97 protein-coding genes and 1 pseudogene (1 of these 98 running past the window's edge) are annotated in these 115,343 nt (G+C 46.8%); 54 read left to right on the forward strand and 44 right to left on the reverse strand.

From position 1 onward, the window contains the following. Nucleotides 1–101: 101 nt before the first annotated feature. The 3 genes from D1Z90_RS10885 to D1Z90_RS10895 form a co-directional block, all read right to left on the reverse strand. On the reverse strand, nucleotides 102–1,109 hold the full coding sequence (locus D1Z90_RS10885; RefSeq protein WP_119910789.1) for a hypothetical protein: 1,008 nt from the start codon (nucleotides 1,107–1,109) through the stop codon (nucleotides 102–104). 201 nt (nucleotides 1,110–1,310) lie between these two features. Then, nucleotides 1,311–2,534, reverse strand: a complete 1,224-nt coding sequence (locus D1Z90_RS10890; RefSeq protein WP_119910790.1) for a patatin-like phospholipase family protein — start codon at nucleotides 2,532–2,534, stop codon at nucleotides 1,311–1,313. A gap of 100 nt (nucleotides 2,535–2,634) precedes the next feature. Then, nucleotides 2,635–3,870, reverse strand: coding sequence for a patatin-like phospholipase family protein (locus D1Z90_RS10895; protein WP_119910791.1), 1,236 nt, complete (start codon nucleotides 3,868–3,870; stop codon nucleotides 2,635–2,637). Nucleotides 3,871–3,972: 102 nt separating this feature from the next. On the opposite strand from D1Z90_RS10895, the gene D1Z90_RS10900 reads away from it, so the two are divergent. From D1Z90_RS10900 to D1Z90_RS10915, 4 genes are all read left to right on the forward strand, one after another. Continuing rightward, on the forward strand, nucleotides 3,973–4,866 hold the full coding sequence (locus D1Z90_RS10900) for a LysR family transcriptional regulator (RefSeq protein WP_119910792.1): 894 nt from the start codon (nucleotides 3,973–3,975) through the stop codon (nucleotides 4,864–4,866). Nucleotides 4,867–5,084: 218 nt separating this feature from the next. Then, nucleotides 5,085–6,161, forward strand: coding sequence for an efflux RND transporter periplasmic adaptor subunit (locus D1Z90_RS10905; protein WP_119910793.1), 1,077 nt, complete (start codon nucleotides 5,085–5,087; stop codon nucleotides 6,159–6,161). A 10-nt stretch (nucleotides 6,162–6,171) separates the two neighbouring features. Then, entirely contained in the window at nucleotides 6,172–9,252 is a 3,081-nt protein-coding gene (locus D1Z90_RS10910; RefSeq protein ID WP_198419137.1) for an efflux RND transporter permease subunit, read from the forward strand. Continuing rightward, nucleotides 9,239–10,729 carry an efflux transporter outer membrane subunit gene (locus D1Z90_RS10915; RefSeq protein WP_119910795.1) on the forward strand — a complete coding sequence of 497 codons (1,491 nt, stop codon included), beginning with the start codon at nucleotides 9,239–9,241 and terminating at the stop codon, nucleotides 10,727–10,729. The genes D1Z90_RS10910 and D1Z90_RS10915 overlap by 14 nt, the downstream gene beginning before the upstream one ends. Nucleotides 10,730–10,845: 116 nt before the next feature. On the opposite strand, the gene D1Z90_RS10920 is transcribed toward D1Z90_RS10915, so the two are convergent. From D1Z90_RS10920 to D1Z90_RS10930, 3 genes are all read right to left on the reverse strand, one after another. Then, the gene (locus D1Z90_RS10920) at nucleotides 10,846–14,949 is read right to left on the reverse strand and encodes an exo-rhamnogalacturonan lyase family protein (RefSeq protein WP_119910796.1); all 4,104 of its coding nucleotides are present in this window, start codon (nucleotides 14,947–14,949) and stop codon (nucleotides 10,846–10,848) included. Between the two features lie 401 nt (nucleotides 14,950–15,350). Continuing rightward, the gene (locus tag D1Z90_RS10925) at nucleotides 15,351–16,121 is read right to left on the reverse strand and encodes a ferredoxin--NADP reductase (RefSeq protein ID WP_119910797.1); all 771 of its coding nucleotides are present in this window, start codon (nucleotides 16,119–16,121) and stop codon (nucleotides 15,351–15,353) included. Nucleotides 16,122–16,284: 163 nt separating this feature from the next. Then, nucleotides 16,285–16,836: a PadR family transcriptional regulator gene (locus tag D1Z90_RS10930; protein WP_119910798.1), complete on the reverse strand. Its 552-nt coding sequence runs from the start codon at nucleotides 16,834–16,836 to the stop codon at nucleotides 16,285–16,287. Between the two features lie 233 nt (nucleotides 16,837–17,069). Between D1Z90_RS10930 and D1Z90_RS10935 the strand changes: the two genes are divergently transcribed. Beyond that, nucleotides 17,070–19,055, forward strand: coding sequence for a RecQ family ATP-dependent DNA helicase (locus D1Z90_RS10935; protein ID WP_232525241.1), 1,986 nt, complete (start codon nucleotides 17,070–17,072; stop codon nucleotides 19,053–19,055). 51 nt (nucleotides 19,056–19,106) lie between these two features. Here the strand turns inward: D1Z90_RS10935 and D1Z90_RS22070 are convergent, their stop codons facing one another. Continuing rightward, the gene (locus D1Z90_RS22070) at nucleotides 19,107–19,445 is read right to left on the reverse strand and encodes a DUF2867 domain-containing protein (RefSeq protein ID WP_198419138.1); all 339 of its coding nucleotides are present in this window, start codon (nucleotides 19,443–19,445) and stop codon (nucleotides 19,107–19,109) included. An 85-nt stretch (nucleotides 19,446–19,530) separates the two neighbouring features. On the opposite strand from D1Z90_RS22070, the gene D1Z90_RS10945 reads away from it, so the two are divergent. The 3 genes from D1Z90_RS10945 to D1Z90_RS10955 all read left to right on the forward strand — a co-directional run bounded on the left by D1Z90_RS10945 (nucleotide 19,531) and on the right by D1Z90_RS10955 (nucleotide 24,391). Next, on the forward strand, nucleotides 19,531–22,281 hold the full coding sequence (locus tag D1Z90_RS10945) for a DUF2339 domain-containing protein (protein ID WP_119910800.1): 2,751 nt from the start codon (nucleotides 19,531–19,533) through the stop codon (nucleotides 22,279–22,281). Nucleotides 22,282–22,634: 353 nt separating this feature from the next. After that, on the forward strand, nucleotides 22,635–23,060 hold the full coding sequence (gene hisI, locus D1Z90_RS10950; protein WP_119910801.1) for a phosphoribosyl-AMP cyclohydrolase: 426 nt from the start codon (nucleotides 22,635–22,637) through the stop codon (nucleotides 23,058–23,060). Further along, nucleotides 23,057–24,391, forward strand: coding sequence for a dihydroorotase (locus D1Z90_RS10955; protein WP_119910802.1), 1,335 nt, complete (start codon nucleotides 23,057–23,059; stop codon nucleotides 24,389–24,391). Before hisI ends, D1Z90_RS10955 begins: the two co-directional genes overlap by 4 nt. 239 nt (nucleotides 24,392–24,630) lie before the next feature. Here D1Z90_RS10955 and D1Z90_RS10965 read toward each other — a convergent pair whose 3' ends face one another. The 5 genes from D1Z90_RS10965 to D1Z90_RS10985 form a co-directional block, all read right to left on the reverse strand. Next, nucleotides 24,631–25,497: an aspartoacylase gene (locus tag D1Z90_RS10965; RefSeq protein WP_119910804.1), complete on the reverse strand. Its 867-nt coding sequence runs from the start codon at nucleotides 25,495–25,497 to the stop codon at nucleotides 24,631–24,633. Between the two features lie 100 nt (nucleotides 25,498–25,597). After that, nucleotides 25,598–25,912: a thioredoxin family protein gene (locus D1Z90_RS10970; RefSeq protein WP_158587105.1), complete on the reverse strand. Its 315-nt coding sequence runs from the start codon at nucleotides 25,910–25,912 to the stop codon at nucleotides 25,598–25,600. 153 nt (nucleotides 25,913–26,065) lie between these two features. After that, nucleotides 26,066–26,707, reverse strand: coding sequence for a hypothetical protein (locus D1Z90_RS10975; RefSeq protein ID WP_119910806.1), 642 nt, complete (start codon nucleotides 26,705–26,707; stop codon nucleotides 26,066–26,068). 145 nt (nucleotides 26,708–26,852) lie between these two features. Beyond that, nucleotides 26,853–27,929 (reverse strand): alkene reductase, encoded by a 1,077-nt coding sequence (locus D1Z90_RS10980; protein ID WP_119910807.1) that lies wholly within the window; start codon nucleotides 27,927–27,929, stop codon nucleotides 26,853–26,855. Nucleotides 27,930–27,943: 14 nt separating this feature from the next. Then, nucleotides 27,944–28,609: a glutathione S-transferase family protein gene (locus D1Z90_RS10985; protein WP_119910808.1), complete on the reverse strand. Its 666-nt coding sequence runs from the start codon at nucleotides 28,607–28,609 to the stop codon at nucleotides 27,944–27,946. Between the two features lie 132 nt (nucleotides 28,610–28,741). On the opposite strand from D1Z90_RS10985, the gene D1Z90_RS10990 reads away from it, so the two are divergent. Further along, nucleotides 28,742–29,122, forward strand: coding sequence for a winged helix-turn-helix transcriptional regulator (locus tag D1Z90_RS10990; protein WP_119910809.1), 381 nt, complete (start codon nucleotides 28,742–28,744; stop codon nucleotides 29,120–29,122). 107 nt (nucleotides 29,123–29,229) lie between these two features. Beyond that, nucleotides 29,230–30,711: a carboxypeptidase M32 gene (locus tag D1Z90_RS10995; RefSeq protein WP_119910810.1), complete on the forward strand. Its 1,482-nt coding sequence runs from the start codon at nucleotides 29,230–29,232 to the stop codon at nucleotides 30,709–30,711. Between the two features lie 88 nt (nucleotides 30,712–30,799). On the opposite strand, the gene D1Z90_RS21295 is transcribed toward D1Z90_RS10995, so the two are convergent. Then, nucleotides 30,800–30,952, reverse strand: coding sequence for a hypothetical protein (locus tag D1Z90_RS21295; protein ID WP_158587106.1), 153 nt, complete (start codon nucleotides 30,950–30,952; stop codon nucleotides 30,800–30,802). Nucleotides 30,953–31,164: 212 nt separating this feature from the next. On the opposite strand from D1Z90_RS21295, the gene D1Z90_RS11000 reads away from it, so the two are divergent. The 6 genes from D1Z90_RS11000 (at nucleotide 31,165) to D1Z90_RS11025 (ending at nucleotide 36,906) form a co-directional block, all read left to right on the forward strand. Beyond that, nucleotides 31,165–32,145: a DUF1254 domain-containing protein gene (locus D1Z90_RS11000; RefSeq protein WP_119910811.1), complete on the forward strand. Its 981-nt coding sequence runs from the start codon at nucleotides 31,165–31,167 to the stop codon at nucleotides 32,143–32,145. Between the two features lie 187 nt (nucleotides 32,146–32,332). Beyond that, nucleotides 32,333–33,577: a membrane dipeptidase gene (locus D1Z90_RS11005; protein WP_198419139.1), complete on the forward strand. Its 1,245-nt coding sequence runs from the start codon at nucleotides 32,333–32,335 to the stop codon at nucleotides 33,575–33,577. 421 nt (nucleotides 33,578–33,998) lie between these two features. Beyond that, nucleotides 33,999–34,691 carry a hypothetical protein gene (locus tag D1Z90_RS11010; protein ID WP_119910813.1) on the forward strand — a complete coding sequence of 231 codons (693 nt, stop codon included), beginning with the start codon at nucleotides 33,999–34,001 and terminating at the stop codon, nucleotides 34,689–34,691. 373 nt (nucleotides 34,692–35,064) lie between these two features. Beyond that, a complete protein-coding gene (locus tag D1Z90_RS11015) occupies nucleotides 35,065–35,253 on the forward strand; it encodes a (2Fe-2S)-binding protein (protein ID WP_119910814.1) in 189 nt (62 codons plus the stop codon). 74 nt (nucleotides 35,254–35,327) lie between these two features. Continuing rightward, nucleotides 35,328–35,804, forward strand: a complete 477-nt coding sequence (gene bfr / locus D1Z90_RS11020; protein WP_119910815.1) for a bacterioferritin — start codon at nucleotides 35,328–35,330, stop codon at nucleotides 35,802–35,804. 400 nt (nucleotides 35,805–36,204) lie between these two features. Next, the gene (locus D1Z90_RS11025; protein WP_119910816.1) at nucleotides 36,205–36,906 is read left to right on the forward strand and encodes a DUF4124 domain-containing protein; all 702 of its coding nucleotides are present in this window, start codon (nucleotides 36,205–36,207) and stop codon (nucleotides 36,904–36,906) included. Nucleotides 36,907–36,934: 28 nt separating this feature from the next. On the opposite strand, the gene D1Z90_RS11030 is transcribed toward D1Z90_RS11025, so the two are convergent. From D1Z90_RS11030 to D1Z90_RS11060, 7 genes are all read right to left on the reverse strand, one after another. Then, entirely contained in the window at nucleotides 36,935–37,285 is a 351-nt protein-coding gene (locus D1Z90_RS11030) for an acyl-CoA thioesterase (protein WP_119910817.1), read from the reverse strand. Between the two features lie 53 nt (nucleotides 37,286–37,338). Then, nucleotides 37,339–38,706 carry a tRNA uridine-5-carboxymethylaminomethyl(34) synthesis GTPase MnmE gene (gene mnmE / locus D1Z90_RS11035; RefSeq protein WP_119910818.1) on the reverse strand — a complete coding sequence of 456 codons (1,368 nt, stop codon included), beginning with the start codon at nucleotides 38,704–38,706 and terminating at the stop codon, nucleotides 37,339–37,341. Between the two features lie 101 nt (nucleotides 38,707–38,807). Beyond that, nucleotides 38,808–40,475 carry a membrane protein insertase YidC gene (yidC, locus tag D1Z90_RS11040; protein WP_119910819.1) on the reverse strand — a complete coding sequence of 556 codons (1,668 nt, stop codon included), beginning with the start codon at nucleotides 40,473–40,475 and terminating at the stop codon, nucleotides 38,808–38,810. Between the two features lie 8 nt (nucleotides 40,476–40,483). Beyond that, complete coding sequence (yidD, locus tag D1Z90_RS11045; RefSeq protein ID WP_119910820.1) at nucleotides 40,484–40,738, reverse strand: membrane protein insertion efficiency factor YidD; 255 nt, start codon at nucleotides 40,736–40,738, stop codon at nucleotides 40,484–40,486. Next, nucleotides 40,705–41,028: a ribonuclease P protein component gene (rnpA, locus tag D1Z90_RS11050; RefSeq protein WP_438941745.1), complete on the reverse strand. Its 324-nt coding sequence runs from the start codon at nucleotides 41,026–41,028 to the stop codon at nucleotides 40,705–40,707. The genes yidD and rnpA overlap by 34 nt, the downstream gene beginning before the upstream one ends. 43 nt (nucleotides 41,029–41,071) lie before the next feature. Further along, on the reverse strand, nucleotides 41,072–41,206 hold the full coding sequence (rpmH, locus tag D1Z90_RS11055; RefSeq protein WP_119910821.1) for a 50S ribosomal protein L34: 135 nt from the start codon (nucleotides 41,204–41,206) through the stop codon (nucleotides 41,072–41,074). A 301-nt stretch (nucleotides 41,207–41,507) separates the two neighbouring features. After that, nucleotides 41,508–41,927 (reverse strand): 3-phosphoshikimate 1-carboxyvinyltransferase, encoded by a 420-nt coding sequence (locus D1Z90_RS11060; RefSeq protein WP_119910822.1) that lies wholly within the window; start codon nucleotides 41,925–41,927, stop codon nucleotides 41,508–41,510. A gap of 215 nt (nucleotides 41,928–42,142) precedes the next feature. On the opposite strand from D1Z90_RS11060, the gene dnaA reads away from it, so the two are divergent. The 4 genes from dnaA to gyrB are packed head-to-tail and all read left to right on the forward strand — an operon-like array spanning nucleotide 42,143 to nucleotide 48,148. Then, nucleotides 42,143–43,522, forward strand: a complete 1,380-nt coding sequence (dnaA, locus tag D1Z90_RS11065) for a chromosomal replication initiator protein DnaA (RefSeq protein ID WP_119910823.1) — start codon at nucleotides 42,143–42,145, stop codon at nucleotides 43,520–43,522. A gap of 10 nt (nucleotides 43,523–43,532) precedes the next feature. Further along, the gene (gene dnaN / locus D1Z90_RS11070; protein ID WP_119910824.1) at nucleotides 43,533–44,636 is read left to right on the forward strand and encodes a DNA polymerase III subunit beta; all 1,104 of its coding nucleotides are present in this window, start codon (nucleotides 43,533–43,535) and stop codon (nucleotides 44,634–44,636) included. 1 nt (nucleotide 44,637) lies between these two features. Then, nucleotides 44,638–45,714 carry a DNA replication/repair protein RecF gene (recF, locus tag D1Z90_RS11075; RefSeq protein WP_119910825.1) on the forward strand — a complete coding sequence of 359 codons (1,077 nt, stop codon included), beginning with the start codon at nucleotides 44,638–44,640 and terminating at the stop codon, nucleotides 45,712–45,714. A 13-nt stretch (nucleotides 45,715–45,727) separates the two neighbouring features. Further along, nucleotides 45,728–48,148, forward strand: a complete 2,421-nt coding sequence (gene gyrB, locus D1Z90_RS11080) for a DNA topoisomerase (ATP-hydrolyzing) subunit B (protein WP_119910826.1) — start codon at nucleotides 45,728–45,730, stop codon at nucleotides 48,146–48,148. Between the two features lie 1,047 nt (nucleotides 48,149–49,195). Here the strand turns inward: gyrB and D1Z90_RS11090 are convergent. Then, nucleotides 49,196–50,458: a valine--pyruvate transaminase gene (locus D1Z90_RS11090; RefSeq protein WP_119910828.1), complete on the reverse strand. Its 1,263-nt coding sequence runs from the start codon at nucleotides 50,456–50,458 to the stop codon at nucleotides 49,196–49,198. Nucleotides 50,459–50,655: 197 nt separating this feature from the next. On the opposite strand from D1Z90_RS11090, the gene udp reads away from it, so the two are divergent. The 3 genes from udp (at nucleotide 50,656) to D1Z90_RS11105 (ending at nucleotide 53,052) form a co-directional block, all read left to right on the forward strand. After that, nucleotides 50,656–51,417, forward strand: a complete 762-nt coding sequence (gene udp / locus D1Z90_RS11095; protein WP_119910829.1) for a uridine phosphorylase — start codon at nucleotides 50,656–50,658, stop codon at nucleotides 51,415–51,417. Nucleotides 51,418–52,251: 834 nt separating this feature from the next. Further along, entirely contained in the window at nucleotides 52,252–52,518 is a 267-nt protein-coding gene (locus D1Z90_RS11100) for a hypothetical protein (RefSeq protein WP_119910830.1), read from the forward strand. A gap of 144 nt (nucleotides 52,519–52,662) precedes the next feature. Continuing rightward, the gene (locus tag D1Z90_RS11105; RefSeq protein ID WP_119910831.1) at nucleotides 52,663–53,052 is read left to right on the forward strand and encodes a hypothetical protein; all 390 of its coding nucleotides are present in this window, start codon (nucleotides 52,663–52,665) and stop codon (nucleotides 53,050–53,052) included. 265 nt (nucleotides 53,053–53,317) lie between these two features. Here the strand turns inward: D1Z90_RS11105 and D1Z90_RS11110 are convergent, their stop codons facing one another. The 4 genes from D1Z90_RS11110 to D1Z90_RS11125 form a co-directional block, all read right to left on the reverse strand. After that, nucleotides 53,318–54,307, reverse strand: a complete 990-nt coding sequence (locus D1Z90_RS11110) for a calcium/sodium antiporter (protein WP_119910832.1) — start codon at nucleotides 54,305–54,307, stop codon at nucleotides 53,318–53,320. Between the two features lie 225 nt (nucleotides 54,308–54,532). Beyond that, on the reverse strand, nucleotides 54,533–54,868 hold the full coding sequence (locus D1Z90_RS11115) for a hypothetical protein (protein ID WP_119910833.1): 336 nt from the start codon (nucleotides 54,866–54,868) through the stop codon (nucleotides 54,533–54,535). Then, nucleotides 54,861–56,723 carry a TIGR00341 family protein gene (locus tag D1Z90_RS11120; protein ID WP_119910834.1) on the reverse strand — a complete coding sequence of 621 codons (1,863 nt, stop codon included), beginning with the start codon at nucleotides 56,721–56,723 and terminating at the stop codon, nucleotides 54,861–54,863. The genes D1Z90_RS11115 and D1Z90_RS11120 overlap by 8 nt, the downstream gene beginning before the upstream one ends. 161 nt (nucleotides 56,724–56,884) lie before the next feature. Further along, nucleotides 56,885–57,358 (reverse strand): peroxiredoxin, encoded by a 474-nt coding sequence (locus tag D1Z90_RS11125; RefSeq protein WP_119910835.1) that lies wholly within the window; start codon nucleotides 57,356–57,358, stop codon nucleotides 56,885–56,887. Between the two features lie 166 nt (nucleotides 57,359–57,524). Here D1Z90_RS11125 and D1Z90_RS11130 point away from each other — a divergent pair, with 166 nt between their 5' ends. Continuing rightward, complete coding sequence (locus D1Z90_RS11130) at nucleotides 57,525–58,319, forward strand: ABC transporter permease (protein WP_119910836.1); 795 nt, start codon at nucleotides 57,525–57,527, stop codon at nucleotides 58,317–58,319. A gap of 26 nt (nucleotides 58,320–58,345) precedes the next feature. Beyond that, on the forward strand, nucleotides 58,346–58,657 hold the full coding sequence (locus tag D1Z90_RS11135; RefSeq protein ID WP_119910837.1) for a hypothetical protein: 312 nt from the start codon (nucleotides 58,346–58,348) through the stop codon (nucleotides 58,655–58,657). A 118-nt stretch (nucleotides 58,658–58,775) separates the two neighbouring features. Here the strand turns inward: D1Z90_RS11135 and D1Z90_RS11140 are convergent, their stop codons facing one another. Next, a complete protein-coding gene (locus D1Z90_RS11140) occupies nucleotides 58,776–60,269 on the reverse strand; it encodes a serine hydrolase domain-containing protein (protein ID WP_158587107.1) in 1,494 nt (497 codons plus the stop codon). 221 nt (nucleotides 60,270–60,490) lie between these two features. After that, complete coding sequence (locus D1Z90_RS11145) at nucleotides 60,491–65,176, reverse strand: response regulator (RefSeq protein WP_119910839.1); 4,686 nt, start codon at nucleotides 65,174–65,176, stop codon at nucleotides 60,491–60,493. Nucleotides 65,177–65,327: 151 nt separating this feature from the next. Here D1Z90_RS11145 and D1Z90_RS11150 point away from each other — a divergent pair, with 151 nt between their 5' ends. Beyond that, nucleotides 65,328–66,251: a transporter substrate-binding domain-containing protein gene (locus tag D1Z90_RS11150; RefSeq protein ID WP_119910840.1), complete on the forward strand. Its 924-nt coding sequence runs from the start codon at nucleotides 65,328–65,330 to the stop codon at nucleotides 66,249–66,251. An 86-nt stretch (nucleotides 66,252–66,337) separates the two neighbouring features. On the opposite strand, the gene glyS is transcribed toward D1Z90_RS11150, so the two are convergent. The 3 genes from glyS to tusA all read right to left on the reverse strand — a co-directional run bounded on the left by glyS (nucleotide 66,338) and on the right by tusA (nucleotide 69,783). Then, complete coding sequence (gene glyS, locus D1Z90_RS11155; protein ID WP_119910841.1) at nucleotides 66,338–68,404, reverse strand: glycine--tRNA ligase subunit beta; 2,067 nt, start codon at nucleotides 68,402–68,404, stop codon at nucleotides 66,338–66,340. Between the two features lie 9 nt (nucleotides 68,405–68,413). Continuing rightward, complete coding sequence (glyQ, locus tag D1Z90_RS11160) at nucleotides 68,414–69,319, reverse strand: glycine--tRNA ligase subunit alpha (RefSeq protein WP_119910842.1); 906 nt, start codon at nucleotides 69,317–69,319, stop codon at nucleotides 68,414–68,416. A gap of 221 nt (nucleotides 69,320–69,540) precedes the next feature. Then, nucleotides 69,541–69,783, reverse strand: a complete 243-nt coding sequence (gene tusA / locus D1Z90_RS11165) for a sulfurtransferase TusA (RefSeq protein ID WP_119910843.1) — start codon at nucleotides 69,781–69,783, stop codon at nucleotides 69,541–69,543. Nucleotides 69,784–69,950: 167 nt separating this feature from the next. Between tusA and D1Z90_RS21525 the strand changes: the two genes are divergently transcribed. After that, nucleotides 69,951–70,124 carry a hypothetical protein gene (locus tag D1Z90_RS21525; protein WP_198419141.1) on the forward strand — a complete coding sequence of 58 codons (174 nt, stop codon included), beginning with the start codon at nucleotides 69,951–69,953 and terminating at the stop codon, nucleotides 70,122–70,124. Here the strand turns inward: D1Z90_RS21525 and D1Z90_RS11175 are convergent. Genes D1Z90_RS11175 through D1Z90_RS11185 form a run of 3 tightly spaced genes read right to left on the reverse strand, consistent with a single transcriptional unit; the run spans nucleotide 70,121 to nucleotide 73,517 of the window. Then, a complete protein-coding gene (locus D1Z90_RS11175; RefSeq protein ID WP_119910845.1) occupies nucleotides 70,121–71,353 on the reverse strand; it encodes an ABC transporter substrate-binding protein in 1,233 nt (410 codons plus the stop codon). The genes D1Z90_RS21525 and D1Z90_RS11175 overlap by 4 nt on opposite strands. A 9-nt stretch (nucleotides 71,354–71,362) precedes the next feature. After that, nucleotides 71,363–72,817: an ATP-binding protein gene (locus D1Z90_RS11180; protein WP_119910846.1), complete on the reverse strand. Its 1,455-nt coding sequence runs from the start codon at nucleotides 72,815–72,817 to the stop codon at nucleotides 71,363–71,365. Then, nucleotides 72,807–73,517, reverse strand: a complete 711-nt coding sequence (locus D1Z90_RS11185; protein ID WP_119910847.1) for a response regulator — start codon at nucleotides 73,515–73,517, stop codon at nucleotides 72,807–72,809. The genes D1Z90_RS11180 and D1Z90_RS11185 overlap by 11 nt, the downstream gene beginning before the upstream one ends. A gap of 153 nt (nucleotides 73,518–73,670) precedes the next feature. Between D1Z90_RS11185 and D1Z90_RS11190 the strand changes: the two genes are divergently transcribed. The 6 genes from D1Z90_RS11190 (at nucleotide 73,671) to trhO (ending at nucleotide 78,542) form a co-directional block, all read left to right on the forward strand. Then, nucleotides 73,671–74,204 (forward strand): glutathione peroxidase, encoded by a 534-nt coding sequence (locus D1Z90_RS11190; protein WP_119910848.1) that lies wholly within the window; start codon nucleotides 73,671–73,673, stop codon nucleotides 74,202–74,204. A 55-nt stretch (nucleotides 74,205–74,259) separates the two neighbouring features. Beyond that, nucleotides 74,260–75,315 (forward strand): ferrochelatase, encoded by a 1,056-nt coding sequence (gene hemH, locus D1Z90_RS11195; protein WP_119910849.1) that lies wholly within the window; start codon nucleotides 74,260–74,262, stop codon nucleotides 75,313–75,315. Between the two features lie 391 nt (nucleotides 75,316–75,706). Next, on the forward strand, nucleotides 75,707–76,417 hold the full coding sequence (gene folM / locus D1Z90_RS11200; protein ID WP_119910850.1) for a dihydromonapterin reductase: 711 nt from the start codon (nucleotides 75,707–75,709) through the stop codon (nucleotides 76,415–76,417). A 16-nt stretch (nucleotides 76,418–76,433) separates the two neighbouring features. Next, on the forward strand, nucleotides 76,434–76,988 hold the full coding sequence (gene folE, locus D1Z90_RS11205; protein WP_119910851.1) for a GTP cyclohydrolase I FolE: 555 nt from the start codon (nucleotides 76,434–76,436) through the stop codon (nucleotides 76,986–76,988). 14 nt (nucleotides 76,989–77,002) lie between these two features. Beyond that, nucleotides 77,003–77,368: a dihydroneopterin triphosphate 2'-epimerase gene (gene folX, locus D1Z90_RS11210; protein ID WP_119910852.1), complete on the forward strand. Its 366-nt coding sequence runs from the start codon at nucleotides 77,003–77,005 to the stop codon at nucleotides 77,366–77,368. A gap of 181 nt (nucleotides 77,369–77,549) precedes the next feature. Continuing rightward, nucleotides 77,550–78,542, forward strand: a complete 993-nt coding sequence (gene trhO / locus D1Z90_RS11215; protein ID WP_119910853.1) for an oxygen-dependent tRNA uridine(34) hydroxylase TrhO — start codon at nucleotides 77,550–77,552, stop codon at nucleotides 78,540–78,542. 66 nt (nucleotides 78,543–78,608) lie between these two features. On the opposite strand, the gene D1Z90_RS11220 is transcribed toward trhO, so the two are convergent. Next, the gene (locus D1Z90_RS11220) at nucleotides 78,609–79,274 is read right to left on the reverse strand and encodes a YiaD family glycine zipper/OmpA-like lipoprotein (RefSeq protein ID WP_119910854.1); all 666 of its coding nucleotides are present in this window, start codon (nucleotides 79,272–79,274) and stop codon (nucleotides 78,609–78,611) included. Between the two features lie 276 nt (nucleotides 79,275–79,550). On the opposite strand from D1Z90_RS11220, the gene glmU reads away from it, so the two are divergent. From glmU to D1Z90_RS11235, 3 genes are all read left to right on the forward strand, one after another. Continuing rightward, nucleotides 79,551–80,915 carry a bifunctional UDP-N-acetylglucosamine diphosphorylase/glucosamine-1-phosphate N-acetyltransferase GlmU gene (glmU, locus tag D1Z90_RS11225; RefSeq protein WP_119910855.1) on the forward strand — a complete coding sequence of 455 codons (1,365 nt, stop codon included), beginning with the start codon at nucleotides 79,551–79,553 and terminating at the stop codon, nucleotides 80,913–80,915. A gap of 93 nt (nucleotides 80,916–81,008) precedes the next feature. Beyond that, nucleotides 81,009–82,841 (forward strand): glutamine--fructose-6-phosphate transaminase (isomerizing), encoded by a 1,833-nt coding sequence (gene glmS / locus D1Z90_RS11230; RefSeq protein ID WP_119910856.1) that lies wholly within the window; start codon nucleotides 81,009–81,011, stop codon nucleotides 82,839–82,841. A 189-nt stretch (nucleotides 82,842–83,030) separates the two neighbouring features. After that, nucleotides 83,031–84,602, forward strand: coding sequence for a DUF1254 domain-containing protein (locus D1Z90_RS11235; RefSeq protein ID WP_119910857.1), 1,572 nt, complete (start codon nucleotides 83,031–83,033; stop codon nucleotides 84,600–84,602). 59 nt (nucleotides 84,603–84,661) lie between these two features. Here D1Z90_RS11235 and D1Z90_RS11240 read toward each other — a convergent pair whose 3' ends face one another. Further along, entirely contained in the window at nucleotides 84,662–85,222 is a 561-nt protein-coding gene (locus D1Z90_RS11240) for a TetR/AcrR family transcriptional regulator (protein ID WP_119910858.1), read from the reverse strand. Between the two features lie 142 nt (nucleotides 85,223–85,364). Here D1Z90_RS11240 and D1Z90_RS11245 point away from each other — a divergent pair, with 142 nt between their 5' ends. The 7 genes from D1Z90_RS11245 (at nucleotide 85,365) to D1Z90_RS11275 (ending at nucleotide 94,027) form a co-directional block, all read left to right on the forward strand. Further along, entirely contained in the window at nucleotides 85,365–85,958 is a 594-nt protein-coding gene (locus D1Z90_RS11245; protein WP_119910859.1) for a hypothetical protein, read from the forward strand. A gap of 127 nt (nucleotides 85,959–86,085) precedes the next feature. Beyond that, complete coding sequence (locus D1Z90_RS11250) at nucleotides 86,086–86,439, forward strand: hypothetical protein (RefSeq protein ID WP_147378758.1); 354 nt, start codon at nucleotides 86,086–86,088, stop codon at nucleotides 86,437–86,439. A 114-nt stretch (nucleotides 86,440–86,553) separates the two neighbouring features. Further along, a complete protein-coding gene (locus D1Z90_RS11255; RefSeq protein WP_119910861.1) occupies nucleotides 86,554–87,921 on the forward strand; it encodes a TolC family protein in 1,368 nt (455 codons plus the stop codon). A gap of 57 nt (nucleotides 87,922–87,978) precedes the next feature. Then, entirely contained in the window at nucleotides 87,979–89,685 is a 1,707-nt protein-coding gene (locus D1Z90_RS11260; protein ID WP_119910862.1) for an efflux RND transporter periplasmic adaptor subunit, read from the forward strand. Continuing rightward, nucleotides 89,682–92,870, forward strand: a complete 3,189-nt coding sequence (locus tag D1Z90_RS11265; protein WP_119910863.1) for an efflux RND transporter permease subunit — start codon at nucleotides 89,682–89,684, stop codon at nucleotides 92,868–92,870. The genes D1Z90_RS11260 and D1Z90_RS11265 overlap by 4 nt, the downstream gene beginning before the upstream one ends. A 75-nt stretch (nucleotides 92,871–92,945) precedes the next feature. Next, on the forward strand, nucleotides 92,946–93,488 hold the full coding sequence (copI, locus tag D1Z90_RS21970) for a copper-resistant cuproprotein CopI (RefSeq protein ID WP_198419143.1): 543 nt from the start codon (nucleotides 92,946–92,948) through the stop codon (nucleotides 93,486–93,488). Between the two features lie 62 nt (nucleotides 93,489–93,550). Next, complete coding sequence (locus D1Z90_RS11275) at nucleotides 93,551–94,027, forward strand: DUF411 domain-containing protein (RefSeq protein ID WP_232525242.1); 477 nt, start codon at nucleotides 93,551–93,553, stop codon at nucleotides 94,025–94,027. A gap of 263 nt (nucleotides 94,028–94,290) precedes the next feature. Here the strand turns inward: D1Z90_RS11275 and D1Z90_RS11280 are convergent. Continuing rightward, nucleotides 94,291–94,480: pseudogene (locus D1Z90_RS11280) on the reverse strand (MFS transporter); the annotation flags it as partial. 254 nt (nucleotides 94,481–94,734) lie between these two features. Here D1Z90_RS11280 and D1Z90_RS11285 point away from each other — a divergent pair. Together D1Z90_RS11285 and D1Z90_RS11290 are read left to right on the forward strand one after the other, a co-directional pair. Then, a complete protein-coding gene (locus D1Z90_RS11285) occupies nucleotides 94,735–95,442 on the forward strand; it encodes an AzlC family ABC transporter permease (protein WP_119910864.1) in 708 nt (235 codons plus the stop codon). Continuing rightward, nucleotides 95,439–95,750: an AzlD domain-containing protein gene (locus D1Z90_RS11290; RefSeq protein ID WP_119910865.1), complete on the forward strand. Its 312-nt coding sequence runs from the start codon at nucleotides 95,439–95,441 to the stop codon at nucleotides 95,748–95,750. Before D1Z90_RS11285 ends, D1Z90_RS11290 begins: the two co-directional genes overlap by 4 nt. 5 nt (nucleotides 95,751–95,755) lie before the next feature. Here D1Z90_RS11290 and D1Z90_RS11295 read toward each other — a convergent pair whose 3' ends face one another. After that, nucleotides 95,756–96,481, reverse strand: coding sequence for an NUDIX hydrolase (locus D1Z90_RS11295; protein ID WP_232525243.1), 726 nt, complete (start codon nucleotides 96,479–96,481; stop codon nucleotides 95,756–95,758). A 246-nt stretch (nucleotides 96,482–96,727) separates the two neighbouring features. Between D1Z90_RS11295 and prs the strand changes: the two genes are divergently transcribed. From prs to rsgA, 3 genes are all read left to right on the forward strand, one after another. Then, a complete protein-coding gene (gene prs / locus D1Z90_RS11300) occupies nucleotides 96,728–97,558 on the forward strand; it encodes a ribose-phosphate diphosphokinase (protein WP_119910867.1) in 831 nt (276 codons plus the stop codon). A gap of 28 nt (nucleotides 97,559–97,586) precedes the next feature. Next, a complete protein-coding gene (locus D1Z90_RS11305; protein WP_119910868.1) occupies nucleotides 97,587–99,179 on the forward strand; it encodes a nicotinate phosphoribosyltransferase in 1,593 nt (530 codons plus the stop codon). A gap of 215 nt (nucleotides 99,180–99,394) precedes the next feature. After that, nucleotides 99,395–100,438 carry a ribosome small subunit-dependent GTPase A gene (rsgA, locus tag D1Z90_RS11310; protein WP_119910869.1) on the forward strand — a complete coding sequence of 348 codons (1,044 nt, stop codon included), beginning with the start codon at nucleotides 99,395–99,397 and terminating at the stop codon, nucleotides 100,436–100,438. Nucleotides 100,439–100,533: 95 nt separating this feature from the next. On the opposite strand, the gene D1Z90_RS11315 is transcribed toward rsgA, so the two are convergent. The 4 genes from D1Z90_RS11315 to D1Z90_RS11330 all read right to left on the reverse strand — a co-directional run bounded on the left by D1Z90_RS11315 (nucleotide 100,534) and on the right by D1Z90_RS11330 (nucleotide 104,684). After that, entirely contained in the window at nucleotides 100,534–101,847 is a 1,314-nt protein-coding gene (locus D1Z90_RS11315; RefSeq protein WP_119910870.1) for an MATE family efflux transporter, read from the reverse strand. Between the two features lie 102 nt (nucleotides 101,848–101,949). Then, nucleotides 101,950–102,813 (reverse strand): heme ABC transporter ATP-binding protein, encoded by an 864-nt coding sequence (locus D1Z90_RS11320; protein WP_119910871.1) that lies wholly within the window; start codon nucleotides 102,811–102,813, stop codon nucleotides 101,950–101,952. Beyond that, nucleotides 102,813–103,844 carry a FecCD family ABC transporter permease gene (locus D1Z90_RS11325; RefSeq protein ID WP_119910872.1) on the reverse strand — a complete coding sequence of 344 codons (1,032 nt, stop codon included), beginning with the start codon at nucleotides 103,842–103,844 and terminating at the stop codon, nucleotides 102,813–102,815. Before D1Z90_RS11325 ends, D1Z90_RS11320 begins: the two co-directional genes overlap by 1 nt. A 3-nt stretch (nucleotides 103,845–103,847) precedes the next feature. Beyond that, complete coding sequence (locus D1Z90_RS11330; RefSeq protein ID WP_119910873.1) at nucleotides 103,848–104,684, reverse strand: heme/hemin ABC transporter substrate-binding protein; 837 nt, start codon at nucleotides 104,682–104,684, stop codon at nucleotides 103,848–103,850. Nucleotides 104,685–104,882: 198 nt separating this feature from the next. Here D1Z90_RS11330 and hutX point away from each other — a divergent pair, with 198 nt between their 5' ends. Together hutX and hutZ are read left to right on the forward strand one after the other, a co-directional pair. Further along, the gene (gene hutX / locus D1Z90_RS11335) at nucleotides 104,883–105,404 is read left to right on the forward strand and encodes a heme utilization cystosolic carrier protein HutX (RefSeq protein ID WP_119910874.1); all 522 of its coding nucleotides are present in this window, start codon (nucleotides 104,883–104,885) and stop codon (nucleotides 105,402–105,404) included. A gap of 4 nt (nucleotides 105,405–105,408) precedes the next feature. Continuing rightward, on the forward strand, nucleotides 105,409–105,963 hold the full coding sequence (gene hutZ, locus D1Z90_RS11340) for a heme utilization protein HutZ (RefSeq protein ID WP_119910875.1): 555 nt from the start codon (nucleotides 105,409–105,411) through the stop codon (nucleotides 105,961–105,963). Nucleotides 105,964–106,036: 73 nt separating this feature from the next. Here the strand turns inward: hutZ and elbB are convergent, their stop codons facing one another. After that, nucleotides 106,037–106,690, reverse strand: a complete 654-nt coding sequence (elbB, locus tag D1Z90_RS11345; protein ID WP_119910876.1) for an isoprenoid biosynthesis glyoxalase ElbB — start codon at nucleotides 106,688–106,690, stop codon at nucleotides 106,037–106,039. 191 nt (nucleotides 106,691–106,881) lie between these two features. On the opposite strand from elbB, the gene D1Z90_RS11350 reads away from it, so the two are divergent. Beyond that, nucleotides 106,882–109,077 (forward strand): S41 family peptidase, encoded by a 2,196-nt coding sequence (locus D1Z90_RS11350; protein ID WP_119910877.1) that lies wholly within the window; start codon nucleotides 106,882–106,884, stop codon nucleotides 109,075–109,077. Nucleotides 109,078–109,594: 517 nt separating this feature from the next. Here the strand turns inward: D1Z90_RS11350 and D1Z90_RS11360 are convergent. Further along, entirely contained in the window at nucleotides 109,595–110,776 is a 1,182-nt protein-coding gene (locus tag D1Z90_RS11360) for an HmuY family protein (protein WP_158587108.1), read from the reverse strand. 31 nt (nucleotides 110,777–110,807) lie between these two features. Further along, nucleotides 110,808–112,838, reverse strand: coding sequence for a TonB-dependent receptor plug domain-containing protein (locus tag D1Z90_RS11370; RefSeq protein WP_158587109.1), 2,031 nt, complete (start codon nucleotides 112,836–112,838; stop codon nucleotides 110,808–110,810). Between the two features lie 369 nt (nucleotides 112,839–113,207). Between D1Z90_RS11370 and D1Z90_RS11375 the strand changes: the two genes are divergently transcribed. The 3 genes in view from D1Z90_RS11375 to D1Z90_RS11385 are tightly spaced (at most 5 nt apart) and all read left to right on the forward strand, a layout consistent with a single transcriptional unit that may run on beyond the window. Further along, entirely contained in the window at nucleotides 113,208–113,999 is a 792-nt protein-coding gene (locus D1Z90_RS11375) for a DUF3450 domain-containing protein (protein WP_119910882.1), read from the forward strand. Further along, complete coding sequence (locus D1Z90_RS11380) at nucleotides 113,999–115,336, forward strand: MotA/TolQ/ExbB proton channel family protein (protein ID WP_119910883.1); 1,338 nt, start codon at nucleotides 113,999–114,001, stop codon at nucleotides 115,334–115,336. The genes D1Z90_RS11375 and D1Z90_RS11380 overlap by 1 nt, the downstream gene beginning before the upstream one ends. Nucleotides 115,337–115,341: 5 nt before the next feature. Next, on the forward strand, nucleotides 115,342–115,343 hold a 2-nt sliver of the coding sequence (locus D1Z90_RS11385) for a MotA/TolQ/ExbB proton channel family protein (protein ID WP_232525245.1). Its footprint extends 520 nt past the window's final position; only 2 of the gene's 522 nt are visible here; the start codon is cut by the window's right edge — 2 of its three bases fall inside, at nucleotides 115,342–115,343; its stop codon lies off the right edge, out of view.

A 115,343-nucleotide genomic window follows, 5' to 3' on the forward strand; every position in this document is an offset into this window, starting at 1 on the left:
CAGGCTCAAAATTCGTATCGATTTACGGGTTTGAGCCTATTAGATCATATTCGTTGAAAAAGTGCGATCCCGCCCTGGTTTCAATAGTGAGTTGCACTTCGCTATTTTTGGGAGTCTAAAAGCTTTTGTTGCTTTTTATTACGGTATTCCAAATATTTCCTTTGCGGGTCATTGGCTGTTCGCTCGCTTACTATGCTAGCAAAAAATTGGTCCAAATTTGGAATGATTAGTACGCTTGACATCTGAACATCTGAAAGTGACATTGCGCCAAAACTTCTTATATCCCCTGGTGAGACGATGTCGAATTCGCCTTCATTAAGTGAATATGATTTATTGGAATAGCTCATGTCGAAGTCCACAAATCGTCCTTCACTATCCAATAGTATTACTTCAGCAGTCATATGTGCATCAAGTTGACTGCTATTTACCATATCAAAAGTTACGTTATAACTTTCAGAGTAAATATTTTCCGGAACAGCCATTTGTTGCGTTAATTCTGCGTCAAGTACGTCAAAATTAGTAACTTCTACTTTATGAAGGCGCGCTTTGAATTCTTCTGCTGTAATGCCATTTTGGCGTTGATCAATATTAAAAATACCTGTTGTGTAGCCAACCGTTGACTCTGTAATACATGTGTTTGTCATTATTTGGTTAACATCATTCATACCCATTGAGCCAAATATATAATCTACTTCTGATTCATTGAGAGAGTTATTATTTATGTCCAAAAAGCGTATGTTTTCCAATCTGCCAAAACAACCCCCTTGAGATACCCCTAACACTTTCATTGAAGTCAAAAAGTAATCGCTAATTGCTGAAGTCCGACATATCTGAATTGATTCGATTTCTACATGTTTTGCCACAGAAGGTGCCAATTCGACAGGGACTTCCCAGCATCGATCTTCCCAGGTTACACTGCCACCAAGATGTGCATCGAATTGATAAATATTGTTACTAATTTCTGCGTTAGGCATGTTGTTGTTTGCTTCACCTTGTTCGCTCGATGCTTCTTTGTTCTCCTGCTGGATCGGTTCCTTGTCACTGCTGCCTCCGCCGCCGCCACAACCTGCAAGTACTCCAGCAATAACTAATACCGATAGCTTCTTCATTTACTTAGATCCTTTTTAACTTCTTCCAATAGAGATTGATTTTTTATATTGTCAATTGTAAAGCAGTAGCTTTGCTTTTAATTAATTAAAAATCATGGGGTTATATATGATTTAGGTTGACTTTATAAAAAATAAAAGTGAATTATACATAAAAAGCTAATGTCATTCTCTATTTGTACCAATAAATGGTAAGCGATATATTTACTCTGTCATGTGTTGTTCAACGTATTTAAACTCTGGTGGCGCATTTAGCCAAACTTGGCCTTGGTAGGTTTGGCGATAACCGTATTGGTAAAGTTGGTTCATGTAACCACGGTTAAAAAACTCGGGTGGTCGAGTTACTTCAAAGTCATCACGAATATAAGCAAGCTTAAACTTAAAGCCATAACGTATTGATTGATTGTATATTTGATTTACGTCGCCGCGGCCTTGATATTTCAATAGCGTAAAAATAGAGCGCCCTGTATTAGCCAATAACGAAGCGTCCGCGATGTGATAATCCGGGTCTAACTTGGTGTTATAAATGATGTATACCCTATGTTCTCGTGCGCTTGTTTTGTCTTGCTGTTTGGCTAAGGTAACTTCTGGAAATAAAAAGACTTGGTGCGTAATGCCGCCGTCGACGTGCAGTTCTTGAAATTGCCGCTGTTGATAACTGACGTCGATCATCTTCGCCGGAAACACTCCTGGAACAGACGATGAGGCAATAATAATATCTTCAAACAATGTTTCTTTGTTGGCTATATCACTTAAAGCCAATTCTCCCATGTTCCAAACCACGGGCCGTTGGCTATCGAGATCTGTGGTGCCCATTAACAATAATCGGCCCCTGAGGTGTTGTTGAGCTACTTGTTCTATGATGTCGGCGCTGATGGTTTCTCGCACGATAGCTTCAAAAGGCTCGGTATTAACGAGCGACAGGCCTGTAAACATAGTAAAGATAGATTTGCTTTGGAATAACTGATCGCCGTCGGTTTGGGTATAAAACCGCGTCAGGTAGGAGTCATACTCTGCGCCTAAAAAGGCAAAGACTGAAATAATGGCGCCTGTACTGATGCCTGTGACCACCGAAAATTCAGGGCGATCGCCGCGTTTACTCCATGCGTTGAGCACACCAGCGCCAAATGCGCCGTATTCTCCTCCACCAGAGAGAGCTAAATGGTGGGCTGGCAGTATATGGCCCTGAGCGTTATATAAAAGCCCTGCTCGCTTTTGCCTTTGTCGCAGTTGTTGAATGTACTGGTCATCAAAAGGGTTGTCGCGGCTGTCACCAAAATAACGCAGCTGGGTGAGTCCGGCTGGAGCAACAAGGTGGGTAAGCTCTGCTGGCACGGCGGAGCGAGGTGGCACTTGGCTACACCCCAGCATGATTAACACACTCATCAAGCTGTAAACATGTTTGGTTAACTTTAACCTTGCGATCATTTTTGTTTCCTTGTTGCCACCATTGCCTACGCTAGTGAGAGCGTAGAAAATAAATGTTGCAAATCAAGGGGCGAGCTAAAAATGTTCTGGTTGTATTTTGTTAACGCAGCAATTTGTGGTGCAACAGTTCTAGCTCATGATTGATATGCCTAAACTGAGGCGGACTGTTGTGCCAGACATTATGTTGCTGCATTTTTTGATAGCCGTACTGGTACAGCGCAGCCATGTAACCTTCGGTAAAAGGCTCTTGTGGTGAAGGTTGCGTAAAGTCTGGCTCTATGTATGCCAAGCTAAACCCCATTAAGCTGCGTTTAGCGTGCATATAGATGGCGTTAACGTCGCCACGACCTTGGTACTTTAAAATGGTCGATAACGATCGTTTGCTAATATCGACGGTAGAGAGGCCGGTGGTTTGAAAATCTGGTTGCAGTTTAGCGTTGCGAATCACGTAAACCTGTTGAGGACGCCCTCTGCCATCGTGGTCAACCTGGCCACTGAGTACGGCTTCTGGAAATAAAAACACTTGGTGGGTGACGCCGCCATCTACGTGCAGTTCTTGAAATTGTTGGTCTTGATATTCTACTTCAATTAATTTCACGGGGAATGCCGCAGGCACCGAAGATGAAGCAATGATAATGTCTTCAAAGAGCGCTTCTTTGTTTGTTACTTGGCTATTGGCAATTTCTCCCATGTTCCAAATAACCGGCCGCTGGCTATCGAGCTCTGTGGTGCCGACTAATAACAACCTACCGCGGCGATATTCGGCGGCTACTTGGTCGATGATGTCTTCGGTGATGGTGTCTCGAACCAGTTGTTCAAATGGCGCTGTATCGAGAAATGAGTCGCCGAGCAGGCCTGATAGAATGGGTTTGGTGCTGTAAATGTCTTGGCTTTTGGTTTCTGTGTAAAAGTGCTTTAAAGCGGGGTCGTATTCTGGCCCTAAAAAAGCAAACACAGAAATGATAGAGCCGGTGCTGATGCCTGAGACCACGGTAAACTCGGGGCGATCGCCACGTTCAGTCCAAGCATTTAAAATGCCGGCTCCAAAAGCGCCTTTTTCACCGCCGCCAGATAAAGCCAAATGTGAGGCGGGTAAGAGTTGGCCGGCATCATCATAGAGTAAACCTGCACGGCGTTGACGCTCAACCACGGTGGCAATATAGTTTTGCGAGAATGGGCTGGTGGCACTGTCTCCCCAATATCGAAACTGCGCTTGGCCAGACGGGTGTACTAAGTTGGCAAGCTCATAAGGAACGGGAGTGCGAGTGGGCTCTGAGGAGCAGGCGCTAAGTAATAGGAGACAAGCCAAACAACGCCACCACACCGATTTCAACATGCAAGCTTTCCAATGATGAGAATAATGATAATAATCATATCAAAATTTGGCCGTTCAAATTAACATCATTATTGTGGTAATTACTGTGACAATGGGTTTGTTATGCGAGTAGAAGATCTGACGCTGTTTTTGAAAGTAGTGGAGTTTGGCAGTTTTAGTGCCGTGGCGCAGCTGCTGGACTTGCCGCGTGCCAATATTAGCCGGCGTATTAACGAGTTGGAAAAAGAGCTTGGTACGCGCTTGTTTATACGCACAACTCGTCAGCTCAGTTTAACCTCGCAAGGGGCGCAATATTACAGTCAAGTAAATACCATTATCCAAGACTTAGAGCTGGCTAACTCTGCCCTGACCGAGCAAACCAAGTCGCTGACGGGGAAAGTGAAAATTGGGGTGCTCTTAGGGTCGGAAGAATCGTTGAATATTGCCATTTCAGCGTTTATGGATAAACACCCAACGGTTTGTATTGAAAGCCGATTTACAAACAATAGCTTCGCTGACATGTTTCAATATGGGCTCGACTTTGCCATGCACATTGGCAAGTTGCATGATTCCAGTTTTATCGGTCGTCACTTAGGTACGTTTAGTCGTATGGTGGTGGCGAGTCCGGATTATTTAGCCCGTCATGGTCGGCCGACGTCACCCGAGCAATTGTTAGGGCAACGCATCTTAGCGTTTCGCTGGCCCGATGCCTCCCTCGAATCTCATTGGTCGATAGGTGGGCGAGATTGGCCGATTCAGCCTAATTTAATCAGCAATCACTACGGTCAAATGATTCAGGCCGCGGTGAACGGTAATGGCATTGGCTATTTACCCTATGTGATGGCTTATCCTTTTTTAAAGGACAATCGATTAGAGATATTATTCAATGGCTTGGAAACTGATGTGGAAGACGTTTGGTTACTTTATCCGAGCCGAGAAGGCATCACCGCTACCGCTAAGGCTTTGATGGAGCATATCATCGCTACCTTGCCTGACTTCTTGCCAGAGAAATATTAGTTTGTCACGATTATCGTGACAAAGAAGCTCAACTTAGCTACTTACTGAAATTTTCCACTTCCTTAGAATGGCTTTTAAACCACACATTTACGTGAGCAGCTGCCAAGTTTTTATGCTCACGTCAGTGTGTCTTTGTTAGTCATCACGCAAAGCGGTTGGCCCCATGCAAATTGAATGCTTTTGGTGGTCTGTGCTTTGCGCTATTGAGGGAGTTTGCCATGAAGCATCCATTAACCGCGACGGCATTTTGTATATCTTTATTAGCACTATCAGGGTGTGCCGGAGAGCATACTGTGGCGGCGGAAAAGTCGCTGCGCCCAGTGCAAGTTATCACGATAGAGCAAAGCAGCCAGCAACAAACTCGACGCTACTCTGGCGTACTGGCATCGGCAGAAACCGCCAATTTGGCATTTCGAGTGCCTGGCACGATTGAAGAAATTTATGTCAATGCTGGTGATAAGGTCACGCAAGGGCAAGTATTAGCCAAGTTAGATCAACACGATTATCAAGTAGTGGTGTTAGAGCTTGAAGCGCGCTTAGAGGAAGCCATTGCCGCGCAACACCTTGCCACCACTGAGCTAAAACGTGTACGCCAAGCCAGCGCGGGTAATGCCATTGCCAGCGTCAAACTGGATCGCGCAGAAAGCGGCAAAAAACGTGCTGATGCAGCGGTAAAAGTGGTAAAGCAAAACCTTAAAAAAGCCCAAGACGCGTTACGTTACACCGAGCTCACCGCGCCGTTTGACGGCGTCATTGGCCGCCGTATGTTAGATCAATTTGAACAGACCGGACCTGCCATCAGCATTTTCACCCTGCATAAGCCAAGTGAGTTAGAAGCCGTGGTTGACGTGCCAGAGAGCCAAATTTCAGGTTTTTATCTGGGCCTTGCTGGTGACTTAAAGTGGCATCGCGGTGAGCAAAAATACAGCGCGAAACTCAATGAAGTGGCCACCATTCCCGATCCTATTAAGCAAACCTACCAAGTGAAGTTCACGGTTGAGCAACTGCCAGACAATATTTTGCCTGGTCGTGCTATTCAGCTGACATTGCCGTACCAATTGTCGGGTGACATGAACTATTGCGTGCCTCACTCAGCGTTAAAACTAGAAGGTGAACAGGCCTACTTATATCGCGTAATTGGCCAAACCGCGCAATCTATGATGGTGAAAGTGGTGAGTCAAAACCAAGACGCGGTATGCATTGACGCAGATCTCGACCAAGGCGACCAGATCATTACCGCCGGTGTGCACTTTATCAATGACGGCCAAGCGGTCGGTCGTTTGATCACACAATAAGGGGACGATTATGAACTTGGCAGATTTTGCGATTAAGCAACGCACCTTTATTGGCTTTTTTACCGTGCTGTGTATCTTGGCCGGCATCATGTCCTATTTTCAGTTAGGCAAACTAGAAGATCCTGCGTTCACCGTGAAGAGCGCTGTTGTGGTGACCCTATATCCTGGCGCCAGCGCCAAGGAAGTCGAACTGCAAGTGACGGATAAAATCGAAACCAAGCTGCAAGAAATGGGATCCTTATGGAAACTGCGCAGCTTGTCTCGCCCCGGTAGTTCAATGATCTTTATTGATCTTAAAGAGTCCACCAGCGCGGAAGATTTACCGCAGCAATGGGACTTATTGCGCCGTAAGATCGACGACGTGAAGCTGCAATTACCGGCTGCTGCGCAACTGAGCATAGTGCAAGATGAGTTCTCAGAAGTTTACGGCATGCTGTTTGCCCTGCACGGTGACGGCATTGAACCGGCGCAACTAAAGCAATACGCGCAAGAGTTACAGCGCCGAATCAAAACGGTTGATGGCATCAAGAAAGTTGAACTGCATGGCGTGCAGCAACAGATTGTGACGATTGATCTGCCGGATGAGCGTTTAGCCGAAAACGGTTTGTCAGCGGCCATGGTGCTAAACCAATTGTCCACGCAAAACATGATGCTAGACGCGGGCAGTTTTAAAGCCGGCGAAGAAAGAATCCGTGTAAGCCAAAACAACAGCTTTAAAAACCTGGATGATATTCGTAACTTGATGATCAAGTCTGGCGTTGGCGAGTTTGGCTCAGGGTTAATTCGTTTAGGCGACGTGGCAGATGTTTATTACGACTATCAGCAGCCGGCGTTATCTGAAAGCCGCTTTAATGGTTACCCTGCTGTCACCCTAGCGGTTAGCCCTGTGAACGGCATCAACGTGGTGGATTTAGGCCAAGACCTGAAGGACATTATCAGCGACTATAAGCAAGAGCTGCCGATGGGTGCTGAGATTGGCATTGTGGCTTTTCAACCTGATGAAGTCCACAAGTCGATTACCGGCTTTATTGGTAACTTGTTAGAAAGTATCGCCATTGTGGTGCTGGTTTTATGGGTCTTTATGGGCTGGCGCAGCGCCAGTATTGTCGGCTCTAGCTTGTTGATTACTATCTTACTGACTCTGATCTACATGAACATCAGTGGCATTGACTTACAGCGTGTTTCCGTTGGGTCCTTTATCCTTGCCCTTGGCATGTTGGTAGATAACGCGATAGTGATTACTGACTTATTTGTTACTAAGTTAAAGCTAGGACGAGACCGCTTTGCCGCAGCCAGAGAAAGCGTAAAAGAAATGGCGTTGCCGTTGTTAGCGGCCACGGTTATTGCCATTATGGGCGCGACGCCGGTGCTCTTCTCACAAACCGACGCGTCTGAATTCTCCATTAGCGTATTCCAAATCTTATGCAGCTCCTTGTTATTGTCTTGGCTGGTGGCCATGACGTTAACGCCGCTAATGTGTTGGTTATTTATCAAGGCTACGCCAGCTGGTGAGCATAGCAAAGCGTCTAAGTTTACCTTGGCTTACCAAAGTGTGATTGCTTGGACCGTGCGCCACCCTGTGAAACTGTTGGCTTGTTTGGTGCCCTTGATGTTGGTTACTGCCATTATTGTGCCCCGCATTGCGGTTAACTTTATTCCCGGCTCTGACCGCGCCATGGTGTTCTTGGACTATTGGTTGCCAAATGGCGGCCAAGTAGAAGTGGTTAGCCAGGACATGGCTAAAATTGAGCAATGGTTAATGCAACAACCCCAAGTGAAAAGCATTTCAACTTATGTGGGTAGCAGTGCGCCACGCTTTTCGGTGACCGTAGAGCCAGAACCGTTTGATGGCAGTTATGGCCAAATTCTGATTAATACCCATGATTTTGCTGACATTGCGCCGTTGATAAAAGCCGGAGACGCTTGGCTGGCTGAGCAGTTTCCGAATGCCGAGCCAAGGTTTCGCAACCTGAAGTTGGCCACCAAAGACAAGTTCAGCATTGAAGCGCGCTTTATTGGTCCCGATCCACAAGTGCTGCATCAATTGTCGGCCCAAGCTCAAGCGATTATCGCTGCGCACCCCAATACCAAATACGTGCGTGATGATTGGCGTCAACCCAGTAAAACCTTAACTCCAGTGATTGACCAAGATCTGGCGCGCCGCGCTGGTATTAACAGTGCCGACATTACGCTGGCGATACGCCGCGCCACCGATGGCGTGACGATAGCGCAGCTACGTCAAGGCAAAGAGCTGATTCCGGTGCAAGTCAAAGGCAGTAACACCGAGTTAGGACAATTGGAAAACTTACCTGTGCGGTCAATGCTAGGGTTACATGCGGTGCCTCTTGGTCAAGTGGTTAAAGGCTTTGAAATGACCGCTGAAGAAAGCATGGTGTGGCGCCGCGATCGCGTGCCCGCCATCACGGTGCAAGCTGGCGTAGTCGATGCCACGCCTTCAGACGTGCGCAATGCGTTGGCGGCAGACATTGAAGCTATCGCTTTACAGCCCGGTTACCAGTTTGAATGGGGCGGTGAGTATTACGATGAACGCCGCTCGATAGATGACACGGTAAATCAAATCCCAAAAGCGGTATTACTGATGGTGGTGATTTTGGTGGCACTATTTAACGGCTTTAAGCAACCTGTGATCATCTTTATTACCTTGCCACTGGCGGCCATAGGTTCTAGCTGGGCCTTGTTCTTACTGGATAAACCGTTTGGCTTTATGGCTTTGATTGGCGCGGTTGCTCTCTCTGGCATGATAATCAAAAACGGCATCGTATTGATGGACCAAATTGAGCTAGAGCGGGCCCAAGGCAAAGCCATTGATGAAGCCATTAAAGCGGCCACGTTAAATCGTACCATGGCCATCTCAATGGGTGCCTTAACCACTGCGCTGGGTATGATTCCTCTGCTGAGTGATCCTTTATTTGACCAAATGGCAGCCACCATTATCGGCGGCTTAATCGCCGCGACGTTTTTATCTTTATTGGCGATGCCTGCATTTTATCGCTTGTTCTACCGACCTGCGCCAGCTGTGGCACCTTCGCAATCAAAATCAGAACAGGAGCTAAGCCATGAAACTGCATAAAATAGCGATTAGCGTATTACTTGTTGGCGTCGTGTCTGCGTGTTCGGTGACGCCAGAGTATCAAGCTCCTGCAACACCTGTGGCGACGCAATACTTGTATCAAGACACGGTAACCACGCCTCAGGCTGACGAGGTTGCATCAGACCATTGGTGGTTAGCCTTTAATGATCCTGTGCTTAATCAGTTGGTTGAGCAAGGTCAGCAGCAGAATATTCCGTTGCAAATGGCGGCGCGACAAATCCGCTCAGCGCAAGCGTACCAACAGGCCATTGCTTCATTTAAGGTCCCTACGGTGAGCATTGGCGCCGGATACACCTCTTATGGTATCAGTGAAAACGATCCATTATTGGGCCCAGCGGTAACCGCCAGCAACCCGATGACGGGCGAGTCTCTTAACTTGGTGGATGACAGCAGCGGCGCATTTTTAGCTGGCGCGAACATCAGTTGGGAAATGGACTTGTTTGGTCGCATTGAAGCGCAGTCGCAAGCGGCATCTATTCGAGTTGAACAAGCGGAAATTTTCCGCCAAGGCTTAACCACCAGCATTACCGCAGACATTGTCAGTAACTATTTACAGCTGCGCGGAGCGCAGGCGCGGTTAGCGATTGCAGAGCGCAATATTGATGAGCAAAGCACGACCTTGGCGTTGGTTAAACAGCTGGAAAAAAGCGGTTTTGGCTCGGCCATGGATGTTGCGAAAGCCAGCAGTTTATTGGCCGCAACGCAAGCGGTGTCACCACAGTTAAAAACGGCTGAAAAGGTACATTTTCACCGTTTAGCCTTGTTACTTGGCACCACGCCCAGCCAGCTTGGTACGCAGTTGAATCAAGCTGCGCCGTTGCCAGAGCAAGCCATCAGTATTCCATTAGGGCTGCCGTCTGAGTTATTGCAGCGACGTCCAGATATAGCCTTGGCCGAGCGGGAAATGGCGGCCATTAATCAAGACGTGGGCGCGGCCATTGCTGCTAAATACCCCAGGTTTTTCTTGTCGGGTAGCCCAGGTTTAGTGGCCAAAGACTTTGGCGACTTATTTAACTCTGATTCGGCCGCTTGGATTGGTAGCGTTGGCGTGCAGTGGAACGTATTTGACGGTGGCCGCAGTGATGCTGTGGTAGCCCTGAATGAAAACAGGTTTAAGTCCAGCGTGCTGGCTTACCAACAAAGCGTTAATACGGCCATCACAGAGGTAGAAACTTGGCTAATGGCGTATGGCAACAGTCAGCAATATCAAACCAGTATTGCCCTTGCCAGTGCAAAGGCAGAGCAAGCGTTAAACAAGGCGCACACCTTGTATCAGTCTGGTTTGATTGATCATTTGCAAGTATTGGACGCTCAGCGTCAACAAAATGCACTGCAAGACGCTGAAATTGTTGCGCAATTACAAACGTGGCAAAGCGTGGTGGAACTGCACAAGGCCCTTGGAGGTGACTGGCAGGTCACGCCAGCCGAGCATGGGGGCAATGCCGTTACACCGTAATCTTTGGTTTATAGAGCAAGGTAATCCTCCCTCCACTGTAGTCGCTGGCAGCTTAATTACAGTGCTTACCTTGCTCTTTTTTTTAGGCCGCTTAAGCCATTAATACCAGCTCATTATCAGTCACTTTTTGCGAGGCCTTGCTGTTGCATTAACCACCATACGTCTTGTGGCCAAGGCACCTCATAGCCGTAAAAACCGTAAGACTGAGAGCTGTGGCCTGGCTTTTTATCATGCAGTCGCTGCGCCATAGTTTGTAAGATAGCGCGCCATTGTGGCTGGGTGTCATACCATTCTGGATGGGCTATCAGCCCTTGGCTAAGGCGCTGCTGATAGGCTTGATCGAGATACAACATGGCGTACATGAGTTGGAATCCGCCGCTGCCATAACTGCGTATTACTTCCGAATAAGCAAAGCTCTGCCTGTCATGGTTATAGCCGTATTTCACCAAATAATTTAGCGCTTGCCATAAGGTGTCGTGCAGCTTGTCGCTATTGATGCTAGAGCCAATCATCTGGTCGTGCTGGTGGTATTGCAACATGGCGCTCATTAACGCCCCTGCCATCCAAGGTATGGCGCCGTTAGAGTCTGTGCCTCCGTGGTTGTCCATTTTTGTCATGGTCCAATATCCGGTGCCTTGGGCGGCGTCGTTAATGCCCAGTATTTCGCCGTCGATACGCCGCGCTATGGGGGTATCGAACCACTGCATGACGTAATGCATCATTTGACCTGCAACGCGGCGATGATATTCGTGGTCATTGCTGATCCTGACATATTCGTTCATCACGTATAACGGCCAGCCATAGTCTCGTTCTGCTTCGCGATATTTGGCTTGATCAAACGGCAAGGTGAAGCTGGTTTGTAATAAAAACTGCCACCAGCGGGCGATGTTTTCAATCACTTCACGGCTGCGGCTATCTCCCGTCAGTAAGTAGTAGTCGGTTAGGCCACTAATGTGCGCATGGCCGGTATGTAAATTGCGGGCGTAGTGATCAATGTTTTCATGGTTGAGCGCATAAATCTCCCCCGGCGGCTGAGGGCCATTGGTTTTCCAATAACCGCTGCGGCTACTGTGGCTGACGTCAATGTCCATAAAGTGGCGCGTCGCGCGTTCGGCCATGTCGAACCAAGTATTATCTTGGGTTCTGAGGTATTGCTTAAAGTGGCTGTTTGAGCCTACGTGGGTATCGTTGTAAAAGCTGGGAATACGCACGCCATTGCTGACTCCGGCCCAGCCTGCACGTAATCGATCACCAAAATCACGCCAGCCGTATTGTTTGGCCGGGCGGCCTTCTTGCCAGCTGCGATTAAGCACCGAGTATTTCAACCAAGCGTCGTAACCGGTACTGGCTTCTTGGTCTGCCTCGGTCAGCTGGCCAAATACGCCGGAGGTTAAGTAGCGCGACTGTGGTGCCGTGAGGTTTAGACCATTGCGTTGATAGCTGTCGTTGGCTGCCTGTAAAGTGCTTGCAGGCAGCGCCGCAGCACTAAAATGGAACCGAAAACGGGACGTTTTGGCCAGACCCGGTCGACGGTTGTAAAAGGTGTTGGGCCTTTGATATTGCGTGCCTACGTGGTCCGGATAGGTTAAATCTGGCTGCCCTATGTGGCGATCTGGGTGCAGGTAAATAAACAAGTCTTGATTAGACACTTGTATTTCATTGGGGAAGTTTTGCCAAAAATCTTCCACCATTACCGTCAGTTGGCTGTGCGCTTGATTAACGGCCAACCAACCGTCTGCCTTGGCGCCATTAGCCATGCCTGAGGCTGTAAAGTCATGGCCTTGAAAGCTGCCATTATCATAGTTAAATTGGCCAGCTTGATGCACAAACCTCGGTTGAGATAAGTCTTGCTGGTGAACTTGGCCATCAATACCGGCAAGCACCTGACTGGCCGTTTGTGAGCGTTGCCATTCAAGCCCATACTGGCTCACGCTTAGGGCTAATTGTGGCGACTTGTCGTACACCTGATTATGCCTGTCATCAATTAAAGTGTATTCCCAGTCTAGGCTGCTGGCCTGCGCAAGGGCTGTGATGCGCACGATATAACGGGTTAATACCTCCCCTTCGTCATTGCGCAGTTCACCGGTAAGTTTGACCACGGTTTTTAGTGGCCCTTGTTGTTCAATCACAATATTACGCGGCGCGGAGCTGGCGCGATAGGTTTGCTGGTTAATCGCGTTAACTAACGCGATATCACCACCACTGAGTTGAACTTCTGTAGCTTCGTATTGGCCATTTTGGTTATGGTCAAAAGCCAAACGAGGAAATGGCTGGCCTTGCTTGGCTAAGGTAAGCTGTATTTTCCCTGTGTCGATAAGCCACTGCTCGTCGCCTTGCACTACGGTGACACCGGCAGCATTGCTACTCGTTGTGACTTGCTGGCCAAACTGTAATTGCATCGCGGCGTGTTGCCCTGTTTGTGGTTGTACCACGACCTCTAAAGATTTAATACTGTTATCCGGCCAGCTGGCTAACCGGCGCACCTGTGATTGCACCACTTGGCCGTGCTGCATGACTCGAACGTTAGACTCGTGCAACAGTTCGCCAAAGCTAAATGGAATACCAGAACTGATGACACCGCCAGGTAATATCAAAGGCCAGTGTTGCGCTAACGTTATATTCCCTAATTGGGTTGCAGGTGGCGGTGTGATACTGGCTGGATAAATGGGGCTAAAGTATTGCTCTACGTCAGGGTTGGGCTCAAGGCTTGGCGCCATAGTGGGCCCACTCGTTGGCAAATTTGGTTCTGTGCTTGGCGTAATACTGGGCGCTGGACTGGGCGTATTGCTCGGCAACGCTGGCGGTTCGCTTGGTTGCACTTGTTGACCAAACCTTAAAGTGTGTTGCCCAGCTCGAGTTAATAAATGCAAGGTTCCTTGATCGGCTTGGTCAAGTGGCGCCGCATAAATGTAATACTGCGCTTGTTGCTCGGCTAATCCGGGCAAGTCTAATTGCACCATGCCGTTTTCATCTGGATAGATATAGGTATAAAAGTCGCTGTTGTTGCCATTTTTACGGCGAATGGTGACACGTTCTTGCGTCATGGCTTGCTGACTATTGTCGTCAATCAAGGTTAACCGGGTGTCACCCACTGCAAAAGCAACCGCGCCATTTTGAGTGATTTCTGCCGTGTTGGCATTATGTTGGTTAAAAGCTTTTGTCAGTAAAATATAGCGTTCGCCTTGAGTTAAACCAGCCAGGCGAAAGTCAACCACGCCCGCCTGATTAGTCCATCCGTCGGTGTGCCAGGTAAAGCGTTGTTGGTTATCGTCGTATTGATATACCCGCACTCGGGTATCTGCAATAACTTGACCGCTAATCGCGTCAGTTAACGTCACCACTAGTTGGTCGGGTAAATATTCTGGCTCACCAAAGGTTAACGTTTGTGTACCGCTTTGTAAGATCGGTTGGCTTATCGCGGTATCAGGATCGTCCAGGGTGTGAGCAATAGCCACATAGCCTTGGCCTTGATCGATATCTGGCAAAGTAAGCTGGATCTGGCCTTGCTCGTCCGTGTTCACGTAGCGGTAGAAGCGACTGGTGAACCCTTGTTGTTGCCGTAACATAATGCGTTGATTTGCTAACGGCTGTTGCTTTACCCCGTCAATAAAGGTCAATAAACTGCTGCCCACAGCAAAGGTGAGTTCACCGGCTTGCTGAATGGGCTCTGAACTCTCAGTGATATTATTAAATACTGTGGTCACTAGTTTGTAAGCAATGCCCTCATTGAGCTTGTCTAAATCAAATTTGGCTTGCCCTTGCGCGTTGGTGTGAGCGTCAGCTTGCCATTTCCAGTAGGTAGGTGACTGCTGAGCGTAAAGCCTAACGCGAGTATCGGCCAAAGACTGGCCAGAAATAGCGTCCACCAAAGACACTTGTAAACCTTGGCCGCCAACGTAAAAGGCATAGTCGCCTGCTGCATTAATAGTGGCTGTGCTCACTCGCTTGCCTGTGTTGGGGCTAATGACCTGCAATAAATACGAAGCATCAGGTAAGTCAGGCAAACTGAGTGACAGCTGGCCGCTGCCATCCAGTTTTTTAGCGGCCCAAAAACGGTACTGGCCAGTTTCACTGAGCTGGCGAACATACACGGTTTGCGGTGCCAGTTTTACGGCTGGCGTGTGGCTGGCATCCCACAAGGTTACGCTGACATTTGAGGTTGATTCGGCGTAACTGAGTGAGCTAAAAATGGTATATATCAGGCCAAAGAAAGCGTTCAATAGCAGCAGCTTTCGTTGGGTGCAATAAGTAGATATGGGATGGCACCGCATAACGTAAGTCCTCTTGGTGATGGGGCGAATACCGCGCTATAACCACAAAGTGGGGGCACTTTATATAGGGTGGCCTGACTTACCCTAGCTGAGGGAAATCTATATGCAACTTAGTGCATAAATCTGTTCAAGCGGAAATATTGATCCCGCAGCATTGAAGGGATCAAGGGTGATAGGTTTAACTATCTGAAAAATATGAAGTTGTTAAAATATGACTGAGATTTAATCGATTAGGATCTAAGTGTCAAAGTGTGATCTTGCTGGGATCTTATTTGCTTGATCTCAGTGGTGTTTGTTTGTGCGCTGAGATCGCTGCAAGCGGCGATCAAGATCGCGTTCAGCGTTGTTTGTTACCAATAGTTCTCACTGCTAAATTGACCGGGCTGTCGCCTTAAGTGTTTGCTCAAGCCGAGGTCTGTCAGTGCTTGTGCACCGTCTTTAACCATGGCAGGGTTGCCGCATAAATAGACAAAACTGCGCTCTGCATTGAGTGTTAACCCGGCCGCTTGCTGTAATGCTTGTTGGCTCAGTAATGCTGGGATCCGGCCCGATAACGCACCTTCATGGTGCTGGCGAGAAACCACTGGAATGTAAGTGAGCTTTCCCTGATAGCGCTTGAGCAGCTCTTGAATATGTTGTTGGTAAACCAATTCTTCTGCGGTGCGCACCGCGTGTACCAAAATTAAGTGCTGATATTGCGCCGCCAATGGACTGGCTAGCATGGCCAAAAAAGGGCCGATGGCGGAGCCTGTAGCCAGCAGCCAAAGGTCGTCGACATTTGGTGGCACCTCCTCCAACGTCATAAACCCTGCTGTAGTTTCACTCAGGTATACCTCATCACCCACAGCCAATTGTTGTAGCCGTGGAGATAGCTGACCGGCGGGGTCGGTAATAACCAAATACTCGGTTTGCTGGTGGTGCTGAGATTGTCCCGGACTGTTGACGATGGAATAGGCGCGGCGTAACCATTCACCTTGTTCATCTGGCAGCGCCAGCTTGGCAAATTGACCGGCTAAATACGGCTTGAGTTGCCCTGCTATTTGAAGGCTAAACAGTTTATCGGTCCAGTCTGTTCTACTGAGCACCTTGCCTTTTATAAAGCCGTGAGGAATATCCGCCATTTGGGTCGCCTTGAGAAAGCTAATTGATAGCTTGAGCTTAGCAGAAGGTGCTGGTTTGCAAGGTGATTTTGAATAGCAGTGAGCGTGAGTGACTTGCTAGCAAAGGTCAAAAAACCGGTCCTTGCGCCCGCAGTGAGTTGCCTTCTCAGGCTGTGGCTCTGGGTTAAGCTTGCTCTTGCGCTAACATGGCTTCTAATTCGGGCTTGGTTTGATAAGCCCAATCTAACCATGCTTGCTCCATAACTAAACCTCGTTGCAAGGTGAGATACACCAACTTAGGTGCTTTGGGTAAATGTGCTGGCTGGGGGAATTTGAGTAAATACTGTTTAAACTGGGCGAGTGTTTGCTCGTGCTCTAAGGTTAGGCGCTCTAAATCAGCCAATATTGCAGTGATATCTGTGCATTCTCCGGCCATAAATTTGGCCAGAAAAGGCGAATTTATGAGCTTTTCTGAGCAGGGTTGTTGCAGCCACTTGAGTAAGGTTTGCTGGCCAGAAGGCGTTACCTGGTAGACTTTCTTATCCGGTTTACCTTGTTGAATGTACTCGGTGCCGGCAATGAGATCAGCCTCCGCCATTTTTTTTAGTTCGCGGTAAATTTGTTGGTGGCTGGCTTGCCAGAAATTAGCAGACTTAGTATCAAACTCTTTGGCTAACTCGTAACCTGTCATGGGGCCTTGTTGCAAAGTAATCAGTAATACGTGTTTTAAGCTCATGCTAGTGCTCACTCACAGGGTTAAATATATATGGCTGCTGTATTTACTGTCGGTAATGCCCGTTGGATCATTTTAACGCGGGCAAGTAAGGCTGTAATCGGTTGATTTTAAGCCTGTTATACCGTACTTTTTATCGTTTCCCTAGCGCCCTCCATAGCCTAAACCAGTTATTTCTGATTGCCCAGAAGAAATGCGCTATCGCTTCGATTAAGCGCTGGCTTGGGCGTATTTTTATGCCATTTTTGGGTATGATGGCGCAACCTTTGTTTACCGAGTGCCCACTTTTGACTTCTATCTTGCAGCAAGTGTTTGGTTTTGATCAGCTTCGTCCCGGCCAATCTGAAGTAGTTAACGCCGTTCTACAAGGCCATTCTGCCGCCGCTATTTTTCCAACTGGATCGGGAAAATCATTATGTTATCAGTTACCTGCTTTGCAGTTACCGCATTTAACATTGGTGATATCTCCCCTGCTTGCGCTGATTAAAGACCAACTCGATTTTTTAGCCAGCAAAGGCATTGCGGCGGCTTCTATTGATTCCAGCCAAAGCTTTGAGCAAGGTCAGCAGGTCATGCAGGGCGTGCGCAATGGCGACATTAAAATATTAATGATTTCGGTTGAACGACTGAAGAACGAACGCTTTCGCAACTTTATTGCTCAAGTACCTATTTCTTTGATGGTGGTAGACGAAGCGCATTGTATTTCTGAGTGGGGCCATAACTTTCGTCCTGATTATTTAAAACTCAGTCAGTATCAGCAGCAATTAAACATTCCTCAAGTGTTGCTGCTCACGGCCACCGCGACGCGTAAAGTCATAGCAGACATGCAGCATAAATTTGCCATTGCCCCTGACAACGTAGTGATCACCGGGTTTTATCGCCCTAATTTGGATCTCAACGTGATTGCCACAGAGGCCCCAGAGCGAATGCATGTATTATCAGATATGATCGCGGATCAACCTGATTTACCCACCATAGTGTATGTCACCCAACAGCAAACAGCGGAACAAGTGGCCCAGCAGCTTGCGCAACAAGGCGTGGCTTGCCGTGCTTATCATGCCGGTATGGATAGTGAGATACGGCAACAAATTCAAGCGGATTTTATGGCCGGTAAATACACTTGCATTACCGCCACGATAGCCTTTGGCATGGGCATAGACAAAGCTGATATTCGCCGCGTGATCCATTACGACTTGCCTAAGTCGATTGAAAATTACAGCCAAGAAATTGGCCGTGCAGGCCGCGACGGATTATCTTCTCAATGCAGCGTGTTGGCCAACAAAGCCAACCTTACAGTGCTAGAAAACTTTGTGTATGGTGACACGCCAGATTTAGCCGCCATTACCGCGCTATTGGCGGAAATAGACGCCTTAAATCAAGGTCAGGGCCAAGGCCAGTGGGAAATAGTATTAACTCGCTTAGCCAGCCAATTAAACGTAAAACAACTGCCTTTAAAAACCCTGCTTGTGTATTTAGAAATGCAAGGCATCATCGCTCCCGCATACAGCTACTTTGCGGAATATAAATTTAAATACATTAGCCCCAAAGAAGCCATTATGGCGCGCTTTGACGGTGAGCGTGGCGAGTTTATACGTGCGTTATTGGCGGCTTCACCGGCGGCGCGAACCTGGTGTACACCAGACTTAGACCGTTTATATCAAAATTATGGCGGCGAACGAAAACGCGCGGTAGCGGCGCTGGATTATTTGCACGAACAAGGCTTAATCCAATTAGAAAGTAAGTTAATGACCGAGGTATACCGCATTACGCAATGGCCGCAGCAGCAACCGGATTTGGCTGCCAAGCTGCATCAATTGTTCTTGCAAAAAGAGCAAAGCGAAATAGATCGCATCGCTGAGTTGATTGGCTTTTTTGAATCGTCTACATGCTTAAGCGCAAGACTGGCGCGCTACTTTGCCGACGAAGCCGCACCTGCTGAATGCGGCCATTGTAGCGTTTGCCGAGGCCAAGTGGCTCAGCTACCCATTGACATTAGTAATAACAATGTCAATAGTGAGCAGTTACTTACTTGGCTGCAACCGTTTCGAGAAAGTTTTCAGCAAAGCTTAGGTTATGCCCCTAGCGCAGCAGCCCAAGGCAAGTTTTTGTGTGGCATTGCCACGCCCGTGCTAACCAAAATAAAAGGCAAAAAGATGGCCGGTTTTGCGCAATTGCAAAACTTTCCCATGGCGCAGGTGATTGCGGCCCTAGAAGAGCTTTAATCTGGTGCAAAAGACATTCGATATGTACGATCTTAGCAGCGGTGTTAGCTGCTAAACCCTGCCAGCTTTGGGTGTGCAACAAATGCAGTATTTGCTCACTTGTTTATGAAAGGGTTTTATTAGCGTTATATACGCTTTGCCGGCTCGGGTTATTAAATTGATCAAGGTTGAGATTGCAAACACTTGCTCTGACAGCTTTAAAACTGATAACTGCATATCTACATTGCGTTCATATATGGCGCAAGCAACGTTATCTACTTTGGCGGACTCTATGGTTAAGCAGCCTGCCCCATTTCCCGTGTTTTGATTTAAGGCGCTCGAATGAGTTGCCCAAATGCTGTCTAGCGTAGCTTTTGTGTTTACGTGTTCTGATGCAGGTTCGAGTTTCACCAATTCACGCTCGGGTTTTGTTCATTTTATGACTTATTCAGGTTAAGGTGATCGGGTATTTTTTACTGCACTTAATCGGGAAAGCATGGACAGTTTACTCACCTTTTTTGGCTTGGCGGTCATGGCTTTTTTATTTGGCGGCGCGGGTTTAGCTTGGTATAGCTTTAGTCAGCTAAAGCAAGCCAACCGGCGCATTGACGCACTAAACCAAGCGGTGACTGATTTAAAGCAATTATTGGCCAAGTCGGATGCTACCCAACAGAATGCTGCCAGTGCTCCTTTGCAACCTGTTGATGAAGCGCCCGCCTCTGGCTCGCCGGTTGAATCAGCGCTGGAGCTTGCAACAGAGTCTGAGCTGCGGCCACCCAAAGAAGGTCGCGACAGTCTAGCATGTAAGGCGCCAAACGCCGTTGTACCTGTTCAGGTCGCAACCCATTCGAGTTCTGATCAGCGGGCGTCAGATGCTGCTAATACGTCGGAGAAAAAAGATCGCAGAGCGGTTAATAATAAAGACAAACCACCGCACCCTGCTCCTTCGCATACGCCAAGGCCAAGTTTAACAGAGCGTTTCGAGGCATTTATTGCAAACAATGGTTTGCTGTGGATAGGCGGTGCCATTTTGGCTCTTGGCGGTGTGTTTTTAGCCAAATATTCAGTGGAAGCTGGGTTGGTTTCTATTGCCACCCGGTTGGTTTTTGGCGGGGTATTTGCCGCGGCTTTGGTGCTGTTGGCGGAGTACTTATACCGTAAGCAAGGTGGTCAAAGTGGTGTATTAACTACCTGCGCAGCCCTTGCCAGTGGCGGGGTTATCACGGGGTTTGCCTTGGTCTTGGTAACATTTACGTATTATCAGTTTATTTCCTCTGCTCTGGCTTTTGCTGGCTTAGCCTTTATTTCACTGTTGGCCACAGCGCTGGCGCTACGCTACGGTCCCTTATTGGCGGTGATTGGCATTATTGGCGCGTATGCCGTGCCAGCTTTAGTTAATACGGACAGCAATAATCTATTTGCTTTGCTGATGTACGTGAATTTAGTGTCTTGCGCAGCTATGTGGGTAGCGCAAAAGGTACAAAAAGACTGGCTGTGGTGGCAAAGTTTTACGGGCCATTTTTTATGGTTGGCAGTGAGTATCGCGGTGGGTGAGTCAGGCGATATATGGTTGATTTTCGCCACCATGGTCGTGGGGCTTTACCTTTACATTGTGGCAGGTGTATTGGGCTGGCGATTCAGTGAGAGCAATGGGCAAGCGTTAGCGGTCAAGGTGTTATTAATGCCTCGTAAAGAGCAACTTGCGATTATTTTAAGCGTGATGGGTTTAGTGGCGTTTTATGCGCTGCACGGTTTTGCGCCTAGCCTTATTTGGGTGTGTGCTTTGCTGGCTGTTCTGTGCGCGTGGCTGCCCTTGCGCCATAGTGCTTTTGACGCTTGGCCTTTTGTTGCTTTGGCCTTTTGCGGTTACGTCATCATGATGTATCCACTCCCCGCTTCTGGTGCGACTCTTTCGGTGTTCGCTGGCGCGTTTGGATTTACCCAGTTCGCCGCTTGGCTGTGTTTTGGCTATGGCTGGTTTATGATGAAGCGATATCCAAAGCGACTGAGCTATTGCTTGTTTAGCGCGGTTTCGTCCTTGTGTGTGTTTGGACTGTCTTACGTTATCTCGCCGCTGGCCATTTCAGCCCAGCTATACCCATTATGGAGTGGCCACTTACTAGTGATGGCAGCGGCGGCCATTTGGTTGGGCCAGCAAGGACTGTCGGCATACGGCAAGGCAGCCTTATGGGTATTGGCCAACACTCATTTAGCCTTGGTGCTGAGCATGTGGTTAAATGCTAGCACGCTCACATTAGCGCTCTGTGGTCAGTTGGTGTTATTAGCTTATTACCAAAAGTCTTATCAACTGGCTTTTCCGAGTTGGCTTACCAAAATCGGTTTGAGTCTGGTTTTATTGCGAGTTACTTTGGCGCCATTTACTCCCGAATACAGCCAAGAGAACGTCTTGTCGGTGCATTGGAGCTTGGTGGTTCTGCCGCTGATGCTGGCTTTTATTTTTGCCGCTTATCGTTTGCAAACCAATCGGGCGCTAAAAAACTGGTTAGAAGGGGCGCTGATGCATTTGTTGGCGTTATTTGTCACTTTAGAGACCAGTTATTACTTGATTGGTGACTACCCTAGCCTGCAACATTTAAGCTTTAAAGAAATGGCGGCGTTATCAATGAACTGGCTGGTGCTTGGCACGGTTTATTGGTGGCGTTATCGCATCAGCCAACGGGATCTCTACTTGATTGCTGGCAGTTTTTTAGCGGGTGCCAGCGGCATTTTGCACGTCGCGATTTTATGGCAATACAACCCTTGGTTCAGCGCCATTGATGTGGGCCCTTACCTGTTGTTCAACTGGGTATCTGTTTTGTGGTTGGTACCTTTGGTTATGCTCTCTGTGGCGTTGAAATACGGCTTAATCCCTGCCCGCTTGCAGTTGGATATTAGGTTTATTTATGGGCTAATTGCACTGTTTTGCTTTTTATTTGTAAACGCCACGGTGCGCACTGTGTTTCAACAGCAATTTATTATGGTGCAATTAACCACCAGCCAAGCAGAGCTTTATACCTACTCTGCCGTGTGGTTATTGATTGCAGCCAGCTTGGTGGTGTTAGGGCAACGCTTAGCGCAAAGCCCCCTTTACCAAAGCGGTTTTGCGATATTACTGGTAGTGATCTTAAAAGCCTTTTTAGTCGACATGGCACACTTAGACGGCCTTTATCGTGCTATCTCCTTTATTGGCCTTGGTTTGTCTTTGGTTGGCTTAGGCTGGCTTTTTACCCGAGTGCGCAGCCATTAATCCTGGTCTCGCCTTAGGTGGGTTATTACCCGCCTAAGGCATACTGATGTCAGGCTTCTTGCCCAGTGCAGCTCATGGTTATTAGTCATCATATTGAACATGAAGGGCGGCTTTAGCTCGCTATTTTACAATCGCTGAACCGTCACATTTACTGCTTAAGCCCCCTCTTCGCCTGTGACGTTTTTTACCCTGTTGAACTGCCTCTAGTTGGTAAGACGATCGAGATAATAAATGTAATGTTATAATATAACATTTTGTTTGTTATCCTAAGCGCATTCCACCCTCTATATAAGGCAACATCCACGGGCTGTTGGCACTTAATTGGCGCCTGAGCCTGTTTGTTAAGGCACCACATGCAACGAGATTTTTTTATTGGCTTAGAACAGTTAAAGCACGGCTCGGCCATTGATTTAGGTGAGGTTATTGCCCATTTGGCTTTTAATGAACAAGGGCTGATTCCTGTTATCAGTCAAGATGCTAGCAGCGGTGAAGTACTGATGTTTGCTTGGATGAACCAAGCCGCATTGCTGCAAACCTTAGCAACCCAACGCATGACTTATTGGTCACGGTCGCGACAACAGCTGTGGGTAAAAGGGGAAAGCAGTGGCCATTGTCAGCAGCTTATTGATATGTCGTTTGATTGCGATGGGGACGTGGTGCTGTGTCGAATTCAGCAACAAGGCCCGGCTTGTCATACCGGCAGACCATCTTGCTTTTATTTGGATGTGGAACACGACGCGCAACAAGTAATAGTGAAAGGAGAATACCAAGTATCATGACTGCCACCTTGATAAAACATGCCCGTATCGTGAATGAGGGTAAAATAACGGAATTAGACCTGCGTATTCTAGGTCAACGTATCGACAAGATAGCCCCTGAAATAAGCGCTCAAGCGACAGACACTGTGATTGACGCCAATGGCAGCTATTTACTGCCGGGCATGATAGATGACCAAGTGCATTTTAGAGAGCCGGGCTTAACCCATAAAGGCTCTATTGCGACCGAGTCAAAAGCCGCGGTAGCGGGGGGCATAACCAGTTACATGGAAATGCCGAATGTAAATCCTTCTACCACAGATCTTGACGCGTTGGCCCATAAATACGCCATTGCTCGGCAGCACTCGGCGGCGAATTATGCCTTCTATTTAGGCGCAACAGAAAATAACCTTGAGCAGATTAAACGTTTAGATCCGCGTCAACACTGTGGCGTTAAGGTGTTTATGGGGGCGTCTACCGGTGACTTGTTGGTTGAACACCCACAAGCGTTAGACGCGATCTTTCGTGAATCGCCGGTATTGATTGTGACGCATTGCGAAAGCAGCCCGCAGATCGCAGTGAATCAAGCGCGAGTGCTCGCTCAGAAAAACGAGCTGACCATTGCAGACCATCCCGTGATCCGCGATGCTGCAGCGTGTTATGCCTCGTCTTCTTACGCGGTGGATTTGGCCAAAAAATACCAAAGCCAATTGCATGTTTTGCACATTACCACGGCCAAAGAGTTGAGCTTATTCAGTGCCGGCCCCCTTGCACAAAAGCACATTACCGCCGAAGCGTGTGTGCATCACTTGTGGTTTAGTGAGCAAGACTATGCTGAACGTGGCAACCTCATAAAATGTAACCCGGCGATAAAGGCGCTTAGCGATCGCGATGCCTTAATTCAAGCCTTGCACAGCAATCAGATTGATATCATTGCTACCGACCATGCGCCGCATACCCTAGCTGAAAAGCAAGTGCCTTATGCCCAAGCCCCCGCGGGTTTGCCTTTGGTACAACACGCCTTGTTAACCTTGTTTGATCACGTTAAGCAGCAACGCATGAGCCTAACCCAAGTGGTGGAGAAAACCGCCCATAACCCAGCCATTCGCTATGGTGTGGAGCAGCGTGGTTATGTAAGAGAAGGGTACTTTGCCGATTTAGTGTTGGTGGATGCCGCTGCAGCAACGCCTGTGACTCATGCTAACTGCTTGTATCACTGCGGCTGGACACCTTTTGATGGCCACGAGTTTTCGGCCAAGATACAGCGTACTTGGGTAAATGGGATGCAAGTGTTTGACGGCAAAGAGGTTATCACACACGCCGACAATGCCATGGCGCTGCGTTTTAACTCATAACGCAAGCGTTTTAACTTTTAACGCAAGCGTTTTAACTTTTAACGCAAGCGTTTTAACTTTTAACGCAAGCGTTTTAACTTTTAACGCAAGCGTTTTAACTTTTAACGCAAGCGTTTTAACTTTTAACGCAAGCGTTTTAACTTTTAACGCAAGCGTTTTAACTCATAACGCTGGCACATTACTATCAACCGCTGGCAAACCGAGTTAATCGGCAAGCCGCGGTGATGGGGCTGCCTAGATCACGGCTGCACGGTGATCTTGTCGGCCAATGCTAATGCTAAATCTGCTGCGCTGTAGGCGCTTTCGTTAATAAAGTGCGGGTACACAGTTTGGTCACCTTGGTAAGGGAATTCGCTGCCATCAAGGCCTATGAACATGGGATCGCCTGGGTTTAAGGCGTGGTAGTCTTTACCGCAAATCGCGGGGTGTACCATGGCGGCCCGGTGACCTTTTTCATCAAGGGGAAAGGCCACTTCTTGTAGCAATCTAAAGGCTTCATATGCGGGCAGCTGTGGCAATTGGTTTTGGTTGTGCAAGTCAATAAAGTCCAACACCGCCGTTAGCATTTTTTTCATTAATTGCAAACAGTCGTGTTGCAACACGCCATGAGATTGCGCGCCAATTTCTAACATGATGCCCGCGCCGCCTAGGGTGCACAGATAAGGATGCGAGGTAAGGGGCTGTTGGTCTTCAAACAGAATGTAAGCTTCCGGCATTTGTTGTTTTACAAACGCGCCCATTTGTTGGTAGAAGGGGCTGCTCTCAAGTAAGATCAACGTGGCGCCCATGTGGCTCGTGGTATTGTGCATATCCACGACTAACTGCTGTGGCACTTGGTCGTATTGCGCGGTGAGCTGCTGGGCAATCTTCACTTCATTTAAGCTGGCGTCTGCCGCTTCTGGCGTTAAAAACTGACGGTTTAGGTCTTGGTCAACAAAACGCACGTTACGTTTTACCGCCGCTGGGTTGGCGATAATGCTCTGGGTAGTAAAGCTTGCTCGCTGCGCCTGGTATAAGCCTTGCTCAATCAGTTTGTTGACATAAATGCCAGAAAGCTCATTGCCATGCGTGCCCGCTACTAACAATACCTGTTTGAAGTTATCCATTGTTTGACCCTTATAAAATTCGCCGACGCCAGCGCGCGTAAATGTAACGTTACTTTATAACAAGTGGCCATTGAGTGGAAAGGCTGTTGCTATGGCGCATTCAATCTAAATGAGCCAGCATCGCCAATAACTCTTGGTCGAGTTGCTGAAACGACTGCAAACCTTTCATTTCAACTTTTTGTTCACCGACGAACAAGGTTGGCGTGGCAGTCACACGGTATTGCTGACACAACTCAGGGTGTTGTTCTACTTCGATATAATGAATATCCACCTGATGTTTAGCGGCAAAGGTGTCTAGGTGTTGCTTCATTATTTCGCAGGGTTTGCAGCGATAAGAAAAAAACACTGACATGTCGGCGTTTAACTCGGCGTGTGCTTGAAAGGATAGTAGGAACAGTAATATCAGCTTTTTCATCATATCTCCAAGGTGGCGTCAGCACTACAAGGCGCAGGCTGTAATGGCCAAGCAGTGTAACTTGGTCATGGATTTCGCCGCCTCAGTGATGCGATTAGAAATGCTTAGAAATCGTGATGTTCGGCCGTCACCTTGGTTACAATGGAAAAGCGATTAGCGGGTTTCACTCCAACCTGAGTAGCTGACCCAGCTTGGAATATTGCGGGGGTCGCCCCAGGTTTTTATAAATTTCGGAAAGCTTTGTGGGCAGGCCACATTAAGGTGAACTTGGCACCATTCGTTTAATTTCCAATGGGAATTAAAACCTTCTTGATAGGCGTCATAAGCAAGGTGACAGCGCTTCCAAAAAGCGTCGTTGGCTTGGCCGCGTACGGCTTCCCACGGATAAGAAGGGGTGTCGTCGACCAATGAGTATGCCGCGTTACCCATTAAATGCAGTAATTTGCTGATGTTTTCTACGCCGATTTCTTTCACCGACAAGGTCTTTATGGCTTCAATATCAGCGCCCACTTTGGCCGCCACGCGATGGATTAAAAAGTCGGTGTCTAGCTTGGTGCAAATGTCGTAGCCAATCCAATCAAGGCGGTCGAATACCGCGTCACGATAATCGTCTTTGCTAAATTGCTTTTCACGCAGCGCACGGCGGTATTCCACCGATTTCTTGTTTTTGTCGCTGATGAAAGATTGCAGGTGAGGGTAGTCATTTAAACTGGATGGATTCTGCGCCAATAACTCCAGTAATTTGTCCGTATCGATCAATAAAGAGCCGAGTTCGGCTTGGGTTTTTTTATCCATTTTCACGCCTTAATTCGCAACTTAACCCTATGGTAGCGCATGTCTTTGTGTGTGACGTTAGGAGATGATCAAAGTTATGCGCAAAGTTGCCCATTTGCGAGCGATGAACAGGCAACTTGAGCCACTGTTCATCGCCGTTTACGCTTTAGGCTAGCGAGGCGTAATCTGTATAACCTTTGGCGTCTCCGCCGTATAAAGTGTCCATGTCTGGTTGATTGAGCGGGGCGTTTTGCTTAAAGCGCTCGGCCAAATCAGGGTTAGCAATATAAGGCATGCCAAACGACACCAGCTCGCTTTGGCCTTGCTTTAAACTGGCTTCTGCAGATTCAGGAGAGTAGCCGCCATTGGCCATGTAGGCACCATTAAATGCTTGTTTTAGAGAGCCAAAATCAAAACTATGGTCGCGTTCTCCGGCGAAGGCCTCTACCACGTGTAAGTAACCTAATTGGTAAGCATTTAGCTGTTTAATTAACTCATCAAACAAGGCTTGAGGGTTGCTCTCACTCATGGAATTAAAGGTGCCTGTTGGCGAGATGCGAATGCCCACTTGTTGAGCGTTCCATACCTGAGTGACAGCGGCAACCACTTCCATGGTTAAGCGAATGCGATTGGAGATGCTGCCACCGTACGCGTCTTGGCGTAGGTTGGTGCCGTCTTTTAGAAACTGATCGAGTAAATACCCGTTGGCAGCATGAATTTCAATGCCATCAAAGCCCGCAGCCTTGGCGTTCAATGCGCCTTGTCGATATTGCTCAACAATGGCTGGAATGTCGTTAATGTCGAGTGCGCGCGGCGTTTCAAAGTCCACAAAGCCTTGCTCGGTAAAGGCTTGTCCTTCAGGTTTGATAGCTGAAGGCGCAACAGGCAGCTCGCCATTGGGTTGCAACGCAGGATGTGAAATACGACCAACGTGCCACAGCTGGGCAAAGATTTTGCCACCTTGCTGATGCACGGCTTGAGTTACTTGTTGCCAGCCTTGAATTTGCTCTTCACTGTATATGCCAGGGGTGAACGCATAACCTTTACCTTGAGGCGAGATTTGGGTGGCTTCGCTGATGATCAACGCTGCGGATGCGCGTTGTTGATAATACTCAGCGTTCATTGGTTGCGGCACGTCGCCTGGTTGGGCAGCCCGCGAGCGGGTCAGTGGGGCCATGACAATGCGGTGTGGTAAAGACAGGTTGCCCAGTTGTAACGGGGTAAATAAATGTTGATAACGCATGGGGGTATTCCTCTTTATTGGGCTTGCGTGGATAAATAACTGCCTTTGTCGCTGAGGTATTGTAAATACACCTCGCCAAACTCTTTGATGACCGAGGTTTGCACATAACTGAGCGCCAGATAGTGCCGTGCCAGTTGGCTTAGTTTCGGAAAATTGGCCAATAAATCACGTTGGCAATGCTGCTTTATCACATCAAAGCGAGTAAATGCGGGGGCGAGGGCGCTGTCAATTAAGGCGAAATTGTCACTATTAAAGTAACGTTTATCACTCATTGCGGCTTCAATTTTGCTCAAACGGTCGTTGAGCACCGCTTGTTTCTCGCTAAACTCTGCCTCGCTGGTAGCTAACGTGGCCATATATTGCGCCATCAATAGTTGGCTGGAATACTCAATCCAAGCCCTGTCTTGGGCTTTCGTTAATGGCTCTGTTGGCAATAGACTAGGGGGCGTAATTTCATCAAGAAACTCATTTATCACCGCAGACTCAAATAACACCGCGTTGCCATACTTCAAAACGGGCACCTTGCCTAAGGGAGAAATCGCTAAAAACCAATCAGGTTTATTGCTTAAGTCGATGTAAGTTATCTTGAAATCGATGCCTTTTTTGAGCAAGGTGATCACCGAACGCTGTACAAAAGGGCATAAATTAAAGCTAATTAACTCAATGGGTTGTAAAGACATCTTGGTTCCTTGTTAGACAATGTAATAAATTAGACACATTTAGTGACTAAGTATCGTTAGGTAACTATAGGAGCGTGATATAGACTAAACAAGTACGCACAAATTACTCATTTAGTTTCTTCGAGGTGCCTAATGGCTGAATCACTGGCTTTAACGACCGAAAAAAAATGTGAAGGAAATCTCAATCAGTCTGGCTTGGACGTGGATGAGTGTCCTGTAGTGACTGCCATTGATGTGATTGGCGGCAAATGGAAAGTGATCATTTTGTATAACCTGCGAGACAATACGCTGCGTTTTGGCGAGCTGAAAAAGCTGATTCCTCACATTAGCCAGAAAACCCTGACGACTCAGTTACGTAGCTTAGAGGCAGACAAACTGGTGGCGCGCAAAGTTTACGCTGAAGTGCCACCGCGAGTAGAGTACACCGCCACGCCTTTGGCTGAGCAACTAGGGCCAGTGTTAGATGCCTTGTGTCAGTGGGGCCAAGCGTACCGCCAAGCGCATCAATCCTAAGCTAAAACAGTTTTAGCTGGCTTAAATCGTCGTGAAGTTTGGCGCAGCGCGCATTTTATCTTATGGTGTGATGATGATAGTCAGGACGCATTACACAAGGTAATTAAATGAGCGCATTTCAAGGGTTATGTCAGCACTATAAACAGCTTTCTCATTTTCAACATTTAGGTGCCATTTGTGGCTGGGATCAAGCCGCAATGATGCCAAGCGGCGGCAATGCCGCGCGCGCGGAGGCCATGGCTGAGCTGGCGCTACACATTCACAAGTTAGCCACTGCGCCGCAGTTAGGCGAGCAGTTTGCTGCTGCCGAGCAAGAGCCTTTGACCTCATCCCAACAAGCCCAATTGCGAGAAATGCAGCAAAGCTGGCAACAAGCTACTGTGATTCCGGATGATTTGGTGCAAGCTAAGTCTTTGGCTGGCTCTAAATGCGAACACGCTTGGCGTACTCAAAGAGCAGAAAATGACTGGCAAGGTTTTGAGCAAAACTGGGCGGAGGTAGTTAATCTGTCCCAGCAAGAAGCGCAAATTCGTGCCCAAGCCACCGGCACCACACCGTATGACGCTATGTTGAATTTATATGAACCTGGCACCAATAGCGCTTCACTTGACGTGCTATTCAGTGATGTAAAAACCTGGCTGCCTGATTTGATCAATCAAGTGTTACATAAGCAGTCGGGCGAAAGCTGCATTATGCCCAGCGGCACGTTTGCAGTGGCGCAACAAAAAGCCTTGGGCTTAGACGTGATGAAGCTACTGCAATTTGATTTTAACCACGGCCGGCTTGATGAAAGCATGCATCCCTTCTGTGGTGGCGTTGCCTCTGACGTGCGCATTACCACCCGTTATGATGAAGCCGAATTTGTGCAATCGTTGATGGGCATAGTGCATGAAACTGGCCATGCACGTTATGAACAAGGCTTACCTAAAGCTTTAGCGGGTATGCCCTCAGGACAAGCCCGCTCAATGGGCATTCACGAATCACAGTCGCTGTTTTTTGAAATGCAGGTAGGCCGCAGTGAAGGCTTTATTAGCCACCTTTCTGGCTTGGCCAAAAACCACTTTAGCGGTGCCAATAGCGAGCTTTTGAGTCAACAAAACTTGCAGCGTTTGTATACCCGGGTGCAAAAAGACTTTATTCGAGTGGACGCCGATGAACTGACATACCCCGCTCACGTTATTTTGCGGTATGAAATTGAGCGTGACTTGATCAACGGTAATATCAAACACACGGATGTGCCTGAATTGTGGGATCAAAAAATGCAGACTTATTTAGGCTTGTCTACCAAAGACAATTATCGCAACGGCTGCATGCAAGACATTCACTGGACCGACGGCGCGTTTGGCTATTTTCCATCCTACACTCTAGGCGCCATGTATGCGGCGCAATTTATGGCGGCCATGCAGCAAAGCGTTGACGTTAACGACGCGGTTGCAAGTGGCGATCTTACGCCGATATTCAACTGGCTAGCAGAGCATATTTGGAGCAAAGGCAGTTTGCTTACCACTGATGAATTGGTGCAACAAGCCACAGGCGAAACCCTGAATGCCAAGTTCTTTAAGCAACACTTGCAGAGCCGTTATTTATAATCACTGTGGAGTGGCACAGTTTTTCCCTCGCTTTTTAAACCACTAAAAAATGGCTCCTAAGGGAGCTATTTTTGCGCTTAATTGTTTATTACTGGCATTGTGGCCAGCTGAAGCCGTTGCCTTCGTTGTAGTATGTGATCCAGCCTGTTTCTAAGCTGTAAACAAACGTTTCCCAAGTGACGTATATCGCGTCCACTGCTGCGTGTCCCAACCGGTAGACTATATAGCCGAGCTGGCTCACTGCAAAGCCTCGCAATGCGGCGATGAATTACTTTATCGAACAGGTGGCTTTGCTGCCAGATCGTTAAAGATCACGGTAATGTTAAATTGAGCATATAGTTTAACTTTTGATATGCATAATACAAATATCACCTATCAAATAAGGTCATTAGATCTACTGTGAGAGGTTGCATATACTTCACCTATCAAAACAACTTACGGCGAGGAATCACCATGAAAAAGACCCTACTAACAGCAACGGCAATCGCACTTTTCTCTAGCAGCGTCATGGCTGCGCCAATGCAAGTTACTCAAGAAAACTTTGCCCAAGCATACACCAACATGCGACTAGCGTCGGTATTGCAAAAAACGGGTGGCATTAACAAATTCTTTGCGATGCCAGTACCCAGCAGTACTCCTGCGGAGCAGTTTGTAGTGCGCATGAACCGTGACACCGCTTACTCGGTTTCTGTGATTGATATGTCGGGTGGTGAGGTTTACGTTACTGTACCGGAAACGGACAAATACGTCACTATTCAGGTAGTTGATGAAAACCACGAAACCCAGCCTATGATTTATGGTTCAGGTAAACACAAGCTAACGGCAAAGACCGACTTCGCCTTTGTGATTGTACGTACCTTAGACGGCGATATTCGAGATGACTTGGTGATAGAGTCTAACAGCAGCAAACCGTTTAAGTTGCAAGAGTGGGATAAAGCCTCGTTTGCTGAAGTAGACAAAGCCGGTAACCTGGATTTCAGTGACGGTTACGACCAAGCAAAAGCGTTTGGTAACAAAGAAAGCGGTCAAACTCCTTACATGAATTACGTGGGTGCAGCAGGCGGTTGGGGTGGTGCTATGGTTGAAGATAACATCTACCAAACGAGCCAATACTTCAGTGCGGATGGTTGTTATGAAACCACGTTTGTTAACCCTGATGCGAAGTATTTTTGGTCGGCTACTGTGTATAACGGTGATGGTCGCATGTTTAACGACAAAGCCAACATTTCTAGTGAGATGAACCCTGCGCCAAATGCTGATGGCAGTTACACTTTACGGTTTGGTTGTGACGGCCAAGACAACAACATTCCGGTAGCAGAAGGCAATACCACAGGTAAATTTAACGTGCTAATGCGCCACTATGGCCCGAGTGAAGCTGTCAGCAATGACAAGCCAGGTTATAACGCGATGACCATGATTAAAAAGGTGAAGTAACATCTAAATACCTAACAACAAAGCCTGCGAAATGCAGGCTTTTTTAGTTTTCCTGCCGTTAAAAATTCCCTGCAATATCATGCTTACTGAAGGCGCAGCATTGTTAACCTACTCTCTTTCCAGATAGTGGCATAAACTGTTTAGGTAACATGTTCATTTATCGTAATAGAAACGGATAGATATTTTGATGAAAAAAACGATTATCGCCTTATCTTTGGCGCTAAGCAGTACGTTTAGCTATGCCAGTATTGAGAGTAAAACTTGGCCAGCCTCTGTCAAAGCAGAGCAGTTTGTGCAAGACGCCATCGTCATCGGTATGCTGGCTAGCCCATATGGCGCAGGGTGGACAGACGAGCAACAATTACTGGACTATTTTGCGGCCGCGCGAAAAGCAGGGATCACAGGTCACGATTACACCATCACTGCCGCTGACCATAACTTTGACGACTTTTTGCTGCATCACAATAAGCACCGTTCAGCCATGGCCAAAGAAAAACACAATTACTTGGTGGCTTACAGTAATCGAGACATTGAGCTAGCTCACGTAGAAGGTAAAACGGCGGTACTTTGGAATAGCCAAACTGCGACAATTTTAGAAGAAGATATTACCCGTATGTCGATACTAAAAGACATGGGTCTGCGCAGTATGATATTGGCCTATAACGATATTTTTCGTACCGGTTCGGGCCAGTTAGCGGCTTATAATGGCCAAGATATCGGCTTAACCCCTTGGGGTAAAACAGTAATAGATGGCTTGGTGAAATACGATATTTTGCTCGACTTGAGTCATACCGGCTCAAAAACGGCCAATGACGCCATGGATTATATGGAAAAGAACTATCCTGGTGTGCCGTTTATTTATTCTCATTCAGTGCCTGCTGGGCTTTATAAAACGGCGTCAAACGCAACCCCTAAGGGGTGTTATCGTGCTATTCCAGACAATGAGGCGATACGTGCGGCAAAATCCGGTGGTTACGTCGCCCCTACCTTTACCGAATGGATGATGGATGGCATTTGGCCAGAAGATATTACCCCGGCACAAGCAGCGGATATGATTGATTATTACGTTAAGTTGGTGGGCGTTGACCACGTTGGCATAGCAACAGATGATATGTTCTCAACTGCTGGTGTCGTAGACTTTGCCACAAAAAACGCCGATATGTATAACGACGGCGGTTATATGATCAAAGCCTTTGACAAAGGGGCAACTGGCAATGGTGAACTGGCTAAAATTTTAGCCGCCATCACCGACGAATTATGGAAACGGGGTTACAGCAACGAAGACTTAGCCAAAATTTACGGTGGCAACAAAATGCGGGTGTATGCTCAAGTGTCTGAAGGCATCTCGCCAGAGCAGTTTAATAAAGAGTTTCCGGCCCGCTTAAAAGCATTGACCCAGCAGCGTCATGAGTTGTTGAGCCAAGCCAAATAAATTGCCTTGATATGATCGTCATGGAACAAAGCCCGCAGTGTTGCGGGCTTTTTAATGTTTATAAACTGCTACGACTGAATGCAGATTGCCAATTGAGGGCTGAGTAACGAGCTGCAAACCGGCGTGCCCACTGCGCCATTTATTCACACACTCAAAGCACTTTTGTGGTTTACCTTTATCATCATGATACTGCACTGACACGGTGCGACAGCCCTTTTACCTTTTGCGCATGCTCGAATGGGAAGGCAGATAGGGATGGTCATCAAGCATTAACCCTAAGTTGTTTGTCGAACTCTGGCAGTTGGCTTTGCAGGATTTACAAGCATTGTAACGACAGCTAGAAAAGCGTAGAAACCCTTCCACCTTTAGTATCTCCAGCCATAGGTAAGGTCGTCTTACCCGCAGCAATCAGGAGATTTCCATGAACAAGTTCTTAGCCCTGTTAACTTTACCTTGGCTACTGGCGCCCACTGTGCACGCTGAATCTAAGCCCGATCCGAGTGATTTAACCCAGGTTAATTCCTTTTTGTATGGCACCTTTGACAGTGACAATACGTTTAAAGCCAGTTTAGGCTTAGCGGGTCAATACAGTGAAGGCAACAGCTTTATGGGACTGGTGGAGCACGGCTATCAGTTTAAAGATAAGCTCAATAACTCGCGCTTACGTTATTTTCAGGTGTTTGACACTGGCAGTGAAGCTGTTAGCCAAGCCGGTTTATCGGTGGATTACATCAAAGGTTGGGATGCTAAAAGTGACATTGTTGCTTTGGGTACTATTGCGAAAGTGGCCACGCCGTGGCAATCATTATCTATATTTCCTAACTTGGCGTACGTGACCGGTAAAGCTGATGGTAAAACGGTTACGGGTTATCAAACCAATATATTTGCCAGCATGAGCTTAGGTGATGAGGGAGACTATTTAATTTTCCAGCCGCAATGGATGGACACCAACCTTGGCCGTAAATTTGAAGTGAAATCCGGTTATGGCGCTCCCGTGTCCGATGATGGCAAGGTTTGGTGGGATATCTCTCATACTTATCAAAATACCAAAGTGGGTCAAGCAAAAGCGAGTGGGGATCACCAAGTCGCGCTGGGCTTAGCGTATTATTTTTAACAATACTTGGCATATTTTGCAGCTTTCATAGCCAGCTGCATTGAGGCACGGACGCCTTTTTTTAATCCTGCTTATTGATGCCTGTTTTACTCTGGTTAAAGCCTGATATTTTAATTCCCACCTTTTATTTGTGGTTATAAGACAAGTGTCGCATCACCCGTTGTAGGCTTAACTGCATTTCCTAATAAGAACAGAATATTAGTAGAAACTTTACCAATATCTGCGATGCAACAAGGTGAATGTGAGGCCGTAATCAGCATTTTACTGATGAAGGTTATAACAAATTGGTCTTAACAAATAAGGTATCACAACTGGTAATAAGAATGGTTCTTGTTTATATTTCATTGCATTCATTATGCAGTTGGATAGGATCATGTACGTTTGTTTATGTCACGGTGTTTCAGATAAGAAAATCAAGCAATTAGCCTTGGAAGAAGGGATCTGCGATGTTCGTGGTATTAAACAATGCACCGCGTTGGGTAGCCAATGTGGGAAATGCATCAAACAAACAAAGGAAATTCTTAACGAAACAGTGCCTATTTTGTACCAAAAAGTCAGTTAAATAGCCCTTTTGGCGTTTTGACACCCCCTGTATTGGATCTACATTTAGTGGATATCCAACAGAGGGTTTTTGTCATGAAAGGCGATCCAATCATTATTCAACATTTGAATAAAATTCTCGGCAATGAACTTGTTGCCATCAATCAATATTTTCTGCACGCACGCATGTACAAAGACTGGGGCCTTAAGCACCTAGCCGACAAGGAATATCACGAATCGATCGACGAAATGAAGCACGCTGATCACTTGATCGAGCGGATCTTGTTTCTCGAAGGGCTGCCAAATTTGCAAGATCTCGGCAAGTTAATGATTGGCGAAGACACCAAAGAAATGCTGCAGTGCGATTTAAAGTTGGAAATGGCCGCCATTCCCGATCTTAAGGACGCCATCGCTTACGCAGAAGATATCCGCGATTATGTTTCCCGTGACCTTTTTCAAGATATTTTAGAAGATGAAGAAGAGCACGTAGACTGGCTTGAAACTCAATTAGGTCTGATAGACAAAGCCGGCTTAGAAAACTACCTGCAAGCGCAATTTGTAGACGAAGAGTAACCGATAAAGTATGCCTGTTAGTACAATAAATGGCCGGTTCTGCATCGGCTATTTATTGCCACTCAAGATGGCCCATATATTCTGGATTATGTTTAAACTACTATTTTTTATATCAATAAAATAGGTTTATACGGTTTAAAACGGGAATTCACCGTGCCAGTGATATCTTATCATGTTAACGAAATGTTGGCGGGCACTGCTTAGCGTGATTCAGCTCGCTTAATTCCTGATTCAGCTAAAGATATAATATTGATAAATCGTACCGAACAGGAAGTGGTACCTGAATAGCGAGAAATGCGAGTTTAGCTCACTTCGATGTACTCACTTGTTAACTTCAATGAACCTTATCGGCTTGACGATACACTTGAATACCCATTAAAGATTACATTGCTACGACATTATGCTTAATAAGAACCTTAAGAATCTGCTTTTCTTCGTTTTCATCCTTTTTTCCGGCCACCTAAAAGCCGCGGTTTATAGCTGTGATGTTGATGGTAAAAAGGTATATCAAGATATCCCTTGTACCGATGGCAAATATTTAGGTGCGGTGAAGGGCCCAAAGCAGATAGTAGGAGGGTTTCACAAGACGTGGTTCCTTCGTCCTGCGATGTTGCCAAGCAGGCCAACCTGTAATCAAACAGCATGTCTTTGTGATGGTAAAAAATACCCTTACAAGACAGATGAATGGCTATTAGTAATGAATGCGATGGCGGGCTTGCCAAGCAGTTGGAATATGCATCAAAGCTACGCTGAACGACAAAAGAAACATGACAGTGATGCCCTTAGAGAGGGCACGATAAAATATGCGTGTGATGTTGCCATGAAGCAAGAGATTGTGCGTAAATTTTATGATCAAGTGGCCAATAAAATTACTGCTGATTCTCAAAGTGCGGAAGAAGCCTTCGAAAAGCTTGATAAAAAATGTGACAAACTTAGTAAGACAAGTAGTGACGACGCTGAAGCTATCATTAATTGTTACAACGGTACGCGTGTTAGCCGTAACAAAGCATTGCGATCAAAAAAGCGTAAATCAAGCGACTATAAGTACTTAATGTCTCAGGCTGAAATCCTTAAAAAGGCAAGGGAGATAGAGCAGTGGTGAGTAAGTGAAAGCCCGATAGCTTTAGCGCTTAATCTGTTATTGCACTCTTATCGCCATTTTTATCTACACAAACAAAGGTGACTTGGGTGGTGAAAATGGTCAGTTTCTCTGGGTGACTAGCCAGCTTAACGCTCACTTCATAAGTCACCGAGGTGTTGCCTCTGGCTTGGCGATTGACCTCGAATTTCAAAATACTGCCTAACTCAACGGATTGTTTGTAGCTGACCTTTTCCATGCCCACGGTGACAAAGCGTTTACCTGGATGCTCTAGTCGAGCTTGAATATAAGCCGTTTCATCTACCCATTTCAGCAAGGTGCCGCCAAATAAGTAACCGTAATGATTTAAGTGCTCGGTGAGTACCAGTTGATAATTGTCCATTTATAGCCCTAGTGATATCAAGGGGCGCCAAAAGAGCGCCAAAACAAAGCGTGTTATTTGCCAATACAAAAGCTTGAGAAAATGCGGCCGAGTAGGTCGTCGCTGGTGAACTCTCCGGTGATTTCACTCAAGGCTTCTTGCGCCAGTCGTAGCTCTTCAGCCAGCAGTTCTCCGGCCATAAACTCTTCTAATTGCACTTTGCCGTTATCAACGTGAACAGAGGCTATATCAAGGGCTTCTAGGTGGCGTCTACGCGCCATAAAGCCACCTTCGGTATTACCTTGATAACCCATAATGGCTTTAAGGTGATCTCGCAGCGAGTCTAACCCTAGGCCTGTTTTGGCGCTGATGCGGTAAACAGGGTGGCCATGGTCTTCGCTGATACCTAAGGTTTCACCGGTGAGGTCTGCTTTATTACGTACCACTGTCATGCCGATATTGGCAGGCAGACGCTCAACAAAGTCGGGCCAGATTTTAGCGGGGTCTAATTCATCCGTGGTGGTGCCATCAAGCATAAATAATACCCGATCAGCATTTTCTATTTCCTGCCATGCGCGCTCTATCCCAATTTGCTCGACGACATCTGGGCTTTCACGCAGGCCAGCGGTATCAATGATGTGCAGCGGCATGCCGTCAATATGGATGTGTTCGCGTAATACATCTCGGGTAGTGCCGGCAATTTCGGTAACAATGGCGGCTTCTTTGCCAGCTAAGGCGTTTAGCAGGCTGGATTTTCCGGCATTCGGGCGTCCGGCTATCACTACTTTCATGCCTTCACGCATGATAGCGCCTTGTTTTGCTTGGCTTTGTACCAAGGCTAATTGGTCAATAATACTGTATAACTGGCCTTGGATTTTTCCGTCTGATAAAAAGTCGACGCCTTCTTCGTCAGGAAAGTCGATGGCGGCTTCAACAAAGATGCGCAGGTGAATAAGCGCTTCTACTAGTTGGTGAATTTTGTTGGAAAATTCACCTTGTAGTGAGTTAAGGGCGCTTTTAGCCGCTTGCTCGGAAGTGGCTTCGATCAAATCCGCAATAGCCTCTGCTTGTGCCAAGTCGAGTTTGTCATTCATAAAAGCGCGTTCAGAGAACTCGCCTGGGCGCGCTGTGCGCACCCCAGGAATGGTCAGAATGCGTTTTATCAGCATATCCATGACGACTGGACCACCGTGGCCTTGAAGCTCTAAGACGTCTTCTCCGGTAAACGAGTTTGGCGTTTTAAATAATAAGGCGATGCCTTCGTCTAGGGCGGTATTGTCAGCATTGCGAAATGGCAAGTATTCGGCATAGCGGACGCGAGGCGTTTTACCCAATACTATCTTGGCCACTTGCTCGGCTGCGGGGCCAGAGACGCGAATAATGCCAACACCGCCGCGTCCGGGTGGTGTGGCTTGGGCAACAATAGTATCGGTAGAATTCATGCGGTTATGCTCGTGCTAGGGTTTGTTAAATAATATACGGCTTTCATTAAATAATAAAAAAGGAGCCATTTGGCTCCTTTTTTGAGTGCAGCTATTGTGCCTTATTTCGAGTCTTTACCTAAACCCTTTTTGTCCAGCGCACGGAAAATCATCCATTGCTGCAATAGGGTAACCAGGTTACTCACTAGCCAGTAAAGTACTAGACCAGATGGGAACCATAGGAAGAAGAAGGTAAATACTACCGGCATGTATTGCATGATTTTCGCCTGCATCGGGTCTTGCACCGTGGTTGGCGACATCTTCTGGATGAAGAACATGCTCACACCCATCAGAATTGGCAATACGTAGTAAGGGTCTTGGACTGACAAGTCAGTAATCCATAGGAAGAACGGCGCATGGCGTAGCTCTACCGATTCCATTAACGACCAGTATAGGGCGATGAAGATAGGCATTTGCAGCAAGATAGGTAGACAACCGCCTAATGGGTTTACTTTCTCTTTCTTGTACAGCTCCATCATGCCTTGTGATACTTTCTGACGGTCTTCACCGTAGCGGTCACGTAGCTGCTGGATTTTTGGCTGCAATAAACGCATTTTAGCCATCGAGGTGTATTGCGCTTTGGTCAGCGGGTACATTACACCTTTTACCGCAAAGGTAACTAAGATAATTGCCACACCCCAGTTACTTACAATGCTTTGGAAAAACAGCAATAGTTGGAACAATGGTTGCGCAATAAACCATAACCAACCGTAATCCACGGTGAGGTCAAGGTGTTTGCCTACTTGGGCCATTTCATCTTGCAGTTTAGGGCCGACCCACATCGTCGTGCTAAGGTCTGCGGTACTGCCTGCAGCGACGGTTTGCATTGGCGCTTTAAAGCCAATGGTCGCGTCGCCGGTACTGAGTACGCGGCTGTATAGCTCGTTAGATTGCGTTTCACTTGGTACAAACGCTGACACGAAGTAGTGTTCTAGCATCGCGACATAACCACCTTGGGTGGTGACGTTCAAGTTGCCGTCCTTCATGTCGTCGAAGCTGTATTTCTTATAACGCGTGTCGCTTGCCGGAGACGAGTAAGCACCGCCACGGTAAACAGGCATCACCAAGCTGCCACCAGAAGGCTGGATGGTTTGCTTAAGCTGACCATAAAGCTGAAGGTTCACTGGGTTCGCAGATTGGTTAGCCACTTTGTAGTCGATATCGACTTGGTAGCTGCCACGAGTTAGCGTGAACACCTTAACGTAACGTACGCCGCTTTCTGTCGTGAAGTAAAGTTCAGCAGAAACGCTGTCTTGGCCTTCTTGAATATTGAAGCTGTCGGCTTGAGTGGTGTAATGAGGACGACCTTTCGGGCTGGAATCAGGGCCTTGGCCAATCAAACCACTTTGCGCGATGTAAGTATTACCAGACTCATTTTTCAGGAGTTTAAACGGTGTTGGCTCGTCTTGAACTTCTGGGTATTGCAACAAGTCAGCTTCAATGATGTCACCGCCTATGGTGTCAATCACAAGGTTTAACGTGTCACTGGTCAAGGTAATGCGTTTGTGGGCGGCAGTGTTGTTCTCGGCAGGCACGTCTTGCGCGGTGTTGCCGGTTGCTGCTGGCACGTCAGCGCTTAAGTTAGCACTGGTGCTGGCAGGCACACTGCTTTGTTGCTGAGTTACCACAGGTTGCTCTGGAGTTGGATTTTTGTATTCAATCCATTCCATATACAACAGGTAACTGACAAACAGTAAACCAATTAATAATAAATTACGTTGAGATTCCATAGTTTTAGTTAATCTCTATTTTTGGGTTTAGGTTTAGGAACAGGATCGTACCCACCGGGATTTAAAGGGTGACATTTTATAAGACGTTTGGCTGCGAACCAACCACCTTTTATCGATCCATGCAATTTAATTGCCTCAATGGCGTAATGAGAGCAAGTAGGATGGAACCGACAACGAGGTCCAAGCAGCGGACTAATGCCAACTTGGTAAGCTTTAATGAGACTGATGGCTAACCATTGTAACGGCGAATGACTCTTTGCCATAACTTGCCTAACAGTTTGTTGAGTGCTTCGTTGGATAAGGTACCACTGCCACCTTTAGCAATAACCACAAAGTCGAGCGCGGGTAAGTCGTGTTGATGTAAACGGAAATGTTCACGAGTAACGCGACGAATACGGTTACGACCAACAGCAAGCTTGACGTGCTTTTTGGGTATGGCTAAGCCTAATCGAGGATGATCTAAGCCATTGGGTTTGGCTAGGATAGTAATTTGGGGTGATGCAGCGGGTATGGGGTCTTTAAATACGTTTTTGAATTGCTCGGGAGTTAACAAACGTAACTCCCGATTGAACGATAAATTAATCACGTCTGATTAATTAAGCGCTCAAGCGTGTGCGGCCTTTAGCACGACGACGAGCTACAACTTGACGACCGCCTTTGGTCGCTTTGCGAGCACGAAAGCCGTGTGAACGCTTACGCTTTAGATTGCTTGGTTGAAAAGTACGTTTCATGGTTCTTTCCGTTATCAGTTAACTGTACAGTTGGCTTCCTTTCACTATTTATTCTATCTGACGATAAAGCAAACAATTCAGTAGGCCTCAAAAAAGAGGGCGAATTCTATACCTTGAAATACATCAAGTCAATTTAAATGCCATCATATTTGCATAAATCTTATACAAGACAAGTTATGCCTTTCAGAGTCATCCCTAGAATAAAGGGAATAAACTGAGAGTGCGCGAGATTATATAGAGATCTGCTGAGAGTGCAAGGATCGGCGGGATCCTTTGATCGAATATCTTAGTCAAGAGATCGCTAAAAGGCTTGTTTGAACCAACCCCATACGCCAAACGAATAGCCAGGGATAAGATCGATGCCTGCAGCGGATTTGATCAAATATAAGATGAGTAATCCCAGCATGGCTGAAAAACAAATAAATGTCGCGATCAAGCAGGCTTGGATCAAGCGAGAAATGCGTTTGTCACGGCGACTGAGTTGGCGACGGTTACGTCCGGCAATGATGACGTAATAATAACGCCAGCGAAATAACTTAACGGTGCCGCGCCAATCGATCTTATGCTGACCCCAGGTACGTGATCCGATGGCCACTTTTAGTTGAGTCAGTTGTTCATCACTGAATGAGTCGTGATGTTTTTGCGGAATACGTTCAAATAAATTAACCACAAAGGGATCTTGGCGAATATCGGATTTGATGAGATGCGGTTTGTGGTCCATTAAGCCTGCCTAAACTATCAACAATGATGAAATAATAGGCGTTACTGACAAGCGGGTAAACAGAAAGTTTCTGCTTGATCCATAGGTCAAAATACTGGATCTGTGCGCGCCAATTTTGTCAAGCAGCATATTTATTAATATGGTGATATAAAGCCTAGAGATATAAGGCGTAGCAGGATAAAATATCCGACCGTTTTTTTGTTTTGGAGTGATCTGTGTCTTCTACCGTTTGGCAAAACTGCCTCGCCCGATTAAAGGATGAATTGCCAGCTACTGAATTCAGCATGTGGATCCGCCCATTGCAAACTGAACTCAAAGATAACGTGTTAACTTTCTACGCGCCGAACCGCTTTGTATTGGACTGGGTGCGCGATAAATACTTAAATAATTTTACCAGCTTGTTGGCGGAGTTCTGCGACAACGACATGCCGGTATTAAAATTTGAAGTAGGCAGCCGTCCGGTTGTGGTCGAAACGAAATCCAACAATGAGCAGCCGGCACAGCCGCCGCAACCTGTTGTTAGCAACAATACGCCATGGGAAAAAGAAACCAAACCTAAACCTGAGATCCGCCATCGCAGTAGCATTAACGACAATTACACCTTTGATAACTTTGTCGAAGGTAAGTCGAACCAGTTGGGCCGTGCCGCGGCCAGGCAAGTGGCTGAGAATCCGGGTGGCGCGTATAACCCACTGTTTTTGTACGGTGGCAGCGGCCTAGGTAAAACTCACTTGCTGCACGCAGTGGGTAATGGCATTCGTGAGCATAAAAAAGACGCCAAAGTGATTTACATGCACTCTGAGCGATTTGTGCAAGACATGGTGAAAGCACTGCAAAGCAATGCCATTGAAGATTTTAAACGCTATTACCGCAGCGTAGATGCTTTATTGATCGATGATATTCAATTTTTTGCTAATAAAGAGCGCTCCCAAGAAGAGTTTTTTCATACCTTCAACGCGCTGTTAGAAGGTAACCAACAAATTATTTTGACCAGCGACCGTTACCCGAAAGAAATTGACGGCGTAGAAGATCGCCTCAAATCTCGCTTTGGCTGGGGTTTAACCGTTGCGATTGAGCCACCAGAGTTAGAAACGCGGGTGGCTATTTTGAAACGTAAAGCGGCAGAGCACAATTTTGATTTGCCCGATGAAAGTGCCTTCTTTATCGCTAAGCGACTGCGCTCAAATGTGCGTGAGTTAGAAGGGGCGTTAAACCGCGTTAGAGCTAACGCTGATTTCACCGGCCGCACTGCTACCATCGACTTCGTTCGTGAAGCCCTGCGCGATTTATTGGCGTTACAAGAAAAATTGGTCACCATCGACAATATTCAAAAGACGGTGGCCGAGTACTACAAAATTAAAATGGCAGATTTATTATCGAAGCGTCGTAGCCGCAGTGTTGCGAGACCTCGTCAAATCGCCATGGCATTGGCCAAAGAGTTGACCAACCACAGTTTGCCTGAGATTGGCGATGCGTTTGGCGGCCGAGACCACACCACTGTGTTGCATGCTTGTCGTAAAATTAAAGCATTGCGAGAAGAAAGCCACGACATCAAAGAAGACTATTCTAATCTGATCCGAACATTATCATCTTAAGGACATCCTGATGCATTTTTCTATTAATAGAGAAGCCTTACTTAGGCCATTGCAACTTGTCGCCACTACTTTAGGTGGGCGTCCCACTTTGCCTATTTTAGGTCATGTTCTATTGGATGTAAGTAATGGCTTACTATCACTTACTGGTACGGATTTAGAGGTTGAGCAAATAGGTCAGATGCAATTAGAAGGCGATTTTGCTGAAGGTCGTACGACTGTGCCGGCCAAGAAGCTGCTGGATATTTGTCGTGGTCTGCCTGAGCAGTCTGAAATCCGCCTTATCGCTGAAGCGGATAAAGTGATTCTACGTTCGGGCCGCAGCCGTTATACCTTATCTTGCTTATCAGCCACTGACTTTCCTAATATCGAGTCATGGGCCAGCATTGTCGAATTTGATATTCCTCAAGGCCAAATGCGCCGCTTAATTGAAAGCACGCAATTTTCCATGGCCAGCCAGGACGTGCGTTATTACCTCAACGGCATGTACTTTGAAACGGACGGCACTGAGTTAAAAAGCGTGGCAACAGACGGCCACCGTTTAGCCATGTGCACCACGCAGCTCAATGAAGCGCTGCAGAATCAGTCCATCATAGTGCCACGTAAAGGCGTCAATCAATTATTGAAACTGCTCGACAGCGAGGAAGCCGGTTTACGCATTCAAATTGGCTCAAACAATATTCGAGCTATTACCGACGGCTTTACATTTACGTGTCAGTTAGTAGATGGCCGTTTTCCTGATTATCGCCGAGTGATCCCGCGAAATGGTGATAAGGTGCTCTCGTCGGGCCGTGAAGAGCTAAAACAAGCCTTTTCTCGCGCCGCTATATTGTCGAATGAAAAGTTCCGTGGCGTGCGTTTGACCTTGTCTGAGAACCTACTGAAAATCACCGCGAACAACCCAGAGCGCGAAGAAGCGGAAGAAATCTTAGATGTGAGCTTCCCGGCTCACGATTTAGAGGTTGGCTTTAACGTCAGCTATGTGCTGGATGTGCTAAATACGCTAAAATGTGAGCGCGTAAAAATCATCCTCAGCGATGCTAACAGCAGTGCGTTGATTGAAGCGGAAGAAGAAGCCAGCGAAGCCATGTACGTGGTTATGCCAATGCGTTTATAACATGGCCATTACCCAAGTTAATGTCAGTCAGTTTCGAAACATTACAAACGCAAAGCTTAATCCTGAACCTGGGGTTAATTTATTGCTGGGTAAAAATGGCAGCGGCAAAACCAGTTTATTAGAAGCGATTCATTTTCTCGGGTTAGGGCGTTCGTTTCGTTCGCACTTAACTAAACGCGTGATTCAATACGAGCAAGACGCGTTTACCTTGTTTGCAAAGTTTATGCATCAAGGTAGCGAAACGCCACTAGGGCTTCGCAAAAGCAAAAATGGTGACACAGTATTAAAAATTGCCGGTGAAAAAGCCGAGCGATTATCGCAGTTGGCTGAGTTGTTGCCGTTGCAATTAATTCACCCTGAAGGGTATAGCTTATTAACCGGTGGGCCAAAAGGTCGTCGCAGCTTTATCGATTGGGGGGTGTTCCATGTGGAACCCAGTTTTTTTCCACAGTGGTTGCGTATAAAACGTTTGCTAAAGCAACGTAATATGGCGCTAAAAACGGCAAAGTCTTATCGTGATATTGCGTATTGGGACGTTGAATTAAGTAGTCGTTGTTTGCAACTGACTGCGTTTCGCCGAGATTATTTGACGCAGTTGGGCAGTGAAATCCTGACAACGGCGGCGGATTTTTTACCTGAATTTGAGTTCCATTTGGACTTTTTTCAGGGCTGGGACAAAACCAAGGATTTGCCCAGTTATTTAGAACAGAATTTTGAACGTGATCGGGCATTAGGCTATACCAGCATAGGTCCGCATAAAGCGGATTTACGCATTAAAGTTGCAGGGGTGCCTGTAGCAGACGTATTGTCTCGCGGTCAGTTAAAATTGTTGGTGTGTGCGCTGAGGTTAGCTCAGGGTAAATACCATAATGGGGTAAGTGATAATAAGTGCATTTTTCTCTTAGATGATTTTACATCTGAATTAGACAGCGAAAAGCAGCTTCCCCTGGCAAAACACATTGCCGAATCCGGCGCCCAAGTATTTATTACCGCGATTGAAAGAGAGCGAGTAGAAGAGTTATTTGGGCAAAAAATTAAAGTGTTCCATGTGGAACACGGCAACGTTTCAGAGCTATAAGTGAGATCTTGATATGTCAGAGAACTCTTACGACTCGTCGAGTATTAAGGTGTTAAAGGGTCTGGATGCAGTAAGAAAGCGTCCAGGTATGTATATCGGTGATACGGATGACGGTTCAGGTTTACACCACATGGTGTTTGAGGTGGTGGACAACTCCATCGATGAAGCCTTAGCTGGCCACTGTAAAGACATAGTTGTAACGATTCATCTTGACGGTTCAGTATCTGTAAAAGATGACGGCCGGGGTATTCCTGTCGATATCCATGAAGAAGAAGGGGTGTCTGCAGCAGAAGTTATCATGACGGTATTACACGCCGGTGGTAAATTTGACGACAACTCATACAAAGTTTCTGGTGGTTTGCACGGTGTAGGTGTTTCGGTAGTAAACGCGCTATCCGATAAGTTACGCATTAAAATCAAGCGCCATAACAAAGTACACGAGCAAATCTATCATTTAGGTGAGCCTGAAGCACCCTTAGCCGTGATTGGTGAAACAGAAGGTTCGGGGACTGAAATTCGTTTTTGGCCAAGCCCAACTATCTTTTCTGATACCAACTACCATTACGATATTTTAGCCAAGCGTTTACGCGAATTGTCGTTCTTGAATTCTGGTGTCTCGATCATCTTAAGAGATGAGCGTGAAGCGGATAAACAAGACCACTTCTGTTATGAAGGTGGGATACAGGCGTTTGTTGATTACCTCAACACCAACAAGACACCTGTGCACGAGAAAGTTTTCCACTTTGACCTAGATCGTGATGACGGTATTTCGGTTGAAGTAGCCATGCAGTGGAATGATGGTTTCCAAGAGAATATCTTTTGTTTTACCAATAACATTCCACAGCGTGACGGTGGTACTCACTTAGCCGGTTTTCGTGGTGCCTTAACCCGTACCCTGAATAACTACATGGAAAAAGAAGGCTACAACAAGAAGGGTAAAACCGGTGCTACGGGTGATGATGCTCGTGAAGGTTTGACGGCTGTTGTTTCTGTGAAAGTACCGGATCCGAAGTTTTCTTCTCAAACCAAAGACAAGTTGGTTTCTTCTGAAGTGAAGTCGGCAGTAGAGCAAACCATGGGTGAAAAGCTGGCGGACTTCTTACTGGAGAACCCAGGTGATGCTAAAACTGTGGTCAACAAAATCGTTGACGCAGCACGCGCCCGTGAAGCCGCACGCAAAGCTCGTGACATGACTCGCCGTAAAGGTGTGCTTGATATTGCTGGTTTACCGGGTAAGTTGGCGGATTGTTCGGAAAAAGATCCTGCGTTATCTGAACTCTACATAGTGGAGGGTGACTCTGCGGGCGGCAGCGCTAAGCAGGGTCGTGACCGTAAGACACAAGCCATATTGCCATTGAAAGGTAAGATTCTAAACGTAGAGAAAGCACGTTTTGATAAAATGCTTTCTTCACAAGAAGTGGGTACTTTGATTACTGCGATGGGTTGTGGCATTGGACGTGATGAATATAACCCAGATAAAACACGTTATCACCGTATTGTTATTATGACGGATGCTGACGTCGATGGTGCGCATATCAGTACGCTACTGTTGACCTTCTTCTATCGTCAAATGCCAGAACTGATTGAGCGTGGTTACCTTTATATTGCTCAACCACCACTGTACAAAGTGCGTAAAGGTAAGCAAGAAACATACGTTAAAGACGAGCCAGCGCTTAACAGCTACCTGACGAGTCTTGCGTTAGATAACTCAAGCTTACATGTTAACGAAGACGCGCCAGGTATTGGCGGCGAGAATCTTGAGAAAATCGTTTCTGAGTTCCACAGTGTAAACAAAATGATTGCACGCTTCTCGCGTCGTTACCCGTCGGTAGCGATGGATAAACTGGTTTACTCTGCTGCATTAACGCTGAGCGATTTAGCGGATGAAGAGAAAGTTGAAGCTTGGGTCAGCTTGATCATTGATGAGTTAAATGACGAAGAAACTGACGGCGCCATTTACAGCCACTCGGTGAATAAAGATACCGAGAACAATGTATTTGTACCTACCATTACCATCCGCAAGCACGGTTTGGATGCTGACTACGAATTTGGCCATGACTTCTTCTCATCTAACGAATACGAGCAAATTACGCGCCTAGGCCATCAGATTGCCACTTTGTTAGAAGAGGGTGCCTACGTTAAGCGTGGTGAGAGAAAGCAGCCTGTGAGCACGTTTGAGCAAGCTCTACAGTGGTTGATGAAAGAGTCTAAGCGTGGCTTATACATACAGCGTTATAAAGGTTTAGGTGAGATGAACCCAGAGCAATTATGGGAAACCACCATGGATCCAGAAAACCGCCGTATGTTGCAAGTTCGTATCGAAGACGCGGTAGCGGCAGATCAATTGTTTACTACCTTGATGGGCGACCACGTTGAACCTCGTCGTGAATTTATTGAGTCAAACGCACTGAAAGTGGCTAACCTAGACGTGTAATTTTCCTTTACCGTCTATTGATAAAACGCAGCTATACGCTGCGTTTTTTTTCTTAAACCTTCGTGAAAACCCAACGCAAAGACAGTGATAAAAGTGCGTATTGATCTTAGTGCGTTAGCAAGAACTATACGGTTAGCACATCAAATACGTTACAGTGCAGTAGATACCGTCACCTCATAAGATATGAAAGCGCCTCAGGCTTTTAACGCATGATTAATCGTGTTCATCCGACAGACTTAATTGAGACAGTGCTAATGCCATTTGAGCTGCAACTACAAATGCTGCTATTGAGAATGCAAAACCTACGCTCTTGAGATAAGCCGTTCTCGATATAAGCTCGCTGGTTAGTTGAATATTTGGCTCTGTTGCCAATGAAGAAACGTTTGTATCCAGAGCCTTGGAATTAGATTACCAGATAAGAAAAGGGCGACGCCTTTAAGCAAACCTCACTCAGTATCATAATGGCTTTGATATTTTCACGACTGAATATGAAAGAGCGATCGCGACGTTTTTAGCTCGTACTAAAGTCATTCACCTTAATCCTGAGCAACTTCTTGAATGAGATTCGGCGAAATACTTGGTTATCTCGACTCGTTCATATTACAGAGAAAACGATGGAGCGAAGAAGAAGTTGTCGAGGGGGATTTTCGCAAAGTAGCTCAATTTATATGCTGTGTTTTCACTGCTGTTGAGTTTTACATTATGGCTTTCCATCAAGTGACAGCGACAGTGGCTGAAACTTAAAATAGCTTTATCTACTTTACACTTTTACCTTTTCATTTTGCTGATTCGATAATGTTCGGCTGGGTTACTGGCACAGATAATACTGTTATTTTGCTGAGAAGCTATGAGGTTGCTGGCTTTTTTATGGATTCCCTAATACAAAAATTTAGTGACTATAAGAAACTTATTAAAACCTAGATTCTTCTTAACACTGAGATGGCACTGCATAAAAGCTTGCTGAATACTATAAACCGGAGAGGGTAAGTTTTTTCAGGAGCCTTACGTTAAGTTTCTGACTCCTGTATTTTGAATATACGTATCCGATTATTTTTCTGCTGGATACTTATAGATAGCGTTTATCTCTTTGGCGATTATCTCAATGCCTTTGGTCACATCTCGTTGTGACTGTGAGTAATTCATTCGTATGCACTCATGTGCGTGCGGCCAATCCTCTTCTAGTCCAGGGAAAAAGTAATGACCGGGTACTATTAACACCCCTTGTTGCTTGAGCCTTTGATAAAGCTCTTGGCTGCTAATGGGGAGTCCTTCAAACCATAACCATAAGAATATGGCGCCTTCGGGTTTGTGTATTTTAAAGCCAGGTACTTTAATCAGCGACTGCAACAGGTGCACAGCGTATTGGGCTCTTTGTTGATAAAAAGGACGTACAATATCTTTACTCATGGCAAGGATGGATTTGTCTTGAACGAAAGGAAGCGCTAATTCTGGACCTATGCTTCCAGGAGAAAGAGCAATGATTCCTGATAGGTTAGTCATGGCTTGAATGGTTTTTTCATTAGCGATGACGATACCACAACGAGCACCAGGTAGACCAAGTTTCGATAAGCTTAAGCAAAGAATGATATTGTCATTCCAAATGGGCGTGACGTCTTCAAATATAATATTAGGGAAAGGTGTCCCATACGCATTGTCGATTATCAGGGGGATGCCATTTTGCTTAGCAATAGCATCAAGCTTTATTACTTCATTATCGGTGATCACGTTACCGGTTGGGTTGGTCGGCCGAGAAACACAAATCAAGCCGATGTCATCGGTTACGTTTAGGTTTTCGAAGTCGACACGGTATTTAAATAAACCTTCACCAATATCCTCAATGTTGGGTTTGTTTGCGATAAACACATTTTCATCTAATGTTGCGTCTGCGTAGCCAATGTATTCCGGTGCGAGTGGAAACATGACCTTTTTGTGTTGCCCATTTTGCTGTTTACCAGCGAACAAATTAAACAGATAGAAAAAAGCCGTTTGGCTACCGTTTGTCAGCGCAATGTTCTTACTGGAAATACCCCAACCATATAAGTCAGAAAATAACGTCGCCAGAGCATTCAAAAAAGTGTCTTTGCCTTGTGGGCCATCATAATTTGAAAGAGCATTAATAAGCTCGCCAGACTCGTTCAATTGCTGCAGTTTATCTTGGAATATTTGCTGAATTTCTGGAATCGCGGCTGGGTTGCCGCCACCCAGCATTAACACGTCATCGCCACCGCGAATACCATCGTTAAGGTCATCCATTAATTGGGTGATACCCGAGTGTTGAGTGAATTTATTTCCAAAACTAGAAAACGACATAAATTTACCTGATTAGTCTGAGGATGCAAAATTAGACAGCGAAAGATAGCGGAAATGAAGCTGACTGTCGAACCATGTTTCACGTGGAACCAGCAAGATTGATTCAACACAAATAAAGTATAGATTAGCCCGACAAGTGTGAGTTCGAGTATTACACTTTAATCAGACATTTAAGGTAACGATGAAAGGGCGAGCTTATGACAAAAATGTTCCACTTGGGAGTCGAGAAACAAGATCTTGCGGGCGCAACATTGGCCATTATTCCTGGTGACCCTGGGCGTGTCGAAAAAATCGCCCAGTTGATGAGTGAGCCAACGTTTATTGCCAGTCATCGAGAGTTTACATTGTATTTAGCCAGTATAGGTGAACACAAAGTGGTAGTGTGCTCCACCGGCATTGGTGGCCCATCAACGTCGATTGCCGTTGAAGAACTCGCACAGCTTGGCGTTACGAAGTTTTTACGGGTGGGGACTACTGGGGCGATTCAGCCGCACATTCGTGTGGGAGATATTATCGTAACCAATGGCGCGGTAAGGTTAGACGGTGCAAGTCAGCACTTTGCTCCCATCGCTTATCCCGCGGTGGCCGATTTCCATTGCACAACTGCATTGGTTAATGCCGCTAATGCGACCGGTGGCGATGTTCATGTTGGCATCACAGCTTCAAGTGATACGTTTTATCCTGGCCAAGAGCGATATGATACTTACTCTGGTTACGTGAGAAAAACATTGCAAGGGGCGATGACAGAGTGGCAGAAATTGCATGTGCTTAACTTTGAAATGGAATCTGCTACCTTGTTTACTATGTGTGCCAGTCTAGGCTTACAGGCAGGTTGTGTAGCCGGAGTGATTATTAATCGGAGCCAACAAGAAATTCCGAATGAAAGCCTTATCGCGGCGACGGAGAAAAAAGTCATTCAAGTTGTGGTGTCTGCGGCTAAGGCAATGCTACAAGGCTAATTCAGTTGTTTAGTTTTCGCACTTATTAAGTGGGACTCACTGAGAAATAAGACAGGCTATGCTGGTAGCCTGTCTTACTTTTCACAGCATGAATATGGCGGGTTACCTGCGGATTACTGGCGTTTATTTACGCTTGCTGAGGCTGAGTTTTAAGCGCAGAGAAACTGATCATGCGTGAGTGAGCCATAACACCTGCAAACGAGCATGATTACTAGCAGGCTCTTTGCGTAATAATTACCAAGCTTTTCCTCTACCTGCCAACCAATAACTTACTAAACGGTATCACTGATAAACCAAGCTACACAGCATTTATGAAGATGAATTATCTGATTAGGCAAACGAGCGAGCGTTCATTTTTAATGCCACTGACAAGATAGCCTATGTCTATCAATCTGTTTTGCGCTGTTCTGTGTCAATTAATTCCCCCTAATAAGCCTTGTCCCACTCACATTTAATGCAGAGCATAAAGCCTGTGCTTGCTTTAGGTTGGTATGCTCAAACGAACGTATCCAAATAATTTTGAGAACTTTCACCGGGTTTTTTACACATAAAAATCCACGGCTGCGACTAAGTATGCAACTTAAGTCATAACTGATTGGCTAAGCATAGTAAGTCGTATTTCAAACACAAGGCGTGTAGGTGATAGGTTTGTGGAAACTTTTCAAATGAAACGTGGTGGTTTGATACGGTCAATAAGCTAAGTGCTTGGCTTGCGAGTGGCAGTCAATGGCAGGTCATTATTGTTCGCAAAGAATATGTCATATTATGTCTTGACATAAATTTGACCATGAGACATATTATGTCTCGTACCCAATCAATAGCAAAGGAAGCCAAATGAAAACTTACTTGTTTCTTGTTTCAGAAGATAAAGTTCTTATTCACTTAGACCCAAACAGTGACACTTTACTTGCCGAAAAAGAACAGTTAGTAAGCCAAGGTTTTGAAGTACTTGATTACATCGCGGCGGAGAATCTAGAAGCCGCTTATGAAATGGCGAAGCAGCCAAACTTACATGCGGTGGAGCAATACACTCAGTCAAACTTCTTCTGCTACATTGTCGATGCTTTAGTTAGCCTCCTAAGAGGCCTGCGTTATAGCTAAGAAACCGCCACGGCGAGTGGCTAGATGATTAATTTTTGCGGGTCGCATTTATTAAGGATACGAGCATGAATATGAAAAGCATCGCGGCACTTGTATTAACAAGTACTATCGCCTTCACAGCGTCTGCAGAGCCAAATAAATTACATGGGGCGTGGCAGTGTAGCATTGCCTATCTCTTGGCTTGATTCTGTGACCATCTTGTATCCAAATGGTAATTTAAGCGCGCCGGCAAACACCAGTACATGGGTAAAAAACAAAGAGTTTGAATACGATTTATACCTCAATGGTAAATGGTCATTTGATGGCAAGATTATCACAACGGGAATTGAGCATATTGAAGTTGTAGCCAAAAATGCGGCACTGGAAAGTGATCTTGCAACTATCAGGCATCGGCTTAATCAGCCTGAAATGCTGCATCATCAAGATGAGTCATTGGTATTGAATGATGCACTGTTAACAACGAAAGATAAGGAAGGCGAGATTACTTCTTGCAGGCGAGTGTTATCGGCAGCCCGTTTACGAGACGCAAGTTAACAGCAGGGTAACCGCAAGAATTTTTTAAGCATTGAGCTGAGTTTTCTTAGATGATTATGTGCCGCAAAGACGCGGCAGTTAAACTAAGTCATCATGAGTTATTTCATGGCGCTTCGAATAAGGAAACGCCACTTATCTCACTTGTTGTTTGAAAATCAAACATACGTGCTCTTACCCTGAGGCTAACAGCCGCTGATCGTTAGATTTGGAGACACAGTTCAGTCTGTGTCAGTTGTATATGATTGAAACTAGCGGATAGCGCCGCTTAAAGCGGCGACAGTAAAATCAGGCCATAACCTGAAAACAACCCGAGTAGCAGGTAACCAGATTTGCGGTGCATTACCACTTTGGTTTTTGCTCTGGCTTGTTTTCGCTGGCGTAATAACGGCCAATAAAAACTGACCCCAAGCGCCAATGTTAAAATAACCATGGCGGGTATATCCCGCTGCAATACTTGTTCACTGACTTGTAAACCGTCTCCCAGCAAACCAGGCAATGCAATAACCCCTAAGATATTAAACAAGTTAGAGCCGATCACGGTCGCAAAGGCAATATCATGATGGCCTCGGCGTACCGCTGCTAATGCCGCCGCTAACTCAGGTAAACTGGTACCAAATGCCACCACAGTTAACCCTATCGTCAGTTCATCAATACCTAGCCCTCGTGCCACGCCTACGCCACCATGTACCATCATATTGGCGCCAACAAGGAGTAACACCAGCATCATGAGTGTTTCTAGTATCGCTCGGTGCTTATTCATGTCGAGAATATCGACTTCCTCACTGATATCTTGCTGTTGCTTACTCATCATGTTGGCAAGATAAACGCCATAAGCACACAAACCGGCTAGGAGAATGAGAGCATCGAAAAAGCTTAATACTTGGTTCTTCATCAGCCCAGCGCACAGTAACACTGCCAATAACAGAAAAGGAAATTGCCGATATAAATAGTTTTGGTGCACTGAAAGCGGGGCCATTAAGGCGCAGCAACCCAGTACCAAGCCGATATTAATGATGTTTGAGCCTAAGCCGTTACCGACTGCTAAGCCTTCTGCACCGTTAAGTGCGGCCATGGCGCTTACAATTAACTCGGGCGCTGAAGTGCCAAAAGCAATGACGGTAATGCCAATAAATAGCATGGAAACGCCGCATTGTTTGGCGAGGGTCGCGGCAACGGCTAATAGGCGGTCGGCACTGTAGCTGAGGATAATAAAGCCAGCAGCTAAGGTGATAATTGAAACGAGTACAGCATTCATTGGGGTAACCATTACGAGGGATTAACAACGAGTGATCAATGGCCATCCCTCGATTATTGGCGATTGATTCACTCGAGTCTCGTCAGGTTGAACGGGTCAACTGCTAATACCATGGCAGGGCCAAGAATGTTGATATTAGCTTTCGCTTGTCTGGTGCGAAACGACTACTCCCTCGAAAGTAGCGTTATTGTATGCGCCTTACCGGGCTTGTCAAACACCTTGTTGCTACTTACCGCTATTGCGGTAACTTTTTTGGTACTTAAATGCCGTGATGCATTCGGGCAAATCGTAGAACAAGGCGGCTTGCTGGCCTGACTTTTCGCCAAAGTCGCGATGATAACGTTGACAATATTCAGGATCGCGGCGCCTACGCTCAACACAATCGTCGATTTCAGCTTGCCGCAAAGGTGCGATTTTATTTTCTCTTGCTCGTTGGCATGCTAAGTCTAACGTTTGTTGCTTTTGAGCTCGGTCTTGTGGCGAGTTATTGTGCGCGTGCAACCCAGGTGAAGCCGCGCCGGTGATCGTGAATAGGAAGAGGGTAAATATGTATTTATTCACGGCGGATCACCACTTGTGCTTCCATGATGACAGGCTCTCTTAACTTGGCTTCTATTTCGTCTTTGATGGTGTCTAAGTCAAAGCCCGTGAGCGCAGCAGGTGTGACAATTTCCAGTGATAACTCTAAAGGCCCCACGGCCCGGGCACTGACATGACGCAAGGTCACGCTGCCAATTTGTTTGCCTTCCAAGTATTTGATGACTTTGGCTTCGTCTGATAATCGCATAAAACTGATAACCAAAGGAATGCTCACTATCGCCACCGCCATGGTCGCTAAGCTGATGCCTTTTTTGGCTCGAGTAAAAGGCGCAAAACCTAGGGCCAAGAAGGTAATTGAAGCTGCTAACACTATGCCCGCTAAGTTGGTAAGAAATAGCAGTAATGCCCCCCAGGCTACGTGTAAATCAAGCCAGCCTAAGCCTATCCCCGTAACGGCAAGTGGGGGCACCAGAGCCACGGCGATGGCGACGCCCGCTAAGCTTTTGGCAGCGTCGATTCGCGCGTGTGCATAGGCGCCGGCAATGCCAGAAATTACGGCAACGCCTAAATCTAATAGGCTGGGGCTCAGGCGCGCTTGGATCTCTGGCGTGACAATCTCCATCGGCATGACAAAGCTGGCAAAAGAGGCAAACCCAAGCGCCATGCATAGGCCGGTAAGCAAGGTTTTACTGCTGGCGTGTAACAGCGACGGGTCTTGCCGAGTAAGGGCCATCGCCAGAGAAATAATCGGTGCCATCAGTGGTGCTAAAATCATTGCGCCGATAATCACCGGGGCTGAACTGGCGTATAAACCAATACTGGCCAACAGCGTCGACAATACCATTAAAGTGAGAAATGCAGGCGATGCTTTGGCGTTTTCTCGCAGCAGCTGATACAGCTCTTTGAACTCGTCTGTTGCGGCGTGTGCAATTACAGGCAAGGGTTTGCCCACCATGGCACCGATGGCTTCACCTGCTGGCATGTGCGATGTTTTACGACTCTCTTTACTGCTGCTGGTGCTTTCTTCTATTGGCAGGCTTTCTCCGACCAATAAGTTGAGTGATTTTGGCTCTGTGTCTAATACCAAGGCTTCGGCGTTTTGCGGTTCTCCATCATGGGTGTAATCCAGTGCGCTGGCACCACTAATGGTAAGGGTTTTGGTTTTTATCAGACCCAAAAACTCGGGTTGTTTCATTTCGCGGCGAAATGGCGCGGTAATAAAAAAGCGAAATAACTCCATGATGCTGCGCGGCGCTAAGATCATGGCGTGACACATGCCATCATTAATGTGGCTATTAGGTAAGATGTTTCGTGAAAGTGAGGTGCCGTGAGCATGCTCTAAAGCCACTACGCCAATGGCCGCGGTGGTCACTGTGCTTTCATTGGCTGTGGTAAAGCTCAGCTTTTTCGGCATAAAGTCTTTGACGTTGCAAATATTGTCCCACAATTTACTGACCTTCTCAGACCAATTTTGTGCTTGGCCGCCAGGTCGTAAGCTAAAACCATGGCCTAATACTGCCGAGCCTAATAGTACTTTGTTGTTGCAACGTAAAACGTCCACTTTTTTAGCGCTAGCTAATTCGGCGGCTTCAATGGCTTTTTGTAAATTGGCTTGCAAGCAAAATCCGCGTCTTGCGTAGCGAGCATCGGGGTGGGGCAATATGGCTAATTGCCATTGATGTGATACTGCCGCTTCTATGATCTCACCTGCGTGCTCATCGGCAACGTAAGCGTACACTTTGCTTTCAGGGGGTAAATCACAAGGCGTACTGGATTCCCATAAGGTGGGCATCACGGTATCAGAAAATAACGGCATGACTTTGTTAGTCACTTCTTCTTTGCTGTCTTCAGTAAATAATAAAAAACTGTCGGCCATTGTTTGTCTCTGTGTTGCGTTAACGTAACTAAGGGTTGTCTATAACAGTAGCAGCGCGGCTTTGGCGCTGCTGTGAGTTTTTGTGACTATTTATGAATTATCAGCGTGTTACTGAAACATTGTTTACATGGTGAGCAGCTGTGCTGAATGACTTGTAGTACTTACACGAGTGTGAGCATGTGCTCAGCGCTAGATGCTTGAAACGCCTTAGGAGGTTCAATTTCTAAGGCGGTGATCTCACCATTGGTGACAACCATGGCGAAGCGGGTTGCTCGCAAGCCGCCAAATTTCCCTGTGTCTTTGGCTAAGCCAAGGGCCTGACAAAAACTGCCGTCGCCATCGGCCAACATGTCTATTTCATTGGCATTTTGCGCCTCGCCCCAAGCTTGCATGACAAACGCATCGTTTACAGACAAGCAAATAATTCTGTCGATGCCTTTGGCTTTGAATTGGTCTGCGAGTACTACATAACCCGGTAGGTGGGCTTCTGAACAGGTAGGTGTGAATGCACCGGGTACTGCAAAAAGCACGACGGTTTGTTGTTGGAATAAATCGTCAGTGCTGACTTGTACCATGCCATCTGCTTGTAATACAGAAAACGTATGGGCCGGGATTTGATCGCCAATGTTAATCATGGTCGCTCCTTTAAGGGGGAATAAACGTCACCATTGTAGTTGACTATGGCCTTTTGAGGTGAGTTTTGAGGTTAAATATAATGGCAAAACACAGGTTAAAAAATTGCAATATCAATAAGATGATTCATAGTAACCAGCATCTAAGCGCAACCAAAGAACTCTATCTATGCAAGCAGTAATAGACATCACGTGGTGGCAGTTAGGACTGTTTCTGACCACGCTTATCATCCCTTTGAGTATCAATAGCTGGCTTGGCCTTAAACTGCACAAAGAGTTTTTATTGGCCGCGGGCCGCATGGTGCTACAGTTAATATTGGTAGGCCTTTACTTGGCATACTTATTTGAGTTGAACAGCTTGCTGGTGAACGCTTTGTGGCTGTTGATCATGTTGTTGATTGGCGCCAGTGCTATCGTGTCAAAAGCACATTTGCCGCGACGTTGGGTTTATGGGCCGGTCCTTACCGGTTTGACGTTGGCCTTATTGCCTTTGCTGGCCTTGCTATTATTTGCATTGTTGCAGCCAACTCCGTGGTTTAGCGCGCAGTATTTAATTCCATTAGCTGGCATGCTGTTGGGCAACAGTTTAAGTGGCAACATTGTGGCTTTGCAGCGACTTAATTCGGCATTTCAAGATAAATTTGCTGAGTATGAAGCAGCATTGGCTTTGGGCGCAACCCCAAAGCAAGCGGCCCAAGGCTTTGTGCAACAAGCGTTGCAACAAGCTCAAGCTCCCATTATTGCGTCGATGGCAACTACAGGTTTGGTGACCTTGCCGGGAATGATGACAGGCCAAATACTGGGTGGCACAGACCCCATGATAGCGATTAAGTATCAGCTCGTTATCTTGGTTGCGATTGCTGTCATGCTAGTTACATCTGTCGCCATTACTTTACTGTTAACCTTAGCCAGTGTGCTTGGGCCCACAGGGCAAGTAAAACTCTCACTTAAATCAGCAAACTAGACTGAAAAAATAATAAGGAGCGTAGCATGACGGATAAACAACAGTCTTTTAATGAGGTGATGGACCAATTAGGAATATTGGATGAAGCCACTAAAGGTGAAATGAAAGAGGGCGCAATTTCAGTGCATTCTGTCAATAACTTACAGGCGGTACTTTTGAGTGTTTCAGATGGCTTGGTTGATCCTAAACCTGCCGACTTCCTCAAGGCTTGTAGCCGTATTCAGCAAGCAGTGTTACTCAACAGTGCCAATAACCCTAAGCCAGAAGAAGTGTTGCTCAATGCTTTTAACGGCAAAACGCCCGCTGAGATTGTTGCCAATAGTAAGGTGCTTGATTAATTCTTACACACTTTACTAACATTCTGCTTTTACTGGATTAAATGTTTCACATGAAACATTTAATCCAGTTTGCTCAGGTTATACCGCAGCAATTACTCATCTGCTTTTGCTCACTCAATCATAACGCGGCTTGCACTTTACCTTCTGCTTCCTCAGAAGCGTGTTTGGCCAATTGCTGTTTAGCTATCTCTGATAAGAATAGCATTTTTACCTTGCGAGGCAGATTATGAAAGTCGCTATTATAAGCGGATGCAGTCATCACCAGAATAAGATCAAGTTCGGGGTAAATGACAATCTGCTGGCCACCGTAGCCATCGGCAGTAATGCTGGTAACAGTCTTACCTGCCATGTATTCACTGCCGGTCCACCAATAATGGCCATAATTTGCTAACGGACCATCTAATGGGGTCGGCAACTTAGCGGTCGTCGCTGCTTGAATGAGGTCGGGTTTGATTAAACGCTGCTGATGCCATTGGCCTTGCTGCAACACCAGCTCACCAATTTTTAACATGTCGCGGGGTCTTAAGTTAAGTCCACCCCCCGCGTTTGGCCTACCATCATGTTGTAATTGCCAATAGGCATTTTCAAAACACAATTTGGCTAAGGCGCTTTGCGTGGCGTAGTCGGCAATATTGTCTGTATTGGTGGCGTTGGCAATGGCTTCAGCGGTGAGGGTGACGTCTCCTGCGCTGTAGTTAAAGGTGTTGTTTTGCGATTTTCTAAAAGGGGTGCTGAGGGTAAAGCGCACCGAGTCGCCACTTTTGTTAGCGATGATGTTTTGCGGATTTAACCTGTGGTGATACGGGGTACTCCACTCATCCCACTCTAAGCCTGAGCTCATGGTCAGCGTTTGTTGCAAGGTAATTTGCTCTTTGCCTTGGGCGAGTTGATTTTGATACTGAGGCAAATACTGACTGATTGGCGCTTGATAATTCAATTTGGCGCCTTCGGTGACCGCGCTGTCGGCCAACAATGAAATAACAGACTTAGTTACCGAGTTGACTTGATGGGGCAGCTGTTGGCTCCAACCATTGTAGTACTCTTCGACGACCAGAGCGCCGTCTTGCCAAATCAGTAAACTATCCAGTTGAGTTAAGCCCATCTGTTTAGCGTGGGCGTTATCTTTAAGGTCTTGCAGCCTGCTTGTTACCACCTCAGGTAAGGATTGGGCACTCTTCTGATATGGCGCTGCGCAGTTTGAATGATGCTTGTTGGTGAGCGGCAAGGTACCTGGCATAGCCTGGATTAAATGGGTGACATGTTGCTCGGGAGCGACCGCACTGCGTGTAAGTGGCAGCTGTTGATTATTCACTTGGGAGTTTATCGCTTGGTAGACACCACCCTCTGGTCGTTCAAAGTGTCCTGTGACAATAATTTCTCCATTGTTTTCGATGGTAAAGCTATGATCTGGCTTGATGACTAACTGATGCTTGCCAAGGTGGTCAAAGGAGTAGTATTGGCCACCTTGCTTTTTAATTAAAATATAAAAATGCATTTCACCCTGAGAAAATTGCCATAATCCGGCATAAGGGTCTATGGCAGCTGAAAGTTGGGCGGTGAAACATGCAGTAAAACCTAGGATGCCGAGCTTGAGGCGCGTCAGTGATGTCATTAAACCTCCTTGATAAAATCGCTTTAAGCGAAGTTTTATCATAGCACTGCATGATATTTTGTTGACTTAATATGTCGTGCTGGTTCACAAGAACGGGATTTTTTATTACGGTTCGTCCTGATTAATGAAATGAGAACAGAGGCTTATGGGTATTAGTCTGACAGCTTTAGCCTTTAATTGTCATCACTTGCAAGGTGGGCGCTTGTTCGAAAGGCAGCTAATTACTCACCCCCTTGAGCAGCTTTAAGTTGCTGTAATATTTGGGCTGCAGCGCCATAATCATAATTCTGTAGCTCGCTATTGAGCTGTTCTAACTTATCCTTTAATGGCCCTGAGCCGGCTTTTTCGTATAGGCGTTCTACTTCTACTTGGGCATTAAAATCAAATTGACTAATCATGGTTTCGAGCTGTTCAAATTCAGCTTCGCAGAGGTGCGTCATGCTTGCATCTGGCATGGATAACGGGGAGGCTTCGACGGGGTCACCCAAAAAGGTTGTCAGCTGCTGCAACACTTGGGTTAATTCAGCCACCACACTTTTTGCTAAGCTGCGCTCAACGCTGTTTTGACCCAATTCGGCCTCAAGTTGACCCGCCAATGCGGCCAATTTCGGCGCGCCAATGCTGCCCGCATTTCCTTTTAACGTATGCGCTAAGCGAGTGGCGGTGGACCATTGCCGCTGCTGAATGTGTTTGCTTAAGTTAGCTTCAAAGCCGAGGTTACCTTGTACAAAACGTTGGCTTATTTTTTCATACAGGGCAGTATCTTGATTACAGTTTGCCAAACCCAGTTCTGTATCAAGAGAGATACCTTGATCGCCCTGAGCTGGGGAGCTAGCTTCATTTTCAAGGGTAGGGGCTGGCCTATCCTCATTGGCTGTGAGCCACTTGATGAGGGTTTGATACAGCTTGCTAATACTGATGGGTTTAGCCACATAGTCGTCCATGCCTTGGCTGAGTACTTTTTCTTTATCGCCTGTCATGACGTTGGCGGTCATGGCGATAATTGGCAGAGTAAGCCCTGCTGTGCGTATAGCTTGAGTGGCTTGATAACCGTCCATGACCGGCATTTGCACATCCATTAAAATGGCGTCGTAGTGGCCTGAAAGGGCTTTATCGATCCCTTCTTTACCATTATTCGCGATGTCTAAAGTGGCGCCGGTTTTTTCGATGATGTCTTTGGCGAGCTCTTGGTTGAGTTCGTTATCTTCTACCAATAGCAGGTGACATTGGCTAAACACGTTGGCCATCGCTTGCGACGAGACCGCTGGGGCTTGCTTCGAACCAATGGTTTCGCTTTGATAGCCGAGTAAGGCTTGGCGCATCATGGTGACGGTTTGGGTGGCAACCAGTGGTTTTTCGAGATGATATTGCACGCCATAGGCCAGGGCTTCATGATGATCCCAGCTGGGGTCGCTGTGGGGGACCATCATTAAAAAGCACGCTTGTGAACCCACCACTTTGTTCAGCGCCAGGTAGGAGTCATAAATAAACCCTTGTGGGGTGGTCCAGTCTAATAATACGGCGTCGAAAGGGTGTGAAGCGTGTTCTATAGCGATGAGTGCGGCGTCAAGATCGGCCACCCCTGTCCATTGCATACCGCAATAATCAAGCAAAGTACCCAAGGCTGCTTGGGCGCTGGCATTATCATCAAGTAGCAGCACCCGTTTACCGCTAAACTCTTGTTGAGCGCTGCCATCAATCCATTCAACCTTGAGCTGGCAATCAAACTGGAAACAGCTGCCTTGGCCTAATTGGCTGGTTACTTGTATGCTGCCGCCCATTAATTCGATCAGTTTTTTACTGATGGTCAACCCGAGGCCCGTGCCGCCGTATTTTCGGGTGGTTGAGCTGTCAGCTTGGGAAAAGGATTGAAACAAGCCTTGTTGTTGCTCATCGGTCATGCCAATACCATGGTCGAACACCTCAAATTGCAACATGATGCAATCTTTTTGGGGCGCTTGGCTGGTTACCTTAACCTTGATTTCTCCTTGTTCGGTAAACTTCACCGCGTTACTCAATAAGTTCAGCAATACCTGATGAAGCCGGAGTGAGTCGCCTATGAGGTGGCGTGGTATGTGCGGGTCGAGGTCAAAAATAAGCTCTAGGCGTTTTTTATTGATGCTATAACTCAGGATGTTGGCGAGGTTATCCAAGGTGTCGTCTAGATTGAAAGGCGTGCTTTCTAACGTTAGCTTACCGGCTTCTACTTTTGAGAAGTCTAGAATGTCGTTGATGATGCCGAGCAAAGATGCTGCGGCGCGATTCACCTTGGTAATATAGTTGCGGGCAGTGGTCGACAAGTCTAAGTCTAAGGCGAGGGTGGACATGCCGATAATGGCGTTCATCGGCGTGCGTATCTCATGGCTCATGTTTGCCAAAAAGTCTGTTTTTGCTTGGCTTGCATCCTTTAGAGCATGGCTGGCTAAGATATCAGAGGTGATATCTCGGAGCGCGATAATATTAAAAATTTCCTGTGACAATCTTATTGGCGTCAACGAAGCTTGAATATAAACACGCTGCGGCTGGTCGGTTGTAATAAATAGTTCGGTTTCGGGTAGCAGTGCCGTCGCGCTGGGGTTAAGTAAGTAGTCATGCATCGCGGCGATGACGGCGGCTTTTTGTTCCGCGCTAAACAAGTCACTGAACTGACTGCCTTGCAACTGCGCTTCCGTTTTTCGCAGTAAATGGCAAGCCGCGTCGTTGGCATTGGTGATTTTACCGTCCGCACCTTCTGTAATGAGTGCGGTGGGGGCTTTTGCCAGTACGATTCGGTTGTTCTTTTCAGACAACTCAAGCCGCTGTTGATTCTCTTCTAAAGCGAGGGTTCGGGCTGTCACAAGTTGTTCAAGCTCTTCTCGCGAGCGTTTTGATATTTGATATGAACGCAGCCCGACAAACAGCATAAACCCAGATACCGCAATAATCACAAACAGCGCAATAACCGCCAGGCCGATCATGATATTTTCTACGGTATTGTAAACCGACAATATTTCGCTCTTATCAATTTCTGCAACCACGCCAATGTCGTAATCGTCTAGCCAAGTGACCGTGCTGATCACCGCCACTCCTCGATAGTCTAAGTGGTCATTAAAATGCAGCTCTTTGTTATTGCCTCTTCGGCTTAAAATATCTCGCAGCCACTCGGGCGTGACCTTGATGGTGAGGATTGATGTCAGGCTGTTGCCTAGTTCACCGCGCTCCGACATTTGTGACTCAAACCGGCTACGGGATATCAGTTGGCCAGTTTGGTTGATGGCGTAAACTTCGCCGGAATAACCAATATTGGATGTCCAAAACAGGTTAGAAAAGTCGATTGCTGGGTTGGTCTTTAGGGCAAATATGGCGATGGCCCGGCCTGTATTATCCGTGATGGGGTGTAATACAAACATCACGGGTAATGCATTATTTTTCGTAGGCGAAAGGGTTGCGGGCAGCGCTGGCACCAAAGTGAGATTACCTTGCCAAGCTAAAGCCAAACGTTCGGGAGCGTAGTGCGCAATAAGGCTAGGCTGGCCAATAAGCGTATCGTCATTTGCGGCAATATTAATATTGTCTGGGCCGATGATTTGAAAGCCAGTATGTTCCGACAGGTTCACCCGCTCTTGGACGTAGCTGAAAACTCGTTGTTGCACTGGCGTTTTAAGTAGCAACTGCCTTCTGGCATCGGGTTGTTGTTGTAAATCTGATAAACGGGCCAATACATCGGTTAACAATGAAAATTCAGGGGTTAATACCACAGATATGAGCGCATTTTGCTCGGTGACCCACTCGTTAAGCAAGCGTATTGCGCTGCTTTTGGCTAACGATAGCTGAGCAAATGCCGAATCGTAACTGCTGGCTTTAAGGGTTGATAGTGCGAGCCAAATAGTCACAACGAATGAAAAACAAATGGTGGTGATCACCACCACAAACCCACTGCGGCGTGATTTACTGCCAAAGAACTCGCCAATTTGCTCTGATGAGCTGAGTTTCAAAAACCAAACAATACAGAGCACAATCAATAAACTGACCGCAGTGATAACATAGCTAACAAAATGACTTTGCCGTTGCTCTTGCTGGCGCAGGGAGTCAAACTTGGACTGGGTGATGGCCGATGTTTGTGCCTCGCTTAGCCACTTTAAACGCAATGCTTCGAGCTTTTCTTCCCCTAAGTTGCCAAGACCTGTATTGAGCAGTGCCACTAACTGCTTGGCGCCTTTGCGTACGCAAATATAACTGCTGGGTTTGTGCCAGTGCTCAAGGGGCACAAATTTGACTTTGGTGAGCCCTCCTTTGTTAATTTGGTAGTTGATGAAGGCTTTATAACCAACGAAAACGTCCAAGCTACCGTTAATCACTTGACGCACGCCTTGTTCATAATTTTCAACGGGTAGCAGCTTGGTGCTGGGTGCATATTGTGTGACTTGGCTCTTTGCGAGGCTATTGCCGATGGAGCCTATTTTTGTGGGTGGGTGCCAGTTTGCAGTATTGGCTAAGTGGATGTCAGCCACTCTAATGACGAGCCCTGGGGTTTGCTGGCCGATGGCTTGGGTATACTCAAACTCGTCTTCGAGGCCTGGCGGGAGCCCACAGCCGACGACTAAATCAAGCTCTTGCTTTCTGAGAGACTCTAATTGCTGCTGCCAGCCGCGAGAACGACTCGGTTCAAATCGAGTGGGGAGCACTAAGTCTAACGCTATGAGCAAGTCTTTGGCGTAGCCACTATGCAAGCCTTGTTCATTAATGAAATCTTGTGGGGGAATATTAATGCTGGGACTATAGCGCACTACGGGGTTTTTCTTGACCCAACGAGCCACCTGACTGTTTATTGGTAACTCGCTGCTGGGATCAGGCGTGACTTCAGCTGCCAGCACTAAGCTGTAGCCAGACAAAAAAATACCTAATAAGCAGCCCCAAACACGCAACATAGCCTTCCCAAGTAAATGATTAGTAAAAGGTCTGTACTTAATATTAGGCCAGATAAATCGCGAACAAGATAAAACTTAAGCGACGCAGTGAGGAGAGGTTTGCTAACCTTTTTATAACGGTTTCACAAACGATAAAATGTTAATGGCAAGAATGAAAACCCCTTATAAATGGTTGGCGGCATTGACAGGTGTTGGGCTTTTATTGACCGCGCTCAATGTTCATGGGGTTGAAAAACCTATCACGATTGTGCGCTTTACACCGCCGCAGGCGAAAGAGGACGTGTCGCACGACTATTTGTTTCAGGCTCTGAAGCTGGGCTTGGAAAAGTCGGTGCCCGAATTTGGCCCGTTTCAAGTTGAATTTATGCCGGTATCTCTTGGCCAAGCCCAGGTATTACAGTTATTAGATATTGAAGGCGTGCTTGATGTCGTAGCTTCTGCACCCACCACCGAACGAGAAACCCAATTCCGCCCTGCTAGGGTGCCTCTATTTATGGGCTTGCTCGGCTACCGCATGATGATTATTAGGCCAGAGGATGAAGCGAAATTTAAAGCAATCACTCGCCCCAAACAGCTAAAGGCATTACGCGCCTGCCAAGGGTCAAGTTGGCCTGATGCCGACATTATGGAGGCCGATGGTTATCAAGTTGTGCGTATTGATGAATTTCGAGATATGTATGAATACATGCGAACTGGGCGCTGTGATTATTTCCCCAGAGCCATCACGGAAGGCTACGGCGAATTAGCCAGCCATAACCGAGAGTTTCCTGATGATCCGTTATTAGCGTTTGACGATATCTTGATCCACTACACAGTGCCCTTGTATTTTTTTACCAGTCATCGTCAGTTTGAATTGTCTGAACGTATTGAATTGGGGTTAACGCGTGCGGTCAAGGACGGCTCTTTATTAGCATTGATGCAAAGACACCCCGTCAGTAAAGTGGTATTCCCATTAAGCCAGTGGCAAAACGCCACCATTTTTGAAGTGGATAACCCAGAGCAACTGAAAACGCTGCGTTTATATCGTCAATATTTATGGCAACGTTTGCCGGCTAAAAACATCGTCAGGGAGTAGTTCTGAACGCAAAAGGTGATGGCAGTAAGATCAAAAAAGCCACGGTATAGACCGTGGCTTTTTGTTAAGACTGCATCAGGTGATGCTTAGCCTTGTAACACTGAGATATCAGCGATTTGCATAAACAAGGCTCTGAGTTGGCTTAACAAGGCTAAACGATTTTGTTTTAGCGCTTCGTCGTCTGCCATAACCATGACTGAGTCAAAGAAGGCATCGACGCTTTCGCGCAGAGAAGCCAGTTCGGTCAACGCTTGCTGGTAATCGCCAGCCGCAAAGACTGGAGCCAGTGTATCGGTGAGTGTTGCGACTTCAGCTGCTAACGTTTTTTCAGCCGCTTCTTGTAGCAAGTCAGCGTTCACTTCGGTCACGTCAGCCACGTTGTTCTTCGCTAAAATGTTACCCACACGCTTGTTGGCTGCAGCCAGCGCGGCAGCAGACTCTAAGCTGCGGAAGTGACTGACCGCTTTCACTCGCTTGTCAAAATCAGCCGGTTTGGTTGGGCGATTTGCCAACACCGCTTGGATCACGTCTACTTCTACGCCTGCGTCTTGATACCACGCGCGGAAACGACCTAATACAAAGTCAACCACGTCGGTTTGTACCGTGTTGCTTGACAGTTTGCTGCCGTACAGAGAGGCCGCGGCTTTAACGAGGTCTTCTAGGTCAAGTGGCAGGTCTTTTTCAACAATGATCCGCAATACACCAATCGCGGCGCGACGCAGAGCAAATGGGTCTTTATCGCCTTTTGGCGTTTGGCCTATGCCGAAAATACCCACTAGGGTGTCGAGCTTGTCAGCCAAGGAGACAGCGCAAGCAACCATAGAGCTTGGTAAGCTGTCACCGGCAAAGCGAGGCTTGTATTGCTCGTTCAGTGCTTGCGCGACTTCATTGGCTTCGCCATCGTGCTTAGCGTAGTACATGCCCATGACGCCTTGAACGTCTGGGAACTCAAGAACCATTTCTGTCATTAAGTCGGTTTTAGATAACAAACCTGCACGTTTGGCATGGCTGTTGTCTGCGCCAATTTGAACCGCAATGTCTTCAGCCAGTTCCGCAATTCGCTCTGATTTCTCTTTTAGCGTGCCCAACTGTTTTTGGAACAATACCGTACCCAGCGATTCCAGACGGCTGGCTAAGGTTTTCTTCTTATCTGTGTTAAAGAAGAATTCTGCGTCGGCTAAGCGTGGACGAACCACTTTCTCGTTGCCGGCAACAACTTGCTTCGGGTCACGGCTGACGATGTTTGAGACAAAGATAAAGCGAGGCAGCAATTGACCGTCTTTATCCAGCACTGGGAAGTACTTTTGGTTGTCTTTCATGGTGTAGATCAGAGCTTCTGATGGTACGTCGAGGAATTTTTCTTCAAACGAACCAACCAGAGTAACTGGCCACTCAACCAAAGAGTTTACTTCTTCAAGCAAATCTTCATCGATGTCTGCGACGCCATTTTCATGGGCTGCAGCGGCGTGAACTTGGTCGCGAATCGCATCTTTACGGCGCTGGTAATCAACGATGACTTTACCTTTCATGTCTAACAGGTTTTCGTATTCGTCAGCATGGTTAATGGTAAATTCACTTTCGCCTAAGAAGCGGTGACCGCGGATGGTTCGCGCTGACTCGATGCCAAGAATTTCACCTGGAATCAAATTACTGCCGTATAACATGGTCACAGTATGGACCGGACGAATAAACTGAGTAGGCTTGTCACCCCAGCGCATTGGCTTTGGAATTGGCAGTTTATTTAGGGCGGTGGCGATAATTGCCGGCACCAGCTCTGCCACTTTTTTACCCGTCACTTGGGCTTTATGTAGCAGCCATTCGCCTTTGTCTGTTGTTAGGCGTTCAGCTTGTTCAACGCTAATGCCGTTAGAGCGGGCCCAGCCTTGTGCTGCTTTGGTTGGATTGCCGTCGGTATCAAACGCGCTGCTTATTGCAGGGCCGCGTTTTTCAACCACTTTATCTGCTTGACCAGACTCAAGTTGCTCTACCACTAAGGCTAAGCGGCGAGGAGACGCTAACCAGCGTACACTTTGATGGCTCAGTTCTGCGGCGTTTAGCTCAGCTTCAACGCCAGCGGCAAAAGCTTCTGCTAATTTGCGCAGTGATTTTGGTGGTAACTCTTCGGTACCGATTTCAATTAACAAATTTTCCATGGTCTTCCTCTACGCTTTGTCTTTGCAAAGTGGGAAACCGAGTTCCTCACGTGCGGCGTAATATGCTTCGGCTACGGCTTTGGCTAGGGTACGCACACGTAGAATGTAACGTTGGCGTTCGGTCACCGAAATTGCGTGGCGAGCATCTAGCAAGTTGAAGTAATGAGATGCTTTCATTACTTTTTCGTAAGCAGGTAGCGGCAGGCCTTTTTCAATCAGGTTGTGGCTTTCTTGCTCTGCTTGGTCAAAGGCCGCAAATAGGGCATCAACGTTAGCGTGCTCAAAGTTAAACGCAGATTGCTCTACTTCATTTTGATGGAAGATATCACCGTAAGTCACACGACCCATAGGACCGTCTGTCCATACTAGGTCGTAGATGCTGTCTACGCCTTGCACGTACATGGCAAGACGCTCGATACCGTAGGTGATTTCACCGGTGACCGGAGAACACTCTAAGCCACCGACTTGTTGGAAGTAAGTGAACTGAGTCACTTCCATGCCGTTTAGCCAAATTTCCCAACCTAAACCCCATGCGCCTAAAGTAGGTGATTCCCAGTTATCTTCTACGAAACGAATATCGTGAATGGATGGGTCAATACCAATGGCTTCGAGGGAGGCCAAGTATAGCTCTTGGATGTTGTCCGGAGACGGCTTAAGCACAACTTGAAATTGATAGTAGTGTTGTAGGCGGTTTGGGTTTTCGCCGTAACGACCATCTGTCGGGCGACGACAGGGTTGCACATACGCGCTGCTCATTGGCTCTGGACCAATAGAGCGTAAAAAAGTGAGGGGATGGAAGGTGCCGGCACCGACTTCCATATCCAGTGGTTGCGCAATGACGCAGCCTTGGCGAGCCCAATAGTCTTGCAACGCAAGAATCAGGCCTTGAAAGGTCTTGATATCGAATTTTTGCATGTTGGCTTAGCTGCTTATGTTTAAAAAAATACGCGACAGTATACCCCATTCTGGGCTTGGTTTTATAGGGTAAATTTTGTGCTTGCGCCCAGTAATGGCGCATTTTGGGCATCACAATGACCCAGATATCGCAGCGTGCTGGAAACGTGGCGTGGGCAAGCCAGGGTATTTGCTGTTTGGTGAATGATGAAAGGTTTTTGTTGGTAAGCGCTTACTTTTAACTAACCTTTCTTAATAAGGTACTTATAAGGTGATTTTTCGGTATCGCTAGCAAGTAATTGATGATCCATAAACCGACAAAAGCTGGGAATATCGCGAGTAGTTGAAGGGTCGTCGGCAATGACTAGCAAGGTTTCGCCGGTGGCGAGTTGACGCACGGTTTTTCTGATCATCATCACAGGCTCGGGACAACGTAAGCCTAATGCGTCCAATTTTTGGTCTGCTTGCTGGAATAAATCACTCATTGTTTGCTCTTCATAAAGGCTCAAACTGGCAGTTTTGCAGCAATTAGCAGCAGCTTTGTCAGTCTTTAGTATTGGGTGTAGTCGATGCTGCTGTTTTAACCAGATCGCTTTTTTTTGCCGTAAAAGCGATTAAAATTAAACCAACACATATCGATTTGGAGGTGGGTATGTTACAGCAATTTATGCGTCTTCAGCTATATGCTGGCTTAGGTTTTTTTGCATTTGCAATGGTGGCATTAGGCACACCGCTTGGCAATAATGCCACCTGGATTGCTTGTCTTATCATGGTCGCTATTGGTTTATGGATTGAGCTGGGTAAGTCTTTTCAAGACCCAGATTAACCTTGGCTTGCGAGTATTGCGACTTTCAATTGTTGGCTGGCTTTTTCAGCCGACACGTTCGGGTTTTTAAAGTAATAATTGACCACATTGGCGATGGCGTTTTGTACATGTCCAGTGTTGGCCATGTCCTGCGCCATCGAAGGCACTAGTTGTTGGGTGCTAAAGTCATCGTGAGCTTGCCGTGAGCAGGTATCTAATGCGCTGATGTCGGCGTCCAGTCGAGCGGGAATAGAGCCCTTTTGTAAGCTAAAATCCGTTTGCAGTTGTGGGTCGGCGATGATTTGAGCTAAATCTAACTGAGCCCGAAGTTGAGACTGTCCCGTTTTAAAGAATACGAAGGTATCAATGTTGTAAATAAAGGCTCGTTGGCTGCCTGGCGTGGGCAGACACAAGTAATCTTCTCCTGCGACTAGCTGGCCATTGGTCAGCTCACCTTTGACCCAATCCCCCATGATCATCATGCCCGCTTTGCCTTCTATAAATACTTGGGCGTTTTTGTCCCAGTTACGATCTGCCGCTTGAGGAGAGACGATTTTTTGTACTTGGCGCAAGGTGTTGAAGGTTTCAACGATAGCCTGTGAGGCCAATACCTCTGGGTCGTGTTTAACAAAGGCGCGGCGGTAATTAATCGGCCCCAATTTAGCGATCGCAATGGACTCAAACAAAATGGTATTTTGCCAAGGTTGAATACCATGGGCCAATGGCTCTATCCCAGCTTGTTGCAGTTGCTGAGCCACTTCAATAAATTGTTCCCAGGTGGTTGGCGCAGTGAGTGCTAACTGATTAAAAACACTTTGATTGATCCATAACCAATTGACCCTGTGGATATTAATTGGCACGGCGTAGTAATGGCCTTGTAATTGACTAAATTGCAGCACTTCTTGAGGAAACACCTGTTGCCACTTTTGTTTAATGGCAAGGCTGTCGAGTGGTTGTAATAAGTCTAAGCGCGCCCAGTCATTGATATCTGGGCCCTTAATTTGTGCGCCCGCTGGTGGATTGCCCGAAATGACGCGAGTTTTAAGGACCGTCATGGCGCTATTTCCCCCGCCACCTGTGACCGCAAAATCGCGCCACTGGTGCTGACTATTTACTTGCTCTTGTACCAGTTGTAATGCTTGCTTTTCACTGTCAGAAGTCCACCAATGCAGTACTTCAACTTCGGCGCTATGGCTTAATACAGGCAGTAAACTGCAACAAGAGAAGGCTAAGGCAAGGATTTTTTTCACTAGGGTTTGTTACTCCAACGGGCTGCGCGGCAGTACAATTTTAACCAATAAGCCGCCATCGGTAGCATTGCTTAAGGTAATGTCGCCGCAGTGAGCATGCACTATGTTGCGTACTATACCTAACCCTAAGCCAAAACCTGGTTCTTGGCTGTGCAATCTGACGTATGGATCAAAAATTCGCGGCAGATCTTGCTCTGGGATGCCTGGGCCTTGGTCTTGAATAGTAATGTGCAAATCATTATTGATGTCCATTAAGGTAATGACAACGCGCTCACCATATTTAATGCCATTATCAATTAAGTTACTCAGGCAGCGTTGCAACGCTAAGGGCTTGCCGCGATATGGCGCCACGTAGTGACCAATTATGCGGTGATGTTGAGGATAAATTTCGCACACTTTATGTACCAGCTTACGAACATCAATGGCGGTGATATTTTCATGAATATCCGTGTCTTTCACTGTTTGCAAAGCACCTTTCACCATGATTTCAAGCTCGTCTAGATCGTCATTAAACTTGTCGATGACGGTGTCGTCGTCTAGCAGTTCAGCCCTCAATCGCAAGCGAGTGATAGGGGTTTTGAGATCGTGTGAAATAGAGCCAAACAAGGATTCTCTGTCAGCAATATAGCGTTGCATTTTTTGCTGCATATGATTAAACGCACGGGTGGCGGTGACAATTTCTAATGCTCCTTGTTCTTTTAACGGCGGCTGGTCCAAGTCGATACTCATGTCAGACGCTGCAACCGCTAAACGTTTTAATGGTTTCGCTTGCCACTGGAAAAAGCAGTAGCTAAAAAGCAATAGAAAAATGGTGGATAAGATCACCGTGGTGAGCTGCGGGCTAGGGATGCCGTCATCGTCGTCCAAAATATACGGCGGTGGCATTAACGCTGCTAGGTAAAGCCATTCTCCTTCTGCTAGCTCTAGCTGGAGTACCAATATGGGGGGGTTGAGGTTATCGATGAGTAACGAATAACTCGCCCATGACGGTGGCAGATCGGTTAGCAAGGTGTTGTTATTGAGCACTTTAAGCTCTTGTGGATGGGAAAAATCCACGTGAATAGCAATATTAGGGCTCAGCTGCTGCTTTAATACGTCTTGTATGGTGTGGGTGACGAGTGCTTTTTGTTGAGATTCAGCAATAGGATTGAGCAGTATTTTCTCGCTGTTTAATGATACAAAAAAGCGTGACCCACCCATGTTACGCAATTGATCGAGTACGATATGGCGAAATTTTGCGGGCAGGTTTTTAAAGTAGTTTGCGGTGCTCGCCGCACTATTGGCAATATGATTGGCGTTACTGATCAGTACTTGGTTTTCTTGCTGGGTTAATAACTTCACCCAAATGATGCTACTGATGCCTTGGGCCAATACCACAGACAAAAAGAAGATCAATAGCATGCGTGTCAGCAGTGATTTGGGTGCCCAGCGCCGGCAGTGGCCTAAAACAGAATTAAGACTCATAACTGACTTCGGCAATGAGCACGTAGCCTGCGCCGCGAATCGTTTTTATTAATTTGGGGTTTTTCCCATTGTCACCTAAACGTTGACGCAGCCGACTGAGTTGCACGTCAATCCCTCGCTCTAGCGGCAGTGCTTCACGGCCGCGGGTAGCGTCAGAGATAGCATCGCGGTCTAGAATTTGATTGGGATGTTGCAAGAACAGCATTAACAAGTTGTAGTCTGCGCCAGATAATTCAGAGGTTTCACCGTGTTGGTCAGTCAAACTGCGTTGTAACGTGTCTAGACGCCACTGACCAAAACGCATAAAGCGGCTACTGCTGGTGCTGCTAAATTGGGCGCGGCGCAGTAACGCTTTAATGCGAGCGAGCAGCTCTCTTGGACTAAAAGGCTTTGCGATATAGTCGTCGGCACCAATTTCAAGCCCTATGACACGGTCGGTTTCGTCTGAGCTGGCGGTGAGCATAATAATCGGCACATTTGAGTCGCGGCGAATGTGCTGGCACAGAGTAAAGCCGTCATCGCCCGGCATCATGACGTCAAGTATGATTAAGTCAGGCGCGTGCTGCTCTAATATTTGATGCATGGCCACACCGTCTTCGGCGGTAAGCACGTCGAAGCCTGATTTACTCAGGTATTGTTGCAGAAGTTGGCGAATTTCTTGGTCATCATCAACGATAAGTATTTGTTTATTATTATTCAATTGCTGCTTATCCTTAGAGCTGCTATGACTTTATTGAAGCCGTGACGGCGATAAAAAGCAATAGGCAGATACAGATACAACAACGCCAGAGTGATCAATCTCAACGTCAATATCGTTTACAGGACTAACCATAGCCTTTACAAGGATTTCATCATGTTAATGCGTTCAATATTACTCGTGTCGGGGATGATGATGAGTCATGCCAGTGCCGCCAACTGCTTACCTGTGTTTAATGAAACGCGGGGTAAGCTGCATTCAGAAGAGCAAGTGAACTTGTGTGAACTCACTCAAGGCAAGCCTGTGCTAGTTGTTAATACTGCCAGTAACTGTGGCTTTACCTCGCAATTCAAACAACTCGAACAAGTGCATCAAAGGTACAAAGACCAAGGATTGGTGGTGATTGGGTTCCCATCTAATGACTTCTTCCAGGAAAACAGTGACGAGAAAGACACCGCTAAGGTGTGTTATATCAACTATGGCGTTACCTTTACCATGCTTGAACCAGGTTCGGTTAGAGGGGATAGTGCCGACCCCATTTTTAAGTATTTGTCGCAGCAAACTGCGTCGGTTAAATGGAATTTTTACAAATTCTTAATCAGTGCTGATGGTAAGGAAATTAAACACTTTCCTAGCAACACCAAGCCAGATAGCGACCAGTTTCAACAAGCCGTCAAAGCTATCTTGTAACTCTGGCACTTTATGTTTAGGCTGATGTTGTTCAATTTTAAATAAGGACAGGAAGTTGTCTCGTTTCACTGCGTTAACCGAAAACGCCCATGAAAAGCTCTCTGCTGATACTGGCGTATTACTGACCAACCTAGGTACGCCAAAAGCGCCCACCGCGGAAGCTTTAAGGCCTTACTTGCGCCAATTTTTGTCTGACCCGCGAGTGGTTGAGATCCCTAAATTGGTGTGGATGATCATTTTGCACGGCATTATTTTGCGGGTACGGCCGGCAAAATCAGCCAAGTTGTATCAAAGCATTTGGCTGGAAGACGGCTCGCCTTTGTTAGTACACAGTAAAAACCAGCGTGGCAAGCTCGAGTTAGCCCTGCAAGCTGCGGGGGTTAACGCCAATGTGAAACTGGCGATGCGTTATGGTGAACCGTCGATAGAGCAGGCTTTGCAAGAGTTCCAACAACAGGGGATCCGCAAAGTTGTGGTGTTACCGCTATACCCACAATATTCAGGCCCTACCACTGGCTCCACCTTTGACGCGGTTACACGGGAGTTGCAAAAATGGCGCTTTGTACCGCAAATGCATTTCATTAACAGCTACCATGACCATGAGCTGTACATTACGGCGCTTGCTAATTCGATAGCGGAAGACATTGCAGCCAAAGGCATGCCAGATAAACTGGTTCTGTCGTATCACGGTATGCCACAGCAGTTTTTTGATAATGGCGACCCTTATTACTGTTTATGCATGAAAACCAGTCGTTTAGTGGCTGAAAAACTGCAACTTGAAAAAGACCAATACGTCACCAGCTTTCAGTCTCGATTTGGTAAAGCAGAATGGCTCAAGCCATATACAGACGCCACGTTAGAAGCGCTAGCACAAGAGGGTAAAACCAACGTTGCCGTGGCTTGTCCGGCGTTTAGCGCAGATTGCTTAGAAACCTTAGAAGAAATGGTGCACGAAAATCGTGAGGTTTTCATAGAAGCGGGCGGTAAAGAGTATCGCTACATTGATGCGTTGAACTCCAGAGACGATCATATCGCCATGATGACCGAGTTGGTTTTACCTTATTTACAGCCTCACCCAAGCCCTATCAAAGCGCCGAAAGTACACGCTTAAATACTCTTTTCGATTACGCTTTGGCGATGACGTTTGTTGTCGCCATTGCTTCCATTGTGCCACTCTCGTGGTTGTTTTAATTAGTCGCCTAACTTGTTGCGTTGTTCTTGTATTGCTGAATGTTGCAACTGCGTTGTATTGCTATCTCGCAGAAAAATAAAAAGCACCTGATTGGGTGCTTTTTGGGTATCAAAGGATTCAATATTTAAACTATCGCGAAGGGGCGTTGTTGCGAGCTCAGTGCTTCATTTACCCTTCACTGATATAAACGAAGGTCATAAAAAAATAGATCACTCCACCAAGGCGATTTTTTTGCCCTAGGCTTAGATAAAGCAATATTACATGCTTTTTCAAGCACTCAGCGAAACGGGAAAAATATTTAAAGGGGCAGATGGTGGAGACGATTGTCATTACCGGTGGCGCGCAGCGAGTGGGGTTGGCCATGGCCAGAGCGTTGCAGCAGCAGGGGTATCAAGTGGTTATTAGCTATCGAACTGAGCGGGCGGGAGTGGCTGAGTTACAAAATTTAGGCGTTGATTGCGTGGCAGCCGATTTTTCTGAGCCTGCTGGGGTTAGCGCCTTCAGCGACTATGTTTTATCTCGCTATAGTGAGTTACGGGCGCTGATTCATAATGCTTCGGAGTGGGCGCCTGAGCAGCCCGATTGCATTGACCCAAGCTTAGTGCCGCGCATGATGCAAATTCACGTCAATACCCCTTATCAGCTAAACCTTGCGCTGACGCCGTTATTACAGGCTCAGCCTGGTGGTGCAGACATTATTCATATGACCGATTACATCACTCAAGTTGGCAGCAGCAAACATATTGCTTATGCCGCCAGTAAAGCAGCATTAGCCAATTTGACCTTATCATTTGCAGCCAAGTTAGCCCCTCATATTAAGGTCAATAGTATTGCGCCGGCATTGCTGATGTTTAATCAAGGGGATGATGACGCTTACAAACAAAAAACGTTACGTAAAACTCTGATGGGCATAGAGCCTGGCCCAACCGATGTGGTGCAAGCTGTGATGTACCTGATTAATGCCTGTTATGTCACCGGTTCTACTATTGCCGTGAATGGCGGCCGGCATCTCGCCCGATAACCTACAAGGAAATGGTATGAGTGAAACGCTAGCCCAGCAATATCTAAATATTATTCGCGAAATTGGCGAAGACGAACACCGTGAAGGTTTGCTTGATACGCCAATGAGAGCTGCGAAAGCGATGCAGTTTTTAACTCAGGGTTATCAGCAGCAACTTGATGAAGTGATTAACGACGCTGTATTTAGTAGCGAAAGTGATGACATGGTACTGGTTAAAGGCATTGAATTATATTCAATGTGTGAACACCATATGTTGCCCTTTATTGGGACTTGCCATATTGCTTATATCCCGAATGGCAAGGTGTTGGGATTGTCTAAATTTGCGCGCATTGTCGACATGTATTCGCGCCGTTTACAAATTCAAGAAAACTTGACCAGAGAAGTGGCGCAGGCGGTATTGACGGCCACTGATGCGCTAGGTGTTGGGGTGATCATTGAAGCGAAACACATGTGTATGATGATGCGCGGGGTAGAAAAGCAGCATTCTAATATGCGTACGTCGGTCATGTTAGGCTCGTTTCGAGAAAACCCCAAAACTCGGGCAGAGTTTTTAGATTTACTAAGAAACTAACGCGAGGGAATGCGATGCCAACCAGTCAGGCGATCATTAATATTTGTGATTTAAGATTAAGAACGTTCATCGGCTTTAATCCTGAAGAGCAAAGCAAAATGCAAGACATAGTGATCAATGCGGAAATACATTATCCGGCTAACAAAGCGCGGGACAGCGATCTGATAGACCAAGCGTTAAACTACAAAGACGTGACCAAAGCCATTATTGAATTAGTGGAGCACGGGCGCTTTATGTTATTGGAAAAGCTGGTGGACGATATTTTACAGCTTTGTCATCAACACCCTTGGGTGACGTTTACCAAAGTCAGAGTTGATAAACCTCATGCGCTGCGATTTGCAGACTCTGTCGCGCTGACTCTTAGTTGGCAACGCGAGTAGCCTCACTTTGTTGCTCCGCTGAGCTGCAACAGGTTGTGGAAGTTGGCTTGTTATCTAGTTTCTTTGTTATGGGTGAAATAACCTTACTTTCTATCGGTGTTTAGCTTAGAGCAAACTGGTTAGAATGCGCGCTCTTGTCGCGCCCGGTTTACGTCTGGGTCAGCTCATATAAGGAAGTATCATGTCAAAAATTGTAGTTTGCGCTCTCTATAAATTCGTTGCGCTAGAAGATTTCGAAGCCCTTCAAGCCCCTTTACTGGACGTAATGAAAGCGCACCAGGTGCACGGCACCTTATTGCTTGCCGCAGAAGGTATTAATGGCACAGTTGCTGGCCCGCGTGAAGGCATTGACGCATTACTGGCGTGGTTGCAGCGCGATGCACGTTTAGCTGACGTGGTATATAAAGAAAGTTACCATGATGAGCAGCCTTTCTTACGCACTAAAGTGAAGTTAAAGAAAGAAATAGTCACCATGGGCGTGGAAGGTTTAGACCCTCGCAAAGTTGTTGGCACTTACGTTAAGCCCGAAGAATGGAATGCATTGATTTCTGATCCTGAAGTATTAGTGGTAGATACCCGTAACGATTACGAAATTGGCATCGGGACGTTCAAAAATGCGGTAAATCCTCAAACCGAGTCGTTTCGTGAGTTCCCGGAATACGTGGAACAAAACTTAGACAAAGACAAACACAAAAAAGTGGCCATGTTTTGTACCGGCGGCATTCGCTGCGAAAAGTCGACGGCTTACATGAAAGAGCAAGGCTTTGAAGATGTGTATCACCTTGAAGGCGGGATTCTAAAGTATTTAGAAGAAGTGCCAGAACAAGACAGCTTGTGGCAAGGTGAGTGTTTTGTTTTTGATGGTCGTGTTGCGGTTAATCATCAGCTTGAGAAAGGTCAATATGACCAGTGTAATGCGTGTCGTATGCCGATCACTCAAGAAGATATGGCCAGCGAGCACTATCAGCCAGGTGTAAGTTGCCCTCACTGCATTGAAAAGTTAACGGACAAACAAAAGCAAGGCTTCGATGAACGTGAAAAGCAGATCCGTTTAGCGGCTGAGCGCGGTGAAAATCACATCGGTGGTGATGTGGGGCAGCAAATTGCGCAGCGTCGTGAGGTGAAAGCGCAACAAAAGCAACGCCAGCAAGCGCAGCAGAAGCAGGCTAAATAGCCAAGATTTAATGATAAAAAAGCGAAGCCTTGGCTTCGCTTTTTTACTTTTGAGCCTTAGAAAGGTTTATTTCATTGGGCTTAATACTAATTCTACGCGGCGGTTTTGCTCTCGGCCCGCTTCGTTATTATTTGAAGCGATAGGGCGGCTTTCACCATAACCAAGGGTGTTGACGCGAGCATATTCGAGTTGATTACGCAGCAAATAGTCGGCGACTGACTGCGCGCGTTTTTCAGATAATAACTGGTTGTAGCTTTCTGCGCCGGTACTGTCAGTATGACCCAATACGTTGACGCGGGTTTCGTCGTATTCTTTTAGTACTAATAATACGCTATCAAGTACGGGCATTGCCGACTGTTTCAGAGTGCTGCTATTGACCGCAAAAGTAATTGCGTTAGGCATGTTCAAGATGATGTTATCGCCGCTACGGGTAACACTGACGCCGGTATTTCTCAGCTTTTGACGTAACTCTGCTTCTTGCACGTCCATGTAGTAGCCGATACCGCCACCAGCGGCTGCACCAGCGGCTGCGCCAATAAGCGCCCCTTTACCACGGTCACTTTTACTGCTGGCTGCAACGCCGATCAATGCGCCTGTTACTGCACCAATTGCCGAGCCTTTCGCAGCATTTGAGGTTTGCTCTTCGCCAGTATAAGGGTTGACTGTGGTACAAGCTGTGAGTGCCATGCTTAAGCCAAGGAAAGGGACCAAAGTGAGATGTTTCAGTTTCATGTTACAGCCTAATTTATCCATAAAAGGCTTTCTTTATAAAGTCTTCAGCCAAAATTTAAAAGCAAATGCGATTATTTTTATATAAATTATTGTTTACGCGGCAGGCTCTGCTGATAAAGAAGGTGGCAGATAGTTTCATACATTTGGCTTAAATAGAAAATAAACTCATTGTATTTTACCATTTTCAATAATATTTCACATATAACGCTTACTTTGTGTTCTGCAATTGGTTTTTTTTTTATAAACTGTGCCACAAGTTAATACCGGAAGATTGATATGTCATTAAGTGTTGTTGTTTTAGCGGCGGGTAAAGGTACCCGCATGCGTTCTAAATACCCTAAAGTGTTACACCGTATTGCTCACAAGCCTATGGTGCAGCATGTTATCGATACAGTAAAAAGCCTAGGTGTGGACAATGTACATCTTGTGTACGGCCACGGTGGTGCTTATATGAAAGAAGCCATTACTGACACCAAGCTAAATTGGGTAAAGCAAGAGCAACAACTGGGTACAGGCCACGCGATGCAAGTAGCTGCGCCACACTTTAAAGATGACGAAAAAATCTTGATGGTGTATGGCGACGTGCCACTATTAGGGCCTGATACCATTAAGCGCCTTGTTGCTGCACAGCCTCCTGGTGGTATCGGCTTATTAAGCCTAATGGTTGATGATCCAACCGGTTACGGCCGTATTGTGCGTGAGCACGGCTTGGTATGCGGCATTGTAGAGCATAAAGACGCATCTCCTGACCAACACCGTATTCGTGAAATCAACACAGGTATTTTGGTTGCAAACGCCAGCGATCTGCAAGATTGGTTATTTAAGCTGAGTAATGATAATGCGCAAGGTGAGTACTACGTAACCGATATTATCGAGATGGCGTACAAATCAGGCCGTATTGTTAATGCGGTTCAGCCTGGTAATCCACTTGAGGTAGAGGGTGTTAATAACCGTCTGCAACTTGGTCGCCTAGAACGTGCTTTTCAGCTGCAACAAGCCGAAGACTTAATGATGGATGGTGTGGCAGTGCTTGACCCAAGCCGTTTTGATCTACGTGGTAGCTTGGACTGTGGCATGGACGTTGAGATTGACGTTAATGTCGTGTTTGAAGGCAAGGTTCGCCTGGGTAACAATGTTAAAATTGGCCCTAACTGTGTCATTAAAAATGCAAAAATTGCCGATAACACGATTGTCCACGCAAACTCTGTTGTTGATGGTGTTGATGTTGGTGAAGATTGTAATATCGGTCCATTTGCTCGCTTACGCCCTGGTAGCGTATTAAAAGACGGTGCTTCGGTGGGTAACTTTGTTGAAATGAAGAAAACCACCTTAGGTAAAAACAGCAAATGCGGCCACCTGTCTTACCTCGGTGACGCGAGCATTGGTGCGAATGTGAACATTGGTGCGGGTACCATTACTTGCAACTATGACGGTGTGAATAAATTCCCCACTGTGATTGAAGACGGCGTATTTATTGGCTCAGATACCCAATTAATTGCACCTGTGACGGTTGCGCAGGATGCAACTGTTGGCGCAGGTTCTACAATTACAAATAACGTGGCTGAAAAAGAGTTAGTTATCAGTCGTGTTAAACAGCGCCACATCAAAAACTGGCAACGTCCAGAAGCGCTGAAAAAATAATAAGGTTCAGGACGAACAATAATTTAAGAAAGGATATCGCCATGACTTAATGGCCAAGTGCTCGCTTGGCCAAACTTTGCCAAGGAAATGCTTATGTGTGGAATTGTGGGCGCAGTGGCGCAACGTGACGTTGCGGAAATTCTGTTACAAGGTCTTCATCGTCTTGAATACCGAGGGTATGACAGTGCCGGTATCGCGGTGTTGTCTGCTCAAGGTGAGTGTCAAAGACTCAGGCGCATAGGCAAGGTTCAAGCCTTGGCAGAAGCCATGGACGATAGTCCTTTATTAGGTGGCACCGGCATTGCTCACACTCGCTGGGCGACCCATGGTGAACCTTCTGAAGTCAACGCTCACCCCCATACTTCGGATTACATTGTGGTGGTGCACAACGGCATTATCGAAAACCACGAAACCCTCAGACAAAGACTCAGCCAGCAAGGTTATCAATTTCATTCTCAAACCGACACAGAAGTCATTGCTCATTTAATTGAATGGCATATGCAGCAACAAGCGGACCTTTTATCCGCAGTGCAATCCGCTGTTCAAGAGCTTCAAGGCGCTTATGGCACGGTTGTTATGGACGCTCGTGATCCTGAACAGTTAGTGGTGGCACGCTCTGGCAGCCCGTTGGTAATAGGCCTTGGGGTCGGCGAGCACTTTATTGCATCGGACCAACTGGCGTTATTGAATGTCACACGACGCTTTATCTTTTTAGAAGAAGGTGACGTGGCTAAAATCACCCGCCGCCAAGTGGCCATTTTTGATCATACTGGCGCGGCAGTAGAACGCGAGATCCAAGAATCCAGCGTGCAACAAGACGCAGGCGATAAAGGCCAATATCGCCACTACATGTTGAAAGAAATCTACGAGCAACCGCAAGCTATTATCAACACACTGGAAAGCCGCATTAACCAGCAGCAAGTGCTGTGTGAAGCCTTTGGCGCTGGCGCGGGAGATATTTTCCAGCAGATCCAACACGTACAAATTATCGCTTGTGGCACCTCTTTTCATGCCGGCATGGTGGCGCGTTATTGGTTAGAGTCTATGGCTGGCGTATCTTGTAACGTGGAAATTGCCTCAGAGTTTCGATATCGAAAATCCTTTGTGCCTGCCAACAGCTTGATTGTGACCTTGTCGCAGTCTGGCGAAACAGCCGACACCTTAGCTGCGTTACGCTTGGCAAAAGAAATTGGCTACCAAGCCAGCTTAAGCATTTGTAATGTGCCAGGCTCATCTCTTGTACGTGAGTCTGATTTAGCTTTTATGACCCGCGCTGGAGCAGAAATAGGCGTGGCTTCAACCAAGGCATTTACCACTCAGTTAGCAGCGTTGTTATTGTTTTGTGGGGCCATTGGCAAATGCAAACAAACCATCACGACAGCGCAAGAAGCGGGCTTGGTGGATGCGCTGAAACGCTTACCAGAGGCCGTCAATCAGGCGCTTAATCTTGACCAAGAAATAGAGGCCTTAGCGGAAGACTTTGCTGAAAAGCACCACTGTTTATTCTTGGGGCGGGGTGACCAATATCCTATTGCCATGGAAGGGGCGCTTAAGCTTAAAGAAATCAGTTATATTCATGCCGAAGCGTATGCAGCAGGAGAGCTTAAACACGGTCCACTGGCTTTGATTGATGCCGATATGCCCACCATAGTGGTTGCGCCTAATAACGAATTATTAGAAAAACTTAAATCGAATATCGAGGAAGTGCGCGCCCGCGGTGGTCATTTATATGTCTTTGCTGACGATCAAGCCGCTTGGGTAGAAAGTGAAGGCATCACCTTACTCAGAGTACCGCACGTTGACGATATCTTGGCCCCGATTGTTTACACCATTCCGTTGCAATTATTGTCGTATTACGTCGCCATTATCAAAGGCACCGACGTCGACCAGCCTCGTAACCTTGCCAAAAGCGTGACGGTTGAATAGAGAAAACACAAAATGACCAAGGTGAATATTAATCTCTTGGTTATTTTAAGCTATTTAATGGCTCGTTTCGTAATTACCCCCACTTCCATAATTGTTTGCTGATCAATGCGTTGCGAGCTAGTATCTATTGGTATTAGCGTTTCAAACTGATCACCTAGCTGCGGTATCGTCATTAAAAAGGAAACCAATATGACTCGTTTTAATCTCGCAAAGTTGTCTCAGGCCATGGCGTTCAGCGCGGTTGCCAGTTTGGCTTTTGTGCCATTTATTAGTGCTCAAGCCGCGTCTTACAGTGATGACATTGATAAGCAAATTGAGACCATTTCAACGCCTAACAAGGTTGAAACCTCTATTGGTACGCTAGAGTTTTTTGATGGCGCGCCCACTCAAGCTACGGCTGAAAAGGTTTATGACTACTTAGATACCGCGCGCGCCGCAGAAGTGTTTATGAAAGGCATGCCTGCAGCATCGGTGCAGGCTTTGATGAATGGCCCTACCGCGATAGGCGCAGATGCACCCAACAAAGTGGTATTGTTTGATGACTTAATGGACGCCAAGTCAGTGTTTCTTACCGCTAACTCGTCAACTATGTACGTCATGCCTGTATTGGATTTAAAAGACTGGGGTCCCACTGTGGTTGAAGTGCCACCTGGTATGTTAGGCGCGTTTAACGATGCTTGGTTTCGTTACCTTGGTGACGTAGGGCCATTTGGCATGGACCAAGCTAAAGGCGGAAAATATTTAGTATTACCACCGGACTACGAAGGGAAAGTACCCGAAGGATACTTTGTGATTGAGTCCAGCTCTTATCGGGTGTGGGTATTTATGCGTGGCAGTATTAAAAAAGGCGTTGAGGCAGCAGAGAAAAACATTCGCGATAACCTGCGCGTTTATCCGCTAGCGAAAAAAGATAAGCCCAAACCCACTGAGTTCATTAGTGGCTCTGGCAAGGCTTTTAATACGGTTCACCCTAATGATGCCACTTTCTACGAACACTTAAACGAAGTGATTCAATATGAGCCTATTGGCCTGATTGATGAAGAAACTCGTGGCTTATTGGCGTCTATTGGCATTGAAAAAGGCAAGCCTTTTAAGCCAGACGCGCGTATGCAGCGCATTTTAAAAGATGGTGTTGCTTTGGGTAATGCGGCGTCTCGCTCTATTGTGTGGTATCCGCGCACTGAAGGCAGTGTGGATAACATGGCAGGCGTTAAAGTGTACCCAGATTCAGACAGTAAATGGATCATGGCGTGGGTTGGGCGTGACGTATTCTTTAGAAGTAATGAGATGGCGGGGCTCAACTCAGACGCCCGTGTAATGTTCCATTATCCTTACACAGCGGTTACGCCTGCGATGGCGAAAGCAGGGCAAATGCCAGGCAAGGGTTCAGATTACGCAATTGCTTATGTCGATAAAGCTGGGGTGCCGTTTGATGGCAGTCAAACCTATAAAATGACAGTGCCAGCCAACGTTCCTGTGGCAGATTTTTGGGCTATAACGGTTTATGACTCACAAACTCGCTCTATGTTACAAACAGATCAAGACTTTCCAACCGTAGGCTCGCAAACAGAGGGCCTCAAAGCAGAACAAGATGGCTCTTATAGTATTTACTTCGCGCCTAAAGCTCCGCAAGGTTATGAAAATAATTGGGTGCAAACCGTGCCGGGTAAAAGCTGGTTTGTGATCCATCGAATGTACGGCCCAGAAAAGGCATGGATCGAAAAAACATGGCGAATCAGTGATGTAGAGTTAGTGAAGTAATCACTCTTCAAGCCATTTCAGGTTAGCCCTACTGCCATGCAGCGGGGCTTTTTTATGCCCTATGAAACCTGGTTTTGACTGAGCTGTAATGACACTTGCGCCGTGAGATAAGCATGCGCTAACGGCTCCCCCAGCATCAGCTGATGATTTAATAAGCCCAATAGTAGGCTATAGAGGGCTTTATGCTGGCGGTCACATACGTATTTTGCCAACAAATCTTGGTATTTCTGATTCGCCAATTTCATGCAAGGGTCTTGGGAAACTTGTTGCTGACCAATGACTTCTATGTAGTCTGATACCAGTTTCATCTCTTGGAAATAACGCGGCGCCATCTGCTCAAAGATGGCAATAAAGTTGTCCACTTTTTCGTCTGGGCTTGCTTCATCGACGGTTGGACGGTCGGTAAGGGTGGCTATGTCTGCACTCACCACCGCTTCTGTAGCGGCGCGAAAAAGTGCATCTTTGCTAGTAAAGTAATGATACACCGCACTTTTACTCATGCCTAAGTGGCCGCACAATTGCCGCATACCTAAATTTTTATAGCCATACTGCAAAAAAATATCCACTGCTTGCCGCGCAATCTCTTGGCGCCTTTGCTGATGGTCAACGATTTTTGGCATGATTATTAGCTCTTGTACTGCTTACCTATCTCGCCAATATAGCAAATTCATTTATTTTAGACCAGTTGGACAATAAAGCTTTACATCATCAATAAGTGCGAGTAACTTTTAAAAGACCAAGTGGTCTAAATAAGGTTTTGAGATGAAAATTGATTGGCATATTCCAGCCCCGAGGAAGGGGGTAACAGGTTCTATAGACAAATTCATTGGCCCGGGTGCCACTTCGGCAGAAAAATCCTTACAGCTTTGGCTTCCCATTTTAGCTGGCATAGCATTGTTAGCTTGTGGGTACGGCTTACAATGGCATTGGAGCATTTGGCAGTTTGTTGTTGCTACGATACTCATGGTTGATATGGTGGGCGGCGTTATCACTAACTCGACCTCTAGTGCTAAGCGGTGGTTTCATCGGCCAGGTCAAGGGGTTAAACAACATATCACGTTTATTTTGACCCACTTTGTCCAACTAGGGTTGTTTGCGTGGACGTTTATGCCAAACAGTGGATTTTGGTTGATGACGGCGGGTGGTTTTCTGGTAGCGGCGAGTGCGATTATTTTAATTTCACCGCTTTATTTACAGCGAACGGTTGCCGCTTGTTGTTACCTTGCCAGCTTGATGTTGTCATTCTATGTGCTGGCACCCGCGCTAGAACTTGCTTGGTTTTTACCCTTATTTTATTTCAAATTACTTATCTGCCACTTGCTAAAAGAAGCCCCCTTTAGACCCGAAAATGAATAAACACGACTGCTTTGTTTGCCGAGTGCGGTACAGGGCTAGGGCTTGACAGTATGTATAATTGTGTATCTAATTGATTCGTTATCAGTCAGTTAAGTGAGTCGGTATGCTACGTAAAGTGGTGCATACAATGGGGTTTAAATTATTTATGGTATTGGCATTAACCTTTGCCAGTGTCACTAATAGTTTTGCTGCCATGCCTCCTGCTGCTGATGCTCATCAACCGGTTATGATGTCCGAGCATTGTGACGAAATGGCGGCTATGTCATCGACCAACCTTGGTCATATGAACCAAGCGAGTGAGATGGATTGCGACAATACTTGCACCACATGTTGTATGGCCAGTTGCGCACTTTCTCCTGTCATATTGTCACAACACCCTGAGCGCACTGCTCCTTTTCCCCGTCGTATGACGATGGCTGATGAACCCCACTCTTTGACGGTGCAGGTTAAGCCAGATCTCTACCGTCCTCCAATTAGCTAAATCCCTTTTTTAAGCGCCGCGATCTTACGCGGTTGGTTTAATTTTGCCTGCACAATGGTAAGGCCGTTGCATTGATGGATGCGGTTCATTGTTGGGCGTTATCTGGATTTAGTCATGGATATAGTTCCTATTGTGATACGCCCCGTGTTAGGGGGGCTAGTGCTGGCCGCTACATCTGCTGCTGCGCACACACCTAACTACGCCAGTGATGCAGAGATTACGGCTGCCACAGATACCTTGACTGCGCTCATCAACGCCGCCTTAACGGCTGATCCCGCACGGCAGAAGTACCAAGCGCAATCGTTGGCAATGCAACAAACCGGCGTTGCCAGCGCTACCTTGATGGACCCTAAGATGAAAGTCGGGGTGGGCGGTTTACCGGTCGACAGTTTTAAGTTTGACCAAGACCCTATGACCAATATTTCGGTTGGCCTGATGCAGCAATTTGAGCGCGGCGATACCTTAGCATTGAGGCAACGGCAAGCCAATCAGCAGGCTGGGGCAATGGCGTTGCAAGTGGCGGTAAGAGAGCGCGAGCTGGCGAATACCCTGACTCAACTTTGGCTAGAGCTTGGCTACCAGCAAGTGGCTGAAGCTATTTTATTGCAAAACCAAGACTTGCTGCAGCAGCTGCACCGTTTGGTACGCACTAATTACAGCGTCGGCAAGAGTGAAGCACAAGACTTGCTGAACAGCGAGCTGCAGTTAGCCAAGTTAGATGAAAAACTGCAAGCCAATCAACAATCACAACGCAGGTTACAAGCGCAATTTTCCCAGTGGTTAGGCAGCGCGGGTTTACCTCTGCATCAAGTAGATTTAGCGGCGAACCAATTACGCTGGCCTAATTTACAACCTCAGTTGCAGCAACTGGCCAATCAAACCGAATACTTCAATTACCTGAAGCAGCACCCGTTAGTGCAAATGGCGCAAACTCAAATAGCCAGTTCGCAAACCCAAGTTGCCCTCGCTGAGCAGGCCTATCAACCTCAGTTTGCGGTCGAGGTGATGTATGCACACCGCCAAGCAGACAATATGATGGGAGAGCCTGCCTCTGACTTACTCAGTGCTTATTTAACCGTCGACTTGCCTTTTTCTACCAGTCGCAGGCAAGACAAGCAGCTTTCTGCTGCCCAGTACCAAGTGGGTGCCGCCCGGCTGCAGAAAGACGATTTATTGTTACAAATGAACGCCAAGCTGAATGCACTGTTGGTCGACCGCAATAATCTGTCGCAACGTATCGAGCGTTATCAAAGCCGTTTATTACCCCAAGCCCAAGCCCGTATCAGTGCGGTTGAGCGTGGTTACAACAATCACACCGCTGAATTCAATGACGTGATCAGTGCCAGTCAAGATGCCTTAGCGCTGGCCTTAGAGCAACAAAGGCTACTGACTGACATCAATATAGTAAACAGCCAGTTAGCTGCATTGTTAGACGGTTTTGAATATCAGGTAACGGCACCTCCAGTGGTGCGTGAGCAATAAAAATTGATGGCCGGTTGCATGAAGGGTTGATAACGGCAACCAGCGTAAGGAAACAAAATGAAAACATTTGCAGTCACTGCGGTGGCGTTAACAGTGGGAGTCGCAATAGGTGTAGCTGTGACTTCGTCAGGAGTGATATTTGGCCTAAGCGAGCAAACAGCAACGGCCAGCCAAAGCAGTCATGAGCCCTTGTATTGGGTTGCGCCGATGGACCCCAATTACCAAAGAGACAAACCCGGTAAATCACCGATGGGTATGGATTTGATTCCAGTTTACGCCGATGACCTCAATGGCAGTAATGATGCCGCTGGCACCATCACCATTTCTGCTGCGGTTGAAAACAACCTCGGCGTGAAAACGGCAAGTGCGGCAATGGCCCCGTTAATGCCGCGTATTGAAACCGTTGGCTACGTGGCGTTTGATGAAAGCCGCTTGTGGCAAACCAATGTGCGGGTGGCTGGTTGGGTTGAGCAGCTCAATATAAACGCGGTGGGAGAGCAGGTTAAGCAAGGGGAAGTATTATTTTCTCTTTATTCGCCAGAGTTGGTTAAAGCGCAAGAAGAGCTGATAAGCGCTTATACAACCCAGCGCCGGGGCATGATCAACGGCGCGAAGGAAAGGTTAGTAACCTTAGGGGTTGATAACAAACAAATTCAACAAATACTGCAGCGAGGCAAGGCGACACGAACCATCGCCATCAAGGCCCCTGCAGACGGCGTGATCGCAAGTCTCAATATTCGACAAGGCGGCTATTTGTCTCCGGCGCAGGCCGTGATAAGCGCAGGCCCTTTAGAGCAGGTTTGGGTGGACGCTGAGGTATTTGAGCGTCAATTCCATTGGCTCAAACCGGGCACTCAAGCGTCGATGACATTGGACGCTATACCGGGCGGCGAGTGGCAAGGAGAAGTGGACTACGTTTACCCCATTCTTGACCCTGCTACACGCACTTTAAGGGTGAGACTTAAATTCGCCAATCCTAACGGTGAACTCAAGCCTAATATGTTTGCCAATGTGGCGTTATTACCCAGTAGCAGTGAACAAGTGCTAACGATCCCACGCAACGCTGTGATCCGCACGGGCCAAATGGCACGAGTGGTATTAGCCCAAGGGGCGGGCAAATTCCGTTCAGCGCGCATTGAAGTGGGGCGAGAAGCAGGAGACAAAATAGAAGTTTTAGCAGGGTTAGTTGAGGGAGATAAAGTGGTGACATCGGCCCACTTTATGTTGGACTCTGAGTCAAGCCAATCTGCTGATCTCTCACGTATTAACGGCGTTGATGCGGCGCCAGAAACGGTCTGGGCTAAAGGCGAAGTGACTGCCGTATTAGCGCCAAAGCAAATGTTGACGATTCATCATCAGCCTGTGCCTGAATGGGATTGGCCAGGCATGGTTATGGACTTTTCAGTGGCGCCACAGATAGATCTGGCTGATTTTGCACCTGGCCAAGGGCTGGAGTTTGAAATGCAAAAAACAGACTCGGGGCAATATCAGCTAGTGGACTACAAGTTGGTGAAGAGCGACACCGCAACAGAGATCTGGCTGACCGGTGAAATCACCATGTTGATGGCCGACTTTGGCATGATCACTATTGCCCACCAAGCCGCGCCACAATGGCAATGGCAAGCCGGTGAAATGAACTTTACCACAGACGAAGCCGTGCCACTGGCGCAGTTTAGCGAAGGCCAAAAGGTACGCTTTTTAGTAGCTAAACAAGGCGCCGAGTACTTGCTGCAGCAGCTTGAAGCCGCGGAGGACAAGCAATGATTAGCGCCATTATTCGTTGGTCGATTGATAACCGCTTTCTAGTGTTAGTGGCAACCGCGGCTTTAATCGTGGGGGGGCTATACAGCGTAAAAAATACTCCGGTTGATGCTTTGCCCGATTTATCAGACGTTCAGGTGATCATTAAAACCAGCTACCCAGGGCAAGCGCCGCAGGTGGTCGAAGACCAAGTCACTTACCCGCTGACTACTGCCATGCTCGCCGTACCGGGCGCAGAAACGGTGCGGGGCTATTCTTTCTTTGGTGATTCATACGTTTACATCATTTTTAATGATGCGACTGACATGTATTGGGCGCGTTCACGGGTGCTTGAGTATTTAAGCCAAGTGGCGCCTAACCTGCCAGCAAATGCAAAACCAACCTTGGGCCCAGATGCAACTGGGGTGGGTTGGATTTATAGCTATGTATTGCAAGATAAAACCGGCCAACATGATCTTTCCGAGCTGCGCAGCTTGCAAGACTGGTTTTTAAAATATGAACTGCAAACCGTAGCCGGTGTGTCTGAAGTGGCTACCGTGGGTGGAATGGTTAAGCAGTATCAGGTACAGATTGACCCTGCCAAACTGCGTGCCTATGACCTGACTTTACAACAGGTGAATATGGCCATTCAAAACGGCAATCAGGAAAGCGGTGCATCTGTGGTGGAGGTGGCTGAGGCCGAACACATGGTGCGCACCACGGGGTATTTATCAAGCATTGAAGATATTAAAGCCTTGCCCCTGAAAGTGACTGCTCAAGGTACTCCTTTGTTATTAGGTGACGTGGCAGAAATCAACTTAGGGCCGCAAATGCGTCGCGGTATTTCCGAACTTAACGGTGAAGGAGAAGCGGTCGGTGGGGTCATAGTGATGCGTTTTGGTGAAAACGCCAGTGCAGTGATCGACCAAGTTAAAGCCAAATTAACTGAGCTGCAAAGAGGTTTACCGGAAGGTGTCGAGATAGTGACCACGTATGACCGCTCAACCTTGATTGATGCCGCAGTGGAAAACCTATGGCAGAAATTAGCCGAAGAGTTCATTGTGGTGGCTGTTGTCTGTGCGCTGTTTTTATTCCATATACGCTCATCTTTGGTCATTGCTCTGAGTTTACCCGTTGGCATATTAACGGCGTTTATCGTGATGCATTGGCAAGGCATCAACGCCAATATTATGTCCCTTGGTGGCATCGCCATTGCCATTGGGGCCATGGTCGACGGTGCTATCGTGATGATAGAAAATGTGCATAAGCACATTGAGCGCACGCCGTTAACGGATGACAATCGCTGGCAAGTGATAAGCAAGGCGGCGCAAGAAGTCGGAGCCCCTCTGTTTTTCTCGCTACTTATCATCACCTTAAGCTTTGTACCTGTGTTTGCCCTTGAAGGACAAGAAGGCAAGATGTTCTCGCCTTTGGCATTCACTAAAACGTATGCCATGGCGGCGGCTGCCGGTTTAGCTATTACCTTGGTACCTGTGTTAATGGGTTACTTTATTCGTGGCAAAGTTTTACCCGAGCATAAAAACCCGATTAACAAAGGTTTGATTGCGCTCTATCGTCCCATGTTAAAGCTCAGTTTGGCATACCCTAAAACCATCTTGCTGCTGGCTGCGGCTTTGCTAGCTTCAGCTTATTACCCAAGTAGTAAGCTGGGCAGTGAGTTTATTCCTCCGCTTGATGAGGGGGATTTGATGTATATGCCAACCACTTACCCGGGGATCTCGGTCGGTAAGGCCAGAGAGCTGCTGCAGCAAACTAATAAACTGATCATGACGGTGCCAGAGGTTGCTACCGCCTGGGGCAAAATTGGCCGGGCAGAGACGGCTACCGACCCCGCGCCTTTAACCATGATAGAAACTGTGATCCAACTTAAGCCCAAAGCCCAGTGGCGTGAAGGTGTCACCAGTGAATCGCTGCGTAAAGAGTTTGACGCTTTGGTGCAATTTCCAGGCTTAACCAATGCATGGGTGATGCCGATTAAAACGCGCATAGACATGCTCGCGACCGGTATCAAAACCCCCATCGGCATCAAGATAGCAGGGCCAGATTTAACCGTGATAGAGCAGATAGGTGCTGAGCTAGAGCCGATTATCAATGGCATAGAAGGTACCGCTTCTGTGTATGCCGAGCGAGTGGCTGGTGGCCGTTATGTCACTATCGATATTGATCGTCGCGCCGCCGCACGTTACGGCTTAAGCATCAAAGACGTGCAACAAGTGGTGTCAACGGCTGTGGGTGGCATGAATGTCGGAGAAACGGTAGAAGGCTTAGAGCGCTACCCCATTAATGTGCGCTATCCGCAAGACTATCGTGATTCTGTGCTCAAGTTGCAGCTATTGCCTTTAGTCACGCCAAACGGCGCGCGTATTGCGTTAGCAGACGTGGCGGACATTCGTTATGAAGATGGCCCACCGATGATTAAAACAGAAAATGCGCGACCTAATGGTTGGGTGTTTGTTGATATCGATCAGCGTGATTTGGGCTCCTATGTTGTGGAAGCGCAACAAGCGGTGGCTCAGCAGTTAAAGTTACCGGCAGGTTATTCACTGGCATGGTCTGGCCAATACGAATACATGGAGCGTGCCAAGGCCCGGTTGAGCATAGTGGTACCTATTACCATCGCCATCATTGTGCTGTTGTTGTATTTCAGCTTCCGCCGGGTAGGTGAGGTGATGATCATTATGCTGACCTTACCTTTAGCCATGGTGGGCGGTTTGTGGCTAATGCATTACCTTGGCTACAACTTTTCAATTGCGGTTGGCGTGGGCTTTATTGCATTGGCTGGGGTTGCAGTTGAGATAGGTGTGATTATGTTGGTGTACCTCAACCAAGCTTGGCATTACGCCAAGCTTCACGCTCAAGAGCAGGGCCAACCCCTTGCCACGCAAGACCTGATTGCAGCAATCCAGCAAGGGGCAGGACTGAGGGTGCGACCCGTTATGATGACAGTGTTAACCGTTATCATTGGCTTAATTCCCATTATGTATGGGCAAGGCACTGGCTCGGAAGTGATGCAACGTATCGCCGCCCCCATGATAGGTGGCATGGCTTCTGCGCTATTGCTCACCCTATTGGTAATACCGGCCATTTTTAAGCTGTGGAAGCAGCGTGAAATTGCAGCCTCAAGTGCCAGCTCTTTAACAGAGCATTCACCCAGTAAGACTGACTTAACAACCGATACACAAGATTAACCCTTAAACCGTGCCGGCCGCCACAAGGTTTAAGTGGCGAGTTTGGCTAAATCAAACATGATAAAGCAGGACACAATGATGAAGAAAACGTTGATTACTCTCGCGTTCACTTTTGCTACCAGCAGCGCCTTTGCTGCAATGGACCACAGCAAGATGGATCACGGTGATATGGAACATTCGCAAATGAATCATGGCGAGATGGACCACTCGGAAATGGGTCATAGTAAAATGGATCACTCGATGATGGATATGGCCGGCATGTCTCAAGTCGGCATGGTGGCCCAAGGTGCAAAGCCTGACAAAGTTGTGCATGTTATTCTCAAAAAAGACATGACCATCAGCTTTAAAAAGCCCGTTACTATAGCCAGTAACGACGTGGTGCAGTTTGTTATTCTCAATACCACAGGTCAAGCCCACCAGTTCAGTATCGGCTCTCCGACTGAGCAGCAGCAAGCCCGCGCAGGAAAAGCGGATTCTGGGGTGCATCAAGTAGAGGTTGCTGCAGGTAAGGCGCAGCAGTTGTTATGGCATTTCCATGGGGAAAAACAAGTTGAGCTGGCGTGTAACCAAGACGGCCATGCTAAAGCGGGTATGGTTAAAACCTTAACAGTGCAATAAATGATTTATGCGTTGTGAAGCAAACAGCTTGCTTCACAACACAAAGGCATGAGGAAAAGAGAATGACAATCAAAACAACAAACAGCGCGATGCTAGCTCGTCTTTTATTGGCGGCGAGCTTAAGTGTAACGGCGACTTCCGTTATTGCGGCAAACATGGAAATGCACAAATCTGCTCAGTGTGGTTGCTGCACCGAGTGGGGCGACATTATGGCGGAAAAAGGCCATAATGTGAGTGTGATTGAGCAGCAAAATATGACACAGATTAAGCAACAAGTGGGTTTGCTGCCTGGGCTACAGTCTTGCCACACAGTGAAGGTGAGCAATGCCACCGGTCACGAGTACATTATAGAGGGTCACGTGCCTGAAGCGGATATCTTGAAGCTATTGGCGCAACAGCCTGAAAGCGTGGTGGGTTTGGCCGCACCCGGTATGCCTAGGTTTTCTCCTGGCATGGCTCAACCTGGCGAGCCTTATCAAGGTTTTGACGTCATTGCATGGGATAAAACGGGCAAGCAATGGGTATTTAGCCAATATTAGCCCTCGCTCGCAAGCGTAAAATAATGGGCCAGAACAGGCCCATCTTAATTTTTAGCTAGCATGCCATTGTCCTGATTACCGAGTGCTTAACCTATGCTTGGCAAAGATTCAGCCGCCGAATTAGCTTGTTGTTGGCGTTGGTCGAGCTTGCTCCTATCCCACGGGCGTTGCCAAAAGCAAAGGTCCCCCAAACTAAAATGGTTAGCACTGCGCTAATAAGTTAAAGCATATTAATACTGCCGCTAAGTCGGTAATCATTCTAGCCGCGACCAAGTATTGGTGAGCGGGGTTAACACTTGGCGCGCCGAAAGCGTATAGACTTACCAGCATGCCTGTGCTGGGCAAGGTGACGTTCAGGTCTTGTGCCATCGTCGGTATTAACCCAACAATGACAAACTCTGTGGTGCCGATGGCAAAGGCACTTAAAGTAAGTGCAAAAAGTGCGAGTGGCATAAAGGGCCCCTTGTTACCTAATAGGGCTATTTAGCGGGAGTATTCCGTATCGCTCGGTTGTGAAAAACAGCATTACTTACAAATCACTTTTGCCAAAAATAATGATAATAATAGGATGGTTACACTCGTTATAAGTGGCTGCTACTCGGTGAACACTTAGTGCGGTTTCCTCACCGTTTTTGCACTGTTTTGCACTGTTAGCACGGTCGTCTTATGTTAGGCTGCAATATGATATAGCAAAGGAAATTAAGGGCATGACTGCTAATTCTGGCGTTGACCGATCCCGCTGGCAATTATTTATTAAGGGTGGCATTGCCATGTTACCTCTCAGCATTGCGGTATTACCGTGGGGTGTGCTAGCTGGTTCATTTGCGATTGAAGCGGGTTTTGGCCCTGTCGCAGGCCAAGCCATGTCAGCGATTGTGTTTGCTGGGGCCGCGCAGCTGGTAGCGATGGGCATGGTGCAAGCTGGAGCAGGGTTAAGTAGCATTTTTCTTACCACCTTGATTATTACGGCCAGGCACCTTTTATACAGCGTGGCCATGCGTGACAAAATAAGCCCGTTGCCATTACGCTGGCGCGTGATTTTGGGTTTTTTGTTAACTGATGAATTATTTGCGGTTTGTGGCAAAGAGACGCAAGAGCAATTTAAGCCTTGGTTTGCGTTTGGTGCTGGCTTTAGCTTTTATCTCAGTTGGAACCTCGCAACTTTGCTGGGCATTGTGATGGGCAGCCAAATCCCTGGACTGGAGCACTGGGGTTTAGAGTTTGCCATTGCCGCGACTTTTATTGCTATTGTTATCCCCAGTGTGACGAGCTTACCTGTTTTAGCATGTGTGTGCTGTGCGCTATTTTTGTCTGTTGTGCTGACCGCATTTCAGGTTGAAGGCAGCTTAATGATAGCTAGCTTAGTGGCCATGGCTGTTGGCTATTTCTTAGATGTCAGGGTAAATAAGTCATGATAGTGATGATGATAGCTGGCATGGCTGCATTGATCTTTGCCAGCCGCTATTTATTTTTATCGCCTAAGTTGCCGATAAGGCTGCGTGCCAGTACACAAAGATTTCTAACGTTTGCAAGCCCCGCGGTATTAACGGCTATTTGGGGGCCAATAGTATTTATGCCTGAAGGCCAGCTCGCGCTGAATATGCATAACGCTTATCTTTGGGCGGCGTTAGTGGCAATAGTGCTGGCTTGGGTGACGCGCCACGTATTGTTGACAACAGTGGTCAGCTTTGGCTGCTTTTTAGTGCTTAATCACTTTTTATAACAAGCTTAAGCTTCTAAATTACGTACAAACCGGTACTCGGCGATATCTGGCTTAAGCCGATACAAGCTAGGGCGCTTGCCCTTACCTTGGGTATCACTGACTTCTCCGGTGTCTTGCAGCACTTGGGCTTGCTCAATCCGGCGACGAAATGACTTACTTTGAATACTTCTGCCTAGAATCACTTCGTGTAAGTGTTGTAACTGCGTTAAGGTGAACGTTTCAGGTAGCGCATAAGCCAGTACCAATGAGTCTAACGCCTTTTGCTGCAGTTGCTTTAGCGCTAAGTCGAGGATTTTCGTGTGGTCAAATGCCAGCGACATCTGTTGCGCTTGTGCCAGTGGGAACCATTGTACATCACTGACGGTATCGACATAGTGTTGGCAGTCTGCGTGAGCCATCAGCGCATAAAAGCTGATGCTGGTGGACCAACCTCTGGGATCACGCTGGCCATTACCTAGCGCCACCAAAGGTTGCAAAAAGGGTGCTTCAATGCCTGTTTTTTGCTGCAAATGTCTTTGAGCACAATGGTCTAAATCAGTATCTTGTTGAGTATCCACAAACCCACCGGGTAAGCCCCACATGCCTTTTGCTGGGTGATTCGCCCGTTGCACTAACAAGGTAAATAACTGGCCGTCTTGCACCGTAAATAAAACGCTATCCACCGTGGTTAACGGTACGTCAAAGTCATGAATATTATAATTATTAAGGTAGCTTTGTTCTGTTTCTGACACGGGTATGAGTCCCTGAGACATTTATGTGGCTATTATTTCAGTTTCCTACCTAAAAATACAATTTGTATTCCCATTACTCTGGTTTTTTATGTTTTCATGATTTTATATTTCATTTAAATCAATGTGATAGATTCATATTTCTTATTAAATGTCTTTGGGACAAATATTTTAGCTTGACTATTTATGGTCTCAGGGACTATATTGTAATCACATTAAGGGTCACAGAGACATTTAACGGAGTGAGTTATGAAAGTTACCGCGTATAACCAAGGAGAAAGCTGTGAGTTAGCCGTTCAGGCATTTACTTTCAGTGGGGGCGAGGAGCAGATTCGCATTGAATGCACGTGGTCACAAGCTGAGCGTGTTGAAATTGTCGCTCAGCTCACGAGTTCTAAGGCTGTGATGCAATTACTGATGACGGTCGACGCAGTAAAGCGTTTATTTGCCATACAGCCTCGCATTGAACTGGTTATTCCTTACTTCCCTTATGCTCGCCAAGACCGTGTTTGTCAGCCTGGTGAAGCATTGGCGGTGTCGGTAATGGCAAACTTAATCAATAGCTTACAACTTGATCGAGTGACAGTGTGGGACGCACACAGTGAAGTAACCGGGGCGTTGTTGAATCGCTTGCAGCAAGTGCCACAAGTTGACTTATTACTGCGTCATACTGATTTGGTGGCGCAATTACAACAAGGTCAGCTGTGTTTAGTGGCGCCAGATGCTGGGGCCAGTAAAAAAGTGCGCAATACTGCGCAGCAGTTGGGCGGAAAAGTAGAAGTGATACAGGCCGAGAAAATGCGGGACGTGGCGACAGGGGAAATCACTCATACCGCGATTTTTGGTGACGTTCGAGGCAAGTCGGTACTTATCACTGACGATATCTGTGATGGTGGAAGAACCTTTATCGAGTTAGCCAAAGTATTGCGTCGCGAAGGAGCTGAACGGGTACTGCTGTTTGTAAGCCACGGTATTTTCAGTCAAGGGCTAGTCGTGTTTGAAGGTTTGATTGATGCCATTTACTGCAGTCAGTCTTGGCCTGCGCCAAGTCAAAGCCAAGTACCATTTCAGCAAGCTTAATTAACCAAATTTAGAAAGGAGTCTTATCATGACCATCACAGCTGCAAGTATGCAAAAAGACGTTTATAAAGAGTTTCACGGTCGCGCTTACCACCCTGAAGTGACGGAAGTATACGCCAATTTCACTTCGCGTTCGGGCAAACTGTCAAATGTTGCTGAGAACGACAAAGTGGCGTTTGTTGGCCTGCAATACTTTGTTATGTCTTACCTTATTGAAGAATGGCAAGACTTCTTTCAACAAGATAAAGCCCTAGCCTGTGCCCAGCATAAGCGCATTATGTCTGCTATGTTAGGCTACAGTGTGGATGTCTCCTACCTAGAAAGGCTGCATGATCTGGGTTACCTGCCTCTGAAGATTAAGGCGCTACCAGAAGGCACCTTGGTGCCATACCAAGTGCCGCCAATGACGATTGTTAATACTCAGCCCGGCTTTCAGTGGTTAACCAATATGATAGAGACGGTGTTGAGTTGCGAGAATTGGCCAATACAAACCAGCACAACGACGGCGGTGGCATACCTTAAAGTATTTAAAGAATTCGCCATAAAAACGGGCCTAGACTTAAGCTTTGTGCCGTTTCAGGGACATGACTTTTCATTCCGAGGCATGTTTGGCAAAGCCGCTGCTGCCATGAGTGGCTTTGGCCACCTCGCTTCTGGCTTAGTTGGCACAGATACGATCCCTGCGGTATTGTTTGCTGAAAAATATTATGGCGCTAACGTTGACCAAGAGTTGGTGGGTTGCTCGGTTGATGCCACTGAGCACAGTGTTACCTGTAGCTGGATCCTAGAGGGGGAGATTGAGTTCTTCCGTTACCTGATGCAGCAACAAGCGCCGACCGGCATTTTGTCTGTGGTGAGTGATACTTGGGATTTTTGGACCCTAGTAACGGAGTATTTACCACAACTGAAACAAGAAATACTGGCTCGTGACGGCAGCTTAGTGATCCGCCCTGACTCGGGTGACCCAGTGAAGATCCTTACCGGTTACACCTTACTGGCGCAGCCTTTAAGCTCGGCTGAAGTAAGCTTAGGTCAAGCCAATGCCCAAGCTCAAGCTCAAGGCGCTGAAGCATTTAGCTATGACGATGTGTTTTATCAGGTGAGCGAACAAACGCCAACTGAGCTAATGCCTTGTGAAGTGAAAGGTTTGATTGAATGTTTGTGGGACACCTTTGGCGGCACGGTTACTGACAAGGGTTATAAGTTATTGGATGAACACATAGGTGCCATTTATGGTGATGCGATTACCCTTGAGCGTCAACGCCAAATTTTACAACGCTTAATGGATAAAGGTTTTGCGTCTAAAGTGGTGCTTGGCATTGGTTCATTTAGCTACCAATACGTTACCCGAGATACCCACGGCAGCGCGGTAAAAGCAACCAGCGTGGTTAAATCTGGCGAACGTATGGCGATCTTTAAAGACCCAAAAACCGACAGTAAAAAGAAATCGGCTAAAGGTTTGTTGCAAGTTATCGAGCAAAACGGTGAATTAGTGGTGCGTGATAATGTGACAGAAGCTGAAGAAAAACAGGGTTTGCTAGAAACCGTGTTTGAAGACGGCAAATTGGTAAAAACCACCACTTTGGCAGAAATACGCGCCCGTATTGATGATCAAATTTAAGTCAGAACCTGGTGGAAAGTAGCCAGATCCCTTATCAAACCTGAGCTTGTCGAACGCTCAGGTTTTTCATTTTAGTACGATCGGTTTATTTTGTTTGTCACCAAGTTTATTCAGTGGATAGGGGTAATTGGCTAGTTATTCTTACGCGGCTGCTATTATACAGTCATTGTTTGTCATGGCTTTTGACTACACCTTAAATCAAACCGGAACACAGCATGCACTCATTTCCTTCATTAGCACAACTTGGTTGGCGCCCTTTTTTTCAGCAACAGCTGAGCCTTGAAGAGCTTGAACAGTGGCAAGTAGGGCGAGTGGTAGAGCAACATCGAAACGGTATCGTGGTCGCCAATGACGCTGGCTTACATCAGGTTTTGTTGGGGCAAGGTAACGACACTGTGTGTGTAGGTGACTGGGTGTTATTTGACTCGGCGTTACGCTTGCAAAGGGGGTTAGCACGCTTGTCCTTGTTTCAGCGTAAAGCCCCAGGGTCGAAAGTGAGCCAGCAATTGATCGCGGCCAATGTCGACAGCTTATTTATTGTTTGCTCGTTAAACCACGATTTTAATTTAAGTCGTATTGAGCGTTACTTAGCATTGGCAAAAGAAGCCAGCGTAGAGCCAATAGTCGTTCTCACTAAAGCTGATTTGTGCCCGAATGTAGATGATTTATATCAGCAAGTGCAACAGCTAGACCCTTTGCTGATGATCCACGCGGTGAATGCTTTAGCTGTCGATACGTTAGCGGTTCTCGAAACATACTGTAAATCGGGTAAAACGGTTGCTTTACTGGGCTCTTCGGGCGTAGGTAAATCAACTCTGGTGAATAGTTTATTGGGGCAAGCAGAGCAACAAACGGGTGGCATTCGCGAAGATGATAGTAAAGGCCGCCACACAACCACTCACCGAGCGCTGAAATGGTTGCCTCAAGGCGCCATGCTGATGGACACTCCTGGCATGAGAGAGTTGCAACTAAGCGACTGCGAGCAAGGAGTGAACGCGACTTTTTCCGAGATCAGTGAGTTGGTAAAACAATGTCGATTCAGTGATTGTAGCCATCAAAATGAGCCAGGCTGCGCGGTACAAGCTGCGTTAGCGGCGGGGGCAATTGATGAACGGCGCTGGCACAGCTATCAAAAGTTGTTGCGTGAGCAGGCCAATAATGCGGCCTCTTTGGCTCAAAAACGTGCAAAAGATAAGGCATTTGGCAAGATGGTAAACAAGGTACAGAAATCCTCAAGGCAGCTGAAAAAGGGCTATTAGCGTGTAATGCTGCAGGCTGATTAAAATGCAGGGTTTGGATAAATGGCAGCCAGCGCAATGGCCAAGAAAGCCGATTACGCTGTGCGCTTTATTGCCTAGTTAAATGTTTTTAAGGCTTGTTGATACATCCACCACGCCATGATGCCGGCTAAAACATTGCCGACCGCTGCTCCCCACAATAAGCCGTACATACCACCAAAGTGAGCACCTAACCAGCAGCAAGGTAAAAAACACACAAACAAGCGCAAAGACGAAATCCATAACGCATTCATAGATTTGGCTAAAGCATTATTGACTGAGACCAGAAGCATGCACACCCCCAGCATACCAAGGCTAATTGGCGTTAGCATAAGGTGCCAGGTAAGAATTTTGGCAACCTCGGCATCGCTGGTCATTAACGTAGCCAATGGCGCGGCAGCTAACCAAGTTAGCACGGCGATAGCCAACTGTAATCCCAAAATGAATTTGCTTGCCAATAAGACCAGTTGACGAATATCTGTGATGTTATTTGCGCCTAATAATCTGCCGATCATCGGTGGCATAGACATGGTTAATGCTAGTACCGCAACGATGGCAAAAAACTCATAGCGAGAGCCGAGAGCCCACGCGGCTACCGCGGCGGTACCAAAACCGGCAACTAATTTAGTGGCAAGCATGGACGATAACGGTGGTAACAGTTGACTGATCATGGCTGGCCCCATGATGTTACCTATGGTTTTAACGCTGTTAAAGATGCTGATATCACTGAAGTTAAAGACCAACCACTGGCGTTGCATAACCCGTGGAATCACTACCGCGAGACCAATCGTAAAGGCTAAGCAAGTTGCCATGGCTGCGCCATTAATACCAAAACCTAAGGTGAAGATAAAGATGGGGTCGAAGAGTAAGTTAAGTCCACTGGTGACCATCATCAGAATGCCTGGCAGCATAGTATTGCCGTTGGCTCGGCAAATGCTGTAATAGAAGTACAACATGGCGCCAATCCAAGCGCTGAGTAGCCACCAAGGCCAGTAACTGTCGATTACCACAAGTACAGATTCTGGGGCGCTTAATAGCGTGAGAATTACGTAACGCAAGAGCCAGATAAGGCCACAAAATAAGGCCACTCCCACGCCGCCAATTAGGATGATAAGGCCACCTAATTGTTTAGCACAACGCGGTTTATCCGCTCCCAATGCACGGGATATTACCGCGGTAGTTGCAATGCCTAAGCCCACTTGCAAGCCAATAATTAGCATTTGCATTGGTAAGGTAAAACCTTGTGCTGCGAGGGGTAAAATGCCCAATTGGCCGATAAAAGCGCTATCGACCAGTTGGAAGCTCATTAAAGATAACACCCCAAATAACATGGGCCAGGTCATGGTGAATAATTGCCGCGCTAAACTGGGGGCAGCCGAAGTTGTAGACATGATTTAAACCAAAAGAAACACTTACCTATATTGTACGATAATTTGTGTCGATTAAGGCTAATTGCATAAATCAATGTCGCAGTTGGTGACCAAGCGAACCCGTTAACTCATCACTACTGGGTGACTTAACTCTGGGTGAGGCACCACTTTGACTGGCCAGCCGTAAGTTGCAGACACCGTATCTGCTGTCATCACTTCTGTGGGAGTGCCACTGGCCACTATTTTGCCATTGTTCATTAATACAATTTGATCGCTATATTGTGCGGCCAAGTTTAAATCGTGTAATACCACAACAATCGCCACGCCTTGTTGGGCTAATTTGCGGCATAGCCTCAATACTTTATGTTGCTGCGCTAAATCTAACGCCGAGGTGGGTTCGTCCAATAACAGCAAACCTTGACGGCCGGCATGGGCTAATTGGGTTAATACCCGGGCAAGATGCACGCGTTGTTTTTCCCCTCCAGAGAGCGTTGGGTAGGCTCGCTCTGCAAGGTGGGCAACGCCTGTTTGCTGCATGCTTTGGTGTACCAATTGCAGTAACGCGTTTTGTGGTAGCGCTAAGCTCAGAGCCCCGAGGCTGACGACCTCTGTCACTGAAAAAGCAAAGCTTAGCTGGCTATGTTGTGGCAATACAGCTAAATGCTGGGCTAACTCTCTTGCTGGCCATTGTTGGCGGGAATGGCCAAATATCTTCACTTTCTGACTGCTCTGCGCCGATGTTAAGTCGCCACAAATCAATTTTAACAAGCTGCTTTTACCGGCTCCATTGGGGCCGAGTAGAGCGGTAAATTGACCTTGCTTGACGGTTAAATTAGCCTGTTGAACCAAGTCTTTTTCGGCGATGCTGAAACTTAAATTTCTCACCTCGAGCGCAAGTTCGGATGTTGAGTTTATGTTTGTTATTAGGTTGTCATTGTGCGTCGCTGGCGTTTTACCCAGCCACTTCTGATACCAAGACTGAAGCATTATAGACGGCCCCGCTGCTGCAATAACAAGAAGATAAAAAAGGGTGCACCGGCTAATGCGGTGAGTATGCCGACAGGTAATTCAGCAGGCGCCACTAAAGTACGAGCGAAGGTGTCTGCTACCAGTAACAACAAAGCTCCAGCCATGGCTGAAAGAGGCAATAAAGTACGGTGATCTGGACCGACTATCATGCGGCCAAGGTGAGGGATAACCAGACCAATAAAGCCTATCATGCCGCATAAGGCGACCGTGACCCCCACGCCTGCTGCGCATAACAGGATTAACCGGCGTTTTAAGCTTTCTACCGCGATCCCCATGTGCCTGGCTTCTGGTTCACCCAGTAAAAATGCATTGAGTTTGCGACTGTCGCGTTGAAATAACACAAAAAGCGAGATGGCAGTAACCCAAGCTAAGCCAATGCTAGACCAACTTGCTCCGGCTACTGAGCCCATTGACCATAACGCGATATCTCGCAGTGCTTGATCGTCGGCATAATAATTCAGTAACCCCATCGCTGCGCCCGCTAACGCACTGATGGCTACCCCTGCTAGTAGCATAATGGTCACTGAAGTGCCGTTGCGGCCAGTGCCTAACTGGTACACTAAAAAGGTAGTAATACTGCCGCCTAAAAATGCAAACACAGGCACGGTGGCTAAACTTAATAATACAGGGTGGCTTTGCGCCATACTGGCAAATAACACAATGGCAAGCGCAGCGCCTAGCGCAGCACCGCCAGACACACCAATAATTCCAGGGTCTGCTAAAGGGTTACGAAACAGCCCCTGCATGACGGTGCCAGACATGGCCAAAATAGCCCCGACGGCGACACACAACAACACTCGAGGCAAGCGTACCTGCTGCACGATTAGGTTGATATGTGGTGCCACATCGTTGTTAGGCAGAAGGGCTTGCAGCGCTTGGCCCAGTGACATTGGCATGGGGCCAACTAATACCGCGGTAAATGATGCCGCTAACAACAGCAATGCTATGGGGGTAAACACCCAAGCAAGGCTATAGCGTTTAATTTGCATGATTTAGTCCGCGTATACTTCTTGGTTGAGACGTAAGGCTTCTTTTAAGCTGTTGATGCCAATCTCACCAATCAAACTGGTGCCATCTATCGCTAAAATACGTCGTTTTTGACCGGCAGGCGTTGCTGCGAGGGCCGGTTGCTGCTCCAACAAGGCATCAATGCTGCCAAGTTGTTTCAGCGTGCGTTTACTCATGATGATGACGTCTGGGGCCATCGCGACAAGGGCTTCTGTGGAAGCGGGCTTGTAAGAGCTAATCTTGGCTGCTGCTGGGTTGTCTGCGCCCATCAGCGTAATGATGGTATCGGCGGGAGTATCGGCACCGGCAAGGCTTGGCGCTCGGCCTTCACGCATTAAAACGAAAATGGCCTTTTGGCGTTTATCTTTAGCGGGTTGATTAGCGGTTAGCTGAGCAGCTAACTCATCCACTTGCTTAAGCAGGGCTGTGGCTTCGTCTTGATGCTGGGTTTTTTCCGCAATTTGCTTAATACGCGTCTTTAGATCGGCGAGGGTGTTACCGCTTTGCACCACGGCCACTTCTACGCCAGCTTGTTGCAGCATATCTAACGTATGTTGTGGGCCGGCTTCTTTGCTGACTAGCAATAAGTTCGGCGACAAGGCCAAAATGCCTTCTGCTGTGAGTTGACGGTGATAGCCCACGTCGGCCAGTTTGCCACGGTGCCACTTTTTGCTCGTGACGTCGGTTGCAATTAATTGGTCTTGCGCCTGTAGGGCGTAAACAATTTCAGTAATACTGGCGCCTGCGCTAATGACTTTTGCGTCCGAATGGGCCCAGCTTGGCAAGCTAATTAAACTCATCACGAGTAATAAAATACGCATCTTGTTCTTCCTTGTGACAGCATGAGTGAGGCGAGATTTTAATCATAAATGCTATTGATAGCAATTATCATTTACATAAAAGCGTGTTTCTTATACTATTGCGCGCAACTTAAAGCCGGGTATTTTCTCATTGTAAAGTATGAAAGGGTACTTGAGCGCAATCATTAGGTTTTATTACAACTGGTAAAGGAGTCCGTTGTGTATCAAACAATCAGTCAACAACAAGCGCAGCAGCAAGTTGCGGCTTGTTTACAACAGGAGCCAGGTTTGCACCCTGCAGGCATCGCCGAACAACTGTCCATCACTGAGGGGGAAGCCGTGTTTGCTTTACCGCCCGAAATGGTAGTGGCGGTAGCAGGGGAGCAAGCTGAAGCGATTCTCTCAAGCTTACCAGAGTGGGGACCGGTTACGACGATTGTGCATTCACAAGGCTCTATTTTTGAAGTGAAGGCGCCCTTTCCTAAAGGCAAGATGGCACGAGGTTATTACAACCTAATGGGTCGCACCGACCAAGTTCATGGTCACTTATTATTAGATAATGTGGCGCATATTGCTTTGGTCAGCAAACCTTTTAAAGGCAGCGAAAGCCATTTCATTGGCTTTTTCACTGCAACCGGAGAAGGCATCTTTAAAATTTACCTAGGCCGTGACGAAAAGCGTCAGCTGTTCCCTGAACAAGTCGCCGCGTTTAGCCAATTAAAAGCCTCATTCAAGGAGTAAAGATATGAGCGATGAAAAACAACAGCGCCTGCAAGGGCGATTAGGGCCAGAAATTGCAGAATTTCGTCAAGCGTGCCAAACGTTGCAGTTAGCTACTGTCAGTCAAGACGGCCAGCCAAATGTCAGCTATGCACCGTTTGCGATGCACGACAAAGCCTATTATATACTGATTAGCCAAATCGCCCGTCATGCTCGTAATCTGCTTGAAAACCCAAAAGTATCGCTAATGCTGATCGAATCTGAGCAAGAGGCCCGTAGCATTTATGCTCGCAAGCGACTGAGTTTTGACGCGCAAGTTTCTGTTGTTACACGTGAAACACCGGATTGGCAGGCGGCGATTGATGGCTTAAAAGATCGCTTTGGCGATATTATCGATGGCTTGAGTGAGTTGGAAGATTTTGTCTTATTCAAGTTGTCGCCGGAGCAAGGTTTATTCGTTAAAGGCTTTGGCCAAGCGTTTCAAGTCAGTGGTGATGATATGGTTGACGTGGTTCACCTCACCGAAGGCCACAAAAAAAGACAACCAGAAGCAGATTCTGAATCTGTTACCAACGCCTAATTAAGTCGTAATCTCTCCTCTTTGGCACGACTGCCCGCCCTGCAACCCTTGTATTGCAGGGCTTTTTTATGGGTTAAATTGCCATGTTCAAGACTTGTTTAACCAGCTTTGCAATTCCCGTTTCTGCCTGCGCTAAATCTTGTGCCAGCATGTAAGCAGGGGTAGTAACCAGTTTGTGTGTTTCATCTACCACTATGTCATCCACAGTGCATGTTTGATGCGTTGCACCCAATTGGGTAATTGCTTGCGCGGTGCCTTCATCGTTGCCTATCGTGGCAATCACACCTGGGCCATAAATCAGCGGCACCATAGCCGGCGCAATACACATATAACCTGCCGCTTTATTGGCTTTGGCGAAGCCTTGGCAAGCGGCTAACACGTCGGTTTGCACTTTTGCTTCGACGCCTTTTAAGGCGAAGTCAGATAGGTTTTTAGCCGCGCCAAAACCACCCGGTACAATCAGGGCGTCAAACTCGTCTGGATTAAGCTCTGTGACGGCTTTAATGTCACCACGCACAATCCGCGCCGCTTCTTGTAATACATTACGGCTTTGCTCAACTTCCTCACCAGTAAGGTGATTGATCACGTGTAACTGTTCGATATCTGGCGCAAATGCTTGGTATTGAGCTCCTGCTTTGCTGAGGTGCAGCAAGGTAAGCACCACTTCATTTATTTCGGCGCCATCATAAACCCCGCAACCCGCTAAAATCACAGCCACTTTTTTCATTTTATGAATCCCTTATGCTTTTGACAGAAAATCGATAGGATAATCGAATCATCAATTTTAAATCAATAAAAAGCAATAGCTTGGTTGAGAAGGCGCAACTGTTTTGCGATCATTTGCTTCTTTGTCATGAGTGAGATTTTATTTTGCGCTTAATTAGCATTTGCATACTTTGGTGCGTTTCATCGGTCGCATTGGCCATAGACGATAAAGGTGGGATAGATTACTCCTGGGACACTATAGGCTCTGAAAACAGCGTTTGGTTTGAATTTAATGGTGGAAATCAGCTAAAAAAAGTAGATGTGGAAGGTCAAACCGTAGCTCTTCTTGATAATGCTAAAGACCCAAGTGCAGAGTTCATTGCTTTTTATCAGTCAATAGACCATACCCTGAACGGTAATCATGTCACGCTCAAAGGGAAGATAAAGACTGAAGGCGTCATCTTGCATGCAGGCATATGGCTGCGTATAGATGGTGCGTCGGAAGTGTTAGCGTTTGACAATATGGGAAATAGGCCGATTACCGGTAATACCGAGTGGCAAGAGGTGAGTGTGGTACTGCCTTTGTCATTAAAAGATCGTAAGATCTTTTTTGGCGGAATTGTGAGTGGGCCGGGTAAAGCTTGGTTTGACGATTTTAAACTTGAAGTGGACGGCAAGCCGCTCACTAATAGGCACTTTTTAAAAATTTCTAAGCTTCCAGCTGAAACAAAGCGACCTTTTCAAAATCCCAATGATCCTATTTTGCAATTGACTACGGTGACAGAACTACAAGTTCAAAGTTTAGTGTTACTGGCTCGGACATGGGGGTTTGTAAAGTATCATCATATGCAGGTTGCTGCTGGCCAAATTAATATGGATGCTGAGCTTAACGCGATATTGCCATTGGTACTGAATGCTGCATCGCCGAAAGAGGTGCAAAGTGTCATTGTGGACTGGCTTGATACTCTCGGGGAAATTACCCCTTGTGCTGAGTCTTGTTACAGCGATAACGCATTCTTATCTCAGCCCAGTTTAAGCTGGGTACTCAACGAACAATATTTGGGTGCAGAGTTGTCTAATAAGCTGCGTGATATTTATAAAAACCGTGGCTTTAAGGAAAATTATTACCTCAGTTCTGTCGGTGAACGCCTTCTGCCTGCTAATGAATCACAGTATGCCTTGGCGAGCGTTCAAGACGCTCGATTCCGTCTATTAACTTTATTCCGCTTTTGGAATGCTGTTAAGTATTACTCACCATACAACGAATTGTTATCTCAGCTTTGGGAACAAAAGCTACAACAGCTGATCCCGGTATTGCTAGCAGCAGACACTGAGACTGGTTTTTATATGGCGACGAAGCAAATGTTGGCGGCGAATGAAGATAGCCATACTGCTTTGATTGATAACGGTTCCCCTGCTACCAATAAGGCGCTTTTTGGGGAATTTACTTTACCTTTGTTTGTTAAACATATTGATGGTCAGTGGGCGGTGACCGCTGTGATTGATGGCTCATCAGAAATAGTCATTGGCGATGTAATTGCAAGCATAAATGGTAAAGACTTAAATGAAAAAGCTGCTGAGTTAATGCCTTATGTGTCGGCTTCGAATGATGCAGTGAAATATCGACAAATCGCACCATTGTTAAATCGGACTTTTTCTCGTGAGGCGGAAATAAAACTTGCGGACGGAAGAGAGGAGTCTGTAACAGCATTAACTTTTGAAGACAGACAAGGTTTTGCAGAGCGCATTGACACTTTTGATGCTCATCCGATGAAGATGCAAGCTGCCGACGGTATTGGTTATATTAATTTGGCCAAGGTTAACGGCGACAACCATTTCCAAGTGATGCAGTGGGCAAAAAAGCAAAAGGGTTTAATTTTAGATTTGCGAAACTATCCTGAGTTTATGCCGGCAACCCTTTTGAATGAATTTTCGCGTTCAACGCTAGATTTTGCGCAATTCAAAAAGCCTGATTGGACCACCCCTGGTCGATTTATTCCTTCACAACAGAGTTACGGTACTTTTAAACCAATATATAACCCAAATGCCCTCGATAAGCATTTGGTCGTTTTAGTCAATGAGGATACGCAGAGCCGTGCCGAGTTCACCGCAATGGCATTCAGGCGCTTACCTAATGCATTGATTCTAGGTAGCCAAACTGCGGGTACTGATGGCGATGTTGCTCCTTTAGCCTTGCCTTACCCAGGCTGGTCGACGTGGATAACTGGCCTTGAAGTGACTGGCCCAGCTGGTGCACAGGTGCAAAAGTTAGGCATTATTGCGGATATTCCTGTTGAACAAACCGTCTCTGATTTAAAACAGGGCAAAGATACGCAACTTGAACAGGCTATAAAGTGGATACAATCCCCTGAGTTTGAACAGAAAACGCCGAGTAAAATACAAATTTAATCGCATCTAAAAAAGCCGATAATTGACAGCTAATACCGATCGTTTAAGAAACCCTTGGCCGATCCTGTAGCTGAAAGATAATCCTCAATCATACTTACTGATTGGGGTTTTTTTGTGTTTGCTCAGGAACTGGAACTGGCATTAGAGTCCGTTGAGGAAAGCCAGTCTTTCGATAACGTTATTCGTTTACTTGGTCCGCCTTACAATGGTTGCCATCGCTGGTGAAGCGGAAATAGAGTCAACACGGATAAGTGTTACAGCAGCTATCAGCATGATAGACACGCAACTAAGAGCAATCGCATTGTCTCCGGATGGGAGGCTACCGCAAAAGCTTCAGTATATACGTGCTGACCTTAAGCCCTTCATACTCCCCAAAAAAGAAAGCACCGGCGATTTCCACGTTCGGTGCTTTATGTTTTCTGCCGATATCCGCTCAGATTCAAGCGTTAGTGCTTAACCGAGCGGCATGAGCTAATCGATAGCGGCTTTTTATTTGGCTTACCTAACTGTAGGTGGCTTAATTTAGCTCTTGGTAGCGTAATACTAAGTTACCGCTGCTTAAGCTGCCGTCTTCACCATAGTTGCTAACAACTTGCACTTTAAATAATCGTTCTTCACCATTGGCTTGGTCTTTGATTAAATAGGTGGTGAAAGTCGGCCACATTTTATGTTGCCCATTTACACTATATTCAAATGGTCCATAGCTACCAGGCTTGCTAAGGATACCTTCGGCAGTATCTGCAAAGTATTTGTAGACTTGTTCAGTATTTTTAGGGTCGGTGACTTCGCTGATATTTGAGACCATCAGTGTACCAACGCCAGCTTGGCCTGAGCCAGACGCTCCGCCATTTACTTGTAACGGGTATTCGCGACCCGATACTTTGACGCTTAAATCCCAATCGTCTGCGCCAGTGACCACTTGGTTTGATTCTATGTCGTAATAAACCACGTCAGTTGAAAAGTCGAGCACAGGCGAAGTGACTGCTGCGCTGAAAGCGGCTGCGTTAGCGTCCCAATTCTCTACCATGAGTTGAATTTGGCGCTTGGTCTCTTGCCCAAACTCTACCGTAACTGTATTGACGCTCACTCTGGCATAGGCTTCGCCGCTTGCGGTTCTTACTATCCAGCCATTACCCGCTTTGGCAGAATACACCGGGGCACCTTGGCTGTAATCTGCGTTCAACCATTCTTCTGTTTTTATGTGCGTTTTTAGGTTATCAGTGATGAAATCGTTACATGCAGTTGCATCTACTGCATTAAAGTCGGTTTGTGTCGTGTCTTTGGTAAGGTTAGAAAAAGTAGCGACTACTGGGTTGCCATCCGTATCATATAAGTCTGTATATTGATGCGCAATACAGCCGCTTACTGCGCCAGAGCCTGAAAGGCCGCCATTAAGCATAAAGCCGAGGTATTTTTGGTAACCCAGTTGCCAAGTATCATCCGTTACCGTGCTGCCAGATAAAAACTCGGCCAAAGCGGGTGCGCTGGCGTCGGTGGCGTCCAAGCTTAAGTAGCTAAATTGTTCACTTGGCGCTGGCGTGACTTCCGGCGTTGGTGTCACTACTGGAGTGGGTGTGACTTCTGGTGTTGGCGTGCTGCCTGAACTGTCATCAGAGCTGCTTGAACCACCGCCACAGGCGCCCAGAAATAGAGAAGTGATCGCCACGGCAATGGCCGCTTTAGGTGTCTTAAACGTCATTTTGTATCCCTTACTATAGTCGTTAATTTTTTTAGCCGTCTATCCGGAAACCGGCATAAACGAAGCGGCCTGTTTTCGGGCGAAAATCTGTCCCGGTAGCCGGTGTGTCTCTGACCGTGTCGGTCAAATTATCGAGGCCAACAAACACTTTAAAGTGATCGTTGATTTGCGAATTCAGTTTAAAATCGAACGTGCTATAAGCCGGCGATGTGGTGTTATTCGCGCTGTCGATGAACTCTTCAGATTGGTAATTACCGTAAAGGGTGAGATCAGAGTTAATCGCGCTGATGTGGTAATTCAGTTTTACTTTTATTTGGTGCTCTGGGCGTTGTGTCAGGTGTTTATTGGTATTGTCGTCTTTGGCGTATAAATAGCTGTAAGCAAAATCGCCTGAAAACTCTGGTGTAAAGAAATAGCTGGTCGCTAAGTCAACACCTGCCGTGGTTGCTTTGCCTATATTGGTATACTCAAAAATCTGTAAGCCGGTTTCTGCTGACGCCTGATGGTTTAAATCTGTATCAATCAGGTCTTTTATCTTGTTATAGAAAAGGTTGATATCTGCACGGTAGTGTTGGGCTTGACTAAATTCCGTGCCAAGCTGAAAACTGACGGAAGATTCAGGTGAGAGATCAGGGTTGCCAATCACCATATAGCCCAACGCACTGTGGTCAAAAATGTAGTGGCGTTCTTTTAGGGTGGGTGTGCGATAACCATTGCCAACCCCCGCGCGAAAAATGCCGTTGTAGCTTTCAAGCCCTGCGGGACGGTACATGGCGTTGATTTTAGGCGCGGTATGAGAACCAAAATCTGAGTCATATTGGTAACGTAAGCCGGGCAGTATCTCAATCTCATCGGTGATGAAGATATCATCTTGTAGGTATAGCTCAGTAGCGTGCCTGTTTTGTTGGCCATTAAGCTCAGAAAATCGGTTGCTGCCCTGCGGCGAGCTTTTGGTTTGTTGCTGCTTTAGTTCACTTTGAAAGCCAACAATCCCTGCGGTAATGAAATGGTTATCGCCCCACACGGTATCAAACTGCAGTTCGGCTTTATCAAATTGGTTTTCACCCACGCGCTCTTGGTCGGTGTAATCAGTACTTACTACGTCTTGTTGGGTGATGTCTTCGAAGTTTTCATGCATATACCAGAAGTTAATTTCACTGTCTTGCAACACCGGTGTACTGACTGCGAGGGCAATATTTTTGCGAGTCGCTTGCTCACCCTTCACTTTTTTAACGTCGCCGATACCGGGCACAAAAGTATCAAACTGCTTTACTAAATCTTCCTTGTAATAACTGGGCTTGAGTTTTATCTCGGCGCCATTATCAAACCGGTAGCCCAGTTCGCCAGCCAGGTTGGTTTTATCGCCTTTGTCCCCTTCAAAAGACCAAGTATCTGGGTCTAAGTCTGAGCCGCCCTTGTCTCTGATGTCGAACGTCAGCTGCCCAAACCAGTTATCACCACCCTTGCTAACGTGCAATCCCAAGTGGTTGTCGTTAAATGGGGTACGACTTACGTCATGATCACCGTAAGACCCTGAATCCAGTGTGAGGCTGTAGGCCAATTCTTGCTGTGGTTGTCGCGTGATAACGTTCACCACGCCGCCCATGGCTTCGCTGCCATACAAGGCAGAGACCGCGCCTTTGACGATTTCTACGTGAGACACGTCTGCCACTGCAATTTGGGTTAAGTCAACGCTCGATCCGGTTGAAGCGGTAACCGGTAAGCCGTCTACCAAGATAAGTACCCGGTTAGCATCAATGCCTTGCAACCAAACCTCTTGGCCACTTTTACCGTGAATGGGCTTTATCAGTAGGCCCGGGACGTTTTTTAAACCTTCCGCTAAATCTCGAGCATGGCTTTTAGCTAGTTCCGCAGCGGTCACAACTTCGGTGCGCACGGGTACATCAAGCAGTTTGCGTTCGGTTTTCGTGCCTGTAACCACCACTATGTCAGCGGCATCATTCGTGGGCACTTGAGCCCAAACAGGAGAAGAGAGTCCGATAGCGGCCAGCATACAGCTATAGCCAGTCAGCCTGATATTACAAGGTTTAATAAAGTCCATTTTGCCAACACCTAGTCCGTAAACCATGACAAGAAAAACCGGCATTGTAATGATAGTTATTATCATTAGCAATAGCATGAAGGGGTTTGAAGCAGTTAAAAGTGTTACAAAACTCAGTCGTTAGTAAATGAATTTTGAATATAATGTGAACAATATTAGCCACTTATTAATATGACTTTGCACGCAAAATTACATCAAAAAAGTTGTAAATGAAAATAATTGTTATTTACAGGTTGTTTTGATACAGTGCGGCAGCAACAGATAGGCGCATTTATTAATGTGAATATCACAGTGATAAACACCAAGATTAGTAACTCAGCTAGAGTCTAATAAACATAATATTTCGAGTATCAACACAGCAGTCTAAATATGAATACAACGACGCGCACCAAGGCCAAGCAATGTATGACGAAAGGCATGCTTGTTTTGGCTGTATGTTTCAGCAGTGGCGCCATTGCTAGCAACGACATCGACCAAGGCATTGCGACCACAAAATCCAGTCATCAAAACAACCAACAGGTGCAAAAGCAGATAGACGTGTTGGCGTTAGATACTCAGCAAGCGGCTCAGCTTTATCAGCAAAACCAACATCAAGCGGATTTAATCGAAGCGTATAATCGCCAGCTAGAAAAAATGGTGACGTCGCAGCAGGCCGAATTAGACGACATTGCTCAGCAGCTCGTTTCGCTTGACAGTACACAGCAAGCGGCATTGCCTCTATTGATTGAAATGAAACAAGCATTAGCAGGCTTTATTGCATCGGATTTACCTTTCTTGCAGGCTGAGCGAGCGCAGCGATTGACGCGTTTAGACACTGTGTTTGATCGCGCCGACGTGAGCTTGGCGGAAAAGTATCGCCAGTTATTAGAAGCGTACCAAATTGAGATTGAATATGGCCGCACTATCGAAGCTTATGAAGGCAGCTTGCAGCAGTCAGGCCAGTCTGAGCGCCAAGTAAACTTCTTTCGCCTTGGTCGCAGCGCGCTTTACTACCAAACCTTAGACGGTCAAACCAGTGCCTTGTGGCAACCTGAGCAACAGTCTTGGCTGCCGCTGTCCAGTGATTACAATTTAGAGCTACGTTCTGCCATTCGCATTGCTTGGCAGCAACAAGTACCTGCGTTACTTGCTTTGCCATTAAATCCAGTGGAGGGTAAATAATGAACGCTCGTACTTTTTTATTCGGTTTATGTTTTAGCTTATTACTGCCAGCACAAACGCTGCACGCTCGCAGTGTTGCGGAAGTGGCTCAGAGTATATCTGTGGCGGACCAAACTGAAAATAAAGCGCGCTTAGCGCAATTTAAAGCTGACCGAGACCAGCAACAAAGCTTGTTTGAACAGAGCGCGGCAAGGCTCGCAAGTGCGCAGCAACGACAAGCCGAGTTACAGCTCAGCTTTGATGAAAACGAAACCCGTTTGGCCGAGTTGCAGGCAGAACTGAAACAGCGTACTGCACAATTAGGTGAAGTATTTGGCGTAGTCAAACAGCAAGCCAATGAAACACAAGGCATGTTATTGGACTCTTTGGTTAGCGCACAATACCCAGGTCGTGCGGACCAGCTCGCTTTTGCGAACCAGAAACGGATCCCCACGGTAGAAGAGTTCAAAGCCTTATGGGCCACCATGCACCACGAGCTCAGTGAATCGGGTAAAGTGGTTTCATTTCAAGCGCCTGTGGTTAACGTGCAAGGCCAAGTGAGTACTGTTGACTTGGTCCGGGTGGGCAACTTCCAAGTCTTAACTCATGACGGCGAATACGTACGCTGGCAACCCAGTTTGGCGCAGCTAGCGGTGTTTGAAAAGCAACCCGATCCTTTTACGGTGAATCAAGCACGCCAATTTATTCAAGGTCAGGAATCGAGTTTAACGATTGATCCTACGCGTGGTCAATTACTGCAATTATTAGGACAAATGCCATCATTGAAAGATCGCATTCACCAAGGCAGTTACGTGGGGTATTTCATTTTATTCTTGGGAGCGATAGGTTTAGTCATCGCGGTATGGCGTTTATTGGCGCTATTTAAAACTGAGTTTGGGGTGCGAGCGCAGCTGCGACAAGCGGACGCACTTAAACAGAACAACCCGCTTGGTAGAGTGTTAAGCAAGGCTTCGCAGTCAGATCTAAACGTTGAAGATCTTGAGTTACGCGTAGACGAAGCGATTTTACAAGAGCTACCTAAGCTAGAGCGTGGTCAAAGCTTAATTAAATTGTTTGCCGCGGTGGCTCCGCTGTTAGGACTATTGGGTACGGTCACCGGGATGATAGGTACCTTCCAAAGTATCACGCTATTTGGCACCAGCGACCCGAAACTGATGGCCGGCGGTATCTCGCAAGCCCTTGTCACTACCGTATTAGGCTTGATTGTAGCGATTCCGTTGTTGTTTAGTCATAACTTATTGAACACTCGCTCGCGTCGTATTATTCAAATTTTGCAACAGAAAAGCTTGGCCTTGTTGGCTGATCGCCGTGAATCTCAAGCAACAGGTAAGCAGTAATGTCAAT

It is taken from the genome of Motilimonas pumila (assembly GCF_003596335.1).
Taxonomy (GTDB): Bacteria; Pseudomonadota; Gammaproteobacteria; order Enterobacterales; family CBDFNC01; genus Motilimonas; species Motilimonas pumila.

Excerpts from the sequence above, each read along its gene's own strand:
- D1Z90_RS10885 (WP_119910789.1), bottom strand. The coding sequence starts at position 1,109 with ATGAAGAAGCTATCGGTATTAGTTATTGCTGGAGTACTTGCAGGTTGT.
- D1Z90_RS10890 (WP_119910790.1), bottom strand. The coding sequence starts at position 2,534 with ATGATCGCAAGGTTAAAGTTAACCAAACATGTTTACAGCTTGATGAGT.
- D1Z90_RS10895 (WP_119910791.1), bottom strand. The coding sequence starts at position 3,870 with ATGTTGAAATCGGTGTGGTGGCGTTGTTTGGCTTGTCTCCTATTACTT.
- D1Z90_RS10900 (WP_119910792.1), top strand. The coding sequence starts at position 3,973 with ATGCGAGTAGAAGATCTGACGCTGTTTTTGAAAGTAGTGGAGTTTGGC.
- D1Z90_RS10905 (WP_119910793.1), top strand. The coding sequence starts at position 5,085 with ATGAAGCATCCATTAACCGCGACGGCATTTTGTATATCTTTATTAGCA.
- D1Z90_RS10910 (WP_198419137.1), top strand. The coding sequence starts at position 6,172 with ATGAACTTGGCAGATTTTGCGATTAAGCAACGCACCTTTATTGGCTTT.
- D1Z90_RS10915 (WP_119910795.1), top strand. The coding sequence starts at position 9,239 with ATGAAACTGCATAAAATAGCGATTAGCGTATTACTTGTTGGCGTCGTG.
- D1Z90_RS10925 (WP_119910797.1), bottom strand. The coding sequence starts at position 16,121 with ATGGCGGATATTCCTCACGGCTTTATAAAAGGCAAGGTGCTCAGTAGA.
- D1Z90_RS10930 (WP_119910798.1), bottom strand. The coding sequence starts at position 16,836 with ATGAGCTTAAAACACGTATTACTGATTACTTTGCAACAAGGCCCCATG.
- D1Z90_RS10935 (WP_232525241.1), top strand. The coding sequence starts at position 17,070 with ATGCCATTTTTGGGTATGATGGCGCAACCTTTGTTTACCGAGTGCCCA.
- D1Z90_RS10945 (WP_119910800.1), top strand. The coding sequence starts at position 19,531 with ATGGACAGTTTACTCACCTTTTTTGGCTTGGCGGTCATGGCTTTTTTA.
- hisI (WP_119910801.1), top strand. The coding sequence starts at position 22,635 with ATGCAACGAGATTTTTTTATTGGCTTAGAACAGTTAAAGCACGGCTCG.
- D1Z90_RS10955 (WP_119910802.1), top strand. The coding sequence starts at position 23,057 with ATGACTGCCACCTTGATAAAACATGCCCGTATCGTGAATGAGGGTAAA.
- D1Z90_RS10965 (WP_119910804.1), bottom strand. The coding sequence starts at position 25,497 with ATGGATAACTTCAAACAGGTATTGTTAGTAGCGGGCACGCATGGCAAT.
- D1Z90_RS10970 (WP_158587105.1), bottom strand. The coding sequence starts at position 25,912 with ATGAAAAAGCTGATATTACTGTTCCTACTATCCTTTCAAGCACACGCC.
- D1Z90_RS10975 (WP_119910806.1), bottom strand. The coding sequence starts at position 26,707 with ATGGATAAAAAAACCCAAGCCGAACTCGGCTCTTTATTGATCGATACG.
- D1Z90_RS10980 (WP_119910807.1), bottom strand. The coding sequence starts at position 27,929 with ATGCGTTATCAACATTTATTTACCCCGTTACAACTGGGCAACCTGTCT.
- D1Z90_RS10985 (WP_119910808.1), bottom strand. The coding sequence starts at position 28,609 with ATGTCTTTACAACCCATTGAGTTAATTAGCTTTAATTTATGCCCTTTT.
- D1Z90_RS10990 (WP_119910809.1), top strand. The coding sequence starts at position 28,742 with ATGGCTGAATCACTGGCTTTAACGACCGAAAAAAAATGTGAAGGAAAT.
- D1Z90_RS10995 (WP_119910810.1), top strand. The coding sequence starts at position 29,230 with ATGAGCGCATTTCAAGGGTTATGTCAGCACTATAAACAGCTTTCTCAT.
- D1Z90_RS11000 (WP_119910811.1), top strand. The coding sequence starts at position 31,165 with ATGAAAAAGACCCTACTAACAGCAACGGCAATCGCACTTTTCTCTAGC.
- D1Z90_RS11005 (WP_198419139.1), top strand. The coding sequence starts at position 32,333 with ATGAAAAAAACGATTATCGCCTTATCTTTGGCGCTAAGCAGTACGTTT.
- D1Z90_RS11010 (WP_119910813.1), top strand. The coding sequence starts at position 33,999 with ATGAACAAGTTCTTAGCCCTGTTAACTTTACCTTGGCTACTGGCGCCC.
- D1Z90_RS11015 (WP_119910814.1), top strand. The coding sequence starts at position 35,065 with ATGTACGTTTGTTTATGTCACGGTGTTTCAGATAAGAAAATCAAGCAA.
- bfr (WP_119910815.1), top strand. The coding sequence starts at position 35,328 with ATGAAAGGCGATCCAATCATTATTCAACATTTGAATAAAATTCTCGGC.
- D1Z90_RS11025 (WP_119910816.1), top strand. The coding sequence starts at position 36,205 with ATGCTTAATAAGAACCTTAAGAATCTGCTTTTCTTCGTTTTCATCCTT.
- D1Z90_RS11030 (WP_119910817.1), bottom strand. The coding sequence starts at position 37,285 with ATGGACAATTATCAACTGGTACTCACCGAGCACTTAAATCATTACGGT.
- mnmE (WP_119910818.1), bottom strand. The coding sequence starts at position 38,706 with ATGAATTCTACCGATACTATTGTTGCCCAAGCCACACCACCCGGACGC.
- yidC (WP_119910819.1), bottom strand. The coding sequence starts at position 40,475 with ATGGAATCTCAACGTAATTTATTATTAATTGGTTTACTGTTTGTCAGT.
- yidD (WP_119910820.1), bottom strand. The coding sequence starts at position 40,738 with ATGGCAAAGAGTCATTCGCCGTTACAATGGTTAGCCATCAGTCTCATT.
- rpmH (WP_119910821.1), bottom strand. The coding sequence starts at position 41,206 with ATGAAACGTACTTTTCAACCAAGCAATCTAAAGCGTAAGCGTTCACAC.
- D1Z90_RS11060 (WP_119910822.1), bottom strand. The coding sequence starts at position 41,927 with ATGGACCACAAACCGCATCTCATCAAATCCGATATTCGCCAAGATCCC.
- dnaN (WP_119910824.1), top strand. The coding sequence starts at position 43,533 with ATGCATTTTTCTATTAATAGAGAAGCCTTACTTAGGCCATTGCAACTT.
- recF (WP_119910825.1), top strand. The coding sequence starts at position 44,638 with ATGGCCATTACCCAAGTTAATGTCAGTCAGTTTCGAAACATTACAAAC.
- gyrB (WP_119910826.1), top strand. The coding sequence starts at position 45,728 with ATGTCAGAGAACTCTTACGACTCGTCGAGTATTAAGGTGTTAAAGGGT.
- D1Z90_RS11090 (WP_119910828.1), bottom strand. The coding sequence starts at position 50,458 with ATGTCGTTTTCTAGTTTTGGAAATAAATTCACTCAACACTCGGGTATC.
- udp (WP_119910829.1), top strand. The coding sequence starts at position 50,656 with ATGACAAAAATGTTCCACTTGGGAGTCGAGAAACAAGATCTTGCGGGC.
- D1Z90_RS11100 (WP_119910830.1), top strand. The coding sequence starts at position 52,252 with ATGAAAACTTACTTGTTTCTTGTTTCAGAAGATAAAGTTCTTATTCAC.
- D1Z90_RS11105 (WP_119910831.1), top strand. The coding sequence starts at position 52,663 with ATGGGGCGTGGCAGTGTAGCATTGCCTATCTCTTGGCTTGATTCTGTG.
- D1Z90_RS11110 (WP_119910832.1), bottom strand. The coding sequence starts at position 54,307 with ATGAATGCTGTACTCGTTTCAATTATCACCTTAGCTGCTGGCTTTATT.
- D1Z90_RS11120 (WP_119910834.1), bottom strand. The coding sequence starts at position 56,723 with ATGGCCGACAGTTTTTTATTATTTACTGAAGACAGCAAAGAAGAAGTG.
- D1Z90_RS11125 (WP_119910835.1), bottom strand. The coding sequence starts at position 57,358 with ATGATTAACATTGGCGATCAAATCCCGGCCCATACGTTTTCTGTATTA.
- D1Z90_RS11130 (WP_119910836.1), top strand. The coding sequence starts at position 57,525 with ATGCAAGCAGTAATAGACATCACGTGGTGGCAGTTAGGACTGTTTCTG.
- D1Z90_RS11135 (WP_119910837.1), top strand. The coding sequence starts at position 58,346 with ATGACGGATAAACAACAGTCTTTTAATGAGGTGATGGACCAATTAGGA.
- D1Z90_RS11140 (WP_158587107.1), bottom strand. The coding sequence starts at position 60,269 with ATGACATCACTGACGCGCCTCAAGCTCGGCATCCTAGGTTTTACTGCA.
- D1Z90_RS11145 (WP_119910839.1), bottom strand. The coding sequence starts at position 65,176 with ATGTTGCGTGTTTGGGGCTGCTTATTAGGTATTTTTTTGTCTGGCTAC.
- D1Z90_RS11150 (WP_119910840.1), top strand. The coding sequence starts at position 65,328 with ATGAAAACCCCTTATAAATGGTTGGCGGCATTGACAGGTGTTGGGCTT.
- glyS (WP_119910841.1), bottom strand. The coding sequence starts at position 68,404 with ATGGAAAATTTGTTAATTGAAATCGGTACCGAAGAGTTACCACCAAAA.
- glyQ (WP_119910842.1), bottom strand. The coding sequence starts at position 69,319 with ATGCAAAAATTCGATATCAAGACCTTTCAAGGCCTGATTCTTGCGTTG.
- tusA (WP_119910843.1), bottom strand. The coding sequence starts at position 69,783 with ATGAGTGATTTATTCCAGCAAGCAGACCAAAAATTGGACGCATTAGGC.
- D1Z90_RS21525 (WP_198419141.1), top strand. The coding sequence starts at position 69,951 with ATGTTACAGCAATTTATGCGTCTTCAGCTATATGCTGGCTTAGGTTTT.
- D1Z90_RS11180 (WP_119910846.1), bottom strand. The coding sequence starts at position 72,817 with ATGAGTCTTAATTCTGTTTTAGGCCACTGCCGGCGCTGGGCACCCAAA.
- D1Z90_RS11190 (WP_119910848.1), top strand. The coding sequence starts at position 73,671 with ATGTTAATGCGTTCAATATTACTCGTGTCGGGGATGATGATGAGTCAT.
- folM (WP_119910850.1), top strand. The coding sequence starts at position 75,707 with ATGGTGGAGACGATTGTCATTACCGGTGGCGCGCAGCGAGTGGGGTTG.
- folE (WP_119910851.1), top strand. The coding sequence starts at position 76,434 with ATGAGTGAAACGCTAGCCCAGCAATATCTAAATATTATTCGCGAAATT.
- folX (WP_119910852.1), top strand. The coding sequence starts at position 77,003 with ATGCCAACCAGTCAGGCGATCATTAATATTTGTGATTTAAGATTAAGA.
- trhO (WP_119910853.1), top strand. The coding sequence starts at position 77,550 with ATGTCAAAAATTGTAGTTTGCGCTCTCTATAAATTCGTTGCGCTAGAA.
- D1Z90_RS11220 (WP_119910854.1), bottom strand. The coding sequence starts at position 79,274 with ATGAAACTGAAACATCTCACTTTGGTCCCTTTCCTTGGCTTAAGCATG.
- glmU (WP_119910855.1), top strand. The coding sequence starts at position 79,551 with ATGTCATTAAGTGTTGTTGTTTTAGCGGCGGGTAAAGGTACCCGCATG.
- glmS (WP_119910856.1), top strand. The coding sequence starts at position 81,009 with ATGTGTGGAATTGTGGGCGCAGTGGCGCAACGTGACGTTGCGGAAATT.
- D1Z90_RS11235 (WP_119910857.1), top strand. The coding sequence starts at position 83,031 with ATGACTCGTTTTAATCTCGCAAAGTTGTCTCAGGCCATGGCGTTCAGC.
- D1Z90_RS11240 (WP_119910858.1), bottom strand. The coding sequence starts at position 85,222 with ATGCCAAAAATCGTTGACCATCAGCAAAGGCGCCAAGAGATTGCGCGG.
- D1Z90_RS11245 (WP_119910859.1), top strand. The coding sequence starts at position 85,365 with ATGAAAATTGATTGGCATATTCCAGCCCCGAGGAAGGGGGTAACAGGT.
- D1Z90_RS11250 (WP_147378758.1), top strand. The coding sequence starts at position 86,086 with ATGGGGTTTAAATTATTTATGGTATTGGCATTAACCTTTGCCAGTGTC.
- D1Z90_RS11255 (WP_119910861.1), top strand. The coding sequence starts at position 86,554 with ATGGATATAGTTCCTATTGTGATACGCCCCGTGTTAGGGGGGCTAGTG.
- D1Z90_RS11260 (WP_119910862.1), top strand. The coding sequence starts at position 87,979 with ATGAAAACATTTGCAGTCACTGCGGTGGCGTTAACAGTGGGAGTCGCA.
- D1Z90_RS11265 (WP_119910863.1), top strand. The coding sequence starts at position 89,682 with ATGATTAGCGCCATTATTCGTTGGTCGATTGATAACCGCTTTCTAGTG.
- copI (WP_198419143.1), top strand. The coding sequence starts at position 92,946 with ATGATGAAGAAAACGTTGATTACTCTCGCGTTCACTTTTGCTACCAGC.
- D1Z90_RS11275 (WP_232525242.1), top strand. The coding sequence starts at position 93,551 with ATGACAATCAAAACAACAAACAGCGCGATGCTAGCTCGTCTTTTATTG.
- D1Z90_RS11285 (WP_119910864.1), top strand. The coding sequence starts at position 94,735 with ATGACTGCTAATTCTGGCGTTGACCGATCCCGCTGGCAATTATTTATT.
- D1Z90_RS11290 (WP_119910865.1), top strand. The coding sequence starts at position 95,439 with ATGATAGTGATGATGATAGCTGGCATGGCTGCATTGATCTTTGCCAGC.
- prs (WP_119910867.1), top strand. The coding sequence starts at position 96,728 with ATGAAAGTTACCGCGTATAACCAAGGAGAAAGCTGTGAGTTAGCCGTT.
- D1Z90_RS11305 (WP_119910868.1), top strand. The coding sequence starts at position 97,587 with ATGACCATCACAGCTGCAAGTATGCAAAAAGACGTTTATAAAGAGTTT.
- rsgA (WP_119910869.1), top strand. The coding sequence starts at position 99,395 with ATGCACTCATTTCCTTCATTAGCACAACTTGGTTGGCGCCCTTTTTTT.
- D1Z90_RS11315 (WP_119910870.1), bottom strand. The coding sequence starts at position 101,847 with ATGTCTACAACTTCGGCTGCCCCCAGTTTAGCGCGGCAATTATTCACC.
- D1Z90_RS11320 (WP_119910871.1), bottom strand. The coding sequence starts at position 102,813 with ATGCTTCAGTCTTGGTATCAGAAGTGGCTGGGTAAAACGCCAGCGACG.
- D1Z90_RS11325 (WP_119910872.1), bottom strand. The coding sequence starts at position 103,844 with ATGCAAATTAAACGCTATAGCCTTGCTTGGGTGTTTACCCCCATAGCA.
- D1Z90_RS11330 (WP_119910873.1), bottom strand. The coding sequence starts at position 104,684 with ATGCGTATTTTATTACTCGTGATGAGTTTAATTAGCTTGCCAAGCTGG.
- hutZ (WP_119910875.1), top strand. The coding sequence starts at position 105,409 with ATGAGCGATGAAAAACAACAGCGCCTGCAAGGGCGATTAGGGCCAGAA.
- elbB (WP_119910876.1), bottom strand. The coding sequence starts at position 106,690 with ATGAAAAAAGTGGCTGTGATTTTAGCGGGTTGCGGGGTTTATGATGGC.
- D1Z90_RS11360 (WP_158587108.1), bottom strand. The coding sequence starts at position 110,776 with ATGACGTTTAAGACACCTAAAGCGGCCATTGCCGTGGCGATCACTTCT.
- D1Z90_RS11370 (WP_158587109.1), bottom strand. The coding sequence starts at position 112,838 with ATGGACTTTATTAAACCTTGTAATATCAGGCTGACTGGCTATAGCTGT.
- D1Z90_RS11375 (WP_119910882.1), top strand. The coding sequence starts at position 113,208 with ATGAATACAACGACGCGCACCAAGGCCAAGCAATGTATGACGAAAGGC.
- D1Z90_RS11380 (WP_119910883.1), top strand. The coding sequence starts at position 113,999 with ATGAACGCTCGTACTTTTTTATTCGGTTTATGTTTTAGCTTATTACTG.